The 115343-nt window shown below is 53.3% G+C and carries 94 protein-coding genes and 3 pseudogenes; 52 read left to right on the plus strand and 45 right to left on the minus strand.

What is annotated here, in order from left to right; translation table 11 throughout:
* The 6 genes and pseudogenes from OGV38_RS22320 to OGV38_RS22345 form a co-directional block, all read right to left on the minus strand.
* Nucleotides 1–196 (minus strand): annotated as a pseudogene (locus OGV38_RS22320) (hypothetical protein); the annotation flags it as partial.
* Nucleotides 197–324: 128 nt separating this feature from the next.
* Nucleotides 325–1143 (minus strand): PTS system mannose/fructose/sorbose family transporter subunit IID, encoded by an 819-nt coding sequence (locus tag OGV38_RS22325; RefSeq protein ID WP_016151643.1) that lies wholly within the window; start codon nucleotides 1141–1143, stop codon nucleotides 325–327.
* Nucleotides 1143–1943 (minus strand): PTS mannose/fructose/sorbose/N-acetylgalactosamine transporter subunit IIC, encoded by an 801-nt coding sequence (locus OGV38_RS22330; protein WP_016151644.1) that lies wholly within the window; start codon nucleotides 1941–1943, stop codon nucleotides 1143–1145. The genes OGV38_RS22325 and OGV38_RS22330 overlap by 1 nt, the downstream gene beginning before the upstream one ends.
* A gap of 10 nt (nucleotides 1944–1953) precedes the next feature.
* Complete coding sequence (locus OGV38_RS22335) at nucleotides 1954–2448, minus strand: PTS sugar transporter subunit IIB (protein ID WP_003837349.1); 495 nt, start codon at nucleotides 2446–2448, stop codon at nucleotides 1954–1956.
* Nucleotides 2449–2459: 11 nt separating this feature from the next.
* A complete protein-coding gene (locus OGV38_RS22340; protein ID WP_016151645.1) occupies nucleotides 2460–2888 on the minus strand; it encodes a PTS sugar transporter subunit IIA in 429 nt (142 codons plus the stop codon).
* A 4-nt stretch (nucleotides 2889–2892) separates the two neighbouring features.
* A complete protein-coding gene (locus OGV38_RS22345; RefSeq protein ID WP_047417256.1) occupies nucleotides 2893–4638 on the minus strand; it encodes a class I mannose-6-phosphate isomerase in 1746 nt (581 codons plus the stop codon).
* A 187-nt stretch (nucleotides 4639–4825) separates the two neighbouring features.
* Between OGV38_RS22345 and OGV38_RS22350 the strand changes: the two genes are divergently transcribed.
* The 5 genes from OGV38_RS22350 to caiF all read left to right on the plus strand — a co-directional run bounded on the left by OGV38_RS22350 (nucleotide 4826) and on the right by caiF (nucleotide 12305).
* Nucleotides 4826–5833 (plus strand): LacI family DNA-binding transcriptional regulator, encoded by a 1008-nt coding sequence (locus OGV38_RS22350; protein ID WP_016151647.1) that lies wholly within the window; start codon nucleotides 4826–4828, stop codon nucleotides 5831–5833.
* A 133-nt stretch (nucleotides 5834–5966) separates the two neighbouring features.
* Entirely contained in the window at nucleotides 5967–6788 is an 822-nt protein-coding gene (gene dapB, locus OGV38_RS22355; RefSeq protein WP_019078344.1) for a 4-hydroxy-tetrahydrodipicolinate reductase, read from the plus strand.
* Nucleotides 6789–7243: 455 nt separating this feature from the next.
* On the plus strand, nucleotides 7244–8392 hold the full coding sequence (gene carA / locus OGV38_RS22360) for a glutamine-hydrolyzing carbamoyl-phosphate synthase small subunit (RefSeq protein WP_049268599.1): 1149 nt from the start codon (nucleotides 7244–7246) through the stop codon (nucleotides 8390–8392).
* A 17-nt stretch (nucleotides 8393–8409) separates the two neighbouring features.
* Nucleotides 8410–11637: a carbamoyl-phosphate synthase large subunit gene (carB, locus tag OGV38_RS22365; protein WP_016151650.1), complete on the plus strand. Its 3228-nt coding sequence runs from the start codon at nucleotides 8410–8412 to the stop codon at nucleotides 11635–11637.
* A gap of 272 nt (nucleotides 11638–11909) precedes the next feature.
* The gene (caiF, locus tag OGV38_RS22370) at nucleotides 11910–12305 is read left to right on the plus strand and encodes a carnitine metabolism transcriptional regulator CaiF (protein ID WP_016151651.1); all 396 of its coding nucleotides are present in this window, start codon (nucleotides 11910–11912) and stop codon (nucleotides 12303–12305) included.
* 42 nt (nucleotides 12306–12347) lie between these two features.
* Here caiF and caiE read toward each other — a convergent pair whose 3' ends face one another.
* The 6 genes from caiE to caiT all read right to left on the minus strand — a co-directional run bounded on the left by caiE (nucleotide 12348) and on the right by caiT (nucleotide 19478).
* Nucleotides 12348–12944, minus strand: a complete 597-nt coding sequence (gene caiE / locus OGV38_RS22375; protein WP_049042508.1) for a carnitine operon protein CaiE — start codon at nucleotides 12942–12944, stop codon at nucleotides 12348–12350.
* Nucleotides 12945–13004: 60 nt separating this feature from the next.
* Nucleotides 13005–13790, minus strand: coding sequence for a crotonobetainyl-CoA hydratase (gene caiD, locus OGV38_RS22380; RefSeq protein ID WP_019078347.1), 786 nt, complete (start codon nucleotides 13788–13790; stop codon nucleotides 13005–13007).
* A gap of 54 nt (nucleotides 13791–13844) precedes the next feature.
* Nucleotides 13845–15398: a crotonobetaine/carnitine-CoA ligase gene (gene caiC / locus OGV38_RS22385; RefSeq protein ID WP_019078348.1), complete on the minus strand. Its 1554-nt coding sequence runs from the start codon at nucleotides 15396–15398 to the stop codon at nucleotides 13845–13847.
* Between the two features lie 62 nt (nucleotides 15399–15460).
* Nucleotides 15461–16678: an L-carnitine CoA-transferase gene (caiB, locus tag OGV38_RS22390; RefSeq protein WP_109017191.1), complete on the minus strand. Its 1218-nt coding sequence runs from the start codon at nucleotides 16676–16678 to the stop codon at nucleotides 15461–15463.
* Nucleotides 16679–16783: 105 nt separating this feature from the next.
* Nucleotides 16784–17926 carry a crotonobetainyl-CoA dehydrogenase gene (gene caiA / locus OGV38_RS22395; RefSeq protein WP_003018898.1) on the minus strand — a complete coding sequence of 381 codons (1143 nt, stop codon included), beginning with the start codon at nucleotides 17924–17926 and terminating at the stop codon, nucleotides 16784–16786.
* Nucleotides 17927–17960: 34 nt separating this feature from the next.
* Nucleotides 17961–19478: an L-carnitine/gamma-butyrobetaine antiporter gene (caiT, locus tag OGV38_RS22400; RefSeq protein ID WP_109017192.1), complete on the minus strand. Its 1518-nt coding sequence runs from the start codon at nucleotides 19476–19478 to the stop codon at nucleotides 17961–17963.
* A gap of 481 nt (nucleotides 19479–19959) precedes the next feature.
* Here caiT and OGV38_RS22405 point away from each other — a divergent pair, with 481 nt between their 5' ends.
* From OGV38_RS22405 to folA, 9 genes are all read left to right on the plus strand, one after another.
* Complete coding sequence (locus OGV38_RS22405; protein WP_109017194.1) at nucleotides 19960–20730, plus strand: electron transfer flavoprotein FixA; 771 nt, start codon at nucleotides 19960–19962, stop codon at nucleotides 20728–20730.
* A 15-nt stretch (nucleotides 20731–20745) separates the two neighbouring features.
* The gene (locus tag OGV38_RS22410) at nucleotides 20746–21687 is read left to right on the plus strand and encodes an electron transfer flavoprotein subunit alpha/FixB family protein (protein ID WP_047498330.1); all 942 of its coding nucleotides are present in this window, start codon (nucleotides 20746–20748) and stop codon (nucleotides 21685–21687) included.
* 49 nt (nucleotides 21688–21736) lie between these two features.
* Nucleotides 21737–23023: an FAD-dependent oxidoreductase gene (locus OGV38_RS22415; RefSeq protein WP_109017195.1), complete on the plus strand. Its 1287-nt coding sequence runs from the start codon at nucleotides 21737–21739 to the stop codon at nucleotides 23021–23023.
* Entirely contained in the window at nucleotides 23020–23307 is a 288-nt protein-coding gene (gene fixX, locus OGV38_RS22420; protein WP_000203736.1) for a ferredoxin-like protein FixX, read from the plus strand. Before OGV38_RS22415 ends, fixX begins: the two co-directional genes overlap by 4 nt.
* Before the next feature lie 109 nt (nucleotides 23308–23416).
* Entirely contained in the window at nucleotides 23417–24760 is a 1344-nt protein-coding gene (locus OGV38_RS22425; protein ID WP_104651540.1) for an MFS transporter, read from the plus strand.
* A gap of 90 nt (nucleotides 24761–24850) precedes the next feature.
* Entirely contained in the window at nucleotides 24851–25084 is a 234-nt protein-coding gene (locus OGV38_RS22430; protein ID WP_003018880.1) for a YgdI/YgdR family lipoprotein, read from the plus strand.
* Between the two features lie 103 nt (nucleotides 25085–25187).
* Nucleotides 25188–25718 carry a glutathione-regulated potassium-efflux system oxidoreductase KefF gene (kefF, locus tag OGV38_RS22435; RefSeq protein WP_016151660.1) on the plus strand — a complete coding sequence of 177 codons (531 nt, stop codon included), beginning with the start codon at nucleotides 25188–25190 and terminating at the stop codon, nucleotides 25716–25718.
* On the plus strand, nucleotides 25711–27573 hold the full coding sequence (gene kefC / locus OGV38_RS22440) for a glutathione-regulated potassium-efflux system protein KefC (RefSeq protein ID WP_019078354.1): 1863 nt from the start codon (nucleotides 25711–25713) through the stop codon (nucleotides 27571–27573). The genes kefF and kefC overlap by 8 nt, the downstream gene beginning before the upstream one ends.
* Nucleotides 27574–27771: 198 nt before the next feature.
* A complete protein-coding gene (gene folA / locus OGV38_RS22445) occupies nucleotides 27772–28251 on the plus strand; it encodes a type 3 dihydrofolate reductase (RefSeq protein WP_016151662.1) in 480 nt (159 codons plus the stop codon).
* 94 nt (nucleotides 28252–28345) lie between these two features.
* On the opposite strand, the gene apaH is transcribed toward folA, so the two are convergent.
* The 6 genes from apaH to lptD are packed head-to-tail and all read right to left on the minus strand — an operon-like array spanning nucleotide 28346 to nucleotide 35091.
* Nucleotides 28346–29194, minus strand: a complete 849-nt coding sequence (gene apaH / locus OGV38_RS22450; RefSeq protein ID WP_103283470.1) for a bis(5'-nucleosyl)-tetraphosphatase (symmetrical) ApaH — start codon at nucleotides 29192–29194, stop codon at nucleotides 28346–28348.
* Nucleotides 29195–29204: 10 nt separating this feature from the next.
* Entirely contained in the window at nucleotides 29205–29582 is a 378-nt protein-coding gene (gene apaG, locus OGV38_RS22455; protein WP_003018867.1) for a Co2+/Mg2+ efflux facilitator ApaG/CorD, read from the minus strand.
* 2 nt (nucleotides 29583–29584) lie between these two features.
* Nucleotides 29585–30406 (minus strand): 16S rRNA (adenine(1518)-N(6)/adenine(1519)-N(6))-dimethyltransferase RsmA, encoded by an 822-nt coding sequence (gene rsmA / locus OGV38_RS22460; RefSeq protein WP_003018865.1) that lies wholly within the window; start codon nucleotides 30404–30406, stop codon nucleotides 29585–29587.
* Nucleotides 30399–31391 (minus strand): 4-hydroxythreonine-4-phosphate dehydrogenase PdxA, encoded by a 993-nt coding sequence (gene pdxA, locus OGV38_RS22465; RefSeq protein ID WP_049269142.1) that lies wholly within the window; start codon nucleotides 31389–31391, stop codon nucleotides 30399–30401. Before pdxA ends, rsmA begins: the two co-directional genes overlap by 8 nt.
* Complete coding sequence (gene surA, locus OGV38_RS22470) at nucleotides 31391–32677, minus strand: peptidylprolyl isomerase SurA (protein WP_016155672.1); 1287 nt, start codon at nucleotides 32675–32677, stop codon at nucleotides 31391–31393. The genes pdxA and surA overlap by 1 nt, the downstream gene beginning before the upstream one ends.
* A 53-nt stretch (nucleotides 32678–32730) precedes the next feature.
* The gene (lptD, locus tag OGV38_RS22475; protein WP_269519335.1) at nucleotides 32731–35091 is read right to left on the minus strand and encodes an LPS assembly protein LptD; all 2361 of its coding nucleotides are present in this window, start codon (nucleotides 35089–35091) and stop codon (nucleotides 32731–32733) included.
* A 343-nt stretch (nucleotides 35092–35434) separates the two neighbouring features.
* Here lptD and djlA point away from each other — a divergent pair, with 343 nt between their 5' ends.
* Nucleotides 35435–36250, plus strand: coding sequence for a co-chaperone DjlA (djlA, locus tag OGV38_RS22480; protein ID WP_005124510.1), 816 nt, complete (start codon nucleotides 35435–35437; stop codon nucleotides 36248–36250).
* Between the two features lie 94 nt (nucleotides 36251–36344).
* Here the strand turns inward: djlA and rluA are convergent, their stop codons facing one another.
* The 3 genes from rluA to polB form a co-directional block, all read right to left on the minus strand.
* Nucleotides 36345–37004, minus strand: a complete 660-nt coding sequence (rluA, locus tag OGV38_RS22485; RefSeq protein WP_094168672.1) for a bifunctional tRNA pseudouridine(32) synthase/23S rRNA pseudouridine(746) synthase RluA — start codon at nucleotides 37002–37004, stop codon at nucleotides 36345–36347.
* A gap of 11 nt (nucleotides 37005–37015) precedes the next feature.
* Nucleotides 37016–39922 (minus strand): RNA polymerase-associated protein RapA, encoded by a 2907-nt coding sequence (rapA, locus tag OGV38_RS22490; protein WP_047498352.1) that lies wholly within the window; start codon nucleotides 39920–39922, stop codon nucleotides 37016–37018.
* Between the two features lie 177 nt (nucleotides 39923–40099).
* A complete protein-coding gene (polB, locus tag OGV38_RS22495; RefSeq protein ID WP_269519337.1) occupies nucleotides 40100–42451 on the minus strand; it encodes a DNA polymerase II in 2352 nt (783 codons plus the stop codon).
* A 600-nt stretch (nucleotides 42452–43051) separates the two neighbouring features.
* Here polB and OGV38_RS22500 point away from each other — a divergent pair.
* Nucleotides 43052–43436: pseudogene (locus tag OGV38_RS22500) on the plus strand (DUF4751 family protein).
* Nucleotides 43437–43480: 44 nt separating this feature from the next.
* On the opposite strand, the gene araD reads toward OGV38_RS22500, so the two are convergent.
* Genes araD through araB form a run of 3 tightly spaced genes read right to left on the minus strand, consistent with a single transcriptional unit; the run spans nucleotide 43481 to nucleotide 47456 of the window.
* Nucleotides 43481–44176 carry an L-ribulose-5-phosphate 4-epimerase gene (araD, locus tag OGV38_RS22505; RefSeq protein ID WP_047498360.1) on the minus strand — a complete coding sequence of 232 codons (696 nt, stop codon included), beginning with the start codon at nucleotides 44174–44176 and terminating at the stop codon, nucleotides 43481–43483.
* A gap of 57 nt (nucleotides 44177–44233) precedes the next feature.
* The gene (gene araA / locus OGV38_RS22510) at nucleotides 44234–45736 is read right to left on the minus strand and encodes an L-arabinose isomerase (RefSeq protein WP_016155678.1); all 1503 of its coding nucleotides are present in this window, start codon (nucleotides 45734–45736) and stop codon (nucleotides 44234–44236) included.
* Nucleotides 45737–45746: 10 nt separating this feature from the next.
* On the minus strand, nucleotides 45747–47456 hold the full coding sequence (gene araB / locus OGV38_RS22515; protein ID WP_075847948.1) for a ribulokinase: 1710 nt from the start codon (nucleotides 47454–47456) through the stop codon (nucleotides 45747–45749).
* Between the two features lie 339 nt (nucleotides 47457–47795).
* Between araB and araC the strand changes: the two genes are divergently transcribed.
* Nucleotides 47796–48641, plus strand: a complete 846-nt coding sequence (gene araC, locus OGV38_RS22520) for an arabinose operon transcriptional regulator AraC (protein ID WP_003018834.1) — start codon at nucleotides 47796–47798, stop codon at nucleotides 48639–48641.
* Between the two features lie 119 nt (nucleotides 48642–48760).
* The gene (locus tag OGV38_RS22525) at nucleotides 48761–49528 is read left to right on the plus strand and encodes a DedA family protein (RefSeq protein WP_047417216.1); all 768 of its coding nucleotides are present in this window, start codon (nucleotides 48761–48763) and stop codon (nucleotides 49526–49528) included.
* A 49-nt stretch (nucleotides 49529–49577) separates the two neighbouring features.
* On the opposite strand, the gene thiQ is transcribed toward OGV38_RS22525, so the two are convergent.
* From thiQ to sgrR, 4 genes are all read right to left on the minus strand, one after another.
* A complete protein-coding gene (gene thiQ / locus OGV38_RS22530; RefSeq protein WP_016151677.1) occupies nucleotides 49578–50279 on the minus strand; it encodes a thiamine ABC transporter ATP-binding protein ThiQ in 702 nt (233 codons plus the stop codon).
* Nucleotides 50263–51873 (minus strand): thiamine/thiamine pyrophosphate ABC transporter permease ThiP, encoded by a 1611-nt coding sequence (thiP, locus tag OGV38_RS22535; protein ID WP_269519344.1) that lies wholly within the window; start codon nucleotides 51871–51873, stop codon nucleotides 50263–50265. The genes thiQ and thiP overlap by 17 nt, the downstream gene beginning before the upstream one ends.
* A complete protein-coding gene (gene thiB, locus OGV38_RS22540; RefSeq protein ID WP_269519347.1) occupies nucleotides 51849–52832 on the minus strand; it encodes a thiamine ABC transporter substrate binding subunit in 984 nt (327 codons plus the stop codon). The genes thiP and thiB overlap by 25 nt, the downstream gene beginning before the upstream one ends.
* A gap of 375 nt (nucleotides 52833–53207) precedes the next feature.
* Nucleotides 53208–54863: an HTH-type transcriptional regulator SgrR gene (gene sgrR, locus OGV38_RS22545; protein WP_016155682.1), complete on the minus strand. Its 1656-nt coding sequence runs from the start codon at nucleotides 54861–54863 to the stop codon at nucleotides 53208–53210.
* Between the two features lie 99 nt (nucleotides 54864–54962).
* On the opposite strand from sgrR, the gene sgrT reads away from it, so the two are divergent.
* On the plus strand, nucleotides 54963–55085 hold the full coding sequence (sgrT, locus tag OGV38_RS22550; RefSeq protein ID WP_016151681.1) for a glucose uptake inhibitor SgrT: 123 nt from the start codon (nucleotides 54963–54965) through the stop codon (nucleotides 55083–55085).
* A 115-nt stretch (nucleotides 55086–55200) separates the two neighbouring features.
* On the plus strand, nucleotides 55201–56379 hold the full coding sequence (locus tag OGV38_RS22555; RefSeq protein WP_286475096.1) for a sugar efflux transporter: 1179 nt from the start codon (nucleotides 55201–55203) through the stop codon (nucleotides 56377–56379).
* Between the two features lie 49 nt (nucleotides 56380–56428).
* On the opposite strand, the gene leuD is transcribed toward OGV38_RS22555, so the two are convergent.
* The 5 genes from leuD to leuL all read right to left on the minus strand — a co-directional run bounded on the left by leuD (nucleotide 56429) and on the right by leuL (nucleotide 61287).
* A complete protein-coding gene (gene leuD / locus OGV38_RS22560) occupies nucleotides 56429–57034 on the minus strand; it encodes a 3-isopropylmalate dehydratase small subunit (protein WP_016155684.1) in 606 nt (201 codons plus the stop codon).
* Nucleotides 57035–57044: 10 nt separating this feature from the next.
* Nucleotides 57045–58445: a 3-isopropylmalate dehydratase large subunit gene (leuC, locus tag OGV38_RS22565; protein ID WP_137352577.1), complete on the minus strand. Its 1401-nt coding sequence runs from the start codon at nucleotides 58443–58445 to the stop codon at nucleotides 57045–57047.
* Between the two features lie 2 nt (nucleotides 58446–58447).
* Nucleotides 58448–59539: a 3-isopropylmalate dehydrogenase gene (gene leuB / locus OGV38_RS22570; RefSeq protein ID WP_016155686.1), complete on the minus strand. Its 1092-nt coding sequence runs from the start codon at nucleotides 59537–59539 to the stop codon at nucleotides 58448–58450.
* Complete coding sequence (leuA, locus tag OGV38_RS22575; protein ID WP_016151686.1) at nucleotides 59539–61110, minus strand: 2-isopropylmalate synthase; 1572 nt, start codon at nucleotides 61108–61110, stop codon at nucleotides 59539–59541. The genes leuB and leuA overlap by 1 nt, the downstream gene beginning before the upstream one ends.
* Nucleotides 61111–61200: 90 nt before the next feature.
* A complete protein-coding gene (gene leuL / locus OGV38_RS25020) occupies nucleotides 61201–61287 on the minus strand; it encodes a leu operon leader peptide (RefSeq protein WP_049269161.1) in 87 nt (28 codons plus the stop codon).
* 654 nt (nucleotides 61288–61941) lie between these two features.
* Between leuL and leuO the strand changes: the two genes are divergently transcribed.
* From leuO to mutT, 23 genes are all read left to right on the plus strand, one after another.
* Complete coding sequence (leuO, locus tag OGV38_RS22580) at nucleotides 61942–62889, plus strand: transcriptional regulator LeuO (RefSeq protein ID WP_016151687.1); 948 nt, start codon at nucleotides 61942–61944, stop codon at nucleotides 62887–62889.
* A gap of 318 nt (nucleotides 62890–63207) precedes the next feature.
* Complete coding sequence (ilvI, locus tag OGV38_RS22585; RefSeq protein ID WP_016151688.1) at nucleotides 63208–64932, plus strand: acetolactate synthase 3 large subunit; 1725 nt, start codon at nucleotides 63208–63210, stop codon at nucleotides 64930–64932.
* Between the two features lie 2 nt (nucleotides 64933–64934).
* The gene (gene ilvN / locus OGV38_RS22590; RefSeq protein ID WP_003829566.1) at nucleotides 64935–65426 is read left to right on the plus strand and encodes an acetolactate synthase small subunit; all 492 of its coding nucleotides are present in this window, start codon (nucleotides 64935–64937) and stop codon (nucleotides 65424–65426) included.
* Nucleotides 65427–65602: 176 nt separating this feature from the next.
* On the plus strand, nucleotides 65603–66607 hold the full coding sequence (gene cra, locus OGV38_RS22595; protein ID WP_016151689.1) for a catabolite repressor/activator: 1005 nt from the start codon (nucleotides 65603–65605) through the stop codon (nucleotides 66605–66607).
* Between the two features lie 613 nt (nucleotides 66608–67220).
* Nucleotides 67221–67679: a division/cell wall cluster transcriptional repressor MraZ gene (mraZ, locus tag OGV38_RS22600; RefSeq protein WP_286475101.1), complete on the plus strand. Its 459-nt coding sequence runs from the start codon at nucleotides 67221–67223 to the stop codon at nucleotides 67677–67679.
* Between the two features lies 1 nt (nucleotide 67680).
* Nucleotides 67681–68622 (plus strand): 16S rRNA (cytosine(1402)-N(4))-methyltransferase RsmH, encoded by a 942-nt coding sequence (gene rsmH, locus OGV38_RS22605; RefSeq protein WP_016155687.1) that lies wholly within the window; start codon nucleotides 67681–67683, stop codon nucleotides 68620–68622.
* Entirely contained in the window at nucleotides 68619–68984 is a 366-nt protein-coding gene (ftsL, locus tag OGV38_RS22610; RefSeq protein ID WP_006686695.1) for a cell division protein FtsL, read from the plus strand. The genes rsmH and ftsL overlap by 4 nt, the downstream gene beginning before the upstream one ends.
* 15 nt (nucleotides 68985–68999) lie before the next feature.
* The gene (gene ftsI / locus OGV38_RS22615) at nucleotides 69000–70766 is read left to right on the plus strand and encodes a peptidoglycan glycosyltransferase FtsI (protein ID WP_286475105.1); all 1767 of its coding nucleotides are present in this window, start codon (nucleotides 69000–69002) and stop codon (nucleotides 70764–70766) included.
* Nucleotides 70753–72240, plus strand: a complete 1488-nt coding sequence (gene murE / locus OGV38_RS22620; RefSeq protein WP_269519357.1) for a UDP-N-acetylmuramoyl-L-alanyl-D-glutamate--2,6-diaminopimelate ligase — start codon at nucleotides 70753–70755, stop codon at nucleotides 72238–72240. Before ftsI ends, murE begins: the two co-directional genes overlap by 14 nt.
* Nucleotides 72237–73595, plus strand: coding sequence for a UDP-N-acetylmuramoyl-tripeptide--D-alanyl-D-alanine ligase (gene murF, locus OGV38_RS22625; RefSeq protein ID WP_019078371.1), 1359 nt, complete (start codon nucleotides 72237–72239; stop codon nucleotides 73593–73595). Before murE ends, murF begins: the two co-directional genes overlap by 4 nt.
* Complete coding sequence (mraY, locus tag OGV38_RS22630; protein WP_016151694.1) at nucleotides 73589–74671, plus strand: phospho-N-acetylmuramoyl-pentapeptide-transferase; 1083 nt, start codon at nucleotides 73589–73591, stop codon at nucleotides 74669–74671. The genes murF and mraY overlap by 7 nt, the downstream gene beginning before the upstream one ends.
* 2 nt (nucleotides 74672–74673) lie before the next feature.
* On the plus strand, nucleotides 74674–75990 hold the full coding sequence (murD, locus tag OGV38_RS22635; protein WP_047417193.1) for a UDP-N-acetylmuramoyl-L-alanine--D-glutamate ligase: 1317 nt from the start codon (nucleotides 74674–74676) through the stop codon (nucleotides 75988–75990).
* Entirely contained in the window at nucleotides 75990–77234 is a 1245-nt protein-coding gene (ftsW, locus tag OGV38_RS22640; protein WP_019078372.1) for a cell division protein FtsW, read from the plus strand. The genes murD and ftsW overlap by 1 nt, the downstream gene beginning before the upstream one ends.
* Nucleotides 77231–78298: an undecaprenyldiphospho-muramoylpentapeptide beta-N-acetylglucosaminyltransferase gene (murG, locus tag OGV38_RS22645; RefSeq protein ID WP_269519361.1), complete on the plus strand. Its 1068-nt coding sequence runs from the start codon at nucleotides 77231–77233 to the stop codon at nucleotides 78296–78298. The genes ftsW and murG overlap by 4 nt, the downstream gene beginning before the upstream one ends.
* A 51-nt stretch (nucleotides 78299–78349) precedes the next feature.
* Complete coding sequence (gene murC / locus OGV38_RS22650) at nucleotides 78350–79825, plus strand: UDP-N-acetylmuramate--L-alanine ligase (protein WP_016151698.1); 1476 nt, start codon at nucleotides 78350–78352, stop codon at nucleotides 79823–79825.
* A complete protein-coding gene (locus tag OGV38_RS22655) occupies nucleotides 79818–80738 on the plus strand; it encodes a D-alanine--D-alanine ligase (RefSeq protein ID WP_286475115.1) in 921 nt (306 codons plus the stop codon). The genes murC and OGV38_RS22655 overlap by 8 nt, the downstream gene beginning before the upstream one ends.
* Nucleotide 80739: 1 nt before the next feature.
* On the plus strand, nucleotides 80740–81573 hold the full coding sequence (ftsQ, locus tag OGV38_RS22660; RefSeq protein WP_003018758.1) for a cell division protein FtsQ: 834 nt from the start codon (nucleotides 80740–80742) through the stop codon (nucleotides 81571–81573).
* Nucleotides 81570–82832, plus strand: coding sequence for a cell division protein FtsA (ftsA, locus tag OGV38_RS22665; protein ID WP_003018755.1), 1263 nt, complete (start codon nucleotides 81570–81572; stop codon nucleotides 82830–82832). Before ftsQ ends, ftsA begins: the two co-directional genes overlap by 4 nt.
* Before the next feature lie 186 nt (nucleotides 82833–83018).
* Entirely contained in the window at nucleotides 83019–84170 is a 1152-nt protein-coding gene (gene ftsZ / locus OGV38_RS22670; protein WP_003018753.1) for a cell division protein FtsZ, read from the plus strand.
* 100 nt (nucleotides 84171–84270) lie between these two features.
* Nucleotides 84271–85188 (plus strand): UDP-3-O-acyl-N-acetylglucosamine deacetylase, encoded by a 918-nt coding sequence (gene lpxC / locus OGV38_RS22675; protein WP_006686706.1) that lies wholly within the window; start codon nucleotides 84271–84273, stop codon nucleotides 85186–85188.
* Nucleotides 85189–85472: 284 nt separating this feature from the next.
* Nucleotides 85473–85979 carry a secA translation cis-regulator SecM gene (secM, locus tag OGV38_RS22680; protein ID WP_029139762.1) on the plus strand — a complete coding sequence of 169 codons (507 nt, stop codon included), beginning with the start codon at nucleotides 85473–85475 and terminating at the stop codon, nucleotides 85977–85979.
* A gap of 60 nt (nucleotides 85980–86039) precedes the next feature.
* A complete protein-coding gene (gene secA / locus OGV38_RS22685; RefSeq protein ID WP_016151702.1) occupies nucleotides 86040–88745 on the plus strand; it encodes a preprotein translocase subunit SecA in 2706 nt (901 codons plus the stop codon).
* 56 nt (nucleotides 88746–88801) lie between these two features.
* Nucleotides 88802–89191, plus strand: coding sequence for an 8-oxo-dGTP diphosphatase MutT (gene mutT / locus OGV38_RS22690; protein WP_016155691.1), 390 nt, complete (start codon nucleotides 88802–88804; stop codon nucleotides 89189–89191).
* An 88-nt stretch (nucleotides 89192–89279) separates the two neighbouring features.
* Here mutT and yacG read toward each other — a convergent pair whose 3' ends face one another.
* Genes yacG through coaE form a run of 3 tightly spaced genes read right to left on the minus strand, consistent with a single transcriptional unit; the run spans nucleotide 89280 to nucleotide 90847 of the window.
* Nucleotides 89280–89474 (minus strand): DNA gyrase inhibitor YacG, encoded by a 195-nt coding sequence (yacG, locus tag OGV38_RS22695; RefSeq protein WP_016151704.1) that lies wholly within the window; start codon nucleotides 89472–89474, stop codon nucleotides 89280–89282.
* A 9-nt stretch (nucleotides 89475–89483) separates the two neighbouring features.
* Nucleotides 89484–90227, minus strand: a complete 744-nt coding sequence (gene zapD / locus OGV38_RS22700; RefSeq protein WP_016151705.1) for a cell division protein ZapD — start codon at nucleotides 90225–90227, stop codon at nucleotides 89484–89486.
* Nucleotides 90227–90847 carry a dephospho-CoA kinase gene (gene coaE, locus OGV38_RS22705; RefSeq protein WP_269519367.1) on the minus strand — a complete coding sequence of 207 codons (621 nt, stop codon included), beginning with the start codon at nucleotides 90845–90847 and terminating at the stop codon, nucleotides 90227–90229. Before coaE ends, zapD begins: the two co-directional genes overlap by 1 nt.
* Before the next feature lie 225 nt (nucleotides 90848–91072).
* Between coaE and OGV38_RS22710 the strand changes: the two genes are divergently transcribed.
* Nucleotides 91073–92116 carry a GMP reductase gene (locus tag OGV38_RS22710; RefSeq protein ID WP_003829510.1) on the plus strand — a complete coding sequence of 348 codons (1044 nt, stop codon included), beginning with the start codon at nucleotides 91073–91075 and terminating at the stop codon, nucleotides 92114–92116.
* A gap of 55 nt (nucleotides 92117–92171) precedes the next feature.
* Here OGV38_RS22710 and hofC read toward each other — a convergent pair whose 3' ends face one another.
* The 4 genes from hofC to nadC all read right to left on the minus strand — a co-directional run bounded on the left by hofC (nucleotide 92172) and on the right by nadC (nucleotide 96332).
* The gene (gene hofC / locus OGV38_RS22715; RefSeq protein WP_142418009.1) at nucleotides 92172–93374 is read right to left on the minus strand and encodes a protein transport protein HofC; all 1203 of its coding nucleotides are present in this window, start codon (nucleotides 93372–93374) and stop codon (nucleotides 92172–92174) included.
* Nucleotides 93364–94749, minus strand: coding sequence for a type II secretion system protein GspE (gene gspE, locus OGV38_RS22720; protein WP_286475119.1), 1386 nt, complete (start codon nucleotides 94747–94749; stop codon nucleotides 93364–93366). The genes hofC and gspE overlap by 11 nt, the downstream gene beginning before the upstream one ends.
* Nucleotides 94750–94758: 9 nt before the next feature.
* Nucleotides 94759–95196, minus strand: coding sequence for a prepilin peptidase-dependent pilin (gene ppdD, locus OGV38_RS22725; protein WP_286475122.1), 438 nt, complete (start codon nucleotides 95194–95196; stop codon nucleotides 94759–94761).
* 242 nt (nucleotides 95197–95438) lie between these two features.
* Nucleotides 95439–96332 carry a carboxylating nicotinate-nucleotide diphosphorylase gene (nadC, locus tag OGV38_RS22730; RefSeq protein WP_016155696.1) on the minus strand — a complete coding sequence of 298 codons (894 nt, stop codon included), beginning with the start codon at nucleotides 96330–96332 and terminating at the stop codon, nucleotides 95439–95441.
* Nucleotides 96333–96419: 87 nt separating this feature from the next.
* Between nadC and ampD the strand changes: the two genes are divergently transcribed.
* Together ampD and ampE are read left to right on the plus strand one after the other, a co-directional pair.
* Nucleotides 96420–96983 carry a 1,6-anhydro-N-acetylmuramyl-L-alanine amidase AmpD gene (gene ampD / locus OGV38_RS22735; RefSeq protein WP_016151712.1) on the plus strand — a complete coding sequence of 188 codons (564 nt, stop codon included), beginning with the start codon at nucleotides 96420–96422 and terminating at the stop codon, nucleotides 96981–96983.
* Nucleotides 96980–97834 carry a beta-lactamase regulator AmpE gene (gene ampE / locus OGV38_RS22740; protein WP_016155697.1) on the plus strand — a complete coding sequence of 285 codons (855 nt, stop codon included), beginning with the start codon at nucleotides 96980–96982 and terminating at the stop codon, nucleotides 97832–97834. The genes ampD and ampE overlap by 4 nt, the downstream gene beginning before the upstream one ends.
* Nucleotides 97835–97919: 85 nt before the next feature.
* On the opposite strand, the gene OGV38_RS22745 is transcribed toward ampE, so the two are convergent.
* From OGV38_RS22745 to aroP, 3 genes are all read right to left on the minus strand, one after another.
* The gene (locus tag OGV38_RS22745) at nucleotides 97920–98870 is read right to left on the minus strand and encodes a glycoside hydrolase family 43 protein (protein WP_269519371.1); all 951 of its coding nucleotides are present in this window, start codon (nucleotides 98868–98870) and stop codon (nucleotides 97920–97922) included.
* Nucleotides 98870–100276, minus strand: a complete 1407-nt coding sequence (locus tag OGV38_RS22750; RefSeq protein WP_016151715.1) for a glycoside-pentoside-hexuronide (GPH):cation symporter — start codon at nucleotides 100274–100276, stop codon at nucleotides 98870–98872. Before OGV38_RS22750 ends, OGV38_RS22745 begins: the two co-directional genes overlap by 1 nt.
* Before the next feature lie 157 nt (nucleotides 100277–100433).
* Nucleotides 100434–101807 carry an aromatic amino acid transporter AroP gene (gene aroP, locus OGV38_RS22755; RefSeq protein ID WP_087121850.1) on the minus strand — a complete coding sequence of 458 codons (1374 nt, stop codon included), beginning with the start codon at nucleotides 101805–101807 and terminating at the stop codon, nucleotides 100434–100436.
* Nucleotides 101808–102371: 564 nt separating this feature from the next.
* Here aroP and pdhR point away from each other — a divergent pair.
* The 5 genes and pseudogenes from pdhR to traT form a co-directional block, all read left to right on the plus strand.
* Nucleotides 102372–103136, plus strand: a complete 765-nt coding sequence (gene pdhR, locus OGV38_RS22760; protein ID WP_003018699.1) for a pyruvate dehydrogenase complex transcriptional repressor PdhR — start codon at nucleotides 102372–102374, stop codon at nucleotides 103134–103136.
* 162 nt (nucleotides 103137–103298) lie between these two features.
* Complete coding sequence (aceE, locus tag OGV38_RS22765) at nucleotides 103299–105962, plus strand: pyruvate dehydrogenase (acetyl-transferring), homodimeric type (RefSeq protein WP_016151717.1); 2664 nt, start codon at nucleotides 103299–103301, stop codon at nucleotides 105960–105962.
* A gap of 14 nt (nucleotides 105963–105976) precedes the next feature.
* Entirely contained in the window at nucleotides 105977–107872 is a 1896-nt protein-coding gene (gene aceF, locus OGV38_RS22770) for a pyruvate dehydrogenase complex dihydrolipoyllysine-residue acetyltransferase (RefSeq protein WP_053388890.1), read from the plus strand.
* 175 nt (nucleotides 107873–108047) lie between these two features.
* Entirely contained in the window at nucleotides 108048–109472 is a 1425-nt protein-coding gene (gene lpdA / locus OGV38_RS22775) for a dihydrolipoyl dehydrogenase (RefSeq protein ID WP_016155701.1), read from the plus strand.
* Between the two features lie 58 nt (nucleotides 109473–109530).
* A pseudogene (gene traT / locus OGV38_RS22780) lies at nucleotides 109531–109722 on the plus strand (complement resistance protein TraT); the annotation flags it as partial.
* A gap of 50 nt (nucleotides 109723–109772) precedes the next feature.
* Here traT and OGV38_RS22785 read toward each other — a convergent pair.
* Both OGV38_RS22785 and OGV38_RS22790 read right to left on the minus strand, forming a co-directional pair.
* Nucleotides 109773–110567: a DUF2950 family protein gene (locus tag OGV38_RS22785; protein ID WP_016155703.1), complete on the minus strand. Its 795-nt coding sequence runs from the start codon at nucleotides 110565–110567 to the stop codon at nucleotides 109773–109775.
* 10 nt (nucleotides 110568–110577) lie between these two features.
* Nucleotides 110578–112179, minus strand: a complete 1602-nt coding sequence (locus OGV38_RS22790) for a DUF3300 domain-containing protein (RefSeq protein ID WP_137367166.1) — start codon at nucleotides 112177–112179, stop codon at nucleotides 110578–110580.
* A 447-nt stretch (nucleotides 112180–112626) separates the two neighbouring features.
* On the opposite strand from OGV38_RS22790, the gene acnB reads away from it, so the two are divergent.
* Complete coding sequence (acnB, locus tag OGV38_RS22795) at nucleotides 112627–115224, plus strand: bifunctional aconitate hydratase 2/2-methylisocitrate dehydratase (protein WP_269519379.1); 2598 nt, start codon at nucleotides 112627–112629, stop codon at nucleotides 115222–115224.
* The last annotated feature ends 119 nt before the right edge of the window (nucleotides 115225–115343 follow it).

Here is a 115343-nt window from a genome sequence, read left to right on the forward strand (position 1 = left end):
AAAATCGATGAGGCGTTGACGGCTGACCGGGTTTGCCCGCAGGGATGCGGGCAGAGGGGACGGCCTGCAGGGACGCAGGCTCGGCCCCGGCCCGACAGGCAGACGGCATAAGACGAATGAATCGCGTAGCGACGATTTTCCCGCCGGGAGCCTGGGATGCAAGGGAGGCGGCGGTGAGCCTCTCTTGCACGTTCACGGGTATCTGCGCTTCAGAAAAGTGATACCACTGAGGTGAACGGAACCCTGAGCCGAAATCACATGTTCTCCATAATGCTTAACTGACTGACATTAGGGCATAGCCCCGGTTGTACCGTTTTCTGTGTGTTATCCCGCAAACAGGCCCGTGGCGACGCCGAGGGCGGCCAGTATCAACAGTAAAATCATCGCTTTCACTGGTGACACACCGCGCTTGGCCATCAGATACCAGGTACCAAGCACCACAATCAGCGGCAGTAACTGCGGGAAGATACCGTCCAGCATCTGTTGAACATGGATATTCACCCCATCTTTGGTAATAAACTCCAGTCCGGTGCCAAGTTTAACGTAGCTTGCCGCCACGCCCCCCATGACAAACACACCCAGCAGCGATAACGCTTCACGCAGACGGGCAGACTTGCTGCTCACCAGCATTTCCACCGAGCCAGAACCCATTTTGTAGCCTTTCAGGAACAAGAACCACGAACCGGGAATGATGATGGCCAGCCAGGCAACGGTATAAAACAGCGGCCCCAGAATGTTACCGCCGGCCGCCAGGGCCATGCCGATGCTGAGCAGGATAGGGATCAGCATGCCAGGGATCATTGAATCGCCGATCCCGGCAATAGGGCCCATCAGGCCAACCTTCAGGGTATTGATGGTCTCCCCATCGATCGGCTCACCGTTCGCTTTTTTCTCCTCCAGCCCCAGCACCATACCGTTTACGATCGCGCCTATCTGGGGTTCCGTATTATAGAATGAGGCATGACGGCGCAGCATTTCAGTACGTTGGGCTGCGTCAGGATAGAGCTTTTTCGCCACCGGAAGCATACTCAGACAAAAGCCAAAAGATTCCAGACGTTCAAAACTCATCGATGATAAGTTGTGCATCATCCATGCGCGCCAGCAGCGGCGAAGATCTTTACGCGTAAGTGTACGTTCTTCCATCAGAATTCATCCTCATCATCATCGGCTACCGACTTTGCATTCGCGGCCTGCGGCGGTTCCGGTTTGTAGTTGTAATGGATCAACGCCAACAGCGAACCGACGATCACCAGCGCGACCATGTTGAGTTTTAAAAATACGATGCAGACAAAACCGACGAGGAAGTAGATCAGCATGGTGTAGTTTTTGATGATCTGCTTCAGCAAAATCGCGATCCCGACGGCGGGTAAAATGCCGCCCAGTACGTTCATCGTTGACAGAACTATTTTCGGCAAGCTGTCCATAAAACCGCTGATGTATTGCGCGCCGAAGTAAACCGCAATAAAAGTTGGTACAAAACGCAGGACAAAGTTTGTCACCTGTGGCCAGATGGCGCTGTTCAGGTAAATACCGCGTTCGTCGCCCCGTTCCAGCGCCACATCTGCCCGGTGATTCCAGAAGGAGTTCAGTACCATCATCGCGTTAAACAAAATGGTTCCGGCGATACCGATGGTCGCAGCCAGCGCGACCGCGACCTCGGGGCCTTTTCCTGAAAGGATCCCTAGGGCGATTGCGGGGTAAGCAACAAAGTTGAGATCGGCCGGCATCGAACCGCCAGGCGTTACCATCGCGATATACACCGCCTGAACCGCGACGCCAATCATGATCCCGGTTTTAATGTCGCCGAGAATAATCCCGACCAGCATTCCGGAAATCAGCGGGCGGGTGATCAGATACCAGCCGCCGGTCAGCCCCAGAAGCCAGGGACTGCTGAGGGCGCCGAGATAGCAAAGTATGCCAATCAACGTAGCTTCGATAATCATCGTGCGCTCCTTATTTCAGCTTCTGACGTGCGTCCTGCCAGCTGTAGCAACTGGCATCAGGAACCAGGCGAAACTCAACCAGGTGCCCATGTTGCGTCAGCCAGTCAAAGGCGGCAATTTCATCCCCGTTGACCGACTGATTCGGGCCGATGGTGGTGGTATCAGCACGCGCGCTCATCGGACCTACATTAATCTTGCCGTTGGCATTTTTCAGGCTGATACCTGCTTCTTCAATGCGTTTGAGTGTGACGGGGGATTTGCCAATGACGAAATAACGTTTCTCGCTGGCAATGACTTTTGGCAATTTTTCAATCGCGGTGGCCGTATCAAACAACCAAACTTTGGTGTCCTGTACGGCGCCTTTCATCACCGAAGAGAGCAAAGGGTCGGCCGCGACGGCGTCGTCTATAGCGACGATCCCATCACAGGGCAGCTCTTTGGCCCAACGTGTCACGAGCTGCCCATGGATTACGCGGTCATCGATACGTACAAAAGAAATACTCATAGTGGTTTCCTTTAAAAATCGTCGGACTGAACGGATAAAACCGGGGCGGCTTTAATCAGCGTGGGTATCGTCAGCGCCAACAGCTCGACGGCTGCGGCGTGAACATCCGTTAAATGGCAAATCTCCTCGCTTTGTAACAGCATCGGGAAATTGACCCCCGCTACGACGGCAACGGGAGGAACCGTTTGTGAAGAAAAAGCATGATGGCAGGCGACATTCCACGGCGTACCGCTTTGCATGTCACACAGCACCAGTACGCCGTCAGCGTCTTTTCCGGCACTGGTGAGAACCTGAGAGAACGTCTCTTTAAACCCTTCGATACCTGCCTGTTCACTCAGCGTGACGGGGTAAACATGCGGTAATTCTCCATAAACCATACGACCGCTGGCGAGAAGCGCGTCCGCCAGGGGACCATGGGTGGCAACAATTACGTTAATCATGCGCTTATCCTCTAACCCAGGCTTTAATCGTGGCGAGCTGTTGACCGACGCCTTTGCCAAACGGTGAAATACGATATTCTCCGACGGCGGCAGGGATGATAAAGGTCTCTGCATAGTTGACGACAAACGGGGGAAACGCGCCGCTCGGGCTTTCAACAACGGCCTGCGCACCTTCGACCAGGTTCAGGACGTTGACGCCGCCATGGGTATGGTGAGTGACCGGTGCCGTAAACCAATGGCGACGCGTTTCGATAAATTCGCGTTCGTGCATTCCGGTTCTTTCTTCCCGCCAACCCTCTCCTTCAGCCAGGGGTTCAATACGGTTGACGAGGTTGTCGTGCACCCATTGCGTGTCGCGCTGCCAGTCAATAACCTGCTGACCGTGATCCAGATGCACCGGACGCGGTAAGCCGTCTAACCCTAAGCGGCCCCAATCCCACAGCTTGAAGGTGAAGATATAGGGCGTTGCGCTGATCTCCAGCACCATGGTTCCTGCACCCGAGCAGTGTACGGTTCCGGCGGGGATCAGGAAGTGATCGTGTTTATGTGCGGGGATCTGGTTAACGAATCGTTCATCATCAAAGGTTTTTTCGCCACGACCCGCGGCCCGGAGGTCGTCGAGCATATCCTGCGGTGCGATCCCGGTTTTGGTCCCGAGATACACTACGGCGTCCGGCTCGGCTTCGAGAATGTAATAGCTCTCATCCTGGGTATAGTGCATACCAAACTGCTGTTGAATGTACTCTGTGAGCGGATGAACCTGAAAACTCAAATTCTGGCCGCCAATAGTGTCGAGGAAGTCAAAACGGATCGGGAATTCCGCGCCAAAGCGCGCATGAACTTTTTCACCCAGCAGGGGGCGGGGACAGGTCAGCACCAGATCCTGAGAGGGGATCTCGATCCGCACGTTGCCAAAACGCAGTAACAGGCTGTTTTCCTCGGGCACGCAATCAAAACACCACGCGTAATTGGGGGCTGAGGGATCGAGATCGAAGCGTTGTTTCATCCATTGCCCGCCCCAGACGCCTGGGTCAAAGAAAGGGGCAACGCGAAACGGTTGTTCGGTGGTTTGTTGCAGACCGGCGCGTAACGCGTCGCCGCTGACCATCGCGGGACTATTTTCTACCGTGGTATCGAGCAAATAATCGGCGCGTTTGAGTAACGGCGTTTTATGTTTGTCGAATACCCGCCATTCAATGAAAAAAGCACGTTTGTAACGACGAAGAATATCTTCATCCTGGTTTTCTGCACCCCAGTTACCCAGCCCGTTATGACGCATACGCTGTTGAATTTCCCAGCGCGGAAGATCGGCATAAACCAGTACGTCACCAGGGTGTGCCAGCGCAGCGCCTGAGCCGTACACGACAACCAGCCCTGAGGTAACGGCATCAATCTGTTGGCGGAGTTGGCTGAGTTTGTCGCTATCAAAAAATTCATCCAGGTGATGACAGGAGAGAACGCCGAATACGCGATCGTCGGTAAGGTTACGCGCCAGTAAATCATGCAGGGCCTGCTCATCGCGGCGGGCGGATTCAATATTCAGCACCAGTGCGGTATCTAATGTCGTAACAAGCTGTTGCTCCAGCTCGTCAAGCCGCACGCCCGGATAGCAATCCACGATCAATACGGTTTTGGCGGCGGTAGAAACCCTGGTGTTAAGCACTGAATGAATTGACGACCAACCCTGCCAGGCGTGGTTGTCATAGCCCTGAACGTTAACCTCAGGGAATTTATTATAGGTTGTACGCATATTCTGTCTCCGTGTTGGCTTATTTAAGATTAATCGATTAACCTTATTTTCATAGTGTGGTTAACGCGATTAACCCGCCATAATCAGAATCCAGTGCGGTGAAATGCACGTTAGCGTGATGTGAATCACACGTAAAAAGGCAATATTTCGGTTATTCGATTAACCTTCGAAATAAACAGGAGAGGTCATGACTACAGTCACGCTGGCGCAGGTTGCTGAACGCGCGGGAGTCTCCACGGCAACCGTTTCAATGGTGTTGCGTAACCGGGGGCGCATTTCTCAGGCCACACGTGACAGGGTGCTCAAAGCGCTGGACGATGCCGGCTATGTTTATAATCAAACCGCCGCCAACCTGCGTAACCGGAGCAGTAATCAGGTCGGATTGTTGTTACACGATATCACTAACCCTTTTTACGGTGAGATGACTGCAGGGCTAAGCCATGAGATGGAGCGGCATGACCTGCTTCTGTTTCTGGCAAACAGTGAAGAGTCAGGGGAGCGGCAGCAAAAATTTGTCGACTCGTTGATGCGCAATAATGCCTGCGGCATGGTGCTCTGCGCGGCGCGTGAAACACCGACCTCCTTCTTCGAGGCGCTGAAAAGGCGCAATATTCCCGCCATCATGGTGGTCCGCCCTCTTAGCGACCCTGATTTTGATTTTGTGGGAACCGACAACTTTCTCGGTACGCAAATGGCCACCACCCATTTAGTCAAAATGGGGCATAAAAATATTGCGTTTATCGGTGGTAGCCCAAGTTCCGGGAGCCGGGCACAGCGTATCGGTGGATTCACCAGCACGTTGCTGGAGCAGGGAATATCGCCGAATCCGCAATGGATAGTGGCGACGCAGGCCAGCCAGATTGACGGCGCAAAAGTGGCAGAGTCGCTTCTTATGCGGTTCCCGGAAATTACCGCCGCCGTTTGTTATCAGGATATTGTGGCGCTTGGGGTTATGCAGGCATTACGCAAAATGGGGCGTGAACCAGGGCGCGATTTTGCGCTGGTGGGGTTCGATGACATCACCGAAGCGGCGCTGGTACAACCTGCGCTCACCACCGTGTCGGTGGCCGCAAAAGAGATAGGTCGCAAGGCTGGGGAGCTACTTTATAGTCGCATTCAGGGAAATGACGAACCTCCGAAACGCATTATTCTGCCACCTGCGCTGGTGGTCAGAGAATCATGTGGTTTTCGCTGATCGTCATGCCTTTTACTGATATCTCTCCCTGTTTATCATTAAATTCTAATTATCGACGTTTTCGGCTGGCGGCGCAGCGATGTGCTGGTTAATCTGAAAACGATTTACGTAAAATTAACAAAAGAGAATAGCTATGCATGATGCACAAATCCGCGTTGCCATCGCGGGAGCCGGAGGGCGCATGGGGCGTCAGTTGATTCAGGCCACTCTTGGCATGGATGGCGTACAGCTCGGCGCGGCGCTGGAGCGCGAAGGTTCTTCTTTGCTGGGAAGCGATGCCGGAGAATTAGCGGGAGCCGGTAAAACGGGCGTTACCGTGCAAAGTAGTCTTGAGGCGGTGAAAGATGATTTTGATGTTTTCATCGATTTTACTCGCCCGGAAGGCACGCTGGCGCATCTGGCGTTTTGCCGCCTGCACGGTAAAGGGATGGTGATTGGCACCACTGGCTTTGATGACGCGGGCAAACAGGCTATTCGTGATGCTGCGCAGGACATTGCTATCGTTTTCGCCGCGAACTTTAGCGTTGGCGTTAACGTCATGCTTAAGCTGCTGGAGAAGGCGGCGAAAGTGATGGGTGATTACACCGATATTGAGATTATTGAAGCCCATCACCGTCATAAAGTGGATGCGCCGTCAGGCACTGCGCTGGCGATGGGGGAGGCGATTGCCGGGGCGCTGGATAAAGATTTAAAAGAGTGTGCCGTCTATTCGCGTGAAGGTTACACCGGTGAGCGCGTACCCGGTACGATCGGTTTTGCCACGGTGCGGGCGGGAGATATCGTTGGTGAGCATACCGCGATGTTTGCCGATATTGGCGAGCGCATTGAGATCACGCATAAAGCCTCCAGCCGCATGACCTTTGCCAATGGCGCAGTACGATCGGCAATTTGGCTGAAATCAAAGTCAAACGGTCTTTTTGATATGAAAGATGTGCTTGATTTACGCAGTTTATAACTTTTATTACCCTTCGTGATGTGGTTATTGTAATCATAACTATTTGATTACATGGGGCAATATTTTATTGCCCTTTTATTTTTCGCTTTTTAATTTGATTTTTTATTTAATGACCTATTTGTTTATGTTTTGCAGGGTTATTTTGTTATTTCAATGTAAATTTTGACCAAATGGTCCACTTTTATCTATCGCGCTTCCTGTTTTTACACTCTTTATCTTCCGCAAGCGTTTTCCACCCCAAGTTAGCTGATCTTTTTGCCTGTTAAATCGTGTGTTTTATCCCAGTGGCGTAAAATAATAATAAAAAATGCCCTTTTGGGTAGACTTTTACGTGGGCTATCTCTAGAATGCCGCCGTTTGCCAGAAATCCATAGGTAAGCAAATTTGCATTGATTCATGTGGTGTTAATGAATTAATATGCAAATAAAGTGAGTGAATATTCTCTGGAGGGTGTTTTGATTAAGTCAGCGCTATTGGTTCTGGAAGACGGAACCCAGTTTCACGGTCGGGCCATAGGGGCAACAGGTTCGGCGGTTGGGGAAGTCGTTTTCAATACTTCAATGACCGGTTATCAAGAAATCCTCACTGATCCTTCCTATTCCCGCCAAATCGTCACTCTTACTTATCCTCATATCGGTAATGTCGGCACTAATGAAGCCGATGCAGAATCTTCTCAAGTACATGCGCAAGGCCTGGTCATCCGCGACCTGCCGCTGATTGCCAGCAACTTCCGCAATACCGAAGACCTCTCTTCTTACCTCAAACGCCATAATATTGTGGCAATTGCCGATATCGATACCCGTAAGCTGACGCGTTTGCTGCGTGAAAAGGGCGCACAGAACGGCTGCATTATCGCGGGTGATAACCCGGATGCGGCGCTGGCGCTGGAAAAAGCGAAAGCCTTCCCGGGTCTGAACGGCATGGATCTGGCGAAAGAAGTGACCACCGCGGAGCCTTATAGCTGGACGCAAGGTAGCTGGACGCTGGCCGGTGACCTGCCGGAAGCTAAATCTGCCGATGAACTGCCGTTCCACGTAGTGGCCTACGATTTCGGCGCTAAACGTAACATTCTGCGTATGTTAGCGGATCGCGGCTGCCGCCTGACGGTTGTGCCGGCGAAAACCTCTGCTGAAGATGTGCTGAAGATGAATCCGGACGGTATCTTCCTGTCCAACGGTCCTGGCGATCCGGCGCCGTGCGACTACGCGATTACCGCGATTCAGAAATTCCTCGAAACCGATATTCCGGTATTTGGCATCTGCCTCGGCCATCAACTGCTGGCGCTGGCAAGCGGTGCGAAGACCATTAAGATGAAGTTTGGCCACCACGGCGGCAACCATCCGGTAAAAGATATTGATAACAACACCGTGATGATCACCGCTCAGAACCACGGTTTTGCGGTCGAGGAGGCCTCCATGCCTGCCAACCTGCGCGTGACCCACAAGTCGCTGTTCGACGGCACCCTGCAGGGGATTCATCGTACCGACAAACCGGCGTTCAGCTTCCAGGGGCACCCTGAAGCAAGCCCGGGTCCACACGACGCTGCGCCGCTGTTCGACCACTTTATCGAGTTAATTGAGCAATACCGTCAGTCCGCGAAATAATCAGGAGTAAAAGAGCCATGCCAAAACGTACAGACATAAAAAGTATCCTGATTCTGGGCGCGGGTCCGATCGTTATCGGTCAGGCGTGTGAGTTTGACTATTCCGGCGCGCAGGCGTGTAAAGCCCTGCGTGAAGAGGGTTACCGCGTTATTCTGGTGAACTCCAACCCGGCGACCATCATGACCGACCCGGAAATGGCCGATGCCACCTACATCGAGCCGATTCACTGGGAAGTGGTACGCAAAATCATTGAGAAAGAGCGCCCGGATGCGGTGCTGCCAACCATGGGCGGTCAGACGGCGCTGAACTGTGCGCTGGAGCTGGAACGTCAGGGCGTACTGGCTGAGTTCGGCGTGACCATGATTGGCGCGACGGCGGATGCCATTGATAAAGCGGAAGACCGTCGTCGCTTCGACATCGCGATGAAAAAAATCGGTCTCGATACCGCACGTTCAGGCATCGCTCACACCATGGAAGAAGCGCTGGCGGTTGCCGCTGACGTCGGCTTCCCGTGCATTATCCGTCCGTCCTTCACCATGGGTGGCACCGGCGGCGGTATCGCCTACAACCGCGAAGAGTTTGAAGAAATTTGCGAACGCGGTCTGGATCTTTCCCCAACCAACGAACTGCTGATTGATGAATCGCTGATTGGCTGGAAAGAGTACGAGATGGAAGTGGTGCGTGATAAAAACGACAACTGCATCATCGTCTGCTCCATCGAAAACTTCGACGCGATGGGCATCCATACCGGTGATTCCATCACCGTTGCGCCAGCCCAGACGCTGACCGACAAGGAATATCAAATCATGCGTAACGCCTCGATGGCGGTACTGCGTGAAATCGGCGTTGAAACCGGTGGTTCTAACGTCCAGTTTGCGGTAAACCCGAAAAACGGCCGTCTGATTGTTATCGAGATGAACCCGCGCGTTTCCCGCTCCTCGGCGCTGGCGTCCAAAGCAACCGGCTTCCCGATTGCGAAAGTCGCAGCCAAGCTGGCGGTAGGTTACACCCTCGACGAACTGATGAACGACATCACCGGCGGGCGGACTCCGGCTTCGTTTGAGCCGTCCATCGACTACGTTGTGACGAAAATTCCACGCTTCAACTTCGAGAAATTTGTTGGCGCTAACGACCGTCTGACCACCCAGATGAAATCTGTCGGTGAAGTGATGGCGATTGGCCGCACCCAGCAGGAGTCTCTGCAAAAAGCGCTGCGCGGTCTGGAAGTGGGCGCGACCGGCTTCGACCCGAAAGTAAGTCTGGATGACCCGGAAGCGCTGACCAAAATCCGCCGCGAGCTGAAAGACGCGGGTGCCGAGCGTATCTGGTACATCGCCGATGCTTTCCGTGCTGGCCTGTCCGTCGATGGCGTGTTCAACCTGACCAACATCGACCGCTGGTTCCTGGTGCAGATTGAAGAACTGGTGCGCCTGGAAGAAAAAGTCACAGACCTTGGCATCAACGGCCTCGACGCTGACTTCTTGCGCGTACTGAAGCGCAAAGGTTTCGCCGATGCGCGTCTGGCGAAACTGGCCGGCGTACGCGAAGCGGAAATCCGCAAGCTGCGTGACCAATATAACCTGCACCCGGTCTACAAGCGCGTGGATACCTGCGCGGCAGAATTTGCCACCGACACCGCTTACATGTACTCCACTTATGAAGACGAGTGCGAAGCGAATCCAACTCAGGATCGTGACAAGATTATGGTGCTGGGCGGTGGTCCAAACCGTATCGGTCAGGGCATTGAATTCGACTACTGCTGCGTACACGCCTCGCTGGCGCTGCGCGAAGACGGTTACGAGACCATCATGGTCAACTGTAACCCAGAAACCGTTTCTACCGACTACGATACCTCCGACCGTCTGTACTTCGAGCCGGTAACGCTGGAAGACGTGCTGGAAATCGTGCGCATCGAGAAGCCGAAAGGCGTTATCGTGCAGTACGGCGGCCAGACTCCGCTGAAGCTGGCGCGCGCGCTGGAAGCGGCAGGCGTGCCGGTTATCGGCACCAGCCCGGATGCTATCGACCGTGCGGAAGACCGTGAACGCTTCCAGCAGGCGGTTGACCGTCTGAAGCTGAAACAACCGGCGAACGCCACCGTGACCGCCATTGAAATGGCGGTTGAGAAGGCGAAAGAGATTGGTTACCCGCTGGTGGTGCGTCCGTCCTACGTTCTCGGCGGCCGCGCGATGGAAATCGTCTACGACGAAGCCGACCTGCGTCGCTACTTCCAGACCGCGGTCAGCGTTTCTAACGATGCGCCGGTACTGCTGGACCGTTTCCTTGATGACGCGGTTGAAGTGGACGTGGACGCCATCTGCGACGGCGAAATGGTGCTGATTGGCGGTATCATGGAGCACATCGAACAGGCGGGCGTGCACTCCGGTGACTCCGCATGTTCTCTGCCTGCGTATACCCTGAGCCAGGAAATTCAGGATGTGATGCGCCAGCAGGTGCAGAAACTGGCCTTCGAACTGCAGGTTCGCGGTCTGATGAACGTCCAGTTTGCGGTGAAGAATAACGAAGTTTACCTGATTGAAGTGAACCCGCGTGCGGCGCGTACCGTTCCGTTCGTCTCCAAGGCAACGGGCGTACCGTTGGCGAAAGTTGCAGCGCGCGTGATGGTCGGGAAAACGCTGGCACAGCAGGGCGTCACCAAAGAAGTTATCCCGCCGTACTACTCGGTAAAAGAAGTGGTGCTGCCGTTCAACAAGTTCCCGGGCGTTGATCCGCTGTTAGGGCCAGAAATGCGCTCTACTGGTGAGGTGATGGGCGTGGGCCGTACCTTCGCGGAAGCGTTCGCCAAGGCACAGCTCGGCAGCAGCTCCACCATGAAAAAACAGGGTCGTGCGCTGCTCTCCGTTCGCGAAGGCGATAAAGAGCGCGTGGTTGACCTGGCGGCGAAGCTGCTGAAGTTTGGTTTCGAGTTGGATGCGACGCACGGCACCGCGATTGTGCTGGGCGAAGCCGGTATCAATCCACGTCTGGTGAACAAGGTGCATGAAGGCCGTCCGCACATTCAGGACCGTATCAAGAATGGCGAGTACACTTACATCATCAACACTACCGAAGGCCGTCAGGCGATTGAAGACTCCAAGCTGATTCGCCGCAGCGCACTGCAGTACAAAGTGCATTATGACACCACCCTGAACGGCGGTTTCGCAACGGCGATGGCGCTGAATGCCGATGCTACCGAGAAGGTGACCTCGGTTCAGGAAATGCACGCGCAGATCAAAAAGTCATAAAAAAAAGGCCCGGTGATAATTGCGCTAACCGGGCCTGCAATATAATTGGGAAAGGGTTTCTGTAAAGAAACCCTTTTTTATCTCTCATAAGGTCATTCCTGGCCAACCGTGCTTTCATAACCACATTTTCAATGTAATAAGCACGATATTGCTCACACTAATCAACATTCAAGTCGCATACTATCCATTATATCCACAATTTTAATATGGCTTAGTTTTTATTTATTTGGACAGGCCGTAGCCAGATTTTTAATTTGTGAAATGGTGTGCTTATGTGTGAAAAATATGTTGAAAGACCGCTTTATTTGTTAATTGCTGACTGGATGATGGCTGAAGATCGTTGGATCACAGCAAAGGAAATTTCCCGCCATTTTGATATTGAACACTGCAAAGCAATTAATACGCTCTCTTATATTCTGTCGGAAGTGGGAGAAATTGTTTGTGAAGTTAAGATGATCCCTAATCAAATTGCAGGTCGCGGCTGCCAGTGCCAGCGTTTGGTGAAAGTCATTAGTATTGATTCTCATCTCTACAGACGATTGAATCACAATTTGCAGGAAAAAAAGGTGAGTGTGGCGAAAACGCCGCGACTGCCAGCGGTTCCCCCAACAGAGCTTAACCGTGAGCAGAAATGGCAGATGATGCTCTCCAAGAGCATGCGTCGATAATGGTGATTTGCCGGATCGGCGTGAGCGCTTCTCCGGCATAAGTTACCGTGCTGATTTTGGCTTTACGTCCGTCGTGCCTTTCAGGCGCGGCCGGTTTTTTTCGACCTGTGTTAATGGCAAGGTTTCGTGTAGTCCTGTTTGGCAGCGGATTACAAGGTCCTGATATTCTTTGGTGTTCAGCCGTTTCCAGTCCAGCTCCTGGTCCGTGACTTCACGCAGTACGCGAACCGGTGAACCAACCAGCATCTGCCTTGCCTCACCCTGAAATCCGGCTTTGACAAAGCTCATGGCGGCGACAATGCTCTCTTCGCCAATCACCGCACCGTCCATAATCACGCTGTTCATGCCAATCAGCGCATCTCTGCCCACCACGCAGCCGTGCAGGATTGCGCCATGGCCGATGTGTCCATTCTCATGCACGATAGTGTCGGTGTCGCAATAGCCGTGCATGATGCAGCCATCCTGCAGGTTAGAACCGGCTTCCAGAATCAGGCGACCATAGTCACCGCGCAATGAGGCGTGTGGACCAATATAAACCCCGGCCCCCACAATGACATCGCCAATCAGCACAGCGCTGGGATGGACATAGGCATCCGGATGAACCACCGGAATCAGGCCCTCAAAGGCGTAATAGCTCATTGTCTTATCTCGGTTTTATTGCCGGATTGCGGCGTAAATACCTTATCCGGCATAGGCACATTAACGACCTTTCCATACCGGATCGCGTTTTTCTGCAAATGCCTGTGGTCCTTCGAGCGCATCTTCCGAGTGCAGCACTGATGGATAGTGCTTCAGCACACCGCTGCGGATGTACCGGTAGCCTTCTTCCACCGGCATTTCGCTGGTCGCACGGTAAATCTCTTTCAGCGCGGCGATAGCCAGCGGGGCGCTATTTACCAACTGCTGTGCCAGTTCGCGCGCGCTATCCATCAGTTCACTCTGGCTGACAACGCGGTTGACGATACCCCAGCGCAGTGCTTCTTCGGCGCTCATTCGTCTGCCGGTCATCACCATTTCGTTGACGATAGCTGGTGGCAGCAGTTTAGGTAGACGCAGTACGCCGCCGCTGTCAGGCACGATCCCGAGTTTTGCTTCCGGCAGCGCGAAGCTGGCATTTTCCGCACAGACGATAAAATCCGCCGCCAGCGCCAGCTCAAAACCGCCGCCAAACGCGTAGCCGTTTACCGCGGCGATGACCGGCTTATCGAGGTCGAAAATTTCGGTTAAACCAGCGAAGCCGCCTGGGCCAAAATCGGCATCTGGCGCTTCACCGTCGGCCGCCGCTTTTAAGTCCCAGCCCGCAGAAAAGAATTTCTCTCCGCCGCCGGTGATAATTGCTACGCGTAATTCCGGGTCATCACGAAAATTAAGAAAAGCTTCCCCCATTGCAAAGCTGGTTTTAGCGTCAATGGCATTGGCTTTAGGCCGGTCAAGGGTAATTTCCAGGATCGGGCCGTTACGGGTCAGATGTAATGATTCACTCATAGTTCATCTCCAGATAATTAGGTTTCCCGGCCGGAGGAATTCCGACCGGAGGGGTTATTTCAGATTTTTTTTGATTATTTTTCCTGAACAATTGCGCGGCAGGTCGGTTCTTATCTCCATAAAAGAAGGAACCTTGAATTTCGCCATATTGTTTTCGCAGAAGCTGAAGAACTCAGCTTCGCTTAATGTTTCACCCTCATTAAGGACGACAAAAGCTTTAATGGCTTCATCACGGATCGAGTCTTTAATACCGACAACCACAATGTCCTGAATTTTCGGATGCGCAGAAATAATATTTTCCAGCTCGACGCAGGAGACATTTTCCCCACCGCGTTTAATCATGTTGCAGCGTCTGTCGACGAAATAAAAAAAACCGTCCGCATCCTGGTAACCCGAATCACCGGTATGTAACCACCCTTCAGGTTCCAGCGCTTTGGCAGTAGCGTCGGGTTGCGCGTAGTACTCTTTGAAGATTGTTTTTCCCGGCACGCCTTTAATGCAAATTTCGCCAATTTCTCCGGCGGGCAGGGGACGGTTGTGATCGTCACGGATTTCGGCTTCATAGCTAAAACCCACGCGACCAATAGAAGGCCAGCGCCGTTTGTCTCCAGGGCGATCGCCAATAATGCCCACGATGGTTTCGGTCATACCGTAGGAGGTCAGCAGTCTGACGCCAAAGCGTTCGATAAAGGCATCTTTTTCCTGTTCGGATAAATTGAGATAGAACATCACTTCGCGCAGGTGATGCTGTCTGTCCGTTGGGGCTGCGGGTTGGACCATCAGCGTTCTGATCATCATCGGGATGCATTCGGTGACCGTCGCCTGATATCTACGCACCTGATCCCAGAACGCCCTGGCGCTGTATTTCTCCACCAGCACAAAGGTGCTGCCTGCGGAGAAGGCAGCCATGGCAGCCGTACACTGACAGTCTATATGGAAAGCGGGCATCACCGTCATATAGACGTCATCATCGCGCAGAGCGATTTGCCAGGAGGTGTAGTAGCCCGCAAAGCGCAGGTTGTAGTGGGTAATCACCACCCCTTTAGGCCGCGAGGTGGTGCCTGAGGTAAACAGAATTTCCGCCGTATCGTCAGTAGATAACGCAGGCGTATAGCACAGATTAGTCGACTGGCGGGCTTGCAGTTGGGTAAAGTGGCTCACGCCGTCGTCAACCGGAAGCTGCTCGCCAATCAGACAGATATGATTTAGCGGAGTGGTATTTTCCAGCCGTATCTGGCGGTACATAGGATAAAACTCGGCACTGGTGACCAGCAGGCTCACCTGGCTGTTTTGCAGGATCCAGGCGCTCTCTTCGCCCAGCAAGCGGGCATTAATCGGCACCATAATGGCGCCAATTTTTGCCAGTCCAAACCAGCAAAAGATAAATTCCGGACAGTTATCCAGATGCAATGCGACCTTGTCGCCCTTGCGGATCCCTAAGGAATGGAAAAGGTTCGCCGTGCGGTTTATCTCTTCATTGAGCGAGGCATAGCTATACTGCCGAACGATTCCTTCGCAGGATTCGAAAATTAACGCCGTTTTATCTCCGTACACCCCGGCCAGGTCGTCCCACATCTGACGTAAGTTTTGTCCGCCAACGATATCCATAATGCTTTATCCACTGAAATCAGGCGTGAGCGCTAACCAACCAGCGGGTCAGCGCGTCGCGTTTATTCCTCAACTCTGGCCAGGCCTTTGCCGACCAGCTCATTTATGTCTGCTTCGCTATAACCAATGTTTTTCAGAATGGCGGCGGTATCCATGCCGTGTGACGGCATGCCACGCCAGATTTTCCCTGGGTTGTTTTTAAATTTCGGCATGATGTTCGGCCCTTTGCAGGTGCGGCCGTCCATCGTTTGCCACTGAGTAATGGATTCACGGGCAACGTACTGCGGGTTGCCTTCCAGTTCAGGAATAGTCAGTACCTTCGCGCAGGCGATATTCAGCTCAGCAAAGCGCGCCTGGACTTCGGCGATGGTGTGCGTTGCCAGCCAGGCGTCCAGTTTCTCTTCCACGAGCGGGCCGTAAGGGCATTCCACGCGATGGATAAGCTGGGTACCTTCCGGGACTTCCGGTGTGCCAAGAATGTGGGCGAGGCCAATATCATTGAAGCACTCGCTGATTTGCGTGATGCCGACCAGCTCCATGACGATATAGCCATCGGCGCATTTATAGAGACCGCAGCCAGCGTAATACGGGTCTTTGCCTTTGGTCATGCGTGGACAAATTTCGCCGCCGTTGAAGTAGTCCATCATGAAGTACTGACCCATGCGCAGCATCACTTCGTACATGGCGATATCAATGCTTTCACCCTTACCCGTTTCGCGTACTTTGTGCAGGGCTGCCAGCGCTGCTGTCGTCGCGGTCATCCCGGAGAAGTAATCGGCGGTGTACGGGAAGGCAGGCATCGGCTGATCAACATCACCGTTTTGGATCAGATAGCCGCTGAACGCCTGCGCGATGGTGTTATATGCCGGAAGATTGGTGTACTCCTCGGTACCAAACTGGCCGAAGCCGGAAAGGTGGGCGATAACCAGTTTTGGGTTATGTTCCCACAGCACGTCATCGGTAATGCCGCGGCGAGCAAAGGCCGGGCCTTTACTGGCTTCAATGAAAATATCGGTGGTTTCCATGAGCTTCAGAAACGCTTCCCGGCCTTCATCTTTGAAAATATTCAGCGACAGGGCGTGCAGGTTGCGGCGTGAGAGCTGTGGATAGTTAGGTTGCACGCGGATGGTATCGGCCCATGCGACGTTTTCAATCCAGATAACCTCAGCACCCCATTCGGCGAACATCTGTCCGGCGAACGGGCCGGCAATTTCGATCCCTGAAAAAACCACGCGTACCCCGGCAAGTGGGCCAAAGGTTGGCATTGGTAAATGATTCATAATTTTGCTCCTGGCATTTTTTGTAGGCCCGGTAGGCGCAGCGCCACCGGGCATGTTGCCGGATGGCGGCGTAAACGCCTTATCCGGCCTACGAATCGTGCTGAATTAGCGGTATTGCTTGAGTACCGCACGACCCAACGTCAGGATCTGCATTTCATCAGAGCCACCAGAAACACGGTCAACGCGCAGATCGCGCCAGAAACGCGTGATGCGATGGTTGCCCGCGATACCTACACCGCCCAGCACCTGCATGGCGGTATCGACCACTTCAAACGCAGCGTTGGCGCAGAAGTATTTGCACATTGCCGCATCGCCCGAAGTGATGGTGCCGTTATCCGCTTTCCATGCCGCTTCAAGCAGCATGTTTTTCATGGAGTTCAATTTGATCGCCATATGCGCGAACTTCTCCTGAATCAGCTGGAAGCGGCCGATCGTTTCGCCAAACTGCACGCGCTGATTGGCGTAGCGCGCGGCGTCTTCAAAAGCGCACATTGCCGTACCGTAGTTGGTCAGCGCGACGAGGAAACGTTCATGATCGAACTCTTCTTTCACGCGGTTGAAACCATTACCTTCCCGACCGAACATGTCTTTCTCGTCCAGTTCAACGTCGTCAAAGGTGATTTCACAGCAGCTATCCATGCGCAGACCGAGTTTCTCCAGCTTGTTGACCTTGATACCCGCTTTGCTCATGTCAACGAACCACTCGGTGTAAACAGGTTTATCCGGCGATGCACCATCTCTCGCCATAACCACGATGTACGGGGTATAGGCGCTACTGGTGATAAAGCACTTACTGCCATTAAGATAAACCTTACCATTTTTACGTGTATAAGTGGTTTTCAGGCTGCCAACATCCGATCCCGCTCCCGGTTCGGTGATGGCAGAGTTCCACATCTGCTTACCGGTTCCTTGGAACGCCATGATTTTATCGATTTGTTCCTGAGTCCCTTCACGCAGGAACGTGTTAAAACCGCCCGGTAACTGGTACAGCACATAGGTTGGTGCGCCCAGGCGTCCGAGTTCCATCCAGACTGCAGCGACGGTAACAAAACCCGCTTCCAGACCACCGTGTTCTTCCGGGATCAACAGACTATCAATGCCCATATCCGCCAGTGCTTTAACAAAACGCTCAGGGTAGACGCTGTCGCGATCGCACTCGGCAAAATAAGCTTCCCAGTTCTCACTGGCCATCAGTTCACGAATACCGGCGACAAACAGCTCCTGCTCGTCATTTAAGTTGAAATCCATCTTTCAGCCTCTTGATCAATTGGGTTAATTAGAATTACTTGTCTTTCCAGTGCACTTTGGCGTCTTTAATAAAGGACAGCGTCACCATGATGTTGACGAAGAACAGCGGACATCCTCCGGCGATAATCGCGGTCTGAATCGGCTTCAGACCACCCAGCGCCAGCAGAACGATACCGATGATGCCGACCAGAACGGACCAGCCGATACGCACTAACAGCGGCGGTTCTTCACCATCGCGGACTTCACGACAGGTGGACATCGCCAGGGTGTAAGAGCAGGCGTTAATCAGCGTCACGGTGGCAATAAAGCAGAGGATGAAGAAGCCCCACATGGTGGCAGTGCTGAGCGGTAAAGCAGCCCAGGTTTCGATAATGGCGCGCGCCACGCCGTGTTGTTCAATCAGCTGCGGGATGTTGAGAATGTTTTTATCCATCAGCAGTAGCGTGTTACTGCCAAGGACTGTCCACAGGATCCAGGTCGACGCAGTCAGGCCCAGCACCATCCCGAAGCACAGTTCACGGACGGTACGACCACGAGAAATACGGGCCAGGAAGATACTCATCTGGATGGCGTAAATGACCCACCACGCCCAGTAGAAGACGGTCCAGCCCTGTGGGAAGCCGCCTTTACCGATGGCATCGGTATAGAACAGCATGCGCGGCAGATACATCAACAGCATGCCGACGGAGTCGGTGAAGTAGTTCATGATGAAGCTGGCGCCGCTGACGATAAACACCCAGCCCAGCATCAGGAAGCTCAGATAGCTACGCACGTCGCTGGCGATCTTGACCCCTTTTTGCAGGCCGCAGGCCACGCAAATGGCGTTCAATATGATCCAGCAGGTAATGATGATTGCGTCGAGTTGCAGCGTATGCGGAATACCGAACAGATACTGCATGCACTCGGTTACCAGCGGAGTGGCCAGACCGAGGCTGGTACCCATCGCGAAGATCAGCGCCACCAGATAGAAGTTATCGACGATGGTGCCGAACAGCCCTTTCGCATGCTTCTCGCCCACTAACGGTACCAGCGTGGAGCTGGGACGGATGACGTCCATCTTGCGCACAAAGAAGAAGTAGGCGAAAGCCACAGAAAGGAAACTGTAGGTTGCCCACGGCAACGGTCCCCAGTGGAACAGGCTGTACGCCAGGCCCAGCTCTTTCGCAGCCGTAGAGTTAGGCGCGAGAGCAAACGGCGGGGTGGAGATGTAGTAGTAGATCTCGATGGAACCCCAGAACAGCACCGCAGCGGATGTACAGGAAGCGAACATCATAAAAATCCAGCTGGCGGTACTAAACTCTGGTTTTTCGTCGCCTAATTTCTTTTTGGCATACGGGCCAAAGACCAACCAGAACCAGCCGAAGAGCATGACGACCATATACCATTCAAATGCCCAGCCCCAGACATTGGTGACATAACTGAATACCGCATTAATAACGACGTTAGCGGCATCGAGATCTCTTACAGTTAGCCAACAAAGTATCCCAACTATTATTAATGGCGGAAAAAAAACCTTCGGTTCAATTCCCGATTTTCTCTTTTCATTTTTCATAAGTGAATTCCAGTGTGAAAACGAAACTTATTTAGCGTGCCCGTGCATGATCGTTTGTTTATTTATTATTAATGATTTGTTGATAACTTTTTAACCTCTGGGAGCGCCTCAGTGAGTAACCCATAATGAGTATTCATATCGGGTGGTTCTGTTATCTTCGTCACACTTTTTTATGCTGAGTAATTCGCTCAAAAATTTGATATTTTTTGTTTATAATCAATTGGTTGGCTGTGGTTTTTTAACTTTTTTAAGTGACTGGCGTTCAATATTGTTGAACCCGCAGACAATATTGAAAATTTTCATATTTGACGTGATTCTTTCAATATTGGTGAGGTGCATAACACTATTGAAAGTTACGAATTTCAATGTGTGACATTTTCAATATTGGTGATTAATGTTTTATTTCCGAATTAAAGAGCGTGATATCTGTATTTAACACTGCCGATATAAATACGTTTCCTTCATGATTTCTGGAGATGCAATGAAGATAATTACTTGCTACAAATGCGTACCTGATGAACAGGATATTGCGATTAATAATGCTGACGGTTCACTCGATTTCAGCAAAGCGGATGGCAAAATAAGCCAGTATGATCTGAATGCGATCGAAGCGGCTTGTCAGTTGAAACAACAGTCAGGAGAGGCCCAGGTTGTGGCCATGAGCGTCGGCGGCAAAGCGCTGACCAATGCAAAAGGGCGAAAAGATGTGCTTTCACGTGGCCCAGATGAACTGATTGTTGTTATTGACGATCAATTTGAGCAGGCGCTGCCGCAACAAACTGCCAGCGCGCTGGCTGCCGCCGCGCAAAAAGCAGGTTTCGATCTGCTTATTTGCGGTGACGGTTCTTCCGATCTTTATGCTCAGCAGGTTGGTCTGCTGGTGGGCGAAGCGCTGAACGTTCCGGCGATTAACGGCGTGAGTAAAATCCTCTCTCTTACCGACAGCACTCTGACGGTAGAGCGTGAACTGGAAGATGAAGTCGAAACTCTGAGCATTCCGCTTCCGGCGGTGATCGCGGTCTCAACGGACATCAACACCCCACAAATCCCTTCCATGAAAGCCATTCTTGGCGCGGCGAAAAAACCGGTTCAGGTCTGGTCGCCGGCAGACATTGGCCTGAACAGCGCGCAGGCATATTCCGAACAACACGTTGCTGCACCGAAGCAGCGCGAGCGTCAGCGCGTTGTAATTGAAGGTGACGGTGAAGAACAGATTGCCGCGTTTGTCGAGAATCTTCGCAAAATCATTTAATTATCAGGGGATGTTATGAACAAATTTTCCAGTATCTGGGTATTCAGCGATACCCCTTCTCGTCTGCCGGAACTGATGAATGGTGCGCAGGCTTTAGGTGAAAAAGTTAACACGTTTGTGCTGAGTGAAGCGGACTGCGCGACGGCATGCCATTTAGGCGCAGATGATGTCTGGTTACTCAGCGGTAAACCAGAAGACCGTATGGTCGAAGACTACGCTGATGTGATGGCCGAAACTATTCGTCAGCACAGCGAGGGCGGGGCGGTGCTGCTGCCAAATACGCGTCGCGGCAAGCTGTTAGCGGCAAAACTGGGTTTTCGCTTGTCGGCAGCGGTCTCAAATGACGCCAGTGCAGTCGCCGTGCAGGACGGAAAAGCGGCGGTAAAACATATGGTCTACGGCGGCCTGGCGATGGGGGCAGAAACAATCGCTTCGCCGTTCGCCGTGATAACGCTAAGCAGTGGAACGTTTGACGCGCAGCAACCGGATACCGCCCGCAGCGGCGAGGTGCACACCGTATCATGGCAGGCTCCGGCTGTAGCCGTTACTCGTACGGCAACTCAGGCACGTCAGAGCAACAGCGTCGACCTCGACAAAGCCCGTCTGGTGGTCAGCGTGGGACGCGGGATCGGCAGCAAAGAAAATATCTCGCTGGCGGAGGCGCTGTGCCAGACGATTGGTGCCGAGCTGGCGTGCTCCCGTCCGGTGGCGGAAAACGAGAAGTGGATGGAGCACGAACGCTACGTCGGCATCTCCAACCTGATGCTCAAGCCGGAACTGTATCTGGCCGTGGGGATCTCCGGGCAGATCCAACATATGGTCGGCGCCAACGGCGCGCAGACGATTTTCGCCATCAACAAAGATAAAAATGCGCCGATCTTCCAGTATGCGGATTTTGGCATCGTTGGCGATGCGCTGAAGATCCTGCCTGCGCTGACGGCTGCTTTAGCGCGTTAAACCATTTCGGGCAGGATGCGAAGGTGTCCTGCCGCTGACAGGAGTACGTATGTCCGAAGATATCTTTGATGCCATCATCGTGGGTGCAGGTCTGGCGGGTTCGGTTGCGGCGCTGGTGCTGGCTCGGGAGGGCGCACAGGTGCTGGTTATCGAGCGCGGCAATTCTGCTGGCGCGAAGAATGTCACCGGTGGGCGCATGTATGCGCATAGCCTGGAGAACATCATTCCCGGCTTTGCTGAGCAGGCCCCCATTGAACGCATCATCACCCACGAAAAACTCGCCTTTATGACCGACAAAGGGGCGATGACCATCGACTATTGCAACGGCGAAGACGCCAAATCGTCGCAGGTTTCTTACTCTGTCTTACGCAGTAAATTTGACGCCTGGCTGATGGAACAGGCCGAAGGGGCGGGCGCTCAGCTCATCACCGGTATCCGCGTGGATAACGTTGTGCAGCGCGAGGGCAAAGTCGTGGGCGTGGAAGCCGATGGCGATATTCTGGAAGCCAAAGTGGTGATCCTTGCCGACGGAGTGAATTCTCTGTTGGCTGAAAAGTTGGGTATGGCAAAGCGCGTCGAGGCATCGCATGTTGCCGTCGGCGTAAAAGAGCTGATCGAGTTGCCGAAATCGGTAATTGAAGATCGTTTCCAGTTACAAGGGAACGAAGGGGCTGCCTGTCTGTTTGCCGGATCGCCCACCGATGGGTTGATGGGTGGTGGCTTTCTCTATACGAATGAAACGACCCTTTCTCTGGGACTGGTCTGCGGCCTTCATCATCTGAAAGATGCGAAAAAATCGGTTCCGCAAATGCTGGAAGATTTCAAACAGCATCCGGCGGTTGCCCCGCTGATCGCCGGTGGCAAGCTGGTGGAATATGCCGCGCACGTCGTACCGGAAGCCGGTATCAACATGCAGCCAGAACTGGTGGGGGACGGCGTATTGATTGCTGGTGACGCAGCCGGAATGTGTATGAACCTCGGCTTTACCATTCGCGGTATGGATCTCGCCATATCCGCAGGTGAAGCGGCGGCGAAAACGGTACTTTCCGCAATGAAGCGCGACGATTTTAGCAAGCAGTCGCTGGAGGAATACCGTCAGCATCTGGACGAAGGCCCGATGCGCGATATGCGCATGTATCAGAAACTACCCGCTTTTCTTGATAACCCACGCATGTTTACCGCTTATCCGGAAATGGCGGTCAGTATTGCGCGCGACCTGTTCACCGTGGATGGTTCGGCACCGGTGCCAATGCGTAAAAAAATCCTGCGCCATGCGAAGAAAGTGGGCTTCATCAACCTGATGAAAGATGGCCTGAAAGGAGTGACCGTATTATGACATCTCCCGTCAACGTGGACGTCAAACTGGGCGTCAATAAGTTCAATGTGGATGAAGACAGTCCACATATCATTCTCAAAACCGATCCTGATAAACAGGCGCTGGAGGTGCTGATTAAGGCCTGTCCGGCTGGCCTGTATAAAAAGCAGGATGACGGTAGCGTACGTTTTGATTATGCCGGATGCCTGGAATGCGGAACGTGCCGCATTCTCGGGCTGGATACAGCGCTGGAAAAATGGGAATACCCGCGTGGGACGTTTGGCGTGGAGTTCCGCTACGGCTAAACCTGGTGCCGGATGGCGGCTTCGCCTTATCCGGCCTACAGGAACAATGCGTAGGCCTGATAAGCGTAACGTCATCAGGCATTAAGTTAAAATAAAACAGGACATAACCATGCAGCAGCCCAGGAACTTTGATGACATCAAATTCACCTCTATTCACCGCCGGATAATGCTGTGGGGAAGCGGTGGGCCGTTTCTGGATGGTTATGTGCTGGTGATGATTGGCGTGGCACTGGAACAGCTCACGCCAGCATTGAAACTGGATGCGCAGTGGATTGGTCTGCTGGGCGCCGGTACGCTCGCGGGGCTGTTTGTGGGGACGTCGCTGTTTGGCTACATTTCCGACAAGGTCGGGCGGCGCAAAATGTTCATTATCGATATTATCGCCATTGGTGTGATATCGGCGGCAACCATGTTTGTCTCCTCGCCCGTTGAGTTGTTGGTAATGCGCGTGCTGATCGGCATTGTGATTGGTGCCGACTACCCGATCGCCACCTCGATGATCACCGAGTTCTCCAATACCCGCCAGCGCGCTTTCTCCATCGGTTTTATCGCCGCTATGTGGTATGTCGGCGCCACCTGTGCCGATCTGGTCGGCTACTGGTTGTATGATGTTGAGGGCGGATGGCGCTGGATGTTGGGCAGCGCGGTGATCCCCTGCATTTTGATCCTGATTGGGCGTTTCGATCTTCCTGAATCGCCGCGCTGGCTGCTGCGTAAAGGTCGGGTGAAAGAGTGTGAGGAGATGATGATCAAACTGTTCGGCGAACCGGTGGTGTTTGACGAAGAAGCGCCGCAGGAGACGCGCTTTCTTCAGCTATTTAATCGCCGTCATTTCCCGTTTGTACTGTTTGTCGCCGCTATCTGGACTTGTCAGGTGATCCCGATGTTTGCCATTTATACCTTTGGTCCGCAGATTGTGGGGCTACTGGGGCTTGGTGCCGGGAAAAACGCCGCGTTGGGAAATGTGGTAATCAGCTTGTGCTTTATGTTGGGGTGCATTCCTCCCATGTTCTGGCTCAATAGCGCGGGCCGACGGCCGCTGTTAATTGGCAGCTTCATTATGATGACGCTGGCGCTGGCCGTGCTGGGGTTAATCCCTGATATGGGCGCGTGGCTGGTGGTGCTGGCGTTTGCCGTATACGCGTTTTTCTCCGGGGGACCCGGAAACCTGCAATGGCTATACCCTAACGAACTGTTTCCCACCGATATTCGTGCGTCTGCCGTCGGGGTGATTATGTCCTTAAGCCGTATCGGCACCATTGTTTCAACCTGGGCGCTGCCGGTGTTCATCACCAAATACGGGATCAGTAATGTCATGCTGATGGGGGCGGGCATTTCGCTGATTGGCCTGCTCGTGTCCATCGCTTTCGCCCCGGAAACGCGAGGTCTGACGCTGGCGCAAACCAGCCAAATGACGATCCGCAGTAAACCCGTGACCAGGGCGGGTTATTAGGAGTGTTCTGTATTTTCCCTGCAACTCAGTCAGTTAGCCTACAGTTAACGGGTATATCACTGAAAACGACTGAAAAGCAGGGAGAACACCATGCAAAAACATATTCTGATCACCTCTATTTTTACCGCAGCAGCACTGTTCACCGTAGCCGGTTGCTCCTCGAACCAGGCAGTTAAAACTACCGATGGCAAAACAATCGTGACCGACGGCAAACCGCAAGTCGATGATGATACAGGCCTGGTGTCGTACAAAAATGCGCAAACGGGTAAGACGGAACAAATTAACCGCGATCAGGTTAAAGATATGAGCGAACTGGATAACTAGTTCAGTTTTCTCCATTCAACCACTCAATAATATTGACTGTTAGCCTGCGGATTAACTGACTAAACTCACTGTTATTACAATAATGCAGTGAAACAGGCTAATCATGATCCTCATCATTTATGCGCATCCCTATCCGCAGCACTCGCATGCGAATAAGCGGATGCTTGAACAGGCAAGGATGCTGGAGGGCGTGGAGATCCGCTCGCTCTACCAGCTCTACCCCGACTTCAATATCGATATTGCCGCTGAACAGGATGCGCTGGCGCGCGCTGATTTGATTATCTGGCAGCATCCTATGCAATGGTATAGCACACCTCCCTTACTCAAGCTGTGGATGGATAAGGTCCTTTCGCACGGTTGGGCATATGGCCACGGCGGGACTGCGCTCCACGGTAAACATCTGCTGTGGGCAGTGACGACCGGCGGCGGCGAAAACCACTTTGATATTGGCTCCCATCCCGGATTTGATGTGCTTTCCCAGCCCTTACAGGCAACAGCGCTCTACTGTGGTCTCAAATGGCTGCCGCCGTTTGCGATGCACTGTACGTTTATCTGTGATGATGAAACTCTGCAGGCGCAGGCGCGTCATTACAAACAGCGTCTGTTGGAGTGGCAGGAGGTTCATCATGGATAACCATACGCTAATACAGGCGCTGATTTATCTCGGATCGGCGGCGCTGATTGTCCCCATTGCCGTGCGACTGGGGCTAGGATCAGTGCTGGGGTATCTCATCGCAGGGTGCATTATTGGACCATGGGGTCTGAGGATGGTGACTGACGCTGAATCAATCCTGCATTTTGCGGAGATCGGCGTGGTGCTGATGCTGTTTGTCATCGGTCTGGAGCTGGATCCACAACGTTTGTGGAAACTGCGGGCCTCGGTGTTCGGTGGTGGTGCGCTGCAGATGGTGGTATGCGGCGGTCTGATTGGTTTGTTCTGTATGTTCCTCGGCCTGCGCTGGCAGGTAGCGGAACTGATCGGCATGACGCTGGCGCTTTCCTCCACGGCTATTGCTATGCAGGCGATGAATGAGCGGAACCTGATGGTTTCGCAAATGGGACGCAGCGCGTTTGCTGTGCTGTTGTTCCAGGATATCGCCGCTATTCCTCTGGTGGCGATGATCCCATTACTTGCGGCGAGTGGCGCATCGACAACGCTTGGGGCGTTTGCGCTCTCCGCCCTTAAAGTGGCGAGCGCCCTGGTGCTGGTGGTGTTGCTGGGGCGTTATGTGACGCGTCCGGCCTTGCGTTTTGTCGCTCGTTCTGGCCTGCGGGAAGTATTCAGTGCCGTTGCGCTGTTCCTCGTTTTTGGCTTCGGTCTGCTGTTGGAAGAGGTTGGACTGTCGATGGCGATGGGGGCGTTCCTGGCTGGCGTGCTGCTGGCAAGCTCTGAGTATCGTCACGCGCTGGAAAGCGATATCGAGCCATTTAAAGGGCTGCTGCTGGGACTGTTTTTCATCGGCGTCGGGATGTCTATCGACTTTGGTACGCTGATTGATAATCCCTTGCGCATTATCATTCTGTTGGTCGGTTTCCTGGTTATCAAAACCGTCATGCTGTGGCTGATAGCGAAACCCTTACAGGTGCCGAACAAGCAGCGCAGATGGTTTGCCGTGTTATTAGGGCAGGGCAGTGAGTTTGCCTTCGTGGTGTTTGGCGCGGCGCAAATGGCAAACGTGCTTGATCCTGATTGGGCGAAATCTCTGACGCTGGCGGTGGCGCTGTCGATGGCGGCGACGCCGATTTTACTGGTAATTCTGACGCGTCTGGAAAAATCGGCGACCGGTGAAGAGCGGGAAGCAGATGAAATCGACGAGGAACAACCTCGGGTGATCATCGCCGGGTTTGGGCGATTTGGTCAGATAACCGGTCGTCTGTTGTTGTCGAGCGGGGTCAAAATGGTGGTTCTTGATCATGACCCGGACCATATCGAAACGCTGCGTAAATTCGGCATGAAGGTTTTCTATGGCGATGCGACGCGGATGGATCTGCTGGAGTCTGCCGGGGCGGCTAAAGCTGAAGTTATTATTAACGCCATTGACGATCCGCAAACCAGCCTGCAACTGACCGAAATGGTGAAACAGTATTTCCCGCATCTGCAAATTATTGCCCGTGCGCGCGACGTGGATCATTACATCCGCCTGCGCCAGGCTGGCGTGGAGATGCCGGAACGTGAAACCTTTGAGGGCGCGCTGAAGACCGGACGTCTGGCACTGGAAGGTCTTGGGCTTGGACGCTATGAAGCGCGTGAGCGGGCCGATGTATTCCGCCGCTTCAACATGCTGATGGTTGAGGAGATGGTGAAAGGAGAAAATGACGCAACGTCCCGCGCGGCGGTATATAAACGCACCAGCGAAATGCTGAGTGAAATTATTGCGGAAGATCGTCAGCACTTATCATTAATTCAACGCCATGGCTGGCAAGGCACGGATGAAGGTAAGCATACGGGCGACGTCGCCGATGAGCCGGAAGTGAAACCGTCAGCATAGGGTAAAAAATGTGATGTTCTGCAAACTTTACTGCTAATTGGCTGTTTTTGAACTACTGTAATGCTGGCGTACCACCTTAAATAGGTCGGTTCGCCAGCAGAACGGAAAATTTTCATGCTCATCCTCTTTCCGCCAGTCGACGAAAGATTGCGCTTTCCGTATAGTGGCGACAATTTTTTTGTATCCGGGAAACATTCAATGATCAGTCTGATTGCGGCGTTAGCGGTAGATCGCGTCATCGGTATGGAAAATGCCATGCCATGGAACCTACCTGCCGATCTCGCCTGGTTTAAACGTAATACCTTAAACAAGCCGGTTGTCATGGGACGCCACACGTGGGAATCCATCGGGCGACCGTTGCCAGGGCGTAAAAATATCGTCATCAGCAGCAAGCCTGGCACCGACGATCGCGTGCAGTGGGTGAAGTCTGTTGAGGAAGCGATCGCGGCCTGTGGCGATGAACCTGAAATTATGGTTATTGGCGGTGGACGTGTGTATGAGCAGTTCCTGCCGAAAGCGCAGAAACTGTATCTGACACACATTGATGCGGAAGTTGAAGGGGATACGCATTTCCCGGACTACGAACCGGATGACTGGGAATCAGTGTTCAGTGAATTCCACGATGCTGACGCGCAAAACTCCCACAGCTACTGCTTCGAGATTTTGGAACGTCGTTAATGTGGATGCCTGATGGCGTTGCGCTAATCAGGCCTACAGATTGTACATTCGTCTGCCGGATTAGGTGTAAGCACCGCCCTCCGGCAGACGGCTATCAGGCGTTGACGGCCTCGCCGGGATCCAGATTCAGATGGCGATTTGATGGCTGTACAAAGTACTGTTTGTCTTCCCAGCGCAGACAGGTGAGATTCCCGCCCCAGCAACACCCCGTATCTAACGCGTAAATACCTTCTGGCGTGCCTTTGCCCTCCAGCGATGCCCAGTGCCCGAATGCAATGCTATAGGCTTCACTGACCGGTCCAGGAATGGCAAACCACGGCTTCAGCGGGGCAGGCGCATCTTCTGGCGACTCTTTGCTGTACATGTCCAACTGACCATTGGGGAAGCAGTAACGCATGCGGGTAAACGCGTTGGTAATAAAACGCAGGCGCGCCAGCCCCGTCAGTTCCGGGGTCCAGTTATTTGGCATGTCGCCGTACATGGCGTCAAGAAAGAATGGATAAGAGTCGCTCGACAGCACGGCTTCAACATCGCGAGCACAGTCCTTCGCCGTCTGCAGATCCCACTGTGGGGTAATCCCTGCATGCGCCATGACCAGTTTCTTCTCTTCATCAACCTGCAACAGCGGCTGGCGACGTAGCCAGTTAAGCAGCGTGTCAGCATCCGGTGCTTCAAGCAGCGGCGTGAGCCGGTCTTTCGGTTTATTACGGCTGATGCCAGCAAACACGGCCAGCAGGTGTAAATCGTGATTACCGAGGACTAACCGCACGCTGTCGCCCAGCGATTTAACGTAGCGCAAAACGTCTAACGACCCTGGCCCACGCGCGACCAGATCGCCGGTGAGCCATAAGGTGTCTTGTTCTGGATTAAAGTCAACCTGGTGCAGCAAGGCTACCAGTTCATCGTAACAACCGTGAACGTCGCCAATGAGGTATGTTGCCATAGCTATTGTTTTAATGAATAAGTGTAGGAACGGCGAGTCGGAACACGGGAATGTCGATGGTAAAGGCGATCCCTTGCTCATCGATCATTTCGTAATGACCCTGCATGGTGCCCAGCGGTGTTTCAATCACCGCACCGCTGGTGTACTGGTACTCTTCGCCAGGTTCGATGTGGGGCTGAACGCCAACCACGCCTTCGCCCTGAACTTCGGTTTCACGGCCATGACCATTGGTGATCAACCAATAACGCCCCAACAGCTGCACAGGCGCTCGCCCCAAATTGCGGATAGTCACGGTATAAGCAAAAACGTAACGTTCATCATCAGGTGAGGATTGCGCCTCAATGTAGACGCTTTGTACCTGAATGCACACTCGGGGCGAATTGATCATGTTTAACTCTCCTTCGATGGCGCGTTTTCTGACAGATAGTTAGCCATCCGGCAGTATTGCGCGACAGAGATATTTTCCGCTCGCATCGCCGGATCAACGCCCAGCTCTGTCAGTACTTCAACGCTAAACAGGTTGCCGAGACTATTACGTACCGTTTTGCGACGCTGATTAAACGCTTCAGTGGTAATACGGCTCAGCACACGAACATCTTTAACGGGGTACGGCATTGTCGCGTGAGGGACCAGACGCACCACGGCGGAATCGACTTTAGGCGCAGGCGTAAATGCGGATGGCGGCACTTCAAGTACCGGGATCACATTGCAGTAATACTGCGCCATGACGCTTAATCGACCATACGCTTTACTGTTTGGCCCTGCAACCAGACGGTTGACCACCTCTTTTTGCAACATGAAATGCATGTCGGCGATGGCATCAGTATAGGAAAAAAGATGGAACATGAGCGGCGTGGAGATGTTATACGGCAGGTTGCCGAATACGCGCAGCGGCTGACCCATCGTTTGTGCGAGTTCGCCGAAGTTCATGGTCATGGCATCTTGCTGATAAATCGTCAGCTTCGGCCCTAAAAACGGGTGTGTTTGCAGGCGGGCGGCGAGATCGCGGTCCAGCTCAATGACCGTGAGCTTGTCCAGGCGTTCGCCTACAGGTTCGGTCAACGCTGCCAGGCCCGGGCCGATTTCGACCATAGCCTGACCTTTCTGCGGGTTGATAGCAGAGACAATACTTTCGATCACAAACTGATCGTTGAGGAAGTTTTGCCCGAAACGTTTACGGGCTAAGTGGCCCTGATGGACTCGATTATTCATTGGTATTAACAATCATTTTGATGGCGAGATTAAGCGCCGTAATAAAACTGCCGACATCTGCTTGCCCACGACCCGCAAGTTCAAGCGCGGTGCCGTGATCGACGGATGTGCGAATAAAGGGCAGGCCCAGCGTGATATTCACACCGCGACCAAATCCCTGGTATTTTAGCACGGGGAGACCCTGATCGTGGTACATTGCCAGCACGGCATCCGCGTGGTCGAGATATTTGGGCTGAAACAGCGTATCTGCGGGCAGCGGGCCGTTTAATTTCATCCCCTGCGCACGCAGTTCATCAAGGACCGGAATGAGGGTGTCTATCTCTTCCGTTCCCATATGACCACCTTCACCGGCATGCGGGTTAAGACCGCACACCAGAATATGCGGATCGGTAATGCCAAACTTGGTGCGCAAATCATGATGCAAAATACCGATCACTTCTTTAAGCAGAGCAGGCGTAATGGCGTCGGCAACGGCTCTGAGCGGCAAATGAGTGGTTGCCAGGGCAACGCGCAGCGCTTCAGTCGCCAGCATCATGACGACTTTCTTCGCCTGTGAGCGCTCTTCAAAAAACTCGGTATGTCCGGTAAACGGGACGCCTGCGTCATTGATTACGCCTTTGTGCACCGGACCGGTAATCAGCGCCGCAAACTCACCTTGCAGACAACCATCGCAGGCGCGAGCCAGCGTATCCACCACATATTGTCCGTTCTCTACCGCCAACTGACCCGCGATAACAGGCGCCCGCAGCGCAATCGGCAACAGCGTCAACGTACCTGCTGATTGCGGTCTGGCTGGGGTATCTGGAGAGTATGGGAGGAGTGAAAGCGGTAAACCGAGCATTGCTGCCCGGTCACTGAGGAGTGCGGCATCCGCACAGACAACGAGTTCTACAGGCCACTCACGTTGGGCGAGCTGAACCACCAGGTCCGGGCCAATCCCGGCGGGTTCGCCGGGAGTGATCACAACGCGTTGAATACGAGTCATTAGTTGCTCAGAACTTTAACGTAGGCGCTGGCGCGCTGTTCCTGCATCCAGGTTGCCGCTTCTTCCGAGAATTTACGGTTCATCAGCATACGATAAGCTCTGTCTTTCTGCGCCGCGTCAGTTTTATCAACGTTACGCGTGTCCAGCAGCTCGATCAGATGCCACCCGAAAGAGGAGTGCACCGGGGTACTCATCTGGCCTTTGTGAAGTTTGGTCAGCGCATCGCGGAAAGCGGGATCGAAAATATCCGCTGCAGCCCAGCCCAGATCGCCGCCCTGGTTGGCAGAACCCGGATCCTGAGAAAATTCTTTAGCCGCTGCCGCGAAGGTTGTTTTACCGCTCTTAATATCAGCTGCGATTTGTTCCAGCTTCAGACGCGCCTGTTGATCGGTCATGATCGGCGATGGCTTGAGCAGAATATGGCGGGCATGAACTTCAGTCACGGAGATGCTCTGGCTTTGACCACGCATATCGTTAACTTTCAGGATGTGGAAGCCGACACCAGAACGAATTGGGCCGATGATATCGCCTTTTTTCGCGGTGCTTAGCGCCTGGGCAAAGATGCCCGGCAGCTCCTGAATACGTCCCCAACCCATCTGGCCGCCTTTCAGCGCCTGCTGGTCAGCGGAATAGGTGATAGCCAGTTTGCCGAAATCGCTACCGTTACGCGCTTCATCAACAACAGAGCGCGCCTGACTTTCAGCCGCGTTAACCTGGTCAGAAGTTGGGTTTTCCGGTAATGGGATCAGAATGTGGCTCAGGTTCAGCTCGGTGCTGGCATCGTTTTGGTTGCCGACCTGCTGCGCCAGGGCATCCACTTCCTGAGGCAGGATAGTAACGCGACGGCGAACTTCGTTGTTCCGCACTTCAGAGATGGTCATCTCTTTGCGGATCTGGCTACGATAGGTCGAATAGCTTAAGCCATCCTGTGCCAGACGGCTGCGCATCTGATCCAGCGTCATGTTGTTTTGCTTGGCGATGTTGGCAATTGCCTGATCCAGTTGCTCGTCAGAGATTTTAACACCCATCTTCTGACCCATCTGCAGGAGGATTTGATCCATGATCAAACGTTCCAGGATCTGATGACGCAGCGTGGCGTCGTCCGGTAATTGTTGACCAGCCTGACCCGCATTAAGTTTTACTGACTGCATTAAGCCATCGACGTCGCTTTCCAGAACGACGCCGTTATTGACGACGGCTGCGACTTTATCGACTACCTGCGGGGCAGCGAAACTGGTATTCGCGATCATGGCGATACCGAGAAGCAGCGTTTTCCAGTTCTTCATACTTTTTCCATTTCAATTAACCGCAAAGCGGATTACGTTGTAAATCAATCAGATCATAAAGAGCTTTGATACGGCAAAATGTTAGAACGTAACATTTGGTTGGTGCCGAGACCGTAGTTGGAACTCAGGCCGCGTAGTTCGATATTAAAGCCGATCGTGTTGTCATAAACTGCATGTTTCTGAGTGTCATCCCAGCCGTTCAGCTTACGTTCGTAGCCGAAGCGAATGGCGTAACAGCAGGAGTTGTACTGCAGACCCAGCATGGAATCCGCTTCTTTGTTCACGTTGGTATTAAAGTAGTAAGCCCCGACAATCGACCAGCGGTCGGCGATCGGGAAGCTTGCTACCGCGCCCACCTGTGAAATCCCGTTTTTATACTGCTCTGCTGTAGAGTAGTAAGACGGCAGGGTTGCCTGGATATATTCAGAGCTGGCATAACGGTAGTTCAGCTGCAGCATACGGTTTTCGTCGCGGCGGTATTCGATACTGCTACTGCTGGTTGCAACGCTGTCCAGACGCGTGTCGTACTGGATCCCACTGCGTAAGCCCCAGCGATCGGAGATGCGCCAGTAGGTGTCGCCAGCCCATACCAGTGAGCCCGTTTTGTCGTCATTCTCCCATTTAATGTTGTCATCGCCAGTGCGAGACTCGGTGAAATAGTAGATTTGACCCACAGAAATATTAAAACGTTCAACGGCCGCGTCATCATAAACGCGAGATGTGACCCCGGTCGTTACCTGGTTGGCAGATGCGATGCGGTCCAGACCGCCATAGGTACGATCGCGGAACAGGCCGCTGTAGTCAGATTGCAGCAGGGACGAGTCATAGTTATAGATATGACTTTGGTCGCGATACGGTACATACAGGTACTGAGCACGGGGCTCCAGCGTTTGGGTATAGCCCGGCGCTAACATGTTCATGTCGCGCTCGAAGATCATCTTGCCGTCAACTTTAAACTGCGGCATGACGCGGTTGGCGGAATCATCGAGCTTGTTAACGTTACTCGGGTTGTTGTTGTACCAATCCAGGTTAGTTTGCTGATAGTGCGTTGCCAGCAGTTTCGCTTCGGTATTGATACTTCCCCAGTTATTCGACAATGGCAGGTTGATGGTCGGTTCGAGGTGAACACGCGTCGCTTCTGGCATGTTGTCGTTGGAATTAACGAAATGGACCGCCTGCCCATAAATCCGGGTGTCAAACGGGCCCACGTCATTCTGGTAGTAGTTGACGTCTAACTGCGGCTGAGCGGAATAGCTACTGTTGTTCTGATCGTCAAAGACCTGGAACTGCTTGGTCGAAACTGTCGCATCAAAGTTTTGTACCGCATAGCCGACGCTGAATTTTTGCGTGGCGTAGCCGTCAGTACTGGAACCGTATTTATTATCAAAATCGTTAAAGTAGCTGGAATCGCTGACCTTGGTGTAGTCGACGTTAAAACGCCACACCTGATCCATTACACCGGCGTGCTGCCAGTAGAACAGCCAGCGGCGGGAATTGTCATCCTTCGGGTGTTCATCCTCGTACACTTTATCGGAATTCAGATAGTCGAACTCCATCAGACCTGCGCCCGCCTGGGTGAGGTAGCGGAATTCGTTCTCCCACATGATACCGCCACGACGATGTATATAATGCGGCGTGATGGTGGCGTCCATATTGGGCGCAATGTTCCAATAATACGGGAGATAGAACTCAAAATAGTTATTGGTAGAGTATTTTGCGTTCGGGATCAGGAAACCAGAGCGACGCTTATCGCCGACGGGTAACTGTAAATAAGGACTGTAAAAGACCGGAACCGGACCCAGTTTAAAACGGGCGTTCCAGATCTCTGCGACCTGTTCTTCACGGTCGTGAATGACTTCGCTACCGACGACGCTCCAGGTATTGGAACCTGGCAGACAGGAGGTGAAGCTACCGTTTTCCAGAATGGTATAGCGGTTTTCCCCACGCTGCTTCATCAGATCGGCTTTTCCGCGCCCCTGACGACCTACCATCTGATAATCACCTTCCCAGATGTTGGTATCTTTGGTATTCAGATTAGACCAGCCCTTCGGCCCCTTCAGAATAACCTGATTGTCATCATAATGGACATTGCCCAGCGCATCGACGGTACGAACTGGCTCCGGCTGGCCTTCTGCCTGCTTCTGATGAAGCTGCACTTCGTCGGCCTGCAGGCGGCTGTTACCCTGTGCGATGTCCACATTGCCGGTAAACACCGCGTCATCCGGGTAATTCCCTTTCGCGTTGTCAGCAGTGATGGTGACGGGTAATTCATTAGTCTCGCCCTGTACCAGAGGACGGTCATAGCTTGGCACGCCCAGCATACACTGTGAGGCGAGATCGGCTGCCAGACCCTGATGGCTATAGAGGGCGCTGGCAATCATGGTGGCCAGAAGAGTGGGAATACGTTTTTTCATACGTTGTATTTATTGTTCCATCATCAGTAGCGTCGCGCGTGACAAACGGTCACAGCCTAACTTATCTCATCTTCACTTCGCTAGTATTAATCCTGCCCATTTTATCCCGCCACCTTTCAAGCTGCATCTTCGTTCCAGACGAATTGGTCACTGCGTTGCCGCCTTGTTGCAACTCGAAATCCAACGGGTATAGCGTTTGTGGTGTTAGGCACGGCATAGAATGACAGGTATGATAATGCAAATTATAGGCGATGTCCCACAATTGACCGCAGCCGTAAATCGGTAAAAGCACCTTATATTGTGGGACATATCCTGGCTGAGAGCAGAAAGATTTGGGGAGTCTATGCAGTATTGGGGAAAGATAATTGGTGTCGCCGTGGCCTTAATGATGGGCGGCGGCTTCTGGGGTGTGGTTCTGGGCCTGTTAGTTGGCCACATGTTCGACAAAGCCCGCATGCGCAAAATGGCGTGGTTTGCCAACCAGCGTGAACGCCAGGCGCTGTTTTTTGCCACCACTTTTGAGGTGATGGGGCATCTGACCAAATCCAAAGGTCGCGTCACGGAAGCCGATATCCATATCGCCAGTCAATTGATGGATCGAATGAATTTGCACGGCGATTCGCGTACCGCTGCGCAACATGCCTTCCGGGTGGGAAAATCGGACAATTACCCATTACGTGAAAAAATGCGTCAGTTTCGCAGCGTCTGTTTTGGTCGCTTCGATCTGATCCGCATGTTTCTGGAGATTCAGATCCAGGCAGCTTTTGCCGATGGGTCGTTGCATCCGAACGAGCGTGAAGTGCTGTATGTGATTGCTGAAGAGTTGGGGATCTCACGTACCCAATTTGATCAGTTTCTGCGCATGATGCAGGGCGGCGCCCAGTTTGGCGGCGGATATCAGCAGCAGTCCGGCGGCGGTGGCTGGCAGCAGGCGCAACGCGGTCCGACGCTGGAAGACGCCTGCAATGTGCTGGGTGTGAAAGCGACCGATGATGCGACCACCATTAAGCGCGCATACCGTAAGCTGATGAGCGAGCACCATCCGGACAAACTGGTGGCGAAAGGCCTGCCGCCAGAAATGATGGAAATGGCGAAGCAAAAAGCACAGGAAATTCAAAAAGCTTACGAGCTAATTAAAGAACAGAAAGGTTTTAAATAATCGTTATGCCGGATGGCAGCTAGCGCCTTATCCGGCCTACGTTAATGAATGTAGGCCGGGCAAGCGAAGCACCCGGCCTAAATGGGGCCTGCGTTTAAAAATCTGCCGGAACTTTAAACGTCATACTGTTGCCGTATTCGGGATGCGTGATAGTTAACATCTCTGCGTGCAGCAGCAGGCGCGGCGCTAACGCCAGGACCTGTGGCGGGGCGTAGAAGCGGTCGCCCAGAATCGGATGCCCTAATGCCAGCATATGCACACGCAACTGGTGGGAGCGTCCGGTAATGGGTTTGAGCACGACCCGGGCGGTGTTATCTTCCGCAAACTCCACCACTTCATACTCGGTCTGCGCCGATTTTCCGGTCTCATAACACACTTTCTGCTTTGGCCGATTCGGCCAGTCGCAAATCAGCGGTAAATCAACCAGCCCCTCGGCCGGAGCGGGATGTCCCCAGACGCGTGCGACATACTGTTTCTTCGGCTCGCGTTCGCGAAACTGGCGCTTTAGCTCGCGCTCTGCCGCTTTAGTTAGCGCCACTACAATCACGCCGCTGGTTGCCATATCCAGACGATGTACGGATTCAGCCTGCGGGTAATCGCGCTGAATACGCGTCATCACGCTGTCTTTGTGTTCATCCAGACGACCCGGCACGGACAACAAGCCGCTCGGCTTGTTGACCACCATAATGTGCTCATCCTGATACAGGATAACCAGCCAGGGTTCCTGCGGCGGATTATAGTTTTCCATCCCCATGTCAGGCTCCGTTACTGATGCGTCACGACGATCAGGCGCAGGGCATCCAGACGCCATCCCGCCTGATCCAGGCTTTCCATCACCAGCTGACGATTGCTTTCAATGGCGCTGAGTTCGTCATCACGGATGTTCGGGTTAACGGCACGCAGCGCTTCCAGACGGGAGAGTTCAGCCGTCAGCTTCTCGTCCGCTTCTTTGCGCGCCGCGTCGATCAGCGCGCGGGCCGATTTTTCTACCTGCGCTTCACCGAGTTGCAGAATGGCATGCACATCCTGCTGTACGGCGTTGACCAGTTTACTGCCGGTGTGGCGGTTAACGGCGCTGAGCTGACGGTTAAAGGTTTCGAATTCAACCTGCGCGGCAAGGTTGTTGCCGTTTTTGTCCAGCAGCATGCGTACCGGGGTTGGCGGCAGGAAGCGGTTTAACTGCAGCTGTTTTGGCGCTTGCGCTTCAACGACGTAGACCAGTTCAACCAGCAGAGTACCGACTGGTAATGCTTTGTTTTTCAGCAAAGAAATGGTGCTGCTTCCTGTGTCGCCGGAGAGGATCAGATCCAGACCATTACGGATCAGCGGATGCTCCCAGGTAATAAACTGCGCGTCTTCACGCGACAGGGCAACATCACGCTCAAACGTAATGGTACAGCCATCTTCCGGCAGCCCAGGGAAATCCGGCACCAGCATATGATCGGACGGTGTCAGCACGATCAAATTGTCGCCACGGTCATCCTGATTAATACCAACGATATCAAACAGGTTCATGGCGAAGGCGATCAGGCTGGTATCGTCGTCCTGTTCTTCAATACTCTCAGCCAGCGCCAGCGCTTTTTCGCCGCCGTTAGAGTGAATCTCCAGCAGGCGATCGCGACCTTGCTCCAGCTGCGCTTTCAGCGCGTCATGCTGTTCGCGACAGGTTTTGATCAGATCGTCAAAGCCATCGGTGTTTTCTGGCTCAGCCAGGTAGCCGATTAGATTGTTATATACCGTGTCATAGATGGTACGTCCGGTCGGGCAAGTGTGTTCGAACGCATCCAGACCTTCGTGGTACCAACGCACCAGCACGGATTGCGCGGTTTTTTCCAGGTATGGAACGTGGATCTGGATATCATGCACCTGACCAATACGGTCCAGACGGCCAATACGCTGTTCCAGCAGGTCCGGATTGAAAGGCAGATCAAACATCACCAGATGGCTGGCGAACTGGAAGTTACGCCCTTCGGAGCCGATTTCAGAGCACAGCATCACCTGGGCACCGCTATCTTCTTCGCTAAACCAGGCCGCAGCGCGGTCACGTTCAATGATCGACATCCCTTCATGGAACACGGCGGCGCGGATACCTTCGCGCTCGCGCAGAACCTGCTCCAGTTGAAGCGCAGTGGTGGCTTTCGCACAGATGACCAGAACTTTTTGCGAGCGGTGGCTGGTCAGGTAGCCCATCAGCCATTCCACGCGCGGGTCAAAGTTCCACCAGGTGCCGGTGTCGCCTTCGAATTCCTGATAAATCTGCTCCGGGTAGAGCATGTCGCGCGCGCGGTCTTCCGCACTCTTACGCGCGCCCATAATGCCGGAGACTTTAATGGCCGTCTGGTATTGGGTTGGCAACGGCAATTTGATGGTATGCAGCTCGCGTTTAGGGAAGCCTTTCACACCGTTACGGGTATTTCGGAACAGCACGCGGCTGGTGCCGTGGCGGTCCATCAGCATCGAAACCAGCTCCTGACGCGCGCTCTGGGCGTCTTCGCTGTCGCTGTTTGCCGCCTGCAATAACGGCTCAATGTCCTGTTCGCCAATCATGTCACCTAACATGTTCAGCTCATTGTTACTCAGCTTGTTGCCAGCCAGTAACATGGCGACGGCGTCGGCGACCGGACGGTAATTTTTCTGTTCTTCAACAAACTGGGCGAAATCGTGGAAGCGGCTTGGATCCAGTAGGCGCAGGCGCGCAAAGTGGCTTTCCAGGCCCAGCTGTTCCGGCGTTGCGGTCAGCAGCAGGATGCCAGGTACGCGCTCTGCCAGCTGTTCAACGGCCATATATTCACGGCTGGGCGCGTCTTCGCTCCACACCAGGTGATGGGCTTCATCGACAATCAGCAGATCCCACTCGGCATCACACAGGTGCTCCAGACGCTGTTTACTGCGACGGGCAAAGTCCAGCGAACAGATAACCAACTGTTCGGTTTCAAACGGGTTGTAGGCATCGTGCTGCGCTTCTGCATAACGCTCATCATCAAACAGCGCAAAGCGCAGGTTGAAACGACGCAGCATTTCGACCAGCCACTGGTGCTGTAACGTCTCCGGGACGATGATCAGCACGCGCTCCGCGGCGCCTGACAGCAGCTGTTGATGCAGGATCATCCCAGCTTCAATGGTTTTACCTAAACCCACTTCGTCTGCCAGCAGCACGCGAGGGGCATGACGACGGCCGACATCATGGGCAATGTTGAGCTGGTGGGGGATCAAGCTGGTACGTTGGCCACGCAAGCCACTCCACGGCATACGGTACTGCTCGCTCTGAAATTTACGTGCGCGATAGCGCAGCGCAAAGCGGTCCATACGGTCAATCTGGCCGGCAAACAGGCGATCCTGGGGTTTACTGAAAACCAGTTTGCTGTCGAGCAGCACTTCACGCAGCGTTACACCGGTTTCTTCGGTATCAAGGCGGGTTCCGATATAGGCAAGCAGGCCGTTTTCTTCTTTTACTTCATCGACATGCAGTTGCCAGCCTTCATGGCTCGTGATCGTGTCGCCAGGGTTGAACATCACGCGGGTCACGGGGGAATCACTGCGCGCATACAGACGGTTTTCACCCGTCGATGAGAAAAGTAAAGTGACGGTTCGCGCATCCATGGCGACAACAGTACCAAGTCCCAATTCGCTTTCTGTATCGCTGATCCAGCGTTGACCAAGTGTAAAAGGCATATATGTTCGGCTCTATATCTTTAATTGCAGGCAATACTCGTCATTTTCCGGGCTAGTCCCCGTTATTGAGAGCATATGACCCCGCTACCAGGCTAATAAATCAGTGGTAGGGGTGTTAAATGGGTCCAGGAATGGAAAGGGCGCTATGGTACTGGATGGCGGCGGTTTCGTCACGCGTCAAAATAACCCCAGTTGTCCTGTGAGTAGTGTAGCAAAATTATCGTCAATAAAGGGAAGAATTCCCTCGGCAACCGGCTGGATCTGGCGGGTCAGATAATGCTCGTAATCAAGTGCAGATAGCTGATAATCAACAGGTTCAGGTCCATTTATCGTCCAGACATATTTAATCGTGCCACGATTCTGATACTGCTGCGGACGCCCCAGTTTGACGTTCTGCTCATCGGCGAGCCGTGCGGCGCGAACGTGCGGCGGAACATTCCGCTGGTATTCGCTCAACGGGCGGCGCAGGCGTTTGCGGTACACCAGGTGTTCATCCAGTTCACCCGCCATCAGACGGTCGATAGTCTCGCGAACAAACTCTTGATAAGGCTCGTTACGAAAAATTCGCAGGTACAGCTCCTGCTGAAACTGCTGGGCCAGCGGCGTCCAGTCGGTGCGTACCGTTTCCAGACCTTTAAATACCATGCGTTGCTCAGCACCTGACTGAATCATTCCGGCGTAGCGTTTTTTGCTGCCGGTATCTGCACCGCGAATGGTCGGCATCAGAAAGCGACAAAAGTGGGTTTCAAATTCCAGCTCCAGCGCGCTGGTCAGGTTTTGCTGCTTCAGCGATTGCGCCCACCAGTTGTTGACATAGCTCACCAGCTCCCGACCAATCCGGGCCGCATCGTCTTCCGAGTGCGCCTTTTTAAGCCAGACAAAGGTGGAGTCGGTGTCGCCATAGATGACGTCGTAACCCTGAGCCTCAATCAGCGCTTTGGTCTGACGCATGATCGCGTGACCGCGCATGGTGATAGACGAAGCCAGCCTCGGGTCGAAAAAGCGGCAGGCGGTGGTGCCAAGCACGCCGTAAAACGCGTTCATGATGATTTTCAGCGCCTGTGAGAGCGGCTTATTGCCGCGGCGTTTGGCTTCATCACGCCCATGCCAGATCTGGGTAACAATTTCCGGCAGACAGTGCTTTTCGCGTGAGAACCAGGCGTCAAGGAACCCCTCGGTACTGTGTGCCTGATCCGGCTGTGCCATCCCTTCGATAAGTCCCACTGGATCGATCAAAAAAGTACGAATAATTGACGGGTACAGGCTTTTGTAATCCAGCACCAGCACGGAGTCGTACAAACCCGGGCGCGAGTCCATCACGTAGCCACCGGGGCTGGCGTGCGCGGGAACTTCCCCCAGATTCGGTGCCACATAGCCCGCCCGGTGCATTCGCGGTAGGTAGAGATGGCCGAAGGCGGCAACGGAACCGCCGTGCCGGTCGACCGGCAGGCCGTTTACCGTCGATCGTTCCAGCAAAAATGGCATGATCTCGGTTTTATGAAAAATACGCGTGACCAGCTCACAGTCTTTGAGATTGTAGGTGGCGAGTGCGGGCTTATCCTGGGCAAACCGGCGATCTATTTCGTCCATCCTGTCCCAGGGATTATCTATCGACTTCCCTTCGCCCAGCAGCTCCTGTGACACCGTTTCCAGCGAAAAGGATGAGAAATTCCAGAATGCGGATTTAAGCGCCTCAATGCCGTCGATAATCAGGCGACCTTTAGCCTGCGCGAAGAATACGCCGTTTTTGAAGCCATGTTCGCGCCACTCCAGCTCGCTATTGTCACGGCCAAAACGCAGGGGAATGCGGTAACGTTCAGCATGCTTTTGCAGGACGCGTAAATCGAATTGCACGACGTTCCAGCCGATTACCACATCAGGATCGTGACGGGCAATCCAGTCGTTGAGCTTTTCCAGTAACTGCGGGCGGCTTGCGACATATTCAAGTTCAAAATCCAGCGCTGAGGCATCGCCGTTTGCCGGACCGAGCATGTAGACAATACGCTGCCCACAGCCTTCAAGGCCGATACAGTAGAGTTCGCCGTGGCGCGTGGTTTCGATATCCAGCGAGACCCATTTCAGCGGCGGTCGATAGTCAGGGTTCGGCTTCAACCGGGCATTAACCAGCGTACCGTTATGTCTGTCGCCTTCAACCCAAACAGGCGAGGTGATAAAACGCTCCATCAGATACCGTTCCGGCGGACGCACGTCGGCCTCGTAGACGGTAATTGCGTTTTCACGCAGCAGCTTTTCCAGCCGCATGAGCTGGCGATGTGAGCAGCAATACAGGCCGGAAACGGGCTGGCGGTGGAAGTCTTGCAATTGCAGCGGCGTCAGACGATAGCCGTTTTCATTGCGTAATAATGACGCTACGCGAGAAACCTGACTGACAGGAATAAACGCGACCGACTCCTGAGGAGCGAGCGTGACCTGTAGCGGCCCGTCGTCAGTAGCCAGCCAGAATGAGACCTCAGTTCCCTGCGGGGTATCCCGCCAGTGCCGGGTTAAAATAAAGCCTGCCTGCGCCACGCTGTGTATCCATTAAAAAACCAGGCATTATTATAGCCTGGTTTACACGATTGTACTGTTATTTTGTACAGTTAAAAATGAGAACTGCGGGCAGTTATTGTGACAATAAAAGTAAAATGCCCTCCGCAGTAAAAGTGTTACAGGATAGGCTTTGATATTTAATAAATGAATGCCTTAATTTAAAACTTTTCCTTGAATTATTTTATTGGCCTGTCATGGCTATTTGTATCTATTATTCTTTTGTAATTATATTTGTTTCATAAATTGGAAGTCCGTTTCAGGATTTTTATGTCATTTTCGGAATCGTGCTCGTACGGTTTTGTTACTCATCCCTCGGTTCAGGAAAAATGGTTATTTTTTTTATTTGTTTTTATTCATGGTTAGTGTAACTATTTTAATCAAACACTCGGGTTACCAGATTGAATATAATATATTTTTATGGCTTGCTATTGTCTGGATAAAAACGGATTTTCGGTTCGATTTCGTCGGGAATATCTCTCTGTATAATTTGCTTTTTATCGCTGAATATAATTTTATTCATCTGATAGCTCGGGTGTTTTATATCAATAGCTTGGGTGCGTAGTGTTATGGAGGCCTATTATGGATATTTATACTCAGGCGTTACAGGTAGGATATGATCACTATTTATTTGTTAATACTCAGTTATCTAACCCTACAATTAAATCAGTAAGTCAATATATTGAGTATAGAACGTGGTCAGGTCAAATTTGGCGTACTGAGGTTATTGAACGTGGGAATGCTTTCTTTCACTGGCAAGGGCATGACAGAATAAATGGTCATCGTGATACGGTGATTAATTATCTGTTGAATGGACAGCGCTGGCAGTCAACGATTACAGATTACATTTTCTTTCATTCACTGGATGGTGAATGAGGCGCAGGGACATTATGACAACGTGATTAAATACGTTTGTGCTAATAACTGTGTGTATCGAAGTGCGTTTGCGGAATATATAAAGGAATAACCAGAGAGCGCGCCACCGAGATTCCGGGCGCGCTCAGATTGTTTTCACTGGCCGTAGTAGGCTTTTGCGCCGTGTTTACGTAGGTAATGTTTATCTAACAGGGTTTGCTGCATATCCGGCAATTGCGGCGCGAGCTGGCGACAGAAGATCCCCATGTAGGCGACTTCTTCCAGCACGATGGCGTTGTGTACCGCATCTTCGGCGTTTTTTCCCCACGCAAACGGACCGTGAGAGTGCACCAGCACGCCAGGCATCTGCGAAGCGTCAATGCCTTGTTTCTCAAAGGTTTCAACGATCACGTTACCGGTTTCCCACTCATATTCGCCGTTGATTTCTTCCTCGGTCATTTTCCGTGTGCAGGGAATCGATCCGTAGAAATAGTCCGCATGAGTGGTACCCGTGGCTGGAATCGACTGGCCCGCCTGCGCCCAGATGGTCGCATGACGCGAATGGGTATGAACAATGCCGCCAATGGTCGGGAATGCCTGATACAGCAGACGGTGCGTTGGGGTATCAGAGGAGGGTTTCTTCGCACCTTCTACAACCTCACCGGTGGCGATACTGACTACGACCATATCTTCTGCGGTCATAACGCTGTAATCGACCCCGGAAGGTTTTATCACAAACACGCCGCGCTCGCGATCGACGGCACTCACGTTCCCCCAGGTCAAGGTAACCAGGTGGTGCTTAGGCAACGCCAGATTGGCTTCCAGCACCTGACGTTTGAGATCTTCTAACATGTTGATTCCTCTGTGCCGGATGGCGGGCAAGCGCAGAGCCATCCGGCAACAACATAATTAACGTTTAAAACCGTAATAGACGTCGTTCCAGCGCAGCGCGTCCTTAAAGGCCGGCAGGCGGGTATCGTTGTCGATCACGGCGATCTCGATATCGTGCATTTCAGCGAACTGGCGCATATCGTTCAGATCCAGCGCGTGGCTGAAGACGGTGTGGTGCGCGCCACCGGCCAGGATCCAGGCTTCAGATGCGGTCGGCAGATCAGGCTGGGCTTTCCACAATGCGTTAGCCACCGGCAGTTTCGGCAGGGAGTGCGGTGTTTGAACCGTGTCGATGCAGTTAACCAGCAGACGATAGCGATCGCCAAGATCGATCAGGCTGGCAACGACTGCCGGGCCAGTTTTGGTGTTGAAGATCAAACGAGCGGGATCGTCTTTACCACCAATGCCGAGATGCTGAACATCGAGGATCGGTTTATCTTCCACCGCGATGGACGGGCACACTTCCAGCATGTGCGAGCCGAGCACCAGATCGTTGCCTTTCTCGAAGTGGTAGGTGTAATCCTCCATAAATGAGGTGCCGCCCTGCAGACCGGTTGACATCACCTTCATGATGCGAAGCAGAGCGGCGGTTTTCCAGTCGCCTTCGCCCGCAAAGCCGTAGCCTTGCTGCATCAGACGCTGTACGGCCAGACCCGGGAGCTGTTTCAGGCCGTGTAAATCTTCAAATGTCGTGGTAAAGGCGTGGAATCCGCCCTGTTCCAGGAAGCGCTTCATCCCCAGTTCAATACGGGCCGCTTCCAGTACGTTTTGACGTTTCTCACCGTGGACTTGCGTTGCCGCCGTCATGGTGTAAGTGCTTTCATACTCATCGATTAGCGCGTTGATTTCGCCGTCGCTAATGGAGTTCACTACCTGCACCAGATCGCCTACGGCCCAGGTATTTACCGAGAAGCCGAATTTGATCTGCGCAGCGACTTTATCGCCATCGGTGACCGCGACTTCACGCATGTTGTCGCCAAAACGGCAGACTTTCAGATGGCGGGTATCCTGTTTGGACACGGCCTGGCGCATCCAGGAGCCGATGCGTTCGTGCGCTTGTTTGTCCTGCCAGTGACCGGTGACCACGGCGTGCTGTTGACGCATACGTGCGCCGATGAAGCCGAACTCACGGCCGCCGTGCGCGGTCTGGTTCAGGTTCATAAAGTCCATATCAATGCTGTCCCACGGCAGGGCGGCGTTGAACTGGGTATGGAATTGCATCAGCGGCTTGTTGAGGATAGTCAGACCGTTAATCCACATTTTGGCCGGAGAGAAAGTGTGCAGCCAGACCACCAGACCTGCGCAGCGATCGTCGTAGTTAGCGTCACGACAAATAGCGGTAATCTCGTCAGGTGAAGTACCCAGCGGTTTTAAAACCAGTTTGCAGGGCAGTTTAGCTTCAGTATTCAGCGCGTTAACGACGTGCTCGGCATGTTGGGTTACCTGACGCAGGGTTTCAGGGCCATACAGATGCTGGCTACCAATCACAAACCACACTTCATAGTTATCAAAAATCGTCATTGTCGTGTCCTTAATGTGTCAGGGTTGCCTGGTCTACCGGGGTTTGTTGCGCCGGAGCGGCAGTCGGAAGGTATTGTTGTTCAGCGCTTATCGCCCACTGCTGGTAGCGGCGGTAAAGCTGTTCAAAACGTTGAGCCTGCTCTGGTCGAGGTTGCAGCGTGTTTTCCACGGCGCTTGCCATCTGTTGCTGAGCGGCTGGGATATCGGTGTGTACTTTCGCGGCAACGGCGGCAAAGATAGCCGCACCGAGTGCGCAGCACTGGTCTGAAGCGACAATCTGTAGCGGACGGTTGAGCACGTCACAGCAGGCCTGCATGATGACCGGATTTTTACGGGCGATGCCGCCTAGCGCCATTACGTTGTTAACCGCAATGCCTTGTTCGGTGAAGCATTCCATGATGGCGCGTGCACCAAAGGCGGTGGCGGCAATCAGACCGCCGAACAGCGCTGGCGCGTCGGTTGCCAGATTCAGATCGGTAATCACCCCTTTCAGACGCTGGTTGGCATTGGGCGTACGGCGACCGTTGAACCAGTCGAGCACCACCGGCAAATGATCCAGCGACGGATTTCTCGCCCAGGCTTCGGTTAGCGCTGGTAGCAGCTGTTTTTGGCTGGCTTTAATCTGGGTCTTCAGCTCCGGGTGTTGCGTGGCAAGCTGCTCCAGCGGCCAGCTCAGCACACGGCTAAACCAGGCATAGATATCGCCGAACGCGGACTGGCCTGCCTCGAGGCCAATAAAATGCGGCACCACGCTGCCATCAACCTGGCCGCAAATGCCTTTCACCGCGCGCTCGCCGACGCTGTGTTTGTCAGCAATCAGAATGTCGCAGGTCGACGTGCCAATGACTTTCACCAGCGTATTGGGCTGTGCGCCCGCGCCGACTGCGCCCATATGGCAGTCAAAAGCGCCGCCTGCAATCACCACGCTTTCCGGTAGTCCCAGACGCTGCGCCCACTCGGCGCACAGGGTGCCAACCGGCAGGTCGGCTGTGAAGGTATCGGTAAACATCGGGTATTGCAGATGGCGGTTGAGGATGGGGTCGAGTTCGTCAAAGAAACTGGCTGGCGGTAGACCACCCCAGCTTTCATGCCACAGGGATTTATGCCCGGCGCTGCAGCGACCGCGACGAATATCCTGTGGACGTACGGTATTAGAGAGCAGGGCCGGAACCCAATCGCACAGTTCAATCCACGAAACCGCGGCCTCGGCAACCGCGTGGTCCTGACGGGTCACATGCAGGATTTTGGCCCAGAACCATTCGCTGGAATAAATACCGCCGATATAGCGGGAGTAATCGATCTTGCCCGGTGTGTGGCACAGACGGGTAATTTCTTCAGCTTCTTCTACTGAGGTGTGATCTTTCCACAGGACAAACATTGCATTTGGGTTTTCAGCGAACTCCGGACGCAACGCCAGTACGTTGCCGTCGGCATCGATGGGGGCCGGGGTTGAACCGGTGCTGTCAACGCCAATCCCGACCACTTCCGCACGCTGTTTAACGCTCAGTTCGGCCAGCACGGTTTTCAGCGCCGCTTCCATTGATTCAATGTAGTCGCGTGGATGATGGCGAAACTGGTTGTTTGGACCATCGCAATACTGTCCTTCCTGCCAACGTGGGTACCACTCTACGCTGGTGGCGATTTCTTCACCGGTGGCACATTCCACTGCCAAAGCGCGTACTGAATCACTGCCAAAATCGAGGCCAATTGCAATCGCCATCGTCTTACTCCATCCAAAAATACGGGTATGGATAAACAGTAGTTAGTAGGGATAAAAACCGTCAGGCAGGATTCGCTAATCTTATGGACTAAAATGCTGTGGCATCACAAAGTGTGACGCCGTGCAAATAATCAATGTGGACATTTCTGCCGTAGTTATAGACACTTTTGTTAGCCGATTTTAACGTTGGCGCAGTACATATTTTTTACAAAGTGCTTTTCACAAGCGGGGTTGATGGTCCATTACCGCAAACACAGCGGCCCGCAGGGGCGACGGCAATGATGTCTGGCGTAATATGGACAAATTGTTTCTTAGCAGAACATAGGGAGTATTGAAATTATGGCTGAAACGCAAAACGATCCCCTGCTGCCAGGTTATTCGTTTAACGCGCATTTGGTGGCCGGATTAACCCCCATAGAGGCGAACGGATACCTGGATTTTTTTATCGACAGGCCGCTGGGTATGAAGGGCTATATCCTCAATCTCACTATCCGTGGCGAAGGGGTTATCAATAATCAGGGCAAACAATTTGTCTGTCGGCCTGGCGATATTTTGCTGTTTCCGCCCGGAGAAATTCACCACTACGGACGCCATCCTGATGCCAGTGAGTGGTATCACCAGTGGGTTTACTTTCGCCCACGCGCCTACTGGCAGGAGTGGCTGACCTGGCCGGCCATTTTTGCCCAGACTGGATTCTTTCGCCCGGATGAAGCACATCAGCCGCATTTTAACGAACTGTTTGGGCAGATAATCAACGCCGGGCAGGGAGAAGGTCGCTATTCCGAACTGCTGGCGATTAATTTACTGGAACAGTTATTGCTCCGACGTATGGAAGCCATTAATGAATCGCTGCATCCCCCCATGGACAACCGCGTGCGCGACGCCTGCCAGTACATCAGCGATCACCTGGCGGACAGTAATTTTGATATTGCCAGCGTCGCACAGCACGTCTGCCTGTCGCCTTCCCGTTTGTCGCATCTGTTCCGTCAGCAGTTGGGTATCAGCGTATTAAGCTGGCGCGAGGATCAGCGTATCAGCCAGGCCAAGCTATTGCTGAGTACCACTCGTATGCCCATTGCTACGGTGGGGCGCAATGTTGGCTTTGACGATCAGCTCTATTTTTCTCGCGTTTTCAAAAAATGTACCGGCGCCAGTCCGAGCGAGTTTCGCGCCGGATGTGAATAAAAAGTGAATGATGTGTCCTGAAAGTTGTCATAACTCGCAATCTATTCAGACAATTGATGGCTTGACGAAGTTGAGACGGGTTATCAAAATCCCTGCTTCGTAAATCTGACGGACACATTATGCAAGCATTGCTGGAACACTTTATTCTTCAGTCCGCCCTGTACTCCCTGATCGCCGTACTGCTGGTGGCCTTTCTGGAGTCACTGGCGCTGGTTGGTCTGATTCTGCCCGGTACCGTGATGATGGCGGGGCTGGGGGCGCTGATTGGCAGTGGCGAACTGAACTTCTGGCATGCCTGGCTTGCGGGCATCATTGGTTGCCTGTTGGGGGACTGGATCTCTTTCTGGTTGGGCTGGCGCTTTAAAAAGCCGCTGCATCGTTGGTCGTTCATGAAAAAGAACAAGGCGTTGCTGGATAAAACCGAGCACGCGCTGCATCAGCACAGCATGTTTACCATTCTGGTGGGGCGTTTTGTGGGACCGACGCGTCCGCTGGTGCCAATGGTGGCGGGCATGCTGGATCTGCCTGTCGCTAAATTTATCGTCCCGAATATTATTGGTTGCGTACTGTGGCCGCCGTTCTACTTCCTGCCGGGGATCCTGGCGGGGGCGGCAATTGATATTCCTTCTGAGATGCAGAGCGGGGATTTTAAATGGTTGCTGCTGGCGACGGCGCTGTTGCTATGGGTAGGGGGCTGGTTTTGCTGGCGACTGTGGCGTAGCGGCAAAGCGGCAGTCGATCGCTTAGCCGCGTATTTCCCCCGCAGCCGTTTACTGTATCTGGCGCCGTTGACGCTTGGGATCGGCGTGGTTGCGCTGGTGGCGTTACTGCGCCATCCGCTGATGCCGGTGTATATTGATATTCTGCGTAAAGTCGTGGGTTTCTGAGGATTCTTTTGCCGGATGGCGCTGACGCTTATCCGGCCTGGGAAATCAATCACTCGGCTTTGATGCCCAAGAGCGTCGAGGCGCTGGCCTGACCGCTTAATAACTCATCCGTTTTGCCCTGCCAGGCGATGCGCCCGTCGGCGACCACAATCGAACGGGACGCAATTCGCGCCGCATCTTCTACGCTGTGGGACACCATCAGCAACGTAAGCTGTTTATCGCGACAGACCTCGGCAACCAGCGTTAACATCTCCTGGCGCAGGGCGGGATCGAGCGCAGAGAACGGTTCATCAAGCAGCAAAATGGGTTGTTCCCGCACCAGGCAACGCGCCAGCGCTACGCGCTGTCGCTGACCGCCGGAAAGCTCACCGGGGAGGCGCTCCAGCAGTGAGTCGATCCCCATTTGCTGGGCGATGTGATGCATTTTCTCCCGCTGCGATGCATTCAGCTTCAATCCCGGGTTAAGGCCCAGGCCGATGTTTTGCTGCACGCTCAGGTGGCTGAACAGGTTATTTTCCTGAAACAGCATCGAAACGGGGCGGCGTGAGGGAGGCGTGGCGGTGTGATCTTCACCTTCAATCAACATGGTACCGCTGGCAGGCGTGAGGAAGCCGGCGATCAGATTCAGCAGCGTACTTTTCCCGGCGCCGCTGGGCCCGAGGATCGCGACCTGCTCACCGCGTGCGATCGACAGCGTAAAGCGCATCGGCAAATGGTGATAAAGCCATGTGATATCAATCAGTTTTAACATTTCGACCCGGCAATTTCTCAATAACGGTAAACAGCGTAAAGCACAGGATCAGCAGCAATAACGCCGTAACTGCGCCATCCTGACTGCGATAAGAGCCAATCTGCTGATATAAATAAAACGGCAGGGTGCGGAAATCCTCATTACCAAATAGCGCGACCACGCCAAAATCGCCAATCGACAGCACGCAGGCAAAAGCCATCGCCTGCGCCAGCGGGCGCTTCAGGGTGCGCAGTTCAACCACTTTCAGACGCGACCATCCCTCAATTCCCAACGACTGGCACAACATACTGTAGCGGGCGGTGATGTCCCGCATTGGGTTTTCCAGTACCTTCAGCGCGTAAGGGATCGCCATCAGCGCATTGGTAAAAATGACAATCCCGTCGGCTGATTCGGGGAGTCCAATGGTGTTATTGAGCAGCAGAAAGAAGCCGGTTGCCAGCACGATGCCCGGCATGGCGAGGATCATCATGCCGCTAAGTTCCAGCATCTGACCTGCCAGCACCTGCTGTCGGGCACGCAGTTCACGACTGCTCCATAACAGCATCATGGTGAGAACTACGCACAACGCACCTGCCGCCAGCGCAATGCGCAGCGAGGTTCCCAGTGCGTGCCACAGTACAGGTTGCTTAAGAACATCCAGCATATGGCGGTTAATACCATCGACAATTACCGCCAGCAGCGGCGGCAGCAGTAGCAGCAGGGCCAGAATAATCAGCAGCGCGTCTGCCAGGCGGCTGTGCAGACGATCGTCGGGATCGCGCCAGCCCTGAACCAGCGTGGTACCGGGGGCAATGGCGCGGCTCAGACGTTGGCTGAAGAGCACCAGCGCTAAACAACAAACCATCTGGATCAACGCCAACATGGCGGCGCGGGCGGGATCGTAATCGAAGTTCAGCGCCTGATAAATTGCCAGCTCGATGGTAGTGGCCTGCGGTCCACCGCCCAGCGACAAAACGGTGGCGAAGCTGGCGAAACAGAGCATAAAGATGAGCGCCGCGACGGGAAGGATTTGCCGACGCAGCCACGGCCATTCAACAAAGCGGAAGAAATGCCAGCCGCGCAGACCTAACTGAGCGGCTAACTGTCGCTGTTCGCCGGGAATATTCTCCAGAGACTGCAACAGCAGACGACTGGCCATCGGCAGGTTGAAAAAGACGTGCGCCAGCAGAATGCCCTGCAGACCGTACGGCGAAAACGTCCATTCCAGCCCGAATGTATGCCAGATCGAGGCCAGCCAGCCCTGACGACCGTACACGCTAAGAATACCGAAGACCGCGACCAGCACTGGCAGGATTAACGTCATCGCGCACAGGCGCAGCAGCGCCAGTCGTCCTGGAAAACGGCGGCGATAGAGCGCTCTGGCAAGGAAAATCGCCGGGATGACCGACAGCACTGCGGATAAAAAAGCCTGCCAGAAAGAAAAGCGCACCACGTGCCACAGGTAGTCGTCTTGCCACAGTGAGCGCCACTCCCCCCGTGGGGCGTTAAACCACAGCGCCAGAAACGCGGCCAGGGCAACGGCCACCATCAGCGTGGCGGCGGTAAGCCCTGGAACCAGCCAGCCGGGAATTAACGGCTGACGGCGCGTTGCCATTCGCTAATCCATGCCTGGCGTTGAGCCGCAACCTGCTGCGGCGTAAATTCCAGCGCGGTGGCTGGCTTATTCAGTTGCTCGAATCCAGACGGCAGGGCGACCTGGGTTACCGGATACATCCAGTTACCGGTCGGAATCGCGTTCTGGAAGGCCGGAGACACCATAAACTTGAGGAATTTCTCGGCCAGTTCCGGCTGTTTGCTGGCCGCAGTACGGGCGGCGACTTCTACCTGCAAATAGTGGCCTTCGCTAAAGTTGGCTGCGACGTAGTTGTCTTTTTTCTCGGCGATGATGTGATAGGCCGGAGAGGTGGTGTAGCTGAGTACCAGGTCGCTTTCGCCTTTCAGGAACAGGCCGTAGGCTTCACTCCAGCCCTTGGTGACCGTGACGGTTTTTGCCGAAAGCGCGCGCCAGGCCTCCGGCGCCTTATCGCCATAGACTTTTTGCATCCATAGCAGCAGGCCCAGCCCCGGCGTGCTGGTACGCGGGTCCTGATAAATGACGCGCCATTTTTGATCGCTCTCTACCAGTTCTTTCAGGCTTTTGGGCGGATTCTTCAGCTTGTTCTTATCATAAACGAAGGCGAAATAGCCGTAATCAAACGGAACGAAGGTATCGTTTTTCCAGCCGCCGGGCACGTTTACGGCTTCACTTGCTACACCGCTTTTGGCAAACAGTTTGGTTTGGGTGGCGGCTTCCAGAAGGTTGTTATCGAGGCCCAGTACGACGTCAGCTTTACTGTTTTTTCCTTCCATGCGCAGGCGGTTAAGCAGCGAGACGCCATCTTCCAGCGCGACCAGTTTCAGTTCACAGTTGCAGTCAGCTTCAAAGGCTTTTTTTATTGTCGGGCCCGGGCCCCAGTCAGCTGCGAACGAGTCGTAGGTATAAATGGTCAGTACAGGTTTGGCGAAAGCAGGCGCTGCGCACAGCAGTAAAAGCGGAAGACATTTTTTAAACACTTTGCACCTCATAAAGTTGGGTGGCAAAGGACTTGAGTTGCAGCCTCAAATCCCTTCGCCGGCATTATCCGGATCAGGTTCGACGGGTATCTCTCAGCCCATACACTTCATCATTCACGCTGCCTCTGTGTTGGCTGCGTTACTCGGCCCATCTCCGGGCCTCGCCCCTTCGGGGCCGCTGCAAGCAGCGTTCAAATCTGCTCCCGGCAGATTTGTCGCTCACCCCAGTCACATAGTTATCTATGCTCCTGGGGACTCACTCGCTTGCCGCCTTGATGCATCATGAATGATTTTGTGTATGTTTTTATTTAGCACCCCGTTGAGAACGGCGTTAGTGTAATGATTTTGTTGCTATGCGGCAATCAAGAGCCGGATCTAAGGATCCGGTGGTGCAAACCACGCTGATTTAAAATCAAACCAGCCGAGGGTATTCATGCGTAATCCGCGCATACTGCGCTGTCCTTGAATGATGAGCCAGTGGTGGATCAGCGGCACAATGGCCTTTGTGGCGAGCAGCTGTTGGCACCATGCAGCCAGGCTCATTTCGCCCGTTCGCCAGCGAGCTGCATCGTTTTCCCAGTCCCGCGAGATACAGTTTTGCAGCAACGGGACTTCGCACAAATGGGCGAACAACGAGAAATCCAGCGGTAGGGTAAAGTTGGCGCTGTTGAGCCAGATATCGCTGACGATTTCACCCGCATGCCATTGATCGTAGTCGATCTCCTGAATATTTAACTGTACCTGATGCTCTGCCAGCAACGTCTTCATGATCTGCGCGATAATCCGATGTTCGATGTGATCGCGATAGTAGGTGATCGTCAGCGTTTCCAGTCCGGCGGGTTTTTCACCATGGCCGGGTTTGGCATGGTGCCAGCGGGGGAGCAAACCGTAGGCGGGAAACCACAGTCGCTGGAACTGTTCGTCGGCGTGGCAGATGAGATGGGTTGGCGAAAGAACGCGGCTAACCCAATCGCGAACCTCCTGATTAGCGCCACGGTGGGTGCGCGCATCAAACAGCAGGTAGTAGCAACCTTCCTCGAGGCGGCTTTCGATCGCCTTTTCATCCTCCGTGGGGCCTTTTAGCGTCAACCCACCGCCAGGCTCTTCACCGATATCGGGTAAAACCCAAACGTTAACTTCGTCGATCAGCGCCCGGTAGCCAAAGTAATCATCAAATGCATGAATTTTCAGTTGGTTATTGGTATTGCGCATCACCGCATAGGGACCAGTGCCAATTGGGTGGCTGGAGAAGTTGCTGAGCGTCTCCCATTCTCGCGGCAGGATCATGGCGGGGACTTGCCCCAATAGCCAGGGAAGCCAGCGGTCGGGTTGGGCGAGATGGATATCCAGCGTCCAGGCCGTGGGAGAAACGATCTGCGTGATGTGCGAGTACAGCGGCAGGGCGTTAATGCGCATCAGCGAGGTGATGACATCTTCCATTTCCAGTTCGCGGCCATGATGAAAATGAATCCCCGGACGCAGGAAGAATCGCCAGTGTAAAGGTGAAATCTGCTGCCAGTGATGGGCGATGTCCGCTTCCAGTTCCCCATTTTCCTCATTTACCCGAATTAAGGCGCTGAAGATTTGCCGGGCGATATGAGTTTCTGAACGGCGTAGCGCCGTACCGGGAAGCAGGTTGTGCATGGGACGATAATAGAGAACGCGCATGATGTGCCGCCCCTGGCGAAAACTGCGCCCCAGGTGAGAAACCAGCATCTGTCGTACGGCCGTTTTGTCACCGACCAGCTGCACCAGTTGATCGATGCGATCCTGTTCCAGCAGGTCTTCTGCCCGCTGCTGCTGGAGTGCCAGCCCGGTATAGAGGAAAGTCAGGCGCGAGCGTTTACCTCTCCCAACTTCGGCTTCCCACGTTAACCAGCCGCGTTCTTGCATGGTATTGAGCAGGGTACGCATATGGCGGCGCGAACAACTCAGCAGTTCCGCCAGCTCGTTCAGCGTCGTGTCTTGCGTTTTGCCGTCACAGCATTGCCACAGACGGATGAACTGTTGTTGCAGACGACCAGAAGACATAAAAGGGGAACTCCTGCGAAAAACTCAGCAATTTTATTTTCCCTATATTAAGCCAATAATAGATTCCGATGAAGCGATGAGACAACGAAGGGGTCATCTATGCGTCAGTTCTGGTTGAAATACTTTACCGCGACGGAAAAATCGTCCTGGTTGGCTTGCCTGAGCGCACCGCAGCGCTTAAAGATGCTCGAAGAACTGATGCAGTGGGAGGTGACAGCCTGACTCCTGAATTGGGAATTGCAGACATCATGTGTGACTGAGTATTGGTGTTAATCGCCGCGCCAGCAGATAATCACTGCTGGCTTTTTTTGTTTCTGCAGCGCTAAAAGGAACTGTAATGCTCTGGATTATGACCATGGGACGGCGCCTCAACGGCGTTTACGCGGCATTTATGCTGGTCGCTTTTATGATGGGCGTAGCAGGTGCATTGCAGGCACCCACGCTGAGCTTGTTCCTGAGCCGTGAAGTCGGGGCGCAGCCGTTTTGGGTCGGGCTGTTTTATACCGTCAATGCGATTGTCGGGATTGTTGTCAGCCTTGGCCTCGCGAAACGATCCGACAGCCAGGGCGACAGGCGCAAGCTGATCATGTTCTGCTGTTTGATGGCAATCGGAAACGCGCTGCTGTTTGCGTTTAATCGCCACTATCTCACGCTTATCACCTGCGGTGTGCTGTTGGCCTCGCTGGCGAATACCGCCATGCCGCAGCTGTTTGCGCTGGCGCGGGAATACGCTGATAACTCCGCGCGTGAAGTGGTGATGTTTAGCTCGGTGATGCGTGCGCAGCTTTCGCTGGCCTGGGTAATTGGACCGCCGCTGGCCTTCATGCTGGCGCTGAATTACGGCTTTACGGCGATGTTTTCCATTGCCGCAGGGATTTTCGCCATTAGCCTGGTGCTGATTGCGCTGATACTGCCGTCTGTCACGCGGGTGGAGCAACCTGTTGACGTACCGCTGGAACAGACCGGTGGTTGGCAGGACAAAAATGTGCGCATGTTGTTTATTGCCTCCACGCTGATGTGGACCTGCAATACCATGTACATCATCGATATGCCGCTGTGGATAAGCCTTGAGCTGGGGTTACCGGACAAGCTGGCCGGTATACTGATGGGGACGGCGGCTGGGCTGGAAATTCCGGCGATGATCCTGGCGGGCTACTATGTGAAGCGCTTTGGTAAACGGCGAATGATGATCGCGGCCGTCGCGGCGGGCGTACTGTTTTATCTTGGTTTGATCTTCTTTCACAGCCGCACGGCGCTGCTGGTGCTGCAACTATTTAATGCAGTATTTATCGGTATCATCGCCGGGATAGGAATGCTGTGGTTTCAGGGCCTTATGCCCGGGCGTGCGGGGTCAGCGACCACATTATTTACCAACAGTATTTCAACGGGGGTCATTCTCGCGGGAGTGATTCAGGGGGCTGTTGCGCAAAGCTACGGTCACTTTGCCGTCTATTGGGGGATTGCGGCGATTTCTGTGGTCACGCTGGTGATGACCGGGCGGGTAAAGGACGTTTGATTTTTGTAGTGCCGGATGGCAGCTTACGCCTTATCCGGCACCACAAGGACTAGCGCATAAACGCTGGCTGCTTGTCTTCGTACTCGGTGATGGCCGCTTCATGCTGCAGCGTCAGCCCGATGCTGTCCAGACCGTTCAGCATGCAGTGGCGGCGGAAGTCGTCGATTTTAAAGCTGTAGGACTTATCGCCCGCTTTCACCACCTGCGCTTGCAGATCCACTTCAAATTTAATGCCCGGATTGGCTTTCACCAGGGCGAACATTTCATCTACCTGCGCGTCGCTCAAGGTCACCGGCAGCAGTTGGTTATTGAAGCTGTTGCCGTAGAAGATGTCAGCGAAGCTTGGCGCGATCACTACTTTAAAGCCGTAATCGGTCAGCGCCCATGGCGCATGTTCACGGGAAGAGCCGCAGCCAAAGTTTTCCCGCGCCAGCAGAATTGACGCGCCTTTATATTCCGGGAAGTTCAGTACGAACTCTGGGTTAGGCTGTTGCCCTTTTTCATCCAGAAAACGCCAGTCGTTAAACAGATGAGCGCCAAAACCGGTGCGCGTAACCTTCTGCAAAAACTGTTTGGGAATAATCGCGTCGGTATCCACGTTGGCGGCATCCAGTGGGACAACCAGGCCGGTATGTTGGGTAAATTTCTCTGCCATGGTAGTTTCCTTATTTGATGCTGCGAATGTCGGCAAAATGACCGGTAACGGCGGCAGCGGCGGCCATGGCCGGGCTGACTAAATGCGTGCGACCACCGCGGCCCTGGCGGCCTTCAAAGTTACGGTTGCTGGTGGATGCACAGCGCTCGCCTGGGTTCAGGCGGTCATTGTTCATGGCCAGACACATGGAACAGCCCGGTAAACGCCATTCAAACCCGGCTTCGATGAAGATCTTGTCCAGACCTTCCGCTTCAGCCTGCGCTTTCACCGGACCAGAACCCGGCACAACCAGCGCCTGTACGCCTGGCGCAACTTTGCGCCCTTTGGCGATTTGGGCCGCAGCGCGTAAATCTTCAATACGCGAGTTGGTACAGGAACCGATAAACACTTTATCGATGGCCACTTCTGTTAACGGAATGCCCGGTTTCAGCCCCATATATGCCAGCGCTTTTTCAGCCGATGCGCGCTCAACGGGATCGGAAAATGACGCCGGGTCGGGAATATTATCGTTCACCGAGATGACCTGACCCGGGTTCGTACCCCAAGTGACCTGAGGTGCGATCTCTTCTGCCTGCAGGGTAACGACGGTATCAAACGTCGCGTTGTCGTCGGTTTTCAGCGTTTTCCAGTACGCAACCGCGTTGGTAAAATCCTCACCCTTCGGTGCGTGTAAACGACCCTGCACATAGCTAAAGGTGGTTTCATCCGGTGCGACCAGACCCGCTTTGGCGCCCATTTCAATGGCCATGTTGCACAGGGTCATACGGCCTTCCATGCTCAGCGCACGGATGGCTTCGCCACAAAATTCAACGACGTGCCCGGTACCGCCTGCACTACCGGTTTTACCGATAATCGCCAGCACGATATCTTTGGCGGTAATGCCAGGTGCTGCCGTGCCGTTAACTTCAATCTTCATGGTTTTGGCACGCCCCTGTTTCAGGGTCTGCGTCGCCAGAACGTGTTCAACTTCAGAGGTGCCAATACCAAAGGCCAGCGCGCCAAACGCGCCGTGTGTGGCGGTGTGGGAGTCGCCGCAAACGATGGTCATACCCGGCAACGTTACGCCTTGCTCAGGCCCCATCACGTGGACGATCCCCTGATACGGGTGGTTCAGGTCGTACAGTTCGACGCCAAATTCATTGCAGTTTTTGATCAATTCCTGCATCTGAATGCGCGCCATTTCGCCGGAAGCGTTAATGTCTTTGGTTTGCGTGGAGACGTTATGGTCCATGGTGGCAAAGGTTTTACCCGGCTGGCGCACCTGACGTCCATGCGCACGCAGGCCATCAAACGCCTGCGGAGAGGTCACTTCATGCACCAGATGTCTGTCGATATACAACAGCGGGGTTTCGTTTTGCGCTTCGTAGACGACGTGCGCATCGAACAATTTTTCGTATAACGTTTTGGCCATGATTACACCCCTTCTGCGACGTAACGGGCAATAATGTCACCCATTTCATCGGTACCGACTGCGGCAGCGCCACGGGCTAAGTCACCGGTGCGAATGCCTTCTTCTAATGCGCGGTTGATGGCGCTCTCAATTGCGGTTGCCGCATCATTGGCGTCCAGGCTGTAGCGCAGCAGCAGCGCCAGCGAAAGGATTTGGGCGATAGGGTTAGCAATGTTTTTCCCGGCGATATCCGGAGCGGATCCGCCAGCGGGCTCGTACAGACCAAAGCCCTGCTCATTCAGGCTGGCGGACGGTAACATCCCCATTGATCCGGTGATCATGGCGCATTCGTCAGACAGAATGTCGCCAAACAAGTTGGAGCACAGCAGCACGTCGAACTGGGATGGATCTTTGATCAACTGCATCGTCGCGTTGTCGATGTACATATGCGCCAGCTCAACATCCGGATATTCATTAGCAATTTCATTGACGATTTGGCGCCACAGAATAGACGTTTGCAGTACGTTGGCTTTATCAATCGACGTGACTTTGCGGCGACGCTGGCGAGCAGATTCAAACGCGATACGTGCGATACGCTCGATCTCGAAACGGTGATAAACCTCGGTATCAAAGGCTTTTTCATGTTGTCCGCTGCCTTCGCGGCCTTTTGGCTGACCGAAGTAGATACCGCCGGTCAGTTCGCGCACGCACAGGATGTCGAAACCGTTCGCGGCAATATCTGCGCGCAGAGGGCAAAATGCTTCCAGCCCCTGGTACAGCTTAGCCGGGCGCAGGTTGCTGAATAATTTGAAGTGTTTACGCAACGGCAGCAGCGCGCCGCGTTCAGGCTGCTGGTTTGGCGGCAGATTTTCCCATTTCGGACCGCCAACGGAGCCAAACAGAATGGCGTCAGCTTGCTCACAGCCTTCAACCGTCGCTGGCGGCAGCGGCTGACCATGGTTATCGATAGCTGCCCCCCCCACGTCGTAGTGGCTGGTGGTAATGCGCATGTTAAAACGGTTGCGGATTGCGTCCAGTACCTTCAGGGCTTGCGCCATCACTTCCGGACCAATACCGTCGCCCGGCAAAACAGCAATATGATAATTCTTCGACATCACACGGTTTCCTTGTTGTTCTCGTTGTTCTGAGCTTTGCGTTGCAATTCTTTTTCGACTTCTTCGGCGCGCCAAATGTTGTTCAGCACATGAACCATCGCTTTCGCGGACGATTCGACGATATCTGTTGCCAGACCGACGCCGTGGAAGCGGCGACCGTTATAATTAGCAACGATATCCACCTGGCCCAGCGCATCTTTACCGTGCCCTTTGGCGGTCAGGCTGTATTTCACCAGTTCGATGTTGTACTCGGTCACACGGTTGATGGCCTGATAAATGGCATCGACCGGACCGTTACCGTTCGCCGCTTCGGCTTTGACTTCTTCACCGCAGGCCAGCTTGACGGAGGCGGTGGCGATGTCATTTGAGCCGGACTGCACGCTGAAGTAATCCAGACGGAAATGCTCCGGCTCTTCCTGCTGTTTATTAATAAAGGCCAGCGCTTCCAGGTCGTAATCAAATACCTGACCTTTTTTATCCGCCAGCTTCAGGAATGCGTCGTACAGGTTGTCCAGGTTGTATTCATTCTCTTTATATCCCATCTCGTCCATACGGTGTTTCACTGCGGCGCGTCCGGAACGGGAAGTCAGGTTCAACTGCACCTGGTTCAGACCGATGGATTCAGGCGTCATGATTTCGTAGTTTTCACGATTTTTCAGTACGCCGTCCTGATGGATGCCAGAGGAGTGGGCAAAGGCGCCGCTACCGACAATGGCTTTGTTGGCCGGAATGGGCATGTTGCAGATTTGGCTGACTAACTGACTGGTACGCCAGATTTCTTGGTGATTAATGCGGGTCTGTACGTTCAGGATATCTTTGCGCACTTTGATCGCCATGATCACTTCTTCCAGTGAGCAGTTACCGGCGCGTTCGCCGATACCGTTCATCGCGCCTTCCACCTGGCGAGCACCGGCGTGGACGGCCGCCAACGCGTTGCCAACGCCCAGACCTAAATCATCATGGGTGTGCACGGAGATGATGGCTTTATCGATATTCGGTACGCGTTCATACAGACCAGAAATGATTGCTCCGAATTCGAAAGGCATGGTGTAGCCAACGGTATCGGGGATATTGATAGTTTTGGCTCCCGCATTAATCGCGGCTTCGACCACGCGGGCCAGATCGGCAATAGGGGTACGGCCAGCATCCTCGCATGAGAACTCCACGTCATCCGTATAATTACGCGCACGCTTCACCATGTAGACTGCTCGCTCGATCACTTCATCCAACGTGCTGCGCAATTTCGTCGCGATATGCATCGGCGAGGTGGCGATGAACGTATGAATGCGGAAAGCCTCAGCGACCTTCAGAGATTCTGCGGCAACGTCGATATCTTTTTCTACGCAGCGGGCTAAGGCGCAAACGCGGCTGTTCTTCACCTGACGAGCGATGGTTTGTACGGACTCAAAGTCACCCGGTGAAGAGACCGGAAAACCGACCTCCATCACGTCAACGCCCATACGCTCGAGGGCCAGCGCAATCTGCAGTTTTTCTTTCACACTCAGGCTCGCCTGTAACGCCTGTTCACCGTCACGTAAGGTGGTATCGAAAATAATGACTTGCTGGCTCATGGTTTAGGTCCTTGGTCTTTAGGGCGCCTTGCTTCGAGCATAAAAAAACCCGCGCAACGGCGCGGGTTTTTTGTCTTAACTGGAGCTGACTTAATGCTGAATGTCGTCCACCAGTCTACCGCGCAATGAGAATGCGTTTAGTAGTAGTAGACCGATAAAACGAGCAATGTAAGTCATCAATCAAGCTCCAGGCGAATGCGATATGCTTTTAGTGGTACTGGATATGAAGACTGATGTCAACCCCATTCCCTGTAAATGCTCCCGTTAAGGGGGAAAGTTTCTGATAAACTTAAGCGAATTGTGCTGAATTTCTCAGGGTATATAAAATTAATCATCTGATCGTTGAACATGTTTTTCACGGTTTGACATATTTAAGCATATTTATTTGCATTTATGGTCACGAAGAACTGAAGATAACGCCTCATTTGGGATTTCATATCTTTATGATTTATCAGCTTTTATATTCATTCTGAATGGATGAAACCAATGTGTTACCCAATAATTGATAAATTAATGTTAACTTTTAATGTGTTAATAATAGAAATGTTTAATTAAAACTTAAATACGTATTCACTGTGCGTATGATTGTGCATTCGCCACGCTTATGGTTATATTGTTTTCGAAATTTAAACATATGAATCATCGCGCAGTGACATCTGCCGCACTACGCTTGTGGTGTTCTTTTGTACATTTAGATTTGTGCCTTTATGTTTTCCTAATTTTAATGTTTTTCCTTTTTCTTATTTTATATGCATGGTAAATCATATTAACGGAGATTATTTCTGCACTCCGTCTGGGAAAAGGGAGTTTAGAGTGACAGTGGAGTTAAATATGCCAGAAGTAAAAATAATAGATAAATCTAATCTCATAGAGATGGGGAAGCCACAGCTTCGCATGGTTGATCTTAATTTATTAACTGTTTTTGATGCGGTGATGCAGGAACAAAATATTACGCGTGCTGCACATACGCTGGGGATGTCGCAACCCGCTGTCAGTAATGCGGTCGCACGCCTGAAAGTCATGTTTAACGATGAGCTTTTTGTTCGTTATGGCCGTGGAATCCAGCCGACAGCAAGAGCCTTCCAGCTGTTTGGCTCCGTTCGTCAGGCATTGCAATTAGTGCAGAATGAACTGCCTGGTTCCGGCTTTGAACCTACCAGCAGCGAGCGTGTATTCAATCTTTGCGTATGCAGTCCATTGGATAATATTCTTACTTCGTTGATTTATAATCGAGTTGAACAAGTCGCGCCGAACATTAATGTCGTTTTTAAATCTTCACTAAATCTAAATACCGAGCACCAATTACGTTATCAGGAAACTGAGTTTGTTATTAGCTATGAAGAATTCCGTCGTCCGGAATTTACCAGTGTTCCGTTATTCAATGACGAAATGGTGTTAGTAGCAAGCAAAAAACATCCGCGCATTAGTGGCCCATTGCTGGAAAGCAATCTCTATCATGAACAGCATGCCGTGGTTTCGCTCGATCGCTTCGCCTCATTCAGCCAGCCGTGGTATGACACACCGGATAAACAATCCTGCGTGGCTTATCAGGGAATGGCATTAATCAGCGTGCTTAATATTGTGTCGCAAACGCACCTGGTCTCTATTGCGCCGCGTTGGTTGGCGGAAGAGTTCGCCGATTCTTTAGAACTGCAGATATTGCCTTTACCTTTAAAATTGAACAGCCGCACATGTTATCTTTCCTGGCATGAGGCTGCGGGGCGCGATAAAGGACATCAATGGATGGAAGAACTGTTGGTCTCCGTCTGTAAGAAGTAGCCGCTGGCAGAATAAATCGGGGAATACATCTGGTTTATTCTGCTTTTATCTTTATATCTAAAATTTTGTGCTGAACTCGACTTTTTACGTATGTCCGAAAGTGTAAAAAAATAGACTAATTGCTGTAAGTCCCCCTTTTTAAGCGATTATTTATCATATCAATTGCTTATGCTGGTTTAATTCTCCATTTATTCAATTCTTACCTCCGTTTTATTCTTATTTACTCCAGTGCCACCTCTTCGGAGTCAATTGCCATGCGTCATCGTCAGCGGTTAATGTGTTGTTAAACCGTAATTCATTATAAGAGTGAGGCAAGCCATGGAGATGTTGTCTGGAGCCGAGATGGTCGTCCGATCGCTTATCGATCAGGGTGTGAAGCAGGTATTCGGTTATCCCGGGGGGGCCGTCCTCGATATTTATGATGCATTGCATACGGTCGGCGGTATTGATCATGTGTTAGTCCGTCATGAGCAAGCCGCAGTACATATGGCTGATGGCCTGGCGCGTGCCACGGGAGAAGTGGGCGTCGTTTTGGTCACTTCCGGACCAGGGGCAACCAATGCGATCACCGGGATTGCAACGGCATATATGGATTCCATTCCGCTGGTGATCCTCTCCGGCCAGGTCGCCACCTCCCTGATTGGCTACGATGCCTTTCAGGAGTGCGACATGGTGGGTATATCCCGCCCGGTGGTAAAACACAGTTTTCTGGTTAAACAAACGGAAGATATCCCGCAGGTGCTGAAAAAAGCCTTCTGGTTGGCGGCAAGCGGTCGTCCGGGGCCGGTGGTGGTGGATTTGCCGAAAGATATTCTGAATCCGGCGAAAAAACTGCCTTATAGCTGGCCGGAGTCGGTGAGTATGCGTTCGTATAACCCGACAACGACCGGGCACAAAGGACAGATAAAACGTGCTTTGCAGACGCTGGTCGCGGCGAAGAAACCGGTTGTCTATGTTGGTGGTGGCGCGGTGAATGCCGCCTGTCACGAACAACTGGGGCAAATTGCCGAAGCACTTAATCTGCCGGTTGTCTCCTCGCTGATGGGGTTAGGCGCGTTTCCGGCCACGCATCGCCAGGCGCTGGGAATGTTGGGCATGCATGGTACTTACGAAGCGAATATGACCATGCATCATTCTGATGTGATCTTTGCCGTCGGCGTTCGTTTTGACGATCGAACGACCAATAATCTGGCAAAATATTGCCCGAATGCGACCGTGCTGCATATTGACATCGATCCGACCTCTATTTCAAAAACCGTCACTGCGGATATTCCGATTGTGGGCGATGCTCGCCTGGTGCTGGATCAGATGCTTGAACTGCTGCCGCAGGAGAAATCGCAGCAGCCGCTGGATGATAACCGTGACTGGTGGCAACAGATCGAACACTGGCGCGCTCGTCAGTGCCTGAAATACGACACGCAAAGTGAAAGTATTAAACCGCAGGCGGTGATTGAAACCATCTGGCGTCTGACGAAAGGGGATGCATACGTGACCTCTGACGTTGGCCAGCATCAAATGTTTGCCGCACTTTACTATCCGTTCGATAAACCACGCCGCTGGATTAACTCAGGCGGCCTCGGCACCATGGGATTCGGTTTACCCGCGGCGTTAGGGGTGAAAATGGCGCTGCCGGATGAAACAGTGGTGTGCGTCACCGGGGATGGCAGCATTCAGATGAACATCCAGGAACTGTCGACGGCGCTGCAATATGAGCTACCGGTACTGGTGCTCAACCTTAACAACCGCTATCTCGGCATGGTCAAACAGTGGCAGGACATGATTTACTCCGGGCGTCACTCCCAGTCTTACATGCAGTCGCTACCTGATTTTGTGCGCCTTGCTGAAGCTTATGGGCATATCGGTATCCAGATTAATCATCCAGGCGAACTGGAGAGCAAGCTGGGCGAAGCGCTGGAACATGTGCGTAACCATCGCCTGGTGTTTGTTGATGTCACCGTCGACGGCAGTGAGCATGTCTACCCGATGCAGATTCGTGGGGGCGGGATGGACGAAATGTGGTTAAGTAAAACGGAGAGGACCTGATTATGCGCCGGATATTATCAGTATTGCTGGAAAACGAGTCGGGTGCATTGTCACGTGTGATTGGCCTCTTCGCCCAGCGCGGATACAACATTGAAAGCCTGACCGTCGCGCCGACTGACGACCCGACCTTATCGCGGATGACGATTCAAACGGTAGGGGATGAGAAAGTCCTGGAGCAGATCGAAAAGCAGCTACACAAACTGGTGGATGTTCTGCGCGTCAGCGAACTGGGGCAGGGCGCCCACGTTGAACGAGAAATCATGCTGGTGAAAATCCAGGCTAGCGGCTATGGCCGGGAAGAGGTGAAACGCAACACGGAGATATTCCGTGGGCAAATCATCGATGTTACGCCGTCGATCTACACCGTACAGCTGGCGGGCACCAGCGATAAGCTGGATGCGTTTCTGGCAACGCTACGGGAAGTCGCCAAAATCGTGGAAGTTGCCCGTTCCGGCGTGGTGGGGCTTTCCCGCGGCGATAAAATTATGCGCTAACGCTTACCTGACCTACGCGAGATGCATTGGCTATCGGTTGCTTTTTTTTTGCGAAATCAGCAGTAACCAGAGACAAAAGCGGTTGCCGCAGTCATTATTCTGCGCTTAGATGTTAAGAAGTTTAACCCATGCCATCTCAAAGGTTATGGTTTGTACATTTTACGCAAGGGGCAATTGTGAAACTGGATGAAATCGCTCGGTTGGCCGGCGTTTCGCGAACGACTGCAAGCTACGTTATTAACGGCAAAGCAAAGCAATACCGCGTAAGCGACAAAACGGTTGAAAAAGTCATGGCGGTGGTGCGTGAGCATAATTACCATCCGAATGCCGTGGCGGCCGGGCTGCGTGCTGGACGCACACGTTCTATCGGGCTGGTGATCCCGGATCTCGAGAACACGAGCTATACCCGGATTGCAAACTATCTGGAGCGCCAGGCGCGTCAGCGCGGGTATCAACTACTGATTGCCTGCTCTGAAGATCAGCCGGATAACGAAATGCGCTGTATTGAGCATCTTTTACAACGTCAGGTTGATGCCATTATCGTTTCGACTTCCTTGCCGCCTGAACATCCGTTTTATCAGCGCTGGGCGAACAGTTCATTCCCGATTGTGGCGCTGGATCGCGCGCTGGATCGTGAACATTTCACCAGCGTGGTGGGCGCTGACCAGGATGATGCGCAGATGCTGGCGGAGGAGTTACGTAAATTCCCTGCTGAAACCGTGCTCTATCTGGGGGCTCTTCCTGAATTGTCCGTCAGTTTCCTGCGCGAACAGGGTTTCCGTACCGCGTGGAAGGACGATCCACGTGAAGTGCATTTTCTCTATGCCAACAGCTATGAGCGGGAGGCGGCCGCGCAGTTATTTGATAAATGGCTGGAAACGCATCCAATGCCTCAGGCGCTGTTTACCACGTCGTTTGCCCTGTTGCAGGGGGTGATGGATGTGACCCTGCGCCGCGACGGGCAGTTACCGTCTGATTTAGCGATTGCGACTTTTGGCGACCACGAGCTGCTCGACTTCCTGCAGTGCCCGGTACTGGCGGTGGCGCAGCGCCATCGAGATGTCGCGGAACGCGTGCTGGAGATTGTGTTGGCAAGCCTGGATGAGCCGCGTAAACCCAAACCAGGTTTAACGCGTATACGGCGTAATCTGTACCGTCGCGGTATTCTAAGCCGTAACTAAGTTGCCTCAATTGATGATGTCGGCGGATAAGCCTCTGACATCATCAATTATCCCGTTCTCGGAAATAACCGCATTATAATTAAGAATATTCTTTAGAATTATCTGAAATTGATTCTTCTATTATGCCGAATTAAAAATGCAACTATCCATTTTTGGGTAATTGAGACGTAACGATGCGTTACGGTTGTATTATTTTGTTACAAGCATGTAGGGATTTGCCGAATTAACAAACACTTTACTGGTGTGTTGCGACAATCTCGCCCTTATCTCGCTCCTGTGCGGCGTACAGACTGATTAACTGGTACTGTTATCTCGCTGCATATTGTCCTAAAATGCCGCTCGCGTCGCAAACTGACACTTTATATTTTTCTTTTGATGATATTCAGTTGTTTTAAACAATCATGAGTTGTTGGATTTTTTTCTTACAAATATTCATGACGTTAATTTGCTTCGTTTGCTGTACGGAATTTGTTCAACGCTGATATTAGCCGTAAACAATGGGTTTTTTGCTCCGCTAAGCGCCGTGACTTGCTTGACAAGGTTTTCCTCCGCTCCGTAAACTCCTTTAAGTGGGAATTTGTGGGATAAAGTGGTAATCGGGGGTGAGGCTGGCATGTTCCGGGGAGCAACGTTAGTTAATCTCGACAGTAAAGGGTGCTTATCTGTGCCTACCCGTTATCGGGATCAACTGCTCGAGAGCGCTACCGGTCAAATGGTTTGCACCATTGACATCCATCACCCGTGCCTGCTGCTGTACCCCCTGCCTGAATGGGAAATTATCGAGCAGAAGTTATCGCGTCTGTCGAGCATGAATCCAGTTGAGCGTCGCGTACAGCGCCTGTTGTTGGGTCATGCTAGCGAATGTCAGATGGATAGCGCTGGCCGATTATTGATAGCGCCCATTCTGCGGCAACACGCAGGGCTAACGAAAGAAGTGATGCTGGTTGGGCAGTTCAATAAGTTTGAGCTGTGGGATGAAACGACCTGGTATCAACAGGTCAAGGAAGATATCGACGCTGAGCAGTCTGTTACCGGCGCGCTGTCGGAACGATTGCAGGATTTGTCTCTATAAAATGATGGAAAATTATAAACATACAACGGTGTTGCTGGATGAAGCCGTAAACGGCCTGAATATTCGTCCAGACGGCATCTACATTGACGGGACATTTGGTCGCGGTGGTCACTCACGTCTGATCCTCTCGCAACTTGGCGAAGCGGGGCGTTTACTGGCCATCGATCGCGATCCGCAGGCGATTGCCGTTGCAAAGACGATTACCGATCCCCGTTTTTCCATCGTCCATGGTCCTTTTTCTGCGCTGGCTGATTATGTCGCCGAGCGCGGACTTACCGGTAAGATCGACGGGATTCTTCTCGATCTTGGGGTGTCTTCTCCACAGCTTGATGATGCTGAGCGCGGATTCTCATTTATGCGTGACGGTCCGTTAGATATGCGTATGGACCCAACACGCGGTCAGTCAGCGGCCGAATGGCTGCAAACCGCCGATGAAGCAGACATTGCCTGGGTGATTAAAACCTTTGGCGAAGAGCGCTTCGGCAAACGTATTGCTCGCGCCATCGTAGAGCGCAACCGCATCGAACCGATGACCCGCACTAAAGAGCTGGCGGAAGTGATTGCGGCGGCAATGCCGGTGAAAGACAAATTCAAACATCCCGCGACTCGTACCTTCCAGGCGGTGCGCATTTGGGTGAACAGTGAACTGGAGGAGATAGAGCAGGCGCTAAAAAGCTCGCTCAGCGTGCTGGCACCAGGTGGTCGCCTTTCGGTAATCAGTTTCCATTCGCTTGAAGATCGCATTGTGAAACGCTTTATGCGCGAACAAAGCCGTGGTCCTCAGGTTCCGGCTGGAATACCGATGACCGAAGCGCAGATCAAAAAGCTGGGCGGCCGTGAGTTAAGAGCACTAGGCAAGATGATGCCGGGTGAAGAAGAGGTAGCTGAAAATCCTCGTGCCCGTAGTTCAGTTCTGCGTATTGCAGAGAGGACGAACGCATGATCAGCAGAGTGACAGAAGCCCTCAGCAAAGTTAAAGGATCGATAGGAAGCAACGAGCGCCATGCCTTGCCTGGCGTGATCGGTGACGATCTTTTGCGGTATGGGAAGCTGCCACTCTGCCTGTTCATTTGCATTATTTTGACGGCGGTTACCGTCGTGACAACAGCACACCATACGCGGTTACTGACCGCGCAGCGTGAGCAGCTGGTTCTGGAGCGAGATGCGTTGGATATCGAATGGCGCAACTTGATCCTTGAGGAGAACGCGCTCGGCGACCATAGCCGTGTTGAACGGATCGCAACGGAAAAGCTGCAAATGCAGCATGTTGATCCCTCACAAGAAAATATCGTAGTACAAAAATAAGGATAAACGCGACGCATGAAAGCAGCGGCAAAAACGCACAAGCCAAAACGCCAGGAAGAACAAGCCAACTTTATCAGTTGGCGTTTTGCGTTACTGTGCGGCTGTATTTTGCTGGCACTGGGTTTTCTGCTGGGGCGCGTTGCCTGGCTGCAAATCATCGCGCCGGACATGCTGGTGCGTCAGGGCGATATGCGCTCTCTGCGCGTACAGGAAGTGTCCACATCGCGCGGGATGATTACCGACCGTTCAGGTCGTCCGCTGGCGGTGAGCGTTCCGGTTAAGGCGATTTGGGCCGACCCCAAAGAGGTGTATGACGCAGGCGGCGTAAGCGTTGGTGAACGCTGGAGAGCGCTGTCGACCGTGCTGAATCTCCCGCTCGATCAACTGGCTTCCCGCATTAACGCCAACCCGAAAGGGCGCTTTATCTATCTGGCGCGTCAGGTAAACCCTGACATGGCTGACTACATCAAAAAACTGAAGCTGCCAGGCATTCACCTGCGCGAAGAATCCCGACGTTACTATCCTTCCGGAGAAGTGACCGCTCACCTTATCGGCTTTACTAACGTCGACAGCCAGGGGATTGAAGGCGTTGAGAAGAGCTTCGACAAATGGCTCACCGGGCAACCGGGCGAACGTATTGTACGTAAAGACCGTTATGGCCGCGTCATTGAGGATATTTCCTCAACCGACAGCCAGGCGGCGCATAACCTTGCGCTAAGTATCGATGAGCGTTTACAGGCGCTGGTCTACCGCGAACTGAATAACGCCGTGGCGTTTAACAAGGCGGAGTCAGGCAGTGCGGTACTGGTGGATGTGAACACCGGTGAAGTGCTGGCGATGGCCAACAGCCCGTCCTACAACCCGAACAATCTCACCGGTACGCCGAAGGATGCGATGCGTAACCGTACGATTACCGACGTGTTTGAACCGGGTTCCACTGTCAAACCGATGGTGGTGATGACGGCGCTGCAGCGTGGCGTGGTTCGCGAAAATACCGTACTTAACACTATCCCTTACCGAATTAATGGCCACGAAATTAAAGACGTGGCGCGTTATAGCGAATTGACCCTCACCGGGGTTTTGCAGAAGTCGAGTAACGTCGGTGTTTCCAAGCTGGCGTTAGCGATGCCGTCCTCAGCGTTAGTAGACACTTACTCACGTTTTGGGCTGGGAAAAGCGACCAATTTGGGGTTGGTCGGAGAACGCAGTGGCTTATATCCTCAAAAACAACGGTGGTCTGACATAGAGAGGGCCACCTTCTCTTTCGGCTATGGGCTAATGGTAACGCCGTTACAGTTAGCGCGAGTCTATGCAACGATCGGCAGCTATGGCGTTTATCGGCCACTGTCGATCACCAAAGTTGACCCTCCTGTTCCGGGCGAGCGTATCTTCCCGGAATCAACCGTGCGTACCGTAGTGCACATGATGGAAAGCGTGGCGCTGCCCGGCGGCGGCGGCGTGAAGGCGGCGATTAAAGGCTATCGTATCGCCATTAAAACCGGTACGGCGAAGAAAGTAGGGCCGGATGGCCGCTACATCAACAAATACATTGCTTATACCGCAGGCGTTGCGCCTGCGAGTCAGCCGCGCTTCGCGCTGGTTGTTGTTATCAACGATCCGCAGGCGGGTAAATACTACGGTGGCGCCGTTTCCGCGCCGGTCTTTGGTGCCATCATGGGCGGCGTACTGCGCACCATGAACATCGAACCGGATGCGCTGACAACGGGCGATAAAAATGAATTTGTGAATAATCAAGGCGAGGCAACAGGTGGCAGATCGTAATTTGCGCGACCTTCTTGCTCCATGGGTGCCGGGTGCACCGGAGCGAGCACTGCGGGAGATGACGCTCGACAGCCGTATGGCTGCATCGGGCGATCTCTTTGTCGCAGTATTGGGTCATCAGGCGGACGGGCGTCGGTATATCCCGCAGGCGATAGCGCAAGGTGTGGCTGCCATTATTGCAGAAGCAAAAGATGAAGCTACTGACGGTGAAATCCGTGAAATGCACGGCGTTCCAGTTATCTATCTCAGTCAGCTTAACGAACGTTTATCTGCACTGGCGGGCCGCTTTTACCACGAGCCTTCTGAAAAAATGCGACTGGTCGGCGTGACCGGGACCAACGGTAAAACCACCACCACCCAATTGCTGGCACAGTGGAGCCAACTGCTTGGCGAAACCAGCGCGGTGATGGGAACAGTCGGCAATGGCCTGCTGGGCAAAGTGATCCCGACGGAAAATACCACCGGTTCAGCCGTTGATGTCCAGCATGTGCTGGCGGGGCTGGTTGCACAAGGCGCAACGGTTGGCGCAATGGAAGTGTCTTCACACGGTCTGGTTCAGCATCGCGTGGCGGCGCTGAAGTTTGCCGCATCAGTATTTACTAACTTAAGCCGTGACCATCTTGATTACCACGGCGACATGGAACATTACGAAGCCGCAAAATGGCTGCTGTATTCCACGCACCATTGCGGCCAGGCCATCGTTAATGCGGATGATGAAGTCGGTCGTCGCTGGTTGGCCAAACTTCCGGATGCGGTTGCCGTATCGATGGAAGACCAGATCAACCCGAACTGTCACGGTCGTTGGTTAAAGGCGATTGACGTGAATTATCACGACAGCGGGGCAACGATTCGTTTTACCTCCTCATGGGGTGATGGCGAAATTGAAAGTCGCCTGATGGGCGCGTTTAACGTCAGCAATCTGCTGTTGGCGCTGGCAACGCTGCTGGCGTTGGGATATCCGTTAGCTGATTTACTGAAAACGGCGACACAATTACAGCCAGTTTGTGGGCGCATGGAAGTGTTCAGCGCGCCGGGTAAAACCACCGTTGTGGTTGATTATGCCCATACGCCAGATGCGCTGGAAAAAGCGCTGCAGGCGGCACGTCTGCACTGTACTGGCAAACTGTGGTGCGTCTTTGGCTGCGGCGGCGATCGCGACAAAGGCAAACGTCCGTTGATGGGCGCGATTGCCGAGCAGTTTGCTGATGTTGTCGTGGTGACCGATGACAACCCGCGTACCGAAGAGCCGCGCGCCATTATTAACGACATTCTGGCGGGTATGCTGGATGCCGGACAGGCGAAAGTGATGGAAGGTCGCGCAGAGGCTGTGACAAACGCCATTATGCAGGCGAAAGAAAACGATGTGGTGCTGGTGGCCGGGAAAGGTCACGAAGACTACCAGATCGTTGGCTCGCAGCGCCTCGACTATTCTGACCGCGTCACGGCAGCGCGTCTGCTGGGAGTAATCGCATGATTAGCGTAACGCTCAGCCAACTGGCGGAGATCCTCCGTGGCGAACTGAAAGGAGCCGATCTGACTCTTGATGCGGTGACAACCGATACGCGTAAAGTTACGCCGGGCTGCCTGTTTGTCGCGCTGAAAGGCGAACGCTTTGATGCCCACGATTTCGCAGACAAGGCGCAAGAGAGCGGGGCGGGTGCGCTGCTGGTCAGCCGTCCGTTGGACACCAACCTGCCGCAGCTGATTGTTAAAGATACACGTCTGGCGTTTGGTGAACTGGCGGCATGGGTACGCGCCCAGGTTCCGGCGCGCGTTGTCGCGCTGACCGGCTCTTCCGGTAAAACGTCCGTCAAAGAGATGACCGCATCCATTCTGAGTCAGTGTGGCAACACCTTATATACCGCGGGCAACCTGAATAACGACATCGGCGTACCGATGACGCTGTTGCGCTTAAACAACGATTACGACTATGCCGTGATTGAGCTTGGCGCTAATCATCAGGGCGAAATCGCCTGGACCGTTGGCCTGACGCGTCCGGAAGCGGCGCTGGTGAATAACCTGGCGGCCGCGCATCTGGAAGGCTTTGGTTCACTGGCGGGCGTTGCGAAGGCAAAAGGTGAGATTTTTACCGGCCTGCCAGCGAACGGAATCGCCATTATGAATGCCGACAATAACGACTGGCTGAACTGGCAGAGCATTATCGGCGATCGCAAAGTCTGGCGCTTCTCCCCGAATGCGGCCAACAGCGACTTTTCGGCGGCCAATGTTCATGTGACTTCACACGGCACAGAGTTTTCTCTGCAAACGCCAACCGGAAGCATTGATGTTCTGCTGCCGCTGCCGGGTCGTCACAACATTGCTAACGCCCTGGCGGCGGCTGCGCTCTCTATGGCGGTAGGCGCGACGCACGAAGCGATTAAAGCGGGTCTGAAGGAGCTGCAAGCGGTACCGGGGCGTCTGTTCCCGATTCAACTGGCAGAAAATCAGCTACTGCTGGATGACTCCTATAACGCAAATGTCGGGTCAATGACCGCAGCGGTAAACGTGCTGTCCGAAATGCCGGGCTACCGCGTGCTGGTCGTTGGCGATATGGCAGAGCTTGGCGCGGAAAGCGAAGCATGCCACGTGCAGGTGGGTGACGCTGCGAAGGCTGCAGGTATCGACCGTGTGCTGAGTACAGGGAAACTGAGTCAGGCAATTAGCCATGCCAGCGGTGTGGGTGAGCATTTTGCGGATAAAACCGCGTTGACCGCGCATCTTAAGGCGCTGATTGCAGAACATCAGATTATGACGATTTTAGTGAAGGGTTCACGTAGTGCCGCCATGGAAGAGGTAGTACGCGCATTACAGGAGAATGGGACATGTTAGTTTGGCTGGCCGAACATTTGGTCAAATATTATTCCGGCTTTAACGTCTTTTCCTATCTGACGTTTCGCGCCATCGTCAGCCTGCTGACCGCGCTGTTCATCTCTTTGTGGATGGGCCCGCGCATGATCGCCCGCTTGCAAAAAATGTCCTTTGGACAGGTCGTGCGTAACGACGGTCCGGAATCACACTTCAGTAAACGCGGTACGCCGACCATGGGCGGGATTATGATCCTTACCGCGATTGTTATCTCCGTACTGCTGTGGGCATACCCGTCGAACCCGTACGTATGGTGCGTGCTGGTGGTATTGGTCGGTTACGGCATTATCGGTTTTGTCGATGATTACCGCAAAGTGGTACGCAAAGACACCAAGGGCCTGATCGCGCGCTGGAAATACTTCTGGATGTCGGTGATTGCGCTGGGCGTGGCCTTTGCCCTGTATCTGGCTGGTAAAGATACCCCGGCCACTGAGCTGGTGGTGCCGTTCTTTAAAGACGTGATGCCGCAGTTGGGGCTGTTCTACGTGCTGCTGGCGTACTTCGTGATTGTGGGTACTGGCAACGCGGTCAACCTCACCGATGGTCTGGATGGTCTGGCGATTATGCCGACCGTCTTTGTGGCCGCAGGTTTTGCGTTGGTAGCGTGGGCAACCGGTAACATGAACTTCGCCAACTATCTGCATATTCCCTATTTACGTCATGCCGGCGAATTGGTGATCGTTTGTACGGCAATTGTCGGTGCGGGGTTAGGCTTCTTGTGGTTTAACACCTATCCGGCGCAGGTCTTTATGGGCGACGTCGGATCGCTGGCGCTGGGCGGCGCGCTGGGCATTATTGCCGTGCTGCTGCGTCAGGAGTTCCTGCTGGTGATCATGGGCGGTGTATTCGTCGTAGAAACACTGTCGGTCATTTTGCAGGTTGGCTCCTTTAAGCTGCGCGGACAGCGCATCTTCCGTATGGCGCCGATCCACCATCACTATGAACTGAAAGGCTGGCCGGAACCGCGCGTAATTGTGCGCTTCTGGATTATTTCGCTGATGCTGGTGCTGATTGGCCTGGCAACGCTGAAGGTACGTTAATCATGGCTGATTACCAGGGTAAAAAAGTCGTCATTATCGGTCTGGGTTTGACCGGGCTGTCCTGCGTGGATTTCTTCCTGGCGCGTGGCGTGACGCCGCGCGTAATGGATACCCGCGCGACGCCGCCGGGCCTGGACAAATTACCGGAAGCGGTTGAGCGTCATGTTGGCAGTCTGAATGATGACTGGCTGCTGGCCGCTGATCTTATTGTCGCCAGCCCTGGTATTGCCCTGGCGCATCCTTCGTTGAGCGCCGCCGCCGATGCGGGAATTGAAATTGTCGGCGACATTGAGCTGTTCTGTCGCGAAGCACAGGCACCGATCGTCGCGATCACCGGTTCCAACGGGAAAAGCACAGTCACTACGCTGGTAGGTGAGATGGCGAAAGCGGCCGGTGTGAACGTGGGGGTTGGCGGTAATATTGGCCTGCCCGCGCTGATGCTGCTGGATGACGAACGTGAGCTGTATGTTCTGGAACTGTCGAGCTTCCAACTGGAAACGACCTCCAGCTTACAAGCCGTAGCCGCTACCATTTTGAACGTCACCGAAGACCATATGGACAGATATCCGTTTGGCTTGCAGCAGTACCGTGCGGCCAAACTGCGCGTCTATGAAAACGCGAAAGTGTGTGTGGTCAACGCTGATGATGCGCTGACCATGCCGGTTCGCGGAGCGGATGAGCGTTGCGTGAGCTTTGGCATCAACATGGGTGACTATCACCTGAACCGTCAGCAGGGCGAAACCTGGCTGCGAGTGAAGGGTGAAAAAGTTCTTAACGTGAAAGAGATGACGCTTTCCGGTCAGCATAACTATACCAACGCCCTGGCTGCGCTGGCGCTGGCGGATGCTGCGGGTCTGCCGCGGGCGTCGAGCCTGAAAGCGCTGACCACGTTTACCGGTCTGGCGCACCGTTTTCAGAATGTGCTTGAGCACAACGGCGTGCGCTGGATTAACGATTCTAAAGCCACCAACGTCGGCAGCACTGAAGCCGCGCTGAATGGCCTGCACGTTGACGGTACGTTGCACCTGTTGCTGGGGGGAGACGGGAAATCCGCTGACTTTACGCCGCTGCAACGATACCTGACCGGCGACAACATTCGTCTGTATTGCTTTGGTCGCGATGGCGCGCAGCTTGCCGCTCTGCGACCTGACGTTACGGAACAAACTGAAACCATGGAGCAGGCAATGCGTCTGCTCGCACCGCGCGTGAAGTCGGGCGATATGGTGCTGCTGTCGCCTGCCTGCGCCAGCCTCGACCAGTTCAAGAACTTTGAGCAACGCGGTGACGTCTTTACCCGCCTGGCGAAGGAGTTGGGTTGATGCGCTTATCTCTCCCTCGTCTGAGAATGCCGCGCTTACCGGGACTGGGTGTCCTGGCGTGGATCTTCGCGGCACTTAAAGGCTGGGTGATGGCTTCGCGTGATAAAGACGCGGACAGCCTGATCATGTATGACCGCATGCTGCTGTGGTTGACCTTTGGTCTGGCAGCGATCGGTTTTGTGATGGTGACATCGGCATCGATGCCCGTAGGGCAACGCCTGGCGGGCGATCCTTTCCTGTTTGCTAAGCGTGATGCACTGTACATCTTCCTCGCCTTCTGCCTGGCGATGGTGACGCTGCGTCTGCCGATGGAGTTCTGGCAAAAGTACAGTACGACGATGCTGATAGCCTCGATCATCATGCTGCTGATTGTGCTGGTGGTGGGTAGCTCCGTTAACGGGGCGTCGCGCTGGATTGCGCTGGGGCCGCTGCGTATTCAGCCTGCGGAATTTACCAAGCTGTCGCTGTTCTGTTACCTCGCCAACTACCTGGTGCGTAAAGTTGATGAAGTGCGTAACAACTTGCGCGGTTTCTTAAAACCGATGGGCGTGATCCTGGTGCTGGCTATTTTACTGCTGGCACAGCCTGACCTTGGTACGGTGGTAGTGCTGTTTGTCACTACCCTGGCGATGCTGTTTCTCGCCGGAGCGAAACTGTGGCAGTTCATTGCCATCATTGGCATGGGGATTTCAGCGGTCGTGCTGCTGATCCTTGCCGAACCGTATCGTATTCGCCGCGTAACCTCCTTCTGGAACCCATGGGAAGATCCGTTCGGCAGTGGCTACCAGCTGACGCAATCCCTGATGGCCTTTGGTCGCGGTGAGGTTTGGGGGCAGGGCTTAGGTAATTCAGTCCAAAAACTGGAGTATTTACCAGAAGCGCACACCGACTTCATCTTCGCCATCATTGGGGAAGAGCTGGGTTATATCGGTGTGGTATTGGCACTTTTAATGGTATTCTTCGTCGCTTTTCGCGCGATGTCGATTGGCCGTAAGGCGTTGGAAATTGACCACCGTTTTTCAGGCTTTTTAGCCTGCTCAATCGGGATCTGGTTTAGCTTCCAGGCACTGGTAAACGTCGGTGCGGCGGCGGGTATGCTGCCAACCAAAGGTCTGACGCTGCCGCTGATCAGTTATGGTGGTTCAAGTTTGTTGATTATGTCGACGGCCATCATGTTTTTGTTACGTATTGATTATGAAACGCGTCTGGAAAAAGCCCAGGCGTTTACACGAGGTGCACGATGAGTGGTCAACCGAAGCGGTTAATGGTGATGGCAGGCGGTACCGGCGGGCATGTGTTCCCGGGGCTGGCGGTCGCGCACCATTTAATGGCCCAGGGCTGGCAGGTTCGTTGGCTGGGCACCGCCGATCGTATGGAAGCGGACTTAGTGCCGAAACACGGCATTGAAATTGACTTTATTCGTATCTCCGGTTTGCGTGGTAAAGGCGTCAATGCGCTGCTTGCCGCACCTGTGCGTATTTTTAATGCCTGGCGTCAGGCGCGCGCCATCATGAAGCAGTTTAAACCCGATGTGGTGCTGGGTATGGGCGGCTACGTGTCTGGCCCTGGCGGTCTGGCGGCCTGGTCATTAGGTATTCCGGTTGTACTGCATGAGCAGAACGGCATTGCGGGATTAACTAACAAATGGCTGGCGAAGATTGCCACTACGGTGATGCAGGCTTTTCCTGGTGCTTTCCCGAATGCGGAAGTGGTAGGTAACCCGGTGCGCACTGACGTGCTGGCGCTGCCGTTGCCAAAAGCGCGTCTGGCCGGGCGTGAAGGTCCGGTTCGTGTATTGGTCGTCGGGGGATCTCAGGGCGCAAGCGTACTGAACCAGACGATGCCGCTGGTTGCCGCAAAGCTTGGCGACGCGGTGACTATCTGGCATCAGAGCGGCAAAGGCGCGCAGCAGACCGTTGAACAGGCGTATGCCGACGCGGGACAACCGCAGCACAAGGTCACTGAGTTTATTGATGATATGGCAGTGGCCTACGCGTGGGCTGATGTCGTGGTTTGTCGCTCAGGCGCGCTGACGGTGAGCGAAATTGCCGCCGCAGGTTTGCCTGCGCTGTTTGTGCCGTTCCAGCACAAAGACAGACAGCAGTATTGGAATGCGCTGCCGCTGGAGAAAGCGGGCGCCGCCAAAATTCTGGAGCAGCCGCAGTTTACTGTGGATGCCGTCGCCAGCACCCTTGCCGGGTGGTCGCGAGAAACGTTATTAACCATGGCAGAACGTGCGCGCGCCGCATCCATACCGGATGCCACAGAGCGCGTTGCAAATGAAGTGAGCCGGGCTGCCCGGGCGTAATTGTGGTGATGCCTTTTGCATCGCATGAACTAAGAAGTTAATGGCTAAAGAATGAATACACAACAACTGGCAAAACTGCGTTCCATCGTGCCCGAAATGCGTCGCGTTCGGCACATTCACTTTGTCGGCATCGGTGGTGCTGGTATGGGCGGTATTGCCGAAGTTTTGGCCAATGAAGGTTATCAGATCAGCGGTTCTGACTTAGCGCCGAATCCTGTGACGCAGCAGTTGACGAATCTGGGTGCCACGATTTTCTTCAACCATCGCCCGGAAAACGTGCGCGATGCGAGCGTGGTGGTGGTATCCAGCGCTATTTCTGCGGATAACCCGGAAATTGTTGCAGCGCATGAAGCACGTATTCCGGTGATTCGTCGTGCTGAAATGCTGGCGGAGTTAATGCGTTTTCGTCACGGTATTGCTATTGCCGGGACGCACGGTAAAACCACGACTACGGCAATGGTCTCCAGCATCTACGCGGAAGCGGGTCTGGATCCCACTTTTGTCAACGGCGGTCTGGTGAAGGCCGCAGGCGTGCATGCGCGCCTGGGTCATAGCCGTTATTTGATTGCCGAAGCGGACGAGAGCGACGCGTCGTTCCTGCATTTGCAGCCGATGGTGGCGATTGTCACCAATATCGAAGCCGACCACATGGATACCTACCATGGCGACTTCGAAAATTTAAAGCAGACGTTTATTAATTTCCTGCATAACTTGCCGTTTTATGGTCGTGCGGTGATGTGCGTTGACGATCCGGTTATCCGCGAACTGTTACCGCGAGTTGGCCGTCAAACCACAACCTATGGTTTCAGTGATGATGCCGATGTGCGCGTTGAAGATTACCAGCAGATTGGTCCACAAGGACACTTCACGCTGGTGCGTCAGGGGATGGCCGATTTACGTGTTACGTTAAACGCGCCGGGTCGTCACAATGCACTGAACGCGGCGGCGGCAGTGGCGGTCGCGACGGAAGAAGGTATTGAAGACGACGCTATTCTGCGCGCGCTGGAAAGTTTCCAGGGTACCGGACGTCGTTTTGACTTCCTCGGCGAATTCCCGCTTGAGCCGGTGAACGGTAAAGCCGGGACCGCGATGCTGGTTGATGACTATGGCCACCACCCAACGGAAGTGGACGCCACGATTAAAGCCGCACGCGCGGGCTGGCCGGACAAAAACCTGGTGATGCTGTTCCAGCCGCACCGGTTTACGCGTACTCGCGATCTGTACGACGACTTTGCTAACGTGCTGACCCAGGTCGATGCGCTGTTGATGCTGGATGTGTATGCCGCGGGCGAAGCCGCTATTCCGGGTGCCGACAGCCGTTCGTTGTGCCGTACGATTCGTGGCCGCGGTAAGATCGATCCGATTCTGGTGTCCGACCCGGCCCAGGTGGCAGAAATGCTGGCACCCGTATTAACCGGCAACGATCTGATTTTGGTGCAGGGCGCTGGAAATATCGGCAAAATCGCGCGTTCCTTAGCTGAAATCAAACTGAAGCCGCAAAACCCGGAGGAAGAACAACATGGCTGATAAAATCGCGGTCCTGTTAGGGGGAACCTCCGCTGAACGTGAAGTATCGCTGAATTCAGGCGCGGCCGTATTGGCAGGGTTACGCGAAGGTGGTGTAGATGCCCATCCGGTTGACCCTAAAGAGGTCGATGTCACTCTTCTGAAATCTATGGGGTTTCAGAAGGTGTTTATTGCGCTGCATGGTCGTGGCGGTGAAGATGGCACATTGCAGGGCATGCTGGAGTTGATTGGCCTGCCGTATACCGGCAGCGGCGTCATGGCTTCCGCGATTTCCATGGACAAACTGCGCAGCAAGCTGCTGTGGCAGGGCGCAGGTTTACCCGTCGCCCCATGGGTTGCGCTGACCCGCGCTGAGTTCGAAAAAGGTCTTAGCGATGAAGCAGTTACAAAAGTTTCTGCGTTAGGCTTGCCGTTGATTGTAAAGCCAAGCCGTGAAGGTTCCAGCGTAGGGATGTCAAAAGTTGAAGAAGAAAATGCTTTGCAGGGTGCATTAGCATTGGCTTTTCAGCATGATGAAGAAGTACTGATTGAAAAATGGCTCAGTGGCCCGGAATTTACAGTTGCGATACTTGGCGAAGAAATTTTACCGTCAATACGTATCCAACCCGCGGGAACCTTCTATGATTATGAGGCGAAGTATCTCTCTGATGAGACACAATATTTCTGCCCTGCTGGTCTGGAAGTCGAACAAGAAGCCTTTTTACAGGAATTAGTCCTGAAAGCGTGGACTGCATTGGGCTGTAAAGGTTGGGGTCGCATTGACGTCATGCTGGACAGCGATGGCCAGTTTTATCTGCTGGAAGCGAATACCTCTCCGGGTATGACCAGCCACAGCCTGGTGCCGATGGCGGCGCGTCAGGCGGGCCTGAGCTTCTCGCAGTTGGTGGTAAGAATTCTGGAGTTGGCGGACTGATATGTCGCAGGCTGCGCTGAACACGCGAAACGGTGATGAAGAAGAAGTAAACTCCTCACGCCGCAATAATGGAACGCGTCTTGCAGGAATACTGTTCCTGCTGACAGTGCTGTGCACCGTGTTTGTCAGCGGCTGGGTAGTGTTGGGATGGATGGAAGATGCGCAGCGCCTGCCATTGTCAAAACTGGTGTTAACCGGTGAACGGCATTACACGCGCAATGATGATATCCGTCAGTCCATCCTGGCGCTGGGCGCTCCGGGAACATTTATGACTCAGGATGTGAACATCATCCAGAGTCAGATTGAACGCCTCCCGTGGATCAAACAGGCGAGCGTCAGAAAGCAATGGCCTGATGAATTGAAGATTCATCTGGTTGAATATGTGCCAATAGCGCGTTGGAATGACCAACATATGGTGGATGCCGAAGGAAATACCTTTAGTGTCCCAACCGGTCGGGCCAATAAGCAGGTATTACCTATGTTGTACGGACCGGAAGGCAGCGCAAGTGAAGTGCTGCAAGGGTTCCGCGATATGGGGCAGGTGCTGGCTAAGGACAGATTCACCCTGAAGGAAGCGGCAATGACCGCTCGTCGTTCCTGGCAGTTGACGCTGAATAACGATATTAAGCTGAATCTGGGCAGGGGCGATACGATAAAACGTTTGGCTCGCTTTGTGGAACTCTACCCGGTTTTACAGCAGCAGGCGCAAACCGATGGCAAACGGATTAGCTACGTTGATTTGCGTTATGACTCAGGAGCGGCAGTAGGCTGGGTTCCCTTGCCTCCTGAAGAATCTAATCAGCAACAGAATCAGGCACAGGCAGAACAACAATGATCAAGGCGACGGACAGAAAACTGGTAGTTGGACTGGAGATTGGCACCGCGAAGGTAGCCGCTTTAGTAGGGGAAGTTCTGCCCGACGGTATGGTCAATATCATTGGCGTGGGCAGTTGCCCATCGCGAGGTATGGATAAAGGCGGGGTGAATGACCTTGAGTCAGTGGTGAAGTGCGTACAGCGCGCCATTGACCAGGCTGAACTGATGGCAGATTGCCAGATCTCTTCAGTGTATCTGGCGCTTTCCGGTAAACATATTAGCTGTCAGAATGAAATTGGTATGGTGCCCATTTCCGAAGAGGAAGTGACGCAGGAAGATGTGGAAAACGTGGTACATACGGCAAAATCCGTACGCGTTCGCGATGAACATCGTGTTCTGCACGTCATCCCGCAGGAATACGCCATCGACTACCAGGAAGGTATCAAAAATCCGGTCGGTCTTTCCGGTGTGCGTATGCAGGCAAAAGTCCATCTTATTACCTGCCACAACGACATGGCGAAGAATATTGTCAAAGCCGTTGAACGTTGTGGTCTGAAAGTTGACCAACTGATTTTTGCCGGGTTGGCAGCCAGTTATTCCGTATTGACGGAAGATGAACGTGAACTGGGTGTCTGCGTGGTGGATATTGGTGGTGGTACAATGGACATCGCCGTTTATACTGGCGGGGCGTTGCGCCACACTAAAGTTATCCCTTATGCAGGGAATGTCGTGACCAGCGATATCGCGTATGCCTTTGGTACGCCGCCGAGCGATGCTGAAGCCATCAAAGTGCGTCATGGCTGCGCACTGGGTTCCATCGTGGGTAAAGACGAGAGCGTTGAAGTGCCAAGCGTTGGTGGTCGTCCGCCGCGTAGCCTGCAACGTCAGACTCTGGCAGAGGTCATTGAGCCGCGTTATACCGAGCTGCTCAACCTGGTAAACGAAGAAATTTTGCAATTACAAGAACAGCTTCGCCAACAGGGTGTGAAACATCATCTGGCGGCGGGGATTGTGTTAACCGGCGGTGCTGCGCAAATTGAAGGTCTTGCGGCCTGCGCACAGCGCGTGTTCCATACACAAGTACGTATTGGCGCACCGCTGAATATTACCGGCCTGACGGATTATGCCCAGGAGCCGTATTATTCAACGGCGGTGGGGCTGCTGCACTACGGGAAAGAATCCCATTTAAGTGGTGAGGCTGAAGTAGAAAAGCGCGTAACTGCCTCGGTCGGATCGTGGATCAAGCGACTGAATAGCTGGTTACGTAAAGAGTTTTAATTTTTAAAGAGACCGACGCAAATTAACGGTCTCAGGCGACAGGCACTACACAAAGTCATTCAAGTTGCATCGCGGCGGCAACTGAGCGAATCTCCTGGAGCATAGTTTACTATGTCACGGGAGTGAGTGAAGGCAGCCAACAAAGAGGCGGCTTGAAGGATGAAGTGTAAAACGGAGAGAGAAACTATGTTTGAACCTATGGAACTAACCAACGACGCGGTGATTAAAGTCATCGGCGTCGGTGGCGGCGGCGGTAATGCCGTTGAACACATGGTGCGTGAGCGCATCGAAGGTGTTGAATTCTTCGCAGTGAATACCGACGCTCAGGCGTTGCGTAAAACGGCGGTTGGACAGACCATTCAGATTGGTAGCGGCATCACCAAAGGTCTGGGCGCGGGTGCAAACCCGGAAGTCGGTCGTAATGCGGCAGACGAAGATCGCGAAGCTCTGCGCGCAGCGCTTGACGGCGCAGACATGGTGTTTATCGCAGCTGGCATGGGCGGCGGTACCGGTACCGGTGCAGCGCCAGTGGTAGCTGAAGTTGCAAAAGATTTAGGTATCCTGACCGTTGCTGTCGTGACTAAGCCTTTCAACTTTGAAGGCAAGAAGCGTATGGCATTCGCGGAGCAGGGTATCACCGAGCTGTCCAAACACGTGGACTCTCTGATCACTATCCCGAACGACAAGCTGCTGAAAGTACTGGGCCGTGGTATCTCCCTGCTGGATGCATTTGGCGCAGCGAACGACGTGCTGAAAGGCGCAGTCCAGGGTATCGCTGAACTGATTACTCGTCCGGGCCTGATGAACGTCGACTTTGCAGACGTACGCACCGTGATGTCCGAAATGGGCTACGCGATGATGGGTTCTGGCGTGGCGAGTGGTGAAGACCGTGCAGAAGAAGCGGCTGAAATGGCTATCTCTTCTCCGCTGCTGGAAGATATCGATCTGTCCGGCGCACGCGGCGTGCTGGTTAACATTACTGCGGGCTTCGACCTGCGTCTGGATGAGTTCGAAACCGTGGGTAACACGATTCGTGCCTTTGCATCGGATAACGCAACTGTGGTTATCGGTACCTCTCTGGACCCGGATATGAACGACGAATTGCGCGTGACCGTTGTTGCGACTGGAATTGGTATGGATAAGCGTCCTGAAATCACTCTGGTGACCAACAAACAGGTACAGCAGCCGGTAATGGATCGTTACCAGCAGCACGGTATGGCGCCGTTGACGCAAGAGCAGAAACCGGTAGCGAAAGTGGTTAACGACAATACGCCGCAAACCACGAAAGAGCCGGATTATCTGGATATCCCTGCATTCCTGCGTAAGCAAGCTGATTAAGAATTAGCTGGAATTTGGGAATTGTGGCTCTTTGTGCTAAACTGGCCCACCGAATGTATAGTACACTTCGGTTGGATAGGTAATTTGGCGAGATTATACGATGATCAAACAAAGGACTCTTAAACGTATCGTTCAGGCGACTGGCGTCGGTTTGCATACCGGCAAAAAAGTCACCCTGACATTACGCCCTGCGCCGGCCAACACCGGGGTCATCTATCGTCGCACCGACTTGAATCCTCCGGTAGATTTCCCGGCCGATGCCAAATCTGTGCGTGATACCATGCTCTGTACGTGTCTGGTCAATGAGCATGATGTGCGGATTTCAACCGTAGAGCACCTTAATGCTGCTCTGGCGGGCTTAGGTATCGATAACATCGTTATTGAAGTTAACGCCCCGGAAATCCCGATTATGGATGGCAGTGCCGCTCCGTTCGTTTACCTGCTGCTTGATGCAGGTATTGAAGAACTGAGCAGCGCCAAAAAATTTGTTCGCATCAAAGAGACCGTTCGTGTCGAAGATGGCGATAAGTGGGCTGAGTTTAAGCCGTATAATGGTTTTACGTTGGATTTCACTATCGACTTTAACCATCCGGCGATCGACTCCAGCACGCAGCGCTACGCGATGAACTTCTCTGCGGATGCGTTCATGCGCCAGATCAGCCGCGCGCGTACTTTCGGCTTCATGCGTGATATCGAATATCTGCAGTCCCGCGGCCTGTGCCTGGGCGGCAGCTTCGATTGTGCCATCGTTGTTGACGATTATCGCGTATTGAACGAAGACGGCCTGCGTTTTGAAGACGAATTCGTTCGTCACAAAATGCTCGACGCGATTGGTGACTTGTTCATGTGTGGTCACAACATTATTGGTGCATTCACCGCGTATAAATCCGGTCATGCACTGAATAACAAACTGTTGCAGGCAGTCCTGGCAAAACAGGAAGCCTGGGAATATGTGACCTTCCAGGACGATGCAGAACTGCCGTTGGCGTTCAAAGCACCTTCGACTGTACTGGCATAACGACATACGCTGTCGCATAAATTCGACTGGTAAATCTGGCACTCTCTCCGGCCAGGTGAGCCAGTCTTTTTTTTATCTTTCGATTGCAAAACCCCTTATCTGAAGCGACTTTTTCCCCACCAACAGATTAAAACACCGTTCGATCGCTGCTTTCTTAAGCATATTTACCCGCGACTTGCTGTCATTACTGCTGTGGAGCGTACGCTTTAATGGTAATATTTATGCGCAAAAAAATGGTTTTGCATTTGTAACCCCAAACGCAGGGTATATCAGGTGGCAATAACGTGAGTGGAATACTGACGCGTTGGCGACAGTTAGGCAGACGGTACTTCTGGCCGCATCTCCTGTTGGGGATGGTCGCGGCTAGTTTTGGCCTGCCTGCGCTCGGTAATGCTGCTGAACCTAATACTCCCGCGAAGGCGACCGCCAGCAATCACGATCAATCTGCCAAAGTTAACTTTAGCCAGCTTGCTTTGCTGGAGGCGACCAATCGCCGCCCGAATTTTACCGTTGACTACTGGCATCAGCATGCCATTCGTACGGTCATTCGCCATCTTTCTTTTGCCATGGCTCCTCAGGCGCTGCCTGTTGCCGAAGAGCCGTTGCCAATCCAGGCGCACCATCTTGCGTTACTGAATACGCTCAGCGCGATGCTGACGCAAGAAGGCAGACCGCCCGCGACCGTGAGTCGCGTGACATATGCCCATTTTACCTCTCAGGCCGCATTTAGCGTTCCGGTCTGGATCAGCCAGCTGCAGGGTATCCGTGCTGGCCCTCAACGCCTCAGCTAAAAAAGAACCTTCCAACTTATAATTTTTGACTCCGCATCGCGGGGCGTTTGAGATTTTATTATGCTAATCAAATTATTAACAAAAGTATTCGGTAGCCGTAACGAGCGTACGCTGCGTCGTATGCGTAAAGTGGTCAATGTCATCAATGCAATGGAACCGGAGATGGAAAAACTCTCCGATGATGAACTGAAAGCGAAGACCGCTGAATTCCGCGCCCGTCTGGAAAAAGGCGCCAGCGTTGAAAGCCTGATCCCGGAAGCGTTCGCGGTGGTCCGCGAAGCGAGTAAGCGTGTGTTCGGCATGCGTCATTTCGACGTACAGCTGCTGGGCGGTATGGTGCTTAACGATCGCTGCATCGCGGAAATGCGTACCGGTGAAGGTAAAACCCTGACCGCAACGCTGCCAGCCTACCTCAACGCCTTAAGCGGGAAAGGTGTACACGTGGTTACCGTGAACGACTACCTGGCTCAGCGTGACGCCGAAAATAACCGCCCGTTGTTTGAATTCCTCGGCATGACCGTGGGTATCAACATGTCTGGCCTGCCTGCGCCAGCCAAGCGTGAAGCCTACAATGCCGATATTACTTACGGTACCAACAACGAATACGGCTTTGACTACCTGCGCGACAACATGGCGTTTAGCCCGGAAGAGCGCGTTCAGCGTAAACTGCACTATGCGCTGGTCGATGAAGTCGACTCCATCCTGATCGATGAAGCGCGTACGCCGCTGATCATTTCCGGTCCGGCTGAAGACAGCTCGGAAATGTATAAAAAAGTGAACAAAATCATCCCGCACCTGATTCGTCAGGAGAAGGACGATTCCGACACGTTCCAGGGGGAAGGCCACTTCTCTGTTGATGAGAAAGCGCGCCAGGTCAACCTGACCGAACGTGGTCTGGTACTGATTGAAGAGCTGTTGGTTAACGAAGGCATTATGGATGAGGGCGAGTCGCTGTACTCTCCGGGCAACATTATGCTGATGCACCACGTGACTGCTGCACTGCGCGCGCACGTGCTGTTTACCCGCGACGTTGACTATATTGTGAAAGACGGTGAAGTTATCATCGTCGACGAACACACCGGTCGTACCATGCAGGGCCGCCGCTGGTCCGATGGTCTGCACCAGGCTGTTGAAGCCAAAGAAGGCGTAGATATCCAAAACGAGAACCAGACGCTGGCATCCATTACCTTCCAGAACTACTTCCGTTTGTACGAAAAACTGGCCGGTATGACCGGTACAGCAGATACTGAAGCCTTTGAATTCAGCTCCATCTACAAACTGGATACCGTGGTTGTGCCGACCAACCGCCCGATGATCCGTAAGGATTTACCGGATCTGGTGTACATGACTGAAGCGGAAAAAATTCAGGCGATCATTGAAGATATTAAAGAGCGTACTGCAAATGGCCAGCCGGTGCTGGTTGGTACTATCTCTATTGAAAAATCGGAAGTGGTTTCTAATGAGCTGAACAAGGCGGGTATCAAACACAACGTTCTGAACGCCAAGTTCCACGCCAACGAAGCCGCAATCGTCGCCCAGGCGGGTTATCCGTCCGCAGTGACTATCGCGACAAACATGGCAGGTCGTGGTACCGATATCGTGCTGGGTGGTAGCTGGCAGGCGGAAATTGCCGAGCTGGAGGACCCGACTCCAGAACAAATCGCGCAGATCAAAGCCGAGTGGCAGGTTCGCCATGATGCGGTGTTAGCTGCAGGCGGTTTACATATTATCGGTACCGAGCGTCACGAATCTCGTCGTATAGATAACCAGCTGCGTGGTCGTTCTGGTCGTCAGGGGGATGCGGGGTCTTCTCGTTTCTATCTGTCGATGGAAGATGCGCTGATGCGTATTTTTGCTTCTGACCGCGTGTCCGGCATGATGCGTAAACTGGGCATGAAGCCTGGTGAAGCAATTGAACACCCGTGGGTGACTAAAGCGATTGCAAACGCGCAGCGTAAAGTAGAAAGCCGCAACTTCGATATTCGTAAGCAATTGCTGGAATATGATGACGTTGCCAATGACCAGCGTCGCGCAATCTACACCCAGCGTAACGAACTGCTGGACGTAACTGACGTTAGCGAAACCATTAATAGCATCCGTGAGGATGTCTTCAAAGCGACAATTGATGCCTATATTCCGCCGCAGTCTCTGGAAGAAATGTGGGATATTCCGGGTCTGCAGGAACGTCTGAAAAACGACTTCGATCTGGAAATGCCTATTTCAGAGTGGCTGGATAAAGAGCCTGAGCTGCATGAGGAAACGCTGCGCGAACGTATTCTGGCAAACGCCATCGAAGTTTATCAGCGTAAAGAAGAAGTTGTGGGCGCGGAGATGATGCGTCACTTCGAAAAAGGCGTGATGCTGCAAACTCTCGATTCTCTGTGGAAAGAGCACCTTGCGGCGATGGACTACCTGCGTCAGGGTATCCACCTGCGTGGTTATGCGCAAAAAGATCCGAAGCAGGAATACAAGCGTGAATCCTTCTCTATGTTTGCATCAATGCTGGAATCACTGAAGTACGAAGTGATCAGTACCCTGAGCAAAGTTCAGGTACGTATGCCTGAAGAAGTAGAAGCGATGGAGCAGCAACGTCGTGAAGACGCTGAACGTTTAGCGCAGATGCAGCAGTTGAGCCATAAAGGTGACGATTCTGCCGCGGCAGAAGAGCTGGCAGCACAAACTGGCGATCGTAAAGTGGGTCGTAACGATCCGTGTCCTTGCGGTTCCGGCAAAAAGTACAAACAGTGCCATGGCCGCCTGAGTTAAGAAAATAACTTACTGAAAAGGCGCAGAATTCTGCGCCTTTTTTATGGACGATAAAGATGAAAATACTACAGATCGCCGTCGGGATTATTCGCAACCAGCACCATGAAATTTTTATTACCCAGCGTGCGGCTGATGCCCACATGGCAAATAAGCTGGAGTTCCCCGGCGGGAAAATTGAAGCGGGCGAAACGCCGGAGCAGGCGCTGATTCGCGAGTTACAGGAAGAAGTAGGCATTACGCCGACTCAAAGCTCACTGTTCGAAAAGCTGGAGTACCAGTTTCCGGACCGGCATATCACTCTGTGGTTCTGGCTGGTTGAAAGCTGGGAAGGCGAACCGTGGGGGAAAGAGGGGCAACCGGCGCAGTGGATTGCGCAAGATGCTCTGAATACAGAAGATTTTCCGCCTGCGAATGCGCCGGTAATTGAAAAGCTGATTGCTGGATAAAGGTGTTCGTAGGCCGGATTAGGCAACCCCACCATCCGGCAAATTAGGGCGGGGTCGCTACGCTTGCCCGCCCTACGTTTTAGCTGAATTACTTCTGCTCTTCACTCCAGTCGTCGTTTTCCGACAGATCACCAGAGCTTGGGATACGTTTCTCTTCTGCGGCCCACTCACCCAGATCGATTAACTGGCAGCGCTTGCTGCAGAATGGGCGAAACGGGCTGACTTCACCCCACACTACGGGTTTGCCGCAGGTTGGGCAGTTGACGATGGTTTGTTCAGACATGTTGACTCCTTAACAGCACGCCAGATCAAAATCGAGACGCTCAGGCACCTGGCCATTCTCGCTATCCAGCGGCATAAAGCGAATAGCAAAGCGGCTCTTATGACCAGAAATTTGCGGATAAAGCTGCGAATCAAGCGGCAGCTGCAAGCGAAGCAGATCGGCATCTTCGCCGTTGTCCTGATAAAAACCATTCAAGCTGGTTTGCTTACGGAATGGCGCAGAGTTGCGAATTAAATCCAGCACCAGCGACAGTGCCTGATTGAGCGGATTCAGACTTGCAAGCCATGTTTCAACCTGCGCGTCGCGATGCGACTGCGGTAGATGTAACCAAATATGCAGGGTCGGCAGATCGAAACTGCAGCATCCGCCAGGAATGCTTAAACGCTGACGTACAAGGCCAATCAGACGATCTTCGCGCAGCGTCTGTCCAATACGCGGAGCCGAAATCAGAATGCTGCCCGCGCTTTTTAACTGCTGGCGCAATGCGTCGATCCTGTTTTGATCGACGCCGGGAACTTCAACCCAGGCCTGGAGTTTACGCTGTTGTCTTTCCAGCTCTTTGAGGAGTTCGGTACGGACTTCGCCGCGTTCAAATACATCCAGTAAGTCCCCGATGTTGCGGAAAAAATGCAGTGCGCCTGCATGGTCCGCTATGGGTACATTAACGGAGAGCTGTTGGATTAAAAACTCAATGCGCAGCCATGTACGCATCTTCTCATTGAGAGGGTGTTCAAAAAGGACCTGGGTGTGCATTACGGTTTTTCCTGTGAGACAAACTGCAACGCGCATTGCAGATAGAGCGCGTGCAGGTGGGCGACATCCGAGGCGATGGCCTCCGGTGCGCCATTATTATCAATAACATCGTCTGCCACGGCCAGACGCGCTTCGCGCGTTGCCTGGGCAGCAAGAATTTGTTCAACATGCTCACGCGTGACGTCATCGCGCTGCATAGTGCGTCTGAGCTGTGTCTCGGGAGTAACATCCACCACGAGTACGCGGTTGGCTTTTTTATACAGCGAATTTTCCACCAGCAAAGGTACAACCCACAACAGATAAGGGGAGGTTGCTTGCTGAAACTGGCGCTGTGTTTCCTGCTGAATAAGCGGATGGAGCAGGGCATTCAGCCAGCTTTTCTCCTCAGGACTGGAAAAAATGCGTTCGCGTAAAATGCGTCGCTGCAACGATCCGTCGGTAGCTATAACTTCGGTACCAAAATGTTCTTCGATCGCCTTAAGGGCTGGGGTACCGGGTTCAACCACCTGGCGCGCAATAATATCTGCATCAATGACGTTTATTCCGAGGTCTGCGAACGCATTTGCAACGGTACTTTTACCACTGCCAATGCCACCGGTTAAGGCTACCGTATACCTCATAGATGCAGATCCTGGAGTTTAAGTTTGATTATCAAACAGTTAAAAGTTAAGCGTGCGACGGCGAGGTTGCTGCAGGATTAACCTACTATTCGCCAGGTAAATTTATGGGATTGTAGCGTAAAAAAAGAGAATTTCGCAGTCTTGCGCGGCATTGATTAGTGCGTATGATAGCGTCACTGGAGTTGTGAGTTTCGATTTTTCGCCATTAACCCCAGGAATCCGCACATGCGTATCGAAGAAGATCTGAAGTTAGGTTTCAAAGACGTTCTTATCCGCCCTAAGCGTTCTACTCTCAAAAGCCGTTCCGATGTTGAGCTGGAACGTCAATTTACCTTTAAGCACTCAGGTCAGACCTGGTCCGGCGTACCGATTATTGCCGCGAACATGGACACTGTCGGGACGTTTGCCATGGCAACGGCGCTGGCATCCTTCGACATCCTGACTGCGGTACACAAACACTATTCTGTTGAAGACTGGGCTGCTTTCATCGCAGAGAGCTCTGCTGATGTGCTCAAACACGTAATGGTTTCAACCGGCACCTCTGATGCAGATTTCGAAAAAACCAAACAGATTCTGGCGCTCAACCCGGCGCTGAACTTTATCTGCATTGATGTGGCAAATGGCTACTCAGAGCATTTTGTTCAGTTTGTGTCGAAAGCGCGTGAAGCATGGCCGACAAAAACAATTTGTGCGGGCAATGTGGTTACTGGAGAAATGTGTGAAGAGCTGGTACTTTCCGGCGCGGACATTGTTAAAGTCGGCATTGGCCCGGGTTCTGTATGTACCACACGTGTAAAAACCGGCGTTGGCTACCCACAGCTTTCTGCGGTTATTGAATGTGCCGATGCCGCTCACGGTCTGGGCGGCATGATTGTCAGTGACGGCGGCTGCACAATGCCGGGTGACGTGGCAAAAGCGTTCGGCGGTGGCGCGGACTTCGTTATGCTCGGCGGTATGTTGGCCGGTCATGAAGAAAGCGGCGGCAAAATTGTTGAAGAGAACGGTGAGAAATTCATGCTGTTCTACGGCATGAGCTCTGAATCAGCCATGACGCGTCACGTCGGTGGTGTTGCACAATACCGCGCCGCGGAAGGTAAAACAGTTAAGTTGCCTCTGCGTGGCCCGGTTGATAACACTGCACGCGATATCCTTGGCGGCCTGCGTTCTGCCTGTACCTATGTCGGTGCATCTCGCCTGAAAGAACTGACCAAACGTACAACGTTTATTCGTGTACAGGAACAAGAAAACCGCGTTTTCAATAGCCTGTAAGAACAGGTAGGACTATGACATGCCGGATAAGCAGTGCGCCATCCGGCATTTGAATTTATCCCACCCCGCTCATCGCATCTCCTAAATGAAAAATCGGCAAGTACATCGCAACGACCAGCGTACCGATTATCAGCCCCGTAATGACCAGTAACGCAGGCTCGAGTAGCGCAGCCAGATTCTCTGCCTGAGACAATGTTTTCTCGCCGTGGTGATAGGCGAGATTACGCAGCATTACATCCAGCGAGCCGGAAGCCTCACCTGTTCTGACCAACTGTATGCACAATGGGCTGAATTCACTGCAATTTTTGAGTGCTAACCAGACCGGTTTTCCGGCGCTGATGTCGTGATGTACCTGCGCTAAGCGTTGCGACCAGAAAGGGTTGGCCAACGTTTCAGTGACGCTCTCAAGGCCTTGCAGAAAAGGAATACCTGCATTTTGCGTTAACGCCAGAACAGTGAAGATCTGCGTGAGCTTTTGCCCTCTCACCATCGGTCCTATGACCGGGAAGCCGAGCAGCAATTTCTGGCGCAGAGTGAGCCAGTATGGCTTCTGCTTCATCAGGTGATATGCCGCACCCGCTACCAGGCTGAATGCTCCCGCCAGCCATCCCCATTGGCTGCTAAAATGCGCGATGGCAATAATCCACTGAGTGAGTGCCGGTAGCGGGGTGTTAAACGTCTGGTAAATGGCGGCAAACTCAGGGAGTACAAACTGCAGCATCGCGAATACCATCATCACCGCCATCGTGATGATGAATATCGGATAGCGTAGGGCTTTTTTAACTTTATCCGCCAACTGCTGTTGATTCTTCTGCTGGCGGGCGAGTTCAAAGCAGCAGTCGTCCAGCTTACCCGTAAGCTCTCCGGTACGGATCATTGCCTGATAAAGAGGCGGAAAAACGTGTTGCCACTGAGATAGCGAGGTGGAGAGAGAAATACCCTGTTCCATATCGTGAGCCAGCGTGCGCAGTAGCGCTTGCCATTGGCTGCTGGGATGCTGTTCAGCCAGCAAAGCTAAACTTGCCGAGAGTGTTAGCCCTGCTTTCAGCAACGTCGCCAGTTGATGTATGGTTTCAGCGCTTTTTTCACGGCTCCAGTGTGAGGCTTTGACACGCATACGATTAATGCGCAGCGGCGTAATATGCCGTTGCTCAAGAGCAAGCATCAATGAGGGGCGGGTATCGGCCCAAAGTACGCCTTCCAGTGGATTACCTTCGTTGCTAATACCTTGCCAGCGCCAAAGCAGTTTAGCTGACATGGGGCATGCCCAGTACGCGTACCAACTCTTCAAATGTTGTTAACCCATGTTCGACGGCCTTGCAACCATTTTCGAAAAGCGTGCTCATCCCCAGTTGCTGAGCATTCGATTCCACTCCGTCTACGGACGTACCGTTGGCGATGCTCTGGCGCAATGCAGGTGTCACGGGGAGAACTTCAAACAATGCCGTACGGCCATAAAATCCGTGATAGCAATGTTGGCAGCCCGGAGCCTGCCAACGAGGCAGTGGCGTAGGCCAGATCGCTTCCGGGAGCATGATAGGCGTTTCCAGGCGTTGTCGGCAATGGGGACACAATTTTCTCACCAACCGCTGCGCAATAACGAGCGTCAGCGCGGAGGCGATCATCCAGCGTGCAACCCCCATTTGCTGCAAGCGTATTAGTGTTTCTGTGGTGGAATTGGTATGTAGTGTTGATAGAACCAGATGACCGGTTTGTGCGGCTTTAAGGGCTATTTCAGCCGTTTCGCCATCACGGATTTCACCCACCATGATAATGTCGGGATCCTGGCGCAGCAGCGCGCGCAATACTCCCTGAAAAGTGAGACCGGCACGTGGATGAATTTGTGTCTGGTTAAGACCTGCGATCGGGATCTCTACTGGATCTTCCACGCTACAGAGGTTAACGTCCGGAGTGTTTCGGGTCTGCAGCGCACTGTACAGCGTGACCGTTTTACCGCTTCCGGTCGGTCCGGTGACCAGAATCAGCCCCTGAGGCTGCTGCAACGCTTGTGAAAATGCTGCCAGCTGCGCGTCCTGCATTCCCAGCGCGGTGATTTCCAGCGCTTGATCGACCTGATGCAGTAGCCGTAGCACCACTTTTTCGCCAAAGCGACAGGGCAAGGTGGCGATGCGAAACGAGACCGGCTCTCCTGAAATTTCAACGGTAAATTGGCCGTCTTGCGCAAGTCGGTGCTCGGCAATATCCAGACTGCCTAAAACTTTTAGTCTGGCAGTGATGGCGATACCCATCTCGGTCGTGACGTCCGGTAAAGCATGCAGTACGCCATCCACACGTAATCTGATTCGATAGTGATTTTCCGCTGGTTCAAAATGAATATCAGAAGCCCGTTGCACCAGCGCGGATTGAAACGTCTGATTCAGCAAATCTGCTGCGCTGGCGCTGCTTTTCGTGACCACTGCCGGGAGCATTTTCTGTGGCGTATGCGTGTGGCCTTCCATTTGTTGACGCGTCCAGCAGACGATGTCGATACGTCGGGTGGTGGCAAAATGCAGTGCGTCCAGCAATTCGTGGGATGGAGCGTCCACGACGGCGATGTGCACCACTTCATTGTCTGCATCCAGTAATATTCCCTGATGACGTTGGCACAGCGCCGTAAGTTGGGTGGTATTCATCTCTTTTCCTTAATTAATATCGAAACGGAAAACGTCTTCACAGGCCTGTTGCGATGCGCTGTCATTCTGGATAACGCAGTTACGGCTCCAGCCGGTAATACCGTTGGCATTGTCCCAACCCGGCGTCATGGTGATGCTTAACCCGTTCAGGCTTTCTTGTCCGCTGAGGCTGACCACTCCTTTTTCAACGCTCATGGCGGAGACATAACGGGTGGTGGCTGGAGAAGGGATGCCATTCGTTCCGGCATCACAGGTTGTTGTTCCGCCATGCTCCAGCGCACAGAGCTCAACCGCCGTGCGATAGGGAACAAAGGTTTGCAGCATGTCTGTTAACGCGGCTTTGCGCAGATAGTTTTGATAAGCCGGAATACCGATGGCGCTAAGGATGGCAATAATGCCAATGACCACCATGAGTTCGATAAGTGTGAAGCCTCGTTGCTTGTCCATCGTTCGCTCCTTGAGTTAGCTGGCGCTACTTTGGCAAACGCTCGGGTTTACGGCGAGAGGCAAAAAACAGAACGGGAAGGCGGGTTCCGAGGATTTTTATGAAATTACAGAGTCAGACAACGTATTTGCGAAGAGGCTCGAAGAAACAGCCGTATGGCGGCGTAAACGCTTATCCGGCCGATAGAAAAACCGGCGTGATGGGCCCGATAAGTGAATGTACTATCGGGCTAAACCATCAGTAATTAGCGAAAACGCATAGAGAGATCGAGCGCGCGAACATGCTTGGTCAGCGCGCCAACAGAGATGAAATCCACGCCGGTTTCGGCAAATTCGCGCAGAGTGTCATGAGTGACGTTACCCGACACTTCCAGACGCGCCTGGCCGTTGGTGCGTTTTACCGCTTCCCGCATTTGGTCTGTTTCGAAGTTATCGAGCATGATGATGTCGGCCCCTGCTTTCAGCGCGTCGTCCAGTTCATCCAGGCTTTCTACTTCGACTTCAACCGGCACATCCGGGTGCAGCCAGAAGGCTTTTTCAACGGCCTGACGTACCGAACCTGAAGCAATAATGTGGTTTTCTTTAATCAGGAAAGCGTCAGAAAGGCCCAGACGATGATTCGCGCCGCCGCCGCATAATACGGCGTATTTCAGCGCGGTACGCAGCCCCGGCAGAGTTTTACGTGTATCCAGCAGTTGGGTTTTTGTTCCCGCCAGCAGGTCGACATATTTACGCACCTCGCTCGCCACACCCGAAAGCGTCTGTACAAAATTAAGCGCGGTACGTTCGCCGGTTAGCAGCACGCGGGAAGGGCCGTCCAGTTCAAATAGCGGCTGATTGGCCTTAATGCTGTCGCCATCTTCGACATGCCAGGTGATGTTGACATCATCGCCAGCCAGTTGAATAAAGACCTCTTCCACCCAACGTTTTCCACAAAAAACGCCATCTTCGCGGGTGATCACGGTGGCGTGGGAGCGCATCTCCGCGGGTAAAAGCTGTGCGGTGATATCGTTATTGGCATCAACTTCTCCGCCTAAATCTTCACGCAGCGCCTGAGCTACAGCGGCAGGGATATCCAGATTTATGCGTTCCAACAGCGCGTCACGTCGGTAGTCAGGGTTATAGCGGCGAGGCGGCATGATAAAACTCCAAATTGCTAACGAATCATAAGGTGGAAACATGCTACCCTGAACCTGATATGAGCACCACCAATAAGGAGATTCTGCATGTTGTTAGACGAGGGCTGGCTGGCAGAGGCGCGACGCGTTCCCTCTCCTCATTACGATTGCCGCCCGGATGACGAAAACCCTTCTCTGCTGGTGGTGCATAATATCAGCCTGCCGCCTGGCGAGTTTGGCGGCCCGTGGATCGATGCGCTGTTTACGGGCACGATTGATCCCAATGCCCATCCTTATTTTGCCGGGATCGCCCATTTGCGCGTTTCGGCACATTGTTTAATTCGCCGTGACGGTGAAATCGTGCAGTATGTCCCCTTTGATAAACGCGCCTGGCATGCTGGCGTGTCGAACTATCAAGGCCGCGAACGCTGTAATGATTTCTCAATTGGTATTGAGCTGGAAGGGACGGATACGCTGGCCTATACCGATGCGCAGTATCAGCAACTGGCAGCCGTGACGAATGCCCTGATTACGCGTTATCCGGCAATTGCCAACAACATGACAGGACATTGCAATATTGCGCCCGAGCGTAAGACCGATCCCGGGCCCTCTTTTGACTGGGCAAGGTTTCGCGCCCTGGTCACCCCCTCGTCGCACAAGGAGATGACATGACGCTGTTTACAACATTACTGGTGTTGATTGTTGAACGCCTGTTTAAGCTGGGTGAGCACTGGCAGCTTGATCACCGGGTTGAAGCTTTTTTCCGCCGGGTGAAGCATTTTTCGATGATGCGTACGGTAGGCATGGCCCTTATTGCGATGGGGGTGACGTTCCTGTTGCTGCGCGCACTTCAAGGCCTGTTGTTTAACGTGCCTTTGCTGGTGGCGTGGATCTTAATTGGTTTGCTGTGCATCGGCGCTGGCAAGACGCGTCTTCATTATCATGCCTATCTGAACGCGGCTGCTCGCGATGACGCTCACGCCCGTGAAGCGATGGCCAGCGAGCTGACCCTGATTCATGGGATTCCGCCTGAGTGCGATGAGCGTGAGTTCTTGCGTGAACTGCAGAACGCGCTGCTATGGAACAACTTTCGCTTTTATCTGGCGCCGTTATTCTGGCTGATTGTCGGTGGCCCGTGGGGACCGGTGACGCTGGTGGGTTATGCCTTTCTACGTGCCTGGCAGTCCTGGCTGGCGCGCTATCAGACGCCTCACCAGCGTTTGCAATCAGGTATCGATGCGATCCTGCATGTGCTGGACTGGATCCCGGTGCGACTGGCGGGTGTCGTCTATGCGCTGCTGGGGCACGGCGAGAAGGCGTTGCCTGCCTGGTTTGCGTCGCTGGCGGATCTGCATACTTCGCAATATCAGGTGCTTACTCGCCTTGCGCAGTTTTCTTTGGCGCGTGAACCACATACCGATAAAGTCGCAACGCCAAAAGCCGCGGTTTCGATGGCGAAGAAGACTTCGTTTGTGGTGGTGGTGGTCATTGCCGTGTTGACCATTTATGGCACATTAATTTAAGCCATTATTATTGGTGGATGGCGTTGCGCTTATCCGTCGAGGAAAAAAGATTGGCCCGGTCGCTTTGTGCTTGCGGGCCAATCTTTCAAAGCGTATCAGCAGGTGGGATGCCAAAATCTGGCATCCCGTTTTCGTTCCAGCGTACCAGCTTCAGACGAGTGTGGCGGTTTGGGTCGTACAGCGGATCGCCCTCGATTTCAGTGTAATTTCTCGCGTGGTACACCAGCACATCTTCTCCTTCCGGCGTTTGCGTAAAGCTGTTGTGTCCCGGCCCGTATTGGCGGTTTTCATAGCTGGTGGTAAAGACCGGGCGCGGCGATTTGTGCCAGTTCTGCGGGTTGAGCGGATCGGCATTGAGATCAATCCACAATAACCCCATACAGTAGTTCTCATCGGTGGCGCTGGCGGAATAGCTGATAAACAGCTTGTCGCCGTGAACCATGACGGCCGGGCCTTCGTTGACCCAAAAACCCCGGCATTCCCAGTCATACTCTGGATGACTGAGCATTACCGGCTCGCCTTTAATCGTCCATGGATTTTCCAGTTCGGCGAGATAGATATTGGAGTTTCCGGCGATATCGGGGGATTTCTGCGCCCACAGATACCACTGTTTTCCCTGATGGTTAAAGGTGGTGGCATCGAGCGCGAAGGTATCAAACTGCGTTTTAATCTGCCCTTTCTCTGTCCATTGGCCGGTCAGCGGATCGGCGTCTGCACATTCGAGCGCAAACATACGGTGCTGGAACATCCCCAGCTTGTCGAGCGCCTGTGTGTGGGCGGCGGCAAAATAGATGTACCACTTGCCTGCCAGATGATGGATCTCAGGTGCCCAGATCAACTGGCTCATGGGGCCGTTTTCTGGTTTGCGCCAGACGACAACCGGGACGGCGGTGCGTAACCCTTCCAGCGAGTCCGCCCGGCGGATCTCCAGGCGATCGTATTCGGGTACTGAAGCAATGAAATAGTAGTGGCTACCGTCACGTAAAATAAACGGGTCGGCACGCTGTTCAATAAAGGGGGTTGGCCACTGATTCATTAGGCTTTCCTTACGTTTTCAGTCGTTTTTATATCGTGGTACTCATTCAGTTCACGGTAGTTGGCGCGGCGCTTTTCTAAATCTGTCTGGATTTGTTGCATAAACTCGCGGTCAACTTTCAGCAGACGAACTACGCCTGCGGTAATCAGGTAGCCTACACCCGGTATGATGGTAAACAGCAGCATAATACCGTTAATGGCGGAGTCGCTTTGCGCTTTCGCCCCTGCGTCGTAGCCATACCAGGAGAGCAGGAAACCAACCATCGCTCCGGCAATCGCCAGGCCCAGTTTCAGGAAGAACAGGTTGCCGGAGAAGCTGATTCCGGTGATACGTTTACCGGTTTTCCACTCGCCGTAGTCATCGACATCTGCCATCAGCGACCAGTGCAGTGGGGATGGGATCTGATGCAGAATGTTGAGCAGGAAGTAAAGCACCATAATCATCATGGTGGCTTTAGGATCGAAGAAGTAAAACGCGCCGGAGAAAATCGCCAGGATGATATTGGTCCAGAAGAAGACTTTCAGTTTGCACCAGCGATCGGTTAACACCTTCGCCAGCATGCTGCCAATCATCATGCCCACAACGCCAAGGCTGATAAACAGCGTTGCGAACTGCGTGCTTTGCTGCATAACCCAGGTTACGTAGTACATGGTGGCAGCCATGCGAATAAAGCCCGGACAGACGTTGCACAGGGTTAACAGCAGGATTTTTACCCACTGATCGTTCTTCCATACGTCTTTCAGGTCGGCTTTTAAATCGTCGTTAGTCGGGACGGCAGGACGTACGCGCTCACGGACGGTTGCAAAGCAAAACAGGAACATACACATGCCGATGAAGGCCAGCACTGCCATCGCCATCTGATAGCCTTTAGCTTTATCTTCCCCGCCAAACCAGTCCGCCATTGGCAGTAAGGTGAGGGAGAGCAGCAGGGTTGCAATTCCTACCAACACAAAGCGATATGACTGGCAGGCGACACGTTCCTTTGGATCGTTAGTGATGACGCTGCCGAGCGAGCAGTAAGGGATGTTGATCGCCGTATAGGTGATAGAGAGCAGGAAGTAGGTGACGAACGCATAGATTACTTTGCTGTTATATGTCCACTCAGGAGTGGTAAACATGAGTACGCTAAATAATGCGTATGGGAAAGCCATCCACAAAAGCCATGGACGAAATCGACCATATTTGCTGCGGGTGCGGTCGGCCATCGCGCCCATAATAGGGTCGGTAACGGCATCTATAACGCGTACTGACAGCAGTAACACGCCGACCAGGGCCGGTGCCAGGCCAAAAATATCGGTGTAAAAATAGTTAACAAACAACATGATGGCGCCAAAGATGATGTTGCATCCGGCGTCGCCCATTCCATAGCCGATCTTTTCTTTCACCGTGAGCTTACTGGTTTCCATCAACTGCACTCCATTAATAAGATATGGAGATAATTATTGTCTGGCAGAGGTGTTTTTGCGTTGCAGGATAACGCCAGTGATATGGACGAAACAGTCGTGAGTGGGAAAGTGTGAGGCAGGTAACAACCCCCACCTGATGCAGGTGGGGGAGGGAGAATTAATGTGCTTTAGCTACTTTGGCAGTTTTCTGTTTGCACAAATAGCCGATGCCAAGAATGGCAATCCATACCGGGATTAAGTACACCGAAATTGCCATGCCCGGCGTCATCAGCATAATCACCAGCACTGCAGCCATGAAAATCAGACATACCCAGTTACCAAGCGGATAGAGCAGCGCCGGGAAACGGGTGGTAACGCCTTGCTGCTGTTTGGCTTTGCGGAACTTCATGTGCGCCAGGCTAATCATTGCCCAGTTGATCACCAGTGCGGAAACCACCAGCGCCATCAGCAGGCCAAAGGCGGATTCCGGTGCCAGATAGTTGATCAGTACACACAGAGCCGTAACCAGCGCGGAGACCAGAATGGTGTTCACCGGTACGCCGCGTTTGTCGACGTTCATCAGCGCTTTTGGCGCGTTGCCCTGCTGTGCCAGACCGAACAGCATACGGCTGTTGCAGTATACGCAGCTGTTATACACAGAAAGGGCAGCGGTCAGCACTACGATGTTCAGAGCATTGGCAACAAAGGTGTCGCCCAGCTCGTGGAAAATAAGGACAAACGGGCTGGTATCAGCCGTGACGCGCGTCCACGGCATCAGGGAAAGCAGAACAGCCAGCGAACCTACATAGAAAATGAGGATACGGTAGATAACCTGGTTGGTTGCTTTGGGAATGCTTTGCTCCGGGTTATCGGCTTCTGCTGCGGTGATCCCGACCAGCTCCAGCCCACCAAAAGAGAACATAATAATAGCCATCATCATCACCAGACCGGTGAAGCCGTGCGGCAGGAAGCCACCCTGACTCCACAGGTTACTGACGCTGGCCTGCGGGCCGCCGTTGCCGCTAAACAGCAACCAGCCGCCGAACAGAATCATCGCAACCACGGCAATGACTTTGATAATGGCGAACCAGAACTCCATTTCCCCAAACACTTTCACGTTGGTCAGGTTGATGGCGTTGATCAGCACGAAGAAGGCTGCAGCAGAAACCCAGGTGGGGATCTCCGGATACCAGAACTGGATGTATTTACCTACGGCAGTCAGTTCAGCCATGGCAACCAGGACGTACAGTACCCAATAGTTCCAGCCAGAAGAGAAGCCCGCAAAACCGCCCCAGTATTTATAAGCAAAGTGGCTAAAGGAGCCTGCAACCGGCTCTTCAACTACCATTTCACCTAATTGACGCATAATCAAAAAGGCGATAAAGCCGGCAATTGCGTAACCCAGAATAATACCCGGTCCTGCAGACTGGATAACGGATGCGCTACCGAGGAATAACCCGGTACCAATCGCGCCACCCAGCGCGATTAGCTGTATATGGCGGTTCTTAAGACCGCGCTTGAGCTGATCGCCATGCTGTTGACTTTCCATCATTAAACCTCGTGTGTGGTTTTACTCTTCATATTTCGAGTACTTATTTTTTGAACTACGCAGCAATGCGTGTGTAAGTTTGCAATTCCGTTTGTTGTATTTATTTGTTTACAGATGCTTTAGATAAAATGTTGCCTCAATGCTTTTGTCTTGATCAGAATAATGATATGCGAGCGCGAATGCACCTGCTTTATGCGGGCAAGATGACGAGTTGAATAAAAAGAAACCATTTGTAAATGCGAGTTTATCTACCACAAAATTTCCATTTTGAATTTTTATTCACTAATTGTGGCTAGTGTGTCGATAAATAATCAGGTGAATCGGTTCAGATGAGATATTTTTTCGTTTCAATTCCGTTAAAACTACCCCGTGGTGGGTAAATTTAACATTTGTGCATAGTTACATGTTTGAAACGTTATTTCTGTAATGTTGTTAAAATATGCCCCCTTTACTGATTTCAATCAAAACCTGTATGGACAGAAGGTGAATACTTTGTTACTTTAGCGTCAAGAACATGAAATTGGTAAGGCCAATTGACTCCGGGCAAATGGCTTAAGACAGGAAATCATGGCCTACAGCAAAATCCGCCAACCAAAACTCTCCGATGTGATTGAGCAGCAGCTGGAGTTTTTAATTCTTGAGGGGACACTTCGCCCCGGAGAAAAACTCCCACCGGAACGCGAGCTGGCAAAACAGTTCGACGTCTCCCGCCCCTCCTTACGCGAGGCGATCCAACGCCTTGAAGCGAAGGGGTTACTGCTTCGTCGTCAGGGCGGTGGCACTTTTGTTCAGAGCAGCCTGTGGCAGAGCTTTAGCGACCCACTGGTAGAGCTGCTCTCCGACCATCCTGAATCCCAGTTTGACCTGCTTGAGACGCGCCATGCGCTGGAAGGTATTGCAGCCTATTACGCTGCACTGCGCAGCACGGATGAAGACAAAACGCGTATCCGTGAACTCCACCATGCGATCGAGCTTGCTCAACAGTCCGGCGATCTTGACGGCGAATCTGACGCGGTACTCCAGTATCAAATTGCTGTCACCGAAGCGGCACATAATGTGGTGCTGCTCCATTTGCTAAGGTGTATGGAGCCGATGCTGGCCCAGAACGTTCGGCAAAACTTCGAATTGCTGTATGCGCGTCGCGAGATGCTGCCGCTGGTGAGCAGTCACCGTACCCGCATCTTTGAAGCAATTATCGCCGGAAAGCCTGAAGAAGCGCGTGAAGCGTCTCACCGTCACCTGGCGTTTATCGAAGAGATTCTGCTGGACAGGAGCCGTGAGGAAAGCCGTCGTGAACGCGCCTTACGCCGTCTGGAGCAACGAAAGAATTAGTGATTTTTCTGGCAGAACGTTAACCAGAAGATGTTGTAAATCAAGCGCTATCGAAAGGCGCGGCAACTAAACGCAGAACCTGTCTTATTACGCTCTCTGGTGAGAACGTAATGGGACAGGTTCCAGATAACTCAACGTATTAGATAGATAAGGAATACCCCCATGTCAGAACGTTTCCCAAATGACGTGGATCCGATCGAAACTCGCGACTGGCTACAGGCGATCGAATCGGTCATCCGTGAAGAAGGTGTTGAGCGTGCTCAGTATCTGATCGACCAACTGCTTTCAGAAGCTCGCAAAGGCGGCGTGAAAGTAGCGGCAGGTGCTGGGGCCAGCAATTATGTAAACACTATTGCCGTTGAAGATGAACCGGAATACCCGGGCAATCTGGAGCTGGAGCGTCGTATTCGTTCTGCTATCCGCTGGAACGCCATCATGACCGTACTGCGCGCGTCTAAAAAGGACCTCGAGCTGGGTGGCCACATGGCATCCTTCCAGTCCTCCGCAACGGTGTATGATGTTTGCTTCAACCACTTCTTCCGTGCACGCAACGAACAGGATGGCGGCGATCTGGTTTACTTCCAGGGCCACATCTCTCCGGGCATCTACGCTCGCGCATTCCTGGAAGGTCGTCTGACTGAAGAGCAGATGAACAACTTCCGTCAGGAAGTACATGGCAAAGGCCTGTCTTCCTACCCGCACCCGAAACTGATGCCGGAATTCTGGCAGTTCCCGACCGTATCTATGGGTCTGGGCCCAATCGGTGCAATCTACCAGGCTAAATTCCTGAAATATCTGGAACACCGTGGCCTGAAAGATACCTCTAAACAAACCGTTTACGCCTTCCTGGGCGACGGCGAAATGGATGAGCCAGAATCTAAGGGTGCAATCACCATCGCGACCCGTGAGAAACTGGACAACCTGGTCTTTGTTATCAACTGTAACCTGCAGCGTCTTGACGGTCCGGTCACCGGTAACGGCAAGATTGTTAACGAACTGGAAGGCATCTTCGCGGGCGCTGGCTGGAACGTTATCAAAGTCATGTGGGGCGGTCGTTGGGATGAGCTGCTGCGTAAAGATACCAGCGGTAAACTGATCCAACTGATGAACGAAACCGTTGACGGCGACTACCAGACCTTTAAATCCAAAGATGGCGCATACGTACGTGAGCACTTCTTCGGTAAATACCCGGAAACCGCAGCCCTGGTTGCTGACTGGACTGACGAGCAGATTTGGGCTCTGAATCGTGGTGGTCACGATCCGAAGAAAGTCTACGCTGCACTGAAGAAAGCGCAGGAAACCAAAGGCAAAGCAACTGTAATCCTGGCCCATACCATCAAAGGTTACGGCATGGGTGACACCGCCGAAGGTAAAAACATCGCTCACCAGGTTAAGAAAATGAACATGGACGGCGTGCGTTATATCCGCGACCGTTTCAACGTTCCTGTGACCGATGAGCAGGTTGAAAACCTGTCTTACATCACCTTCCCGGAAGGTTCTGAAGAGCACACTTATCTGCACGCTCAGCGTCAGAAACTGCACGGCTATCTGCCTGCTCGTCAGCCGAACTTCACCGAGAAGCTGGAACTGCCTGCTCTGGAAGACTTCGGTGCGCTGCTGGAAGAGCAGAACAAAGAAATCTCCACCACTATCGCTTTCGTTCGTGCCCTGAACGTGATGCTGAAGAACAAGTCGATCAAAGATCGTCTGGTTCCGATCATCGCTGACGAAGCGCGTACTTTCGGTATGGAAGGTCTGTTCCGTCAGATCGGTATCTACAGCCCGAACGGTCAGCAGTACACCCCGCAGGACCGTGAGCAGGTTGCTTACTATAAAGAAGACGAGAAAGGTCAGATCCTGCAGGAAGGCATCAACGAACTGGGTGCTGGCGCATCCTGGCTGGCTGCTGCGACCTCCTACAGCACCAACGATCTGCCGATGATTCCGTTCTACATCTACTACTCCATGTTCGGGTTCCAGCGTATCGGTGACCTGTGCTGGCAGGCAGGCGACCAACAGGCTCGCGGCTTCCTGGTCGGGGGAACTTCTGGTCGTACGACGCTGAACGGCGAAGGTCTGCAGCACGAAGATGGTCACAGCCATATTCAGTCTCTGACTATCCCGAACTGTATCTCTTACGATCCGTCTTACGCGTACGAAGTTGCGGTCATCATGCACGATGGTCTGGAGCGTATGTACGGTGAGAAACAAGAGAACGTTTATTACTACATCACCACGCTGAACGAAAACTACCACATGCCGGCAATGCCAGCAGGTGCCGAGGAAGGTATCCGTAAAGGTATCTACAAACTTGAAACCCTCGAAGGTAAGAAAGGTAAAGTTCAGCTGCTGGGCTCCGGTTCTATCCTGCGTCACGTGCGTGAAGCAGCACAGATCCTGGCGAACGACTACGGTGTAGGTTCTGACGTTTACAGCGTAACCTCCTTCACTGAACTGGCGCGTGATGGCCAGGATTGTGAACGCTGGAACATGCTGCACCCGATGGAAACTCCGCGCGTTCCGTACATCGCTCAGGTGATGAACGACGCTCCGGCAGTGGCATCTACTGACTATATGAAACTGTTTGCCGAACAGGTTCGTACTTATGTACCGGCTGATGATTATCGCGTACTGGGTACTGACGGCTTCGGTCGCTCTGACAGCCGTGAAAACCTGCGTCACCACTTCGAAGTTGATGCTTCTTATGTGGTTGTAGCGGCCCTGGGCGAACTGGCTAAACGTGGCGAAATCGATAAGAAAGTGGTTGCTGACGCAATCATCAAATTCAACATCGATGCAGATAAAGTTAACCCGCGTCTGGCGTAAGAGGTAAAAGAATAATGGCTATCGAAATCAATGTACCGGACATCGGGGCTGATGAAGTTGAAATCACCGAGATCCTGGTCAAAGTGGGCGACAAAGTTGAAGCTGAACAGTCGCTGATCACCGTAGAAGGCGACAAAGCCTCTATGGAAGTTCCGTCTCCTCAGGCAGGTATCGTTAAAGAGATCAAAGTCTCTGTTGGCGACAAAACTGAGACCGGCAAACTGATCATGATTTTCGATTCCGCCGATGGTGCAGCAGCCGCTGCACCTGCTCCGGCAGAAGAGAAGAAAGAAGCAGCTCCGGCAGCAGCACCTGCTGCGGCAGCGGCGAAAGAAGTACACGTACCGGACATCGGCGGTGACGAAGTCGAAGTTACCGAGGTTATGGTTAAAGTGGGCGACACCGTTGCGGCTGAACAGTCTCTGATCACCGTTGAAGGCGATAAAGCGTCGATGGAAGTTCCGGCGCCGTTCGCGGGCACCGTTAAAGAGATCAAAATCAACACGGGCGACAAAGTGTCTACCGGTTCTCTGATTATGGTCTTCGAAGTTGCAGGCGCAGCGCCTGCTGCAGCACCGGCTCAGGCGGCAGCTCCAGCAGCAGCAGCGGCGGCTCCGGCAGCTTCTGGCTCGAAAGAGGTTAACGTTCCGGATATCGGCGGTGACGAAGTTGAAGTCACTGAAGTGATGGTTAAAGTGGGCGATAAAATTGCCGCTGAGCAGTCACTGATTACCGTTGAAGGCGATAAAGCGTCGATGGAAGTTCCGGCACCGTTCGCGGGCACCGTGAAAGAAATCAAAATCAGCACCGGCGACAAAGTCAAAACCGGTTCTCTGATTATGATCTTCGAAGTTGAAGGCGCAGCACCTGCTGCCGCTCCAGCTGCCGCGGCTGCTCCAGCCTCTGCAGCTGCACCGGCTCAGGCTGCTAAACCAGCCGCAGCTCCGGCCGCGAAAGCGGAAGGTAAATCTGAGTTCGCTGAGAACGACGCTTACGTTCATGCAACGCCGCTGATTCGTCGCCTGGCGCGCGAGTTCGGTGTAAACCTGGCGAAAGTGAAAGGTTCTGGCCGTAAAGGTCGTATCCTGCGTGAAGACGTTCAGGCTTACGTGAAAGACGCTATCAAGCGTGCTGAAGCTGCTCCGGCAGCAGCAGGCGGCGGTATTCCGGGCATGCTGCCTTGGCCGAAAGTGGACTTCAGCAAGTTTGGTGAAATCGAAGAAGTGGAACTGGGCCGTATCCAGAAAATCTCTGGTGCTAACCTGAGCCGTAACTGGGTGATGATCCCGCACGTTACTCACTTCGACAAGACCGATATCACCGATCTGGAAGCGTTCCGTAAACAGCAGAACGCCGAAGCTGAAAAACGTAAACTGGATGTGAAATTCACGCCAGTGGTCTTCATCATGAAAGCCGTTGCCGCCGCTCTGGAACAGATGCCGCGCTTCAACAGCTCTCTGTCTGAAGACGGTCAGCGTCTGACCCTGAAAAAATACATCAACATCGGTGTCGCGGTAGATACGCCGAATGGTCTGGTTGTTCCGGTCTTCAAAGACGTGAACAAGAAGAGCATTACCGAGCTGTCTCGTGAACTGACCACCATCTCCAAGAAAGCGCGTGATGGCAAGCTGACCGCTGGCGAAATGCAGGGCGGTTGCTTCACCATCTCCAGCATCGGTGGCCTGGGTACGACCCACTTCGCGCCGATTGTGAACGCGCCGGAAGTGGCTATCCTCGGTGTCTCCAAGTCCTCTATGGAGCCAGTGTGGAACGGTAAAGAGTTTATGCCGCGTCTGATGATGCCGATTTCGCTCTCCTTCGACCACCGCGTAATCGACGGTGCTGATGGTGCGCGCTTTATCACCATCATCAACAACATGCTGTCTGACATTCGCCGCCTGGTGATGTAAGCGAAAAAGCCGGCCCGACGGCCGGCTTTTTTCTGGTAATCTCATGAAGTCAGTGAGGTTATTGTGCGAAAGACAAATCGGTTGCCGTTTGTTGTTTCAAAATTGTTAACAATTTTGTAAAATACGGGCGGATAGAACGACCCGGTGGACGACGGGTATAAATTAAGAGGTCATGATGAGCACTGAAATCAAAACTCAGGTCGTGGTACTTGGGGCAGGCCCTGCAGGTTACTCTGCTGCCTTCCGTTGCGCAGATTTAGGTCTGGAGACCGTCATCGTAGAACGTTACAGCACCCTCGGTGGTGTTTGTCTGAACGTCGGCTGTATCCCTTCTAAAGCGCTGCTGCACGTAGCAAAAGTTATCGAAGAAGCCAAAGCGCTGGCTGAACACGGTATCGTTTTTGGCGAGCCGAAAACCGATATCGACAAGATTCGTACCTGGAAAGAAAAAGTTATCACTCAACTGACCGGCGGTCTGGCGGGTATGGCCAAAGGCCGTAAAGTGAAAGTGGTGAACGGTCTGGGTAAATTTACCGGGGCGAACACCCTGGAAGTTGAAGGTGAAAACGGCAAAACCGTGATCAACTTTGACAACGCGATCATCGCGGCGGGTTCCCGTCCGATCGAACTGCCATTCATTCCGCATGAAGATCCGCGCGTGTGGGATTCCACCGATGCACTGGAACTGAAAACTGTTCCTAAGCGCCTGCTGGTAATGGGCGGCGGTATCATCGGTTTGGAAATGGGTACCGTGTACCATGCGCTGGGTTCAGAGATCGACGTGGTTGAAATGTTCGACCAGGTTATCCCGGCTGCCGATAAAGACGTGGTTAAAGTCTTTACCAAACGCATCAGCAAGAAATTCAACCTGATGCTGGAAACCAAAGTGACCGCCGTTGAAGCGAAAGAAGACGGTATCTACGTTTCCATGGAAGGCAAAAAAGCGCCTGCTGAAGCTCAGCGTTACGATGCGGTGCTGGTGGCTATCGGTCGTGTACCGAACGGCAAAAACCTCGACGCGGGTAAAGCTGGCGTGGAAGTTGATGACCGTGGCTTCATCCGCGTTGACAAACAGCTGCGCACCAACGTGCCGCACATCTTTGCTATCGGCGATATCGTCGGTCAGCCGATGCTGGCGCACAAAGGTGTTCACGAAGGTCACGTTGCCGCTGAAGTTATCGCCGGTAAGAAACACTACTTCGATCCGAAAGTTATCCCATCCATCGCCTACACTGAACCAGAAGTAGCATGGGTTGGCCTGACGGAGAAAGAAGCGAAAGAGAAAGGCATCAGCTTTGAGACCGCCACCTTCCCGTGGGCTGCTTCTGGTCGTGCTATCGCTTCCGACTGCGCAGACGGTATGACTAAACTGATTTTCGACAAAGAATCTCACCGTGTTATCGGTGGTGCGATTGTCGGTACCAACGGCGGCGAGCTGCTGGGTGAAATCGGTCTGGCGATCGAAATGGGTTGTGATGCTGAAGACATCGCGCTGACCATCCACGCGCACCCGACTCTGCACGAGTCTGTGGGCCTGGCGGCAGAAGTGTTCGAAGGTAGCATCACCGACCTGCCAAACCCGAAAGCGAAGAAAAAGTAATCTTCCCGCTTTTGTGAAAACGCCTCTTCGGAGGCGTTTTTTTTGCCTGAAAGCTACCAGTTCTGGTAACGTTGCCGCACTGCGCCAGGGCACGTCCGGTATCAAGCTGCAAACCTGCAGCGCGCAGGGCGATCGCGCAAAATACCAGACCCGCGTTGTGTCTAATGCCAACAAAGTGAACCTGAAGTTCGAAGAAGCGAAACCGGTTCTGGAAGCGCAGCTGGCGAAATCCGTTGCTAACATCCTGTAATCTCTCGTGAGTTGGCCGGAGCCCCGGTCAACTCACTATTTGACTGGCATTCAGGGCGCTACGGGCTGCCAGTTTTTATCCAGATGATATGCGGTTAACGCCTCGGCTTTCTGCTGTGCATCAGCGCCGAGATCGGCCTGATAGACTTTATCATCACCGTTAATCATAAAACTCATAACGCCAGTGTGATCGTAGCTGACGGGCCAGGCAACCATCGCAAAGCCGCTGGTTTTATCGGGAAGGATACGGAAACGATAGCCGTGATAGCCCGTGCCAGGCTCTTGCGGACTAAAGGCCGGGCCAAGCGGGCTTGGCGCTTCGCCGGGCGAAACAGGCCAGTACAGACCATCTTTTTTCCCTTCAGAACTGACAATCTTTTGCGCGTATTTTTGGTTCATCGCAAAGTAGCTTTGCTGAGCATCTACATAGGCGTGTAATGCTTCAATAGCGGCAAGTTCGTTGCGCCCAATCTCACGGGTCAGGATCTCTTCAGCCGCTTCCTTGATATCAAATTGCCAGCCGGAAGCGGTTTTAACAACCGGGATCGGCAGTTGCCAGTCGCTGTCCCCGACCACCAGGTGTGCGGTATTGCCGTCGATGACGGTATTATGGCGGACCTTCCAGTCGCGCAGGAAGCGATCAACCGCATCAGGATCGACGCCTTCCGGTGGCAGAAACTCGCGCCAGTTTTCCCCGAGCAGGTTGTTCATCGCGCTTTCATTCTGCTCGCTTATCGCGGTTGCCAGGGCATCGGTCGCCTGGTCTGGTGTGCTGAAGGATTGCTGTGCCATCGCGGTGGTCGAAACCATGAATAACACCATTCCACTGAGTAGTTTATTTTTCATGTCGGTTCCCTTAACGATGACGGAATTCACGGTGTTCAGCACGGTCGCCGGATAGCTGGCGAGATGGCTGGTTGCGGGCGACCTGCCTGCTTTGAGCCCCTCGCTGCTGCTGCGCCTGCCAACTGGCGGAGCGACTGTCGTTGCCGCTCAGCGCATTGGCCCGCGGTTGGCTGGTCCGTTGTTGAAGATTGCGCTGCTGCACGTTGCGTTGCTGCGCTGGTTGCGTGACCCGTTTCTCTTGTCGCTGAGTGGCGGCCTGGCGATGTTCATGTTGCTGAGTGTTTGCCCGTTTTGCCGTTTGCGGTTTGCTATCGTAACCACGGTAGTTATTACGCTGGGAAATTTGCTTTAGTTGTTGGCTGGATGCCTGACGCTGGGCGTCTTTCGTTCCCGTACGCGCCGTCTGGGGGAAGGTTTTCCCCGTTGATTTTTCCATCTGGCTCAACGCTGCCTGACGCTGGCTATCACGGTTGACCGGTCTTTGCTGGGTTGAGCTTAGGCCAGTAGCCGTGTTAGTGGAGTGGAAGCGGTTATTGAGCTGGCTATTAGGGTACGGAACCCCTTCGCGATAGGCCGGGTTGTGCTGCCAGGTACGGTTGGCATCCGTCAGACGCTGTCCACTGATTTTATTGAAGTTATCAACGTTGATATTGATGTTGTTATCACCGTTGCGGTTATAGCCGCCATGGTTATCCCAGTCATCGTTATGATGGTGATCCCAGTCATCGTCGTCATCCCAGTCAATATTGCTGAAGATGGCATAAGTTGTGGCGACGCCGAGGCTGAAGCCTAAACCGTTAACGAAGCTGTTGCCAAACTGCTCGCCGGGCGTTGGCGGTAGATAGGTTGGCGGATAGGCGGTGTTCGGCCAGGTACCGTAAACCGTATTTGGGTTATAGGTGGGAACGTAAACTACCTGCGGGTCGGCGGATTCAATTTTGATTACCGTTGGGCTTGCTGAGGCGGCGGTCGTGGCTGTTGTGGTCGTTGACTCGCTGGTAACGGTTTTAGCCGGAGCTGCTTTGGCCACGGTGGTAACAGTCTGCTGCGGTGTTGATTGCAATGCTCCGGTCTGTTGCGCCAGCGCACGCAGGCGTTGAACGGAATCCATAACCTCTTTCGGCTGCGCAAGGAATGCATCGCCCAGGCTCTGTACCCACGGCGGATTTTCACCCATCAGCGACATCAGCTGTGGAAACGCCACCAGCGATTTCACGCTGGGATCCCAGGGTTGGCTGGCAACGGCCTGAATGGCGGCATCACCCTGCATTTTGGGATTGTCTTTTGACCACTGCGCGGCCTGGATGACGTTGGCCGGGTAGGTTGAGGCCATCAAAATTTGCGACAGCAGTGAATCCGGATAGAGCGCGATAGGCGCAACCCACTGATCGATTTGTGCCGATGTGTACGTAGGGGCTGCGGTGGGCGCTGGTTGATCGGCCGGGGCAGGGGCCGCTACGGGAGCTGGAGCCGGTGCGGACGGTTGCTGTGCGACGGGGGCTGGAGCTGCTGGCTCCGTTGCGCGACTTTTAACGAACATCACGCCAGAGGCGGCAAACAGCCCGGCACTGCACAGAAGGACAAGCAGATGTGGCTTAAAGGGCAACTTCATAAAATGACTCCAACGAGACGAGCGCTGTGCCGTGAGGCGTTCTGTTGCCGCGAGTATTATTCACCCGTGTTAGATAGTTTTGACTTTTATTGGGGATTCACCCGGCAGGTCCGGAAAAAGAGTGTGAAGATTTATTACACAATTATATCTGATGGCTGAAAAATCGCTGGAATATTCAGCATGTCACGCTTGAAAATTAACCGTTTTACATCGTTTTTAGGGAGCCTAAATTACGCCCCGCCTTGTCGCTACACCATTCTTAACGATTCAGCTAATTTTTTATGTTGCTTTTTTGTAAACGGATTAACACTTAATGAAAATCCTGTTATTGTGCCTTACGCGGTACCGGGCATTTACCCTACTAACTACTGTCTCACAGGAGCGTGAAGAGAATCGCCCATCTACAAAAGCGCCGCATTATGACAATGAGAGCGAGGAGATATCGTCGTGCTAGAAGAATACCGTAAGCACGTAGCTGAGCGTGCTGCCCAGGGGATTGTGCCAAAACCGTTAGACGCAACCCAAATGGCCGCACTTGTCGAGCTGCTGAAGACCCCGCCTGTGGGCGAAGAAGAATTCCTGTTAGACCTGTTGATCAACCGCGTTCCTCCTGGCGTAGATGAAGCCGCTTATGTTAAAGCGGGTTTTCTCGCTGCCGTCGCGAAAGGCGACACCACCTCCCCGCTGGTGACTCCAGAAAAAGCCATTGAACTGCTGGGCACTATGCAGGGTGGTTACAACATTCATCCGCTGATCGACGCGCTTGACGACGCAAAACTGGCGCCGATCGCCGCCAAAGCGCTCTCTTCAACGCTGCTGATGTTCGATAACTTCTACGATGTAGAAGAAAAAGCCAAAGCGGGCAACGAATATGCGAAGCAGGTAATGCAGTCCTGGGCCGATGCCGAATGGTTCCTGAACCGTCCAGCTCTGGCTGAAAAAATCACCGTTACCGTGTTTAAAGTGACGGGTGAAACCAACACCGATGACCTCTCTCCGGCACCGGACGCATGGTCTCGCCCGGATATCCCTCTGCACGCGCTGGCGATGCTGAAAAACGCCCGTGAAGGTATTGAACCGGACCAGCCGGGCGCGGTAGGCCCGATCAAACAGATTGAAGAACTGCAGAAAAAAGGCTACCCGCTGGCTTATGTGGGTGACGTTGTTGGTACCGGCTCTTCGCGTAAATCTGCAACCAACTCCGTACTGTGGTTCATGGGCGATGATATCCCTCATGTACCCAACAAGCGCGGCGGCGGTCTGTGTCTCGGCGGCAAAATTGCACCGATCTTCTTCAATACCATGGAAGATGCGGGCGCACTGCCAATCGAAGTGGACGTTTCGAACATGAACATGGGCGACGTGATTGACGTTTACCCGTTCAAAGGGGAAGTGCGTAACCACGAAACCGGCGAATTGCTGGCAAGCTTTGAGCTGAAAACTGATGTGCTGATCGACGAAGTGCGCGCTGGTGGCCGTATTCCGCTGATCATCGGTCGTGGCCTGACCACCAAAGCGCGCGAAGCGCTGGGACTGCCGCACAGCGACGTATTCCGTCAGGCGAAAGACGTGGCGGAAAGCAGCCGCGGCTTCTCTCTGGCGCAGAAAATGGTGGGCCGCGCCTGCGGCGTGAAAGGTATCCGTCCGGGCGCGTACTGCGAACCGAAGATGACCTCTGTGGGTTCTCAGGATACCACCGGCCCGATGACCCGTGATGAACTGAAAGACCTGGCGTGCCTGGGCTTCTCTGCTGACCTGGTGATGCAGTCCTTCTGTCACACAGCCGCGTATCCAAAGCCGGTTGACGTGACCACGCACCACACTCTGCCGGACTTCATCATGAACCGTGGCGGCGTGTCGCTGCGTCCGGGGGATGGCGTAATCCACTCCTGGCTGAACCGCATGCTGTTGCCGGATACCGTCGGCACCGGCGGTGACTCCCATACTCGTTTCCCGATTGGCATCTCCTTCCCGGCGGGTTCTGGCCTGGTGGCGTTTGCTGCTGCGACCGGCGTGATGCCGCTGGATATGCCGGAATCCGTTCTGGTGCGTTTCAAAGGCAAAATGCAGCCGGGGATTACCCTGCGCGATCTGGTACACGCCATTCCGCTGTACGCGATCAAACAGGGTCTGCTGACCGTTGAGAAGAAAGGTAAGAAAAACATCTTCTCTGGCCGCATCCTCGAAATCGAAGGTCTGCCGGATCTGAAAGTGGAGCAGGCGTTCGAACTGACCGATGCCTCCGCTGAACGTTCCGCTGCCGGTTGTACCATCAAACTGAACAAAGAGCCGATCGTTGAGTATCTGAACTCTAACATCGTTCTGCTGAAGTGGATGATCGCGGAAGGTTACGGCGATCGCCGTACGTTGGAGCGTCGTGTGCAGGGGATGGAAAAATGGCTGGCGGATCCGCAATTGCTGGAAGCCGACGCTGACGCAGAATACGCGGCGGTGATCGACATCGATCTGGCGGATATCAAAGAGCCAATCCTGTGTGCACCGAACGATCCGGACGACGCGCGTCTGCTGTCTGACGTGCAGGGCGAGAAGATCGACGAAGTCTTCATTGGCTCCTGCATGACTAACATCGGCCATTTCCGTGCGGCGGGTAAACTGCTGGATGCGCACAGAGGCCAGTTGCCGACGCGTCTGTGGGTGGCTCCGCCAACCCGTATGGATGCGGCGCAGCTGACCGAAGAAGGCTACTACAGCGTGTTTGGTAAGAGCGGTGCGCGTATTGAGATCCCAGGCTGTTCGCTGTGCATGGGTAACCAGGCGCGTGTGGCTGACGGCGCAACGGTGGTTTCGACCTCTACCCGTAACTTCCCGAACCGTTTAGGTACCGGGGCGAACGTCTACCTGGCTTCTGCGGAGCTGGCGGCGGTTGCGGCGCTGATTGGCAAACTGCCGACGGCGGAAGAATATCAGACCTATGTGGCGCAGGTTGATAAGACGGCGGTGGATACTTACCGTTATCTGAACTTCGACCAGCTGTCTCAGTATACTGAGAAAGCCGATGGTGTGATTTTCCAGACCGCGGTGTAATACGCTAACGCGATTTGTGTAAAAACGCATCAATGCCCGGAGAAGTCTGCTTCTCCGGGCATTTTTATTTCTATTCCTTATACCCGCTACGCTTTTTTTCTGCCGCGCTGCTGCGATAA

It is taken from the genome of Citrobacter sp. Cb080 (genome assembly GCF_030334745.1).
Classification (GTDB): Bacteria; Pseudomonadota; Gammaproteobacteria; order Enterobacterales; family Enterobacteriaceae; genus Citrobacter; species Citrobacter braakii.

Bases quoted from the DNA above. Each gene is read 5' to 3' on its own strand.
- OGV38_RS22325 (WP_016151643.1), bottom strand. From the start codon at position 1,143: ATGGAAGAACGTACACTTACGCGTAAAGATCTTCGCCGCTGCTGGCGC.
- OGV38_RS22330 (WP_016151644.1), bottom strand. From the start codon at position 1,943: ATGATTATCGAAGCTACGTTGATTGGCATACTTTGCTATCTCGGCGCC.
- OGV38_RS22335 (WP_003837349.1), bottom strand. From the start codon at position 2,448: ATGAGTATTTCTTTTGTACGTATCGATGACCGCGTAATCCATGGGCAG.
- OGV38_RS22340 (WP_016151645.1), bottom strand. From the start codon at position 2,888: ATGATTAACGTAATTGTTGCCACCCATGGTCCCCTGGCGGACGCGCTT.
- OGV38_RS22345 (WP_047417256.1), bottom strand. From the start codon at position 4,638: ATGCGTACAACCTATAATAAATTCCCTGAGGTTAACGTTCAGGGCTAT.
- OGV38_RS22350 (WP_016151647.1), top strand. From the start codon at position 4,826: ATGACTACAGTCACGCTGGCGCAGGTTGCTGAACGCGCGGGAGTCTCC.
- dapB (WP_019078344.1), top strand. From the start codon at position 5,967: ATGCATGATGCACAAATCCGCGTTGCCATCGCGGGAGCCGGAGGGCGC.
- carB (WP_016151650.1), top strand. From the start codon at position 8,410: ATGCCAAAACGTACAGACATAAAAAGTATCCTGATTCTGGGCGCGGGT.
- caiF (WP_016151651.1), top strand. From the start codon at position 11,910: ATGTGTGAAAAATATGTTGAAAGACCGCTTTATTTGTTAATTGCTGAC.
- caiE (WP_049042508.1), bottom strand. From the start codon at position 12,944: ATGAGCTATTACGCCTTTGAGGGCCTGATTCCGGTGGTTCATCCGGAT.
- caiD (WP_019078347.1), bottom strand. From the start codon at position 13,790: ATGAGTGAATCATTACATCTGACCCGTAACGGCCCGATCCTGGAAATT.
- caiC (WP_019078348.1), bottom strand. From the start codon at position 15,398: ATGGATATCGTTGGCGGACAAAACTTACGTCAGATGTGGGACGACCTG.
- caiB (WP_109017191.1), bottom strand. From the start codon at position 16,678: ATGAATCATTTACCAATGCCAACCTTTGGCCCACTTGCCGGGGTACGC.
- caiA (WP_003018898.1), bottom strand. From the start codon at position 17,926: ATGGATTTCAACTTAAATGACGAGCAGGAGCTGTTTGTCGCCGGTATT.
- caiT (WP_109017192.1), bottom strand. From the start codon at position 19,478: ATGAAAAATGAAAAGAGAAAATCGGGAATTGAACCGAAGGTTTTTTTT.
- OGV38_RS22405 (WP_109017194.1), top strand. From the start codon at position 19,960: ATGAAGATAATTACTTGCTACAAATGCGTACCTGATGAACAGGATATT.
- OGV38_RS22410 (WP_047498330.1), top strand. From the start codon at position 20,746: ATGAACAAATTTTCCAGTATCTGGGTATTCAGCGATACCCCTTCTCGT.
- OGV38_RS22415 (WP_109017195.1), top strand. From the start codon at position 21,737: ATGTCCGAAGATATCTTTGATGCCATCATCGTGGGTGCAGGTCTGGCG.
- fixX (WP_000203736.1), top strand. From the start codon at position 23,020: ATGACATCTCCCGTCAACGTGGACGTCAAACTGGGCGTCAATAAGTTC.
- OGV38_RS22425 (WP_104651540.1), top strand. From the start codon at position 23,417: ATGCAGCAGCCCAGGAACTTTGATGACATCAAATTCACCTCTATTCAC.
- OGV38_RS22430 (WP_003018880.1), top strand. From the start codon at position 24,851: ATGCAAAAACATATTCTGATCACCTCTATTTTTACCGCAGCAGCACTG.
- kefF (WP_016151660.1), top strand. From the start codon at position 25,188: ATGATCCTCATCATTTATGCGCATCCCTATCCGCAGCACTCGCATGCG.
- kefC (WP_019078354.1), top strand. From the start codon at position 25,711: ATGGATAACCATACGCTAATACAGGCGCTGATTTATCTCGGATCGGCG.
- folA (WP_016151662.1), top strand. From the start codon at position 27,772: ATGATCAGTCTGATTGCGGCGTTAGCGGTAGATCGCGTCATCGGTATG.
- apaH (WP_103283470.1), bottom strand. From the start codon at position 29,194: ATGGCAACATACCTCATTGGCGACGTTCACGGTTGTTACGATGAACTG.
- apaG (WP_003018867.1), bottom strand. From the start codon at position 29,582: ATGATCAATTCGCCCCGAGTGTGCATTCAGGTACAAAGCGTCTACATT.
- rsmA (WP_003018865.1), bottom strand. From the start codon at position 30,406: ATGAATAATCGAGTCCATCAGGGCCACTTAGCCCGTAAACGTTTCGGG.
- pdxA (WP_049269142.1), bottom strand. From the start codon at position 31,391: ATGACTCGTATTCAACGCGTTGTGATCACTCCCGGCGAACCCGCCGGG.
- surA (WP_016155672.1), bottom strand. From the start codon at position 32,677: ATGAAGAACTGGAAAACGCTGCTTCTCGGTATCGCCATGATCGCGAAT.
- lptD (WP_269519335.1), bottom strand. From the start codon at position 35,091: ATGAAAAAACGTATTCCCACTCTTCTGGCCACCATGATTGCCAGCGCC.
- djlA (WP_005124510.1), top strand. From the start codon at position 35,435: ATGCAGTATTGGGGAAAGATAATTGGTGTCGCCGTGGCCTTAATGATG.
- rluA (WP_094168672.1), bottom strand. From the start codon at position 37,004: ATGGGGATGGAAAACTATAATCCGCCGCAGGAACCCTGGCTGGTTATC.
- rapA (WP_047498352.1), bottom strand. From the start codon at position 39,922: ATGCCTTTTACACTTGGTCAACGCTGGATCAGCGATACAGAAAGCGAA.
- araD (WP_047498360.1), bottom strand. From the start codon at position 44,176: ATGTTAGAAGATCTCAAACGTCAGGTGCTGGAAGCCAATCTGGCGTTG.
- araA (WP_016155678.1), bottom strand. From the start codon at position 45,736: ATGACGATTTTTGATAACTATGAAGTGTGGTTTGTGATTGGTAGCCAG.
- araB (WP_075847948.1), bottom strand. From the start codon at position 47,456: ATGGCGATTGCAATTGGCCTCGATTTTGGCAGTGATTCAGTACGCGCT.
- araC (WP_003018834.1), top strand. From the start codon at position 47,796: ATGGCTGAAACGCAAAACGATCCCCTGCTGCCAGGTTATTCGTTTAAC.
- OGV38_RS22525 (WP_047417216.1), top strand. From the start codon at position 48,761: ATGCAAGCATTGCTGGAACACTTTATTCTTCAGTCCGCCCTGTACTCC.
- thiQ (WP_016151677.1), bottom strand. From the start codon at position 50,279: ATGTTAAAACTGATTGATATCACATGGCTTTATCACCATTTGCCGATG.
- thiP (WP_269519344.1), bottom strand. From the start codon at position 51,873: ATGGCAACGCGCCGTCAGCCGTTAATTCCCGGCTGGCTGGTTCCAGGG.
- sgrR (WP_016155682.1), bottom strand. From the start codon at position 54,863: ATGTCTTCTGGTCGTCTGCAACAACAGTTCATCCGTCTGTGGCAATGC.
- sgrT (WP_016151681.1), top strand. From the start codon at position 54,963: ATGCGTCAGTTCTGGTTGAAATACTTTACCGCGACGGAAAAATCGTCC.
- OGV38_RS22555 (WP_286475096.1), top strand. From the start codon at position 55,201: ATGCTCTGGATTATGACCATGGGACGGCGCCTCAACGGCGTTTACGCG.
- leuD (WP_016155684.1), bottom strand. From the start codon at position 57,034: ATGGCAGAGAAATTTACCCAACATACCGGCCTGGTTGTCCCACTGGAT.
- leuC (WP_137352577.1), bottom strand. From the start codon at position 58,445: ATGGCCAAAACGTTATACGAAAAATTGTTCGATGCGCACGTCGTCTAC.
- leuB (WP_016155686.1), bottom strand. From the start codon at position 59,539: ATGTCGAAGAATTATCATATTGCTGTTTTGCCGGGCGACGGTATTGGT.
- leuA (WP_016151686.1), bottom strand. From the start codon at position 61,110: ATGAGCCAGCAAGTCATTATTTTCGATACCACCTTACGTGACGGTGAA.
- leuL (WP_049269161.1), bottom strand. From the start codon at position 61,287: ATGACTTACATTGCTCGTTTTATCGGTCTACTACTACTAAACGCATTC.
- leuO (WP_016151687.1), top strand. From the start codon at position 61,942: ATGCCAGAAGTAAAAATAATAGATAAATCTAATCTCATAGAGATGGGG.
- ilvI (WP_016151688.1), top strand. From the start codon at position 63,208: ATGGAGATGTTGTCTGGAGCCGAGATGGTCGTCCGATCGCTTATCGAT.
- ilvN (WP_003829566.1), top strand. From the start codon at position 64,935: ATGCGCCGGATATTATCAGTATTGCTGGAAAACGAGTCGGGTGCATTG.
- mraZ (WP_286475101.1), top strand. From the start codon at position 67,221: ATGTTCCGGGGAGCAACGTTAGTTAATCTCGACAGTAAAGGGTGCTTA.
- rsmH (WP_016155687.1), top strand. From the start codon at position 67,681: ATGATGGAAAATTATAAACATACAACGGTGTTGCTGGATGAAGCCGTA.
- ftsL (WP_006686695.1), top strand. From the start codon at position 68,619: ATGATCAGCAGAGTGACAGAAGCCCTCAGCAAAGTTAAAGGATCGATA.
- ftsI (WP_286475105.1), top strand. From the start codon at position 69,000: ATGAAAGCAGCGGCAAAAACGCACAAGCCAAAACGCCAGGAAGAACAA.
- murF (WP_019078371.1), top strand. From the start codon at position 72,237: ATGATTAGCGTAACGCTCAGCCAACTGGCGGAGATCCTCCGTGGCGAA.
- mraY (WP_016151694.1), top strand. From the start codon at position 73,589: ATGTTAGTTTGGCTGGCCGAACATTTGGTCAAATATTATTCCGGCTTT.
- murD (WP_047417193.1), top strand. From the start codon at position 74,674: ATGGCTGATTACCAGGGTAAAAAAGTCGTCATTATCGGTCTGGGTTTG.
- ftsW (WP_019078372.1), top strand. From the start codon at position 75,990: ATGCGCTTATCTCTCCCTCGTCTGAGAATGCCGCGCTTACCGGGACTG.
- murG (WP_269519361.1), top strand. From the start codon at position 77,231: ATGAGTGGTCAACCGAAGCGGTTAATGGTGATGGCAGGCGGTACCGGC.
- murC (WP_016151698.1), top strand. From the start codon at position 78,350: ATGAATACACAACAACTGGCAAAACTGCGTTCCATCGTGCCCGAAATG.
- OGV38_RS22655 (WP_286475115.1), top strand. From the start codon at position 79,818: ATGGCTGATAAAATCGCGGTCCTGTTAGGGGGAACCTCCGCTGAACGT.
- ftsQ (WP_003018758.1), top strand. From the start codon at position 80,740: ATGTCGCAGGCTGCGCTGAACACGCGAAACGGTGATGAAGAAGAAGTA.
- ftsA (WP_003018755.1), top strand. From the start codon at position 81,570: ATGATCAAGGCGACGGACAGAAAACTGGTAGTTGGACTGGAGATTGGC.
- ftsZ (WP_003018753.1), top strand. From the start codon at position 83,019: ATGTTTGAACCTATGGAACTAACCAACGACGCGGTGATTAAAGTCATC.
- lpxC (WP_006686706.1), top strand. From the start codon at position 84,271: ATGATCAAACAAAGGACTCTTAAACGTATCGTTCAGGCGACTGGCGTC.
- secA (WP_016151702.1), top strand. From the start codon at position 86,040: ATGCTAATCAAATTATTAACAAAAGTATTCGGTAGCCGTAACGAGCGT.
- mutT (WP_016155691.1), top strand. From the start codon at position 88,802: ATGAAAATACTACAGATCGCCGTCGGGATTATTCGCAACCAGCACCAT.
- yacG (WP_016151704.1), bottom strand. From the start codon at position 89,474: ATGTCTGAACAAACCATCGTCAACTGCCCAACCTGCGGCAAACCCGTA.
- zapD (WP_016151705.1), bottom strand. From the start codon at position 90,227: ATGCACACCCAGGTCCTTTTTGAACACCCTCTCAATGAGAAGATGCGT.
- coaE (WP_269519367.1), bottom strand. From the start codon at position 90,847: ATGAGGTATACGGTAGCCTTAACCGGTGGCATTGGCAGTGGTAAAAGT.
- OGV38_RS22710 (WP_003829510.1), top strand. From the start codon at position 91,073: ATGCGTATCGAAGAAGATCTGAAGTTAGGTTTCAAAGACGTTCTTATC.
- hofC (WP_142418009.1), bottom strand. From the start codon at position 93,374: ATGTCAGCTAAACTGCTTTGGCGCTGGCAAGGTATTAGCAACGAAGGT.
- gspE (WP_286475119.1), bottom strand. From the start codon at position 94,749: ATGAATACCACCCAACTTACGGCGCTGTGCCAACGTCATCAGGGAATA.
- ppdD (WP_286475122.1), bottom strand. From the start codon at position 95,196: ATGGACAAGCAACGAGGCTTCACACTTATCGAACTCATGGTGGTCATT.
- nadC (WP_016155696.1), bottom strand. From the start codon at position 96,332: ATGCCGCCTCGCCGCTATAACCCTGACTACCGACGTGACGCGCTGTTG.
- ampD (WP_016151712.1), top strand. From the start codon at position 96,420: ATGTTGTTAGACGAGGGCTGGCTGGCAGAGGCGCGACGCGTTCCCTCT.
- ampE (WP_016155697.1), top strand. From the start codon at position 96,980: ATGACGCTGTTTACAACATTACTGGTGTTGATTGTTGAACGCCTGTTT.
- OGV38_RS22745 (WP_269519371.1), bottom strand. From the start codon at position 98,870: ATGAATCAGTGGCCAACCCCCTTTATTGAACAGCGTGCCGACCCGTTT.
- OGV38_RS22750 (WP_016151715.1), bottom strand. From the start codon at position 100,276: ATGGAAACCAGTAAGCTCACGGTGAAAGAAAAGATCGGCTATGGAATG.
- aroP (WP_087121850.1), bottom strand. From the start codon at position 101,807: ATGATGGAAAGTCAACAGCATGGCGATCAGCTCAAGCGCGGTCTTAAG.
- pdhR (WP_003018699.1), top strand. From the start codon at position 102,372: ATGGCCTACAGCAAAATCCGCCAACCAAAACTCTCCGATGTGATTGAG.
- aceE (WP_016151717.1), top strand. From the start codon at position 103,299: ATGTCAGAACGTTTCCCAAATGACGTGGATCCGATCGAAACTCGCGAC.
- aceF (WP_053388890.1), top strand. From the start codon at position 105,977: ATGGCTATCGAAATCAATGTACCGGACATCGGGGCTGATGAAGTTGAA.
- lpdA (WP_016155701.1), top strand. From the start codon at position 108,048: ATGAGCACTGAAATCAAAACTCAGGTCGTGGTACTTGGGGCAGGCCCT.
- OGV38_RS22785 (WP_016155703.1), bottom strand. From the start codon at position 110,567: ATGAAAAATAAACTACTCAGTGGAATGGTGTTATTCATGGTTTCGACC.
- OGV38_RS22790 (WP_137367166.1), bottom strand. From the start codon at position 112,179: ATGAAGTTGCCCTTTAAGCCACATCTGCTTGTCCTTCTGTGCAGTGCC.